General features: G+C 66.4%; 107 protein-coding genes, 1 tRNA gene, 3 pseudogenes and 1 riboswitch (1 of these 112 only partly in view). Of the genes and pseudogenes, 46 read left to right on the forward strand and 65 right to left on the reverse strand.

The genetic code is table 11. The features are described from left to right. A protein-coding gene (locus tag ACTJKY_RS17340) for a carbohydrate porin (RefSeq protein ID WP_440847359.1) crosses the window boundary here: on the forward strand, nt 1-522 show its end. The gene continues 936 nt to the left of window position 1, outside the view; only the last 522 of its 1,458 coding nucleotides appear in the window; its start codon lies off the left edge, out of view; it ends in the stop codon at nt 520-522. Between the two features lie 49 nt (nt 523-571). Here the strand turns inward: ACTJKY_RS17340 and ACTJKY_RS17345 are convergent, their stop codons facing one another. Continuing rightward, nucleotides 572-1,057, reverse strand: a complete 486-nt coding sequence (locus tag ACTJKY_RS17345) for an SRPBCC domain-containing protein (RefSeq protein ID WP_440847360.1) — start codon at nt 1,055-1,057, stop codon at nt 572-574. Between the two features lie 34 nt (nt 1,058-1,091). Then, the gene (glpK, locus tag ACTJKY_RS17350) at nt 1,092-2,576 is read right to left on the reverse strand and encodes a glycerol kinase GlpK (RefSeq protein ID WP_440847361.1); all 1,485 of its coding nucleotides are present in this window, start codon (nt 2,574-2,576) and stop codon (nt 1,092-1,094) included. 113 nt (nt 2,577-2,689) lie between these two features. On the opposite strand from glpK, the gene ACTJKY_RS17355 reads away from it, so the two are divergent. The 7 genes from ACTJKY_RS17355 (at nt 2,690) to ACTJKY_RS17385 (ending at nt 15,091) form a co-directional block, all read left to right on the forward strand. Continuing rightward, nucleotides 2,690-4,216: a glycerol-3-phosphate dehydrogenase gene (locus ACTJKY_RS17355; protein ID WP_440847362.1), complete on the forward strand. Its 1,527-nt coding sequence runs from the start codon at nt 2,690-2,692 to the stop codon at nt 4,214-4,216. Next, nucleotides 4,216-4,998 (forward strand): DeoR/GlpR family DNA-binding transcription regulator, encoded by a 783-nt coding sequence (locus ACTJKY_RS17360; protein WP_440847364.1) that lies wholly within the window; start codon nt 4,216-4,218, stop codon nt 4,996-4,998. Before ACTJKY_RS17355 ends, ACTJKY_RS17360 begins: the two co-directional genes overlap by 1 nt. An 85-nt stretch (nt 4,999-5,083) precedes the next feature. Continuing rightward, on the forward strand, nt 5,084-6,340 hold the full coding sequence (locus ACTJKY_RS17365) for an MFS transporter (RefSeq protein ID WP_440847365.1): 1,257 nt from the start codon (nt 5,084-5,086) through the stop codon (nt 6,338-6,340). Beyond that, entirely contained in the window at nt 6,337-8,724 is a 2,388-nt protein-coding gene (locus tag ACTJKY_RS17370) for a glycoside hydrolase family 31 protein (protein ID WP_440847366.1), read from the forward strand. Before ACTJKY_RS17365 ends, ACTJKY_RS17370 begins: the two co-directional genes overlap by 4 nt. A 191-nt stretch (nt 8,725-8,915) precedes the next feature. Continuing rightward, nucleotides 8,916-11,162, forward strand: a complete 2,247-nt coding sequence (locus ACTJKY_RS17375; RefSeq protein ID WP_440847367.1) for a TonB-dependent receptor — start codon at nt 8,916-8,918, stop codon at nt 11,160-11,162. 262 nt (nt 11,163-11,424) lie between these two features. Next, nucleotides 11,425-13,719: a TonB-dependent receptor gene (locus ACTJKY_RS17380; protein WP_440847368.1), complete on the forward strand. Its 2,295-nt coding sequence runs from the start codon at nt 11,425-11,427 to the stop codon at nt 13,717-13,719. Nucleotides 13,720-13,777: 58 nt separating this feature from the next. After that, a complete protein-coding gene (locus tag ACTJKY_RS17385; protein ID WP_440847370.1) occupies nt 13,778-15,091 on the forward strand; it encodes an alpha/beta hydrolase family protein in 1,314 nt (437 codons plus the stop codon). A gap of 6 nt (nt 15,092-15,097) precedes the next feature. On the opposite strand, the gene ACTJKY_RS17390 is transcribed toward ACTJKY_RS17385, so the two are convergent. Both ACTJKY_RS17390 and ACTJKY_RS17395 read right to left on the reverse strand, forming a co-directional pair. After that, nucleotides 15,098-16,483 carry an L-serine ammonia-lyase gene (locus ACTJKY_RS17390; RefSeq protein ID WP_440847371.1) on the reverse strand — a complete coding sequence of 462 codons (1,386 nt, stop codon included), beginning with the start codon at nt 16,481-16,483 and terminating at the stop codon, nt 15,098-15,100. 102 nt (nt 16,484-16,585) lie between these two features. Next, nucleotides 16,586-16,675: riboswitch (glycine riboswitch) on the reverse strand. A gap of 28 nt (nt 16,676-16,703) precedes the next feature. Continuing rightward, nucleotides 16,704-17,381 (reverse strand): HAD hydrolase-like protein, encoded by a 678-nt coding sequence (locus ACTJKY_RS17395; RefSeq protein ID WP_440847372.1) that lies wholly within the window; start codon nt 17,379-17,381, stop codon nt 16,704-16,706. Between the two features lie 84 nt (nt 17,382-17,465). Here ACTJKY_RS17395 and glmU point away from each other — a divergent pair, with 84 nt between their 5' ends. Beyond that, nucleotides 17,466-18,818 carry a bifunctional UDP-N-acetylglucosamine diphosphorylase/glucosamine-1-phosphate N-acetyltransferase GlmU gene (glmU, locus tag ACTJKY_RS17400; RefSeq protein ID WP_440847373.1) on the forward strand — a complete coding sequence of 451 codons (1,353 nt, stop codon included), beginning with the start codon at nt 17,466-17,468 and terminating at the stop codon, nt 18,816-18,818. Then, entirely contained in the window at nt 18,815-19,126 is a 312-nt protein-coding gene (locus ACTJKY_RS17405; protein ID WP_440847374.1) for a hypothetical protein, read from the forward strand. Before glmU ends, ACTJKY_RS17405 begins: the two co-directional genes overlap by 4 nt. Nucleotides 19,127-19,142: 16 nt before the next feature. On the opposite strand, the gene ACTJKY_RS17410 is transcribed toward ACTJKY_RS17405, so the two are convergent. After that, nucleotides 19,143-19,874, reverse strand: a complete 732-nt coding sequence (locus ACTJKY_RS17410; protein ID WP_440847375.1) for a hypothetical protein — start codon at nt 19,872-19,874, stop codon at nt 19,143-19,145. 180 nt (nt 19,875-20,054) lie between these two features. Here ACTJKY_RS17410 and glmS point away from each other — a divergent pair, with 180 nt between their 5' ends. From glmS to ACTJKY_RS17430, 4 genes are all read left to right on the forward strand, one after another. Beyond that, nucleotides 20,055-21,878 (forward strand): glutamine--fructose-6-phosphate transaminase (isomerizing), encoded by a 1,824-nt coding sequence (gene glmS, locus ACTJKY_RS17415; protein ID WP_440847376.1) that lies wholly within the window; start codon nt 20,055-20,057, stop codon nt 21,876-21,878. 96 nt (nt 21,879-21,974) lie between these two features. Then, nucleotides 21,975-23,357, forward strand: a complete 1,383-nt coding sequence (locus tag ACTJKY_RS17420; RefSeq protein ID WP_440847377.1) for a PLP-dependent aminotransferase family protein — start codon at nt 21,975-21,977, stop codon at nt 23,355-23,357. A 145-nt stretch (nt 23,358-23,502) separates the two neighbouring features. Then, nucleotides 23,503-24,279 (forward strand): DUF2334 domain-containing protein, encoded by a 777-nt coding sequence (locus ACTJKY_RS17425; RefSeq protein WP_440847378.1) that lies wholly within the window; start codon nt 23,503-23,505, stop codon nt 24,277-24,279. Continuing rightward, nucleotides 24,279-25,448, forward strand: a complete 1,170-nt coding sequence (locus ACTJKY_RS17430; RefSeq protein ID WP_440847379.1) for a glycosyltransferase — start codon at nt 24,279-24,281, stop codon at nt 25,446-25,448. The genes ACTJKY_RS17425 and ACTJKY_RS17430 overlap by 1 nt, the downstream gene beginning before the upstream one ends. Nucleotides 25,449-25,483: 35 nt before the next feature. On the opposite strand, the gene ACTJKY_RS17435 is transcribed toward ACTJKY_RS17430, so the two are convergent. Both ACTJKY_RS17435 and ACTJKY_RS17440 read right to left on the reverse strand, forming a co-directional pair. Then, nucleotides 25,484-25,753: a hypothetical protein gene (locus ACTJKY_RS17435; RefSeq protein ID WP_440847380.1), complete on the reverse strand. Its 270-nt coding sequence runs from the start codon at nt 25,751-25,753 to the stop codon at nt 25,484-25,486. 291 nt (nt 25,754-26,044) lie between these two features. Beyond that, entirely contained in the window at nt 26,045-27,286 is a 1,242-nt protein-coding gene (locus ACTJKY_RS17440) for a histidine-type phosphatase (RefSeq protein ID WP_440847381.1), read from the reverse strand. Nucleotides 27,287-27,494: 208 nt separating this feature from the next. Here ACTJKY_RS17440 and ACTJKY_RS17445 point away from each other — a divergent pair, with 208 nt between their 5' ends. Beyond that, nucleotides 27,495-30,128, forward strand: coding sequence for a TonB-dependent receptor (locus ACTJKY_RS17445; RefSeq protein ID WP_440847382.1), 2,634 nt, complete (start codon nt 27,495-27,497; stop codon nt 30,126-30,128). After that, a complete protein-coding gene (locus tag ACTJKY_RS17450; protein WP_440847383.1) occupies nt 30,125-30,289 on the forward strand; it encodes a hypothetical protein in 165 nt (54 codons plus the stop codon). Before ACTJKY_RS17445 ends, ACTJKY_RS17450 begins: the two co-directional genes overlap by 4 nt. 284 nt (nt 30,290-30,573) lie before the next feature. On the opposite strand, the gene ACTJKY_RS17455 is transcribed toward ACTJKY_RS17450, so the two are convergent. From ACTJKY_RS17455 to ACTJKY_RS17470, 4 genes are all read right to left on the reverse strand, one after another. After that, nucleotides 30,574-31,317 (reverse strand): 3'(2'),5'-bisphosphate nucleotidase CysQ, encoded by a 744-nt coding sequence (locus ACTJKY_RS17455; RefSeq protein WP_440847384.1) that lies wholly within the window; start codon nt 31,315-31,317, stop codon nt 30,574-30,576. Beyond that, nucleotides 31,299-33,212 carry a sulfate adenylyltransferase subunit CysN gene (cysN, locus tag ACTJKY_RS17460; protein ID WP_440847385.1) on the reverse strand — a complete coding sequence of 638 codons (1,914 nt, stop codon included), beginning with the start codon at nt 33,210-33,212 and terminating at the stop codon, nt 31,299-31,301. Before cysN ends, ACTJKY_RS17455 begins: the two co-directional genes overlap by 19 nt. Further along, on the reverse strand, nt 33,212-34,132 hold the full coding sequence (gene cysD / locus ACTJKY_RS17465) for a sulfate adenylyltransferase subunit CysD (RefSeq protein WP_440847386.1): 921 nt from the start codon (nt 34,130-34,132) through the stop codon (nt 33,212-33,214). The genes cysN and cysD overlap by 1 nt, the downstream gene beginning before the upstream one ends. A gap of 119 nt (nt 34,133-34,251) precedes the next feature. Next, nucleotides 34,252-35,568, reverse strand: coding sequence for a UDP-glucose dehydrogenase family protein (locus ACTJKY_RS17470; RefSeq protein WP_440847387.1), 1,317 nt, complete (start codon nt 35,566-35,568; stop codon nt 34,252-34,254). Nucleotides 35,569-36,151: 583 nt separating this feature from the next. Between ACTJKY_RS17470 and ACTJKY_RS17475 the strand changes: the two genes are divergently transcribed. The 3 genes from ACTJKY_RS17475 to ACTJKY_RS17485 all read left to right on the forward strand — a co-directional run bounded on the left by ACTJKY_RS17475 (nt 36,152) and on the right by ACTJKY_RS17485 (nt 40,311). Then, the gene (locus tag ACTJKY_RS17475; RefSeq protein ID WP_440847388.1) at nt 36,152-37,399 is read left to right on the forward strand and encodes a putative bifunctional diguanylate cyclase/phosphodiesterase; all 1,248 of its coding nucleotides are present in this window, start codon (nt 36,152-36,154) and stop codon (nt 37,397-37,399) included. Continuing rightward, nucleotides 37,384-39,855: an ATP-binding response regulator gene (locus tag ACTJKY_RS17480; RefSeq protein ID WP_440847389.1), complete on the forward strand. Its 2,472-nt coding sequence runs from the start codon at nt 37,384-37,386 to the stop codon at nt 39,853-39,855. Before ACTJKY_RS17475 ends, ACTJKY_RS17480 begins: the two co-directional genes overlap by 16 nt. A 69-nt stretch (nt 39,856-39,924) precedes the next feature. Further along, nucleotides 39,925-40,311 (forward strand): response regulator, encoded by a 387-nt coding sequence (locus tag ACTJKY_RS17485; RefSeq protein WP_440847390.1) that lies wholly within the window; start codon nt 39,925-39,927, stop codon nt 40,309-40,311. 3 nt (nt 40,312-40,314) lie between these two features. Here the strand turns inward: ACTJKY_RS17485 and ACTJKY_RS17490 are convergent, their stop codons facing one another. The 3 genes from ACTJKY_RS17490 to ACTJKY_RS17500 all read right to left on the reverse strand — a co-directional run bounded on the left by ACTJKY_RS17490 (nt 40,315) and on the right by ACTJKY_RS17500 (nt 43,808). After that, nucleotides 40,315-41,601, reverse strand: a complete 1,287-nt coding sequence (locus tag ACTJKY_RS17490) for an MFS transporter (RefSeq protein ID WP_440847391.1) — start codon at nt 41,599-41,601, stop codon at nt 40,315-40,317. Nucleotides 41,602-41,793: 192 nt separating this feature from the next. Continuing rightward, a complete protein-coding gene (locus tag ACTJKY_RS17495; RefSeq protein ID WP_440847392.1) occupies nt 41,794-43,074 on the reverse strand; it encodes an ATP-binding protein in 1,281 nt (426 codons plus the stop codon). Continuing rightward, nucleotides 43,071-43,808 carry a response regulator gene (locus tag ACTJKY_RS17500; protein ID WP_440847393.1) on the reverse strand — a complete coding sequence of 246 codons (738 nt, stop codon included), beginning with the start codon at nt 43,806-43,808 and terminating at the stop codon, nt 43,071-43,073. The genes ACTJKY_RS17495 and ACTJKY_RS17500 overlap by 4 nt, the downstream gene beginning before the upstream one ends. 222 nt (nt 43,809-44,030) lie before the next feature. Between ACTJKY_RS17500 and rpsU the strand changes: the two genes are divergently transcribed. Beyond that, complete coding sequence (gene rpsU / locus ACTJKY_RS17505) at nt 44,031-44,237, forward strand: 30S ribosomal protein S21 (RefSeq protein ID WP_019368605.1); 207 nt, start codon at nt 44,031-44,033, stop codon at nt 44,235-44,237. 87 nt (nt 44,238-44,324) lie between these two features. Continuing rightward, the gene (locus ACTJKY_RS17510; RefSeq protein ID WP_440847394.1) at nt 44,325-44,912 is read left to right on the forward strand and encodes an FKBP-type peptidyl-prolyl cis-trans isomerase; all 588 of its coding nucleotides are present in this window, start codon (nt 44,325-44,327) and stop codon (nt 44,910-44,912) included. 66 nt (nt 44,913-44,978) lie between these two features. On the opposite strand, the gene ACTJKY_RS17515 is transcribed toward ACTJKY_RS17510, so the two are convergent. From ACTJKY_RS17515 to wecB, 3 genes are all read right to left on the reverse strand, one after another. Beyond that, a complete protein-coding gene (locus ACTJKY_RS17515; RefSeq protein WP_440847395.1) occupies nt 44,979-45,737 on the reverse strand; it encodes a metallophosphoesterase family protein in 759 nt (252 codons plus the stop codon). Continuing rightward, nucleotides 45,734-47,032, reverse strand: a complete 1,299-nt coding sequence (gene wecC / locus ACTJKY_RS17520) for a UDP-N-acetyl-D-mannosamine dehydrogenase (RefSeq protein ID WP_440847396.1) — start codon at nt 47,030-47,032, stop codon at nt 45,734-45,736. Before wecC ends, ACTJKY_RS17515 begins: the two co-directional genes overlap by 4 nt. 67 nt (nt 47,033-47,099) lie before the next feature. Continuing rightward, nucleotides 47,100-48,239: a non-hydrolyzing UDP-N-acetylglucosamine 2-epimerase gene (wecB, locus tag ACTJKY_RS17525; protein WP_440847397.1), complete on the reverse strand. Its 1,140-nt coding sequence runs from the start codon at nt 48,237-48,239 to the stop codon at nt 47,100-47,102. Between the two features lie 113 nt (nt 48,240-48,352). On the opposite strand from wecB, the gene galU reads away from it, so the two are divergent. Next, nucleotides 48,353-49,222 carry a UTP--glucose-1-phosphate uridylyltransferase GalU gene (gene galU / locus ACTJKY_RS17530; protein WP_440847398.1) on the forward strand — a complete coding sequence of 290 codons (870 nt, stop codon included), beginning with the start codon at nt 48,353-48,355 and terminating at the stop codon, nt 49,220-49,222. Between the two features lie 38 nt (nt 49,223-49,260). Here the strand turns inward: galU and ACTJKY_RS17535 are convergent, their stop codons facing one another. Genes ACTJKY_RS17535 through ACTJKY_RS17580 form a run of 10 tightly spaced genes read right to left on the reverse strand, consistent with a single transcriptional unit; the run spans nt 49,261 to nt 58,705 of the window. Beyond that, nucleotides 49,261-50,607 (reverse strand): nucleotide sugar dehydrogenase, encoded by a 1,347-nt coding sequence (locus ACTJKY_RS17535; protein WP_440847399.1) that lies wholly within the window; start codon nt 50,605-50,607, stop codon nt 49,261-49,263. Between the two features lie 46 nt (nt 50,608-50,653). Then, nucleotides 50,654-51,673 carry an NAD-dependent epimerase/dehydratase family protein gene (locus tag ACTJKY_RS17540; RefSeq protein ID WP_440847400.1) on the reverse strand — a complete coding sequence of 340 codons (1,020 nt, stop codon included), beginning with the start codon at nt 51,671-51,673 and terminating at the stop codon, nt 50,654-50,656. Between the two features lie 48 nt (nt 51,674-51,721). After that, on the reverse strand, nt 51,722-52,486 hold the full coding sequence (locus ACTJKY_RS17545; RefSeq protein ID WP_440847401.1) for a HesA/MoeB/ThiF family protein: 765 nt from the start codon (nt 52,484-52,486) through the stop codon (nt 51,722-51,724). Then, complete coding sequence (locus tag ACTJKY_RS17550; protein WP_440847402.1) at nt 52,483-52,860, reverse strand: hypothetical protein; 378 nt, start codon at nt 52,858-52,860, stop codon at nt 52,483-52,485. Before ACTJKY_RS17550 ends, ACTJKY_RS17545 begins: the two co-directional genes overlap by 4 nt. Beyond that, nucleotides 52,857-53,303, reverse strand: a complete 447-nt coding sequence (dut, locus tag ACTJKY_RS17555) for a dUTP diphosphatase (RefSeq protein WP_440847403.1) — start codon at nt 53,301-53,303, stop codon at nt 52,857-52,859. The genes ACTJKY_RS17550 and dut overlap by 4 nt, the downstream gene beginning before the upstream one ends. Nucleotides 53,304-53,305: 2 nt before the next feature. After that, a complete protein-coding gene (locus ACTJKY_RS17560; protein ID WP_440847404.1) occupies nt 53,306-54,127 on the reverse strand; it encodes an alpha/beta hydrolase family protein in 822 nt (273 codons plus the stop codon). Continuing rightward, complete coding sequence (coaBC, locus tag ACTJKY_RS17565) at nt 54,117-55,289, reverse strand: bifunctional phosphopantothenoylcysteine decarboxylase/phosphopantothenate--cysteine ligase CoaBC (RefSeq protein ID WP_440847405.1); 1,173 nt, start codon at nt 55,287-55,289, stop codon at nt 54,117-54,119. Before coaBC ends, ACTJKY_RS17560 begins: the two co-directional genes overlap by 11 nt. Next, nucleotides 55,286-56,404: a hypothetical protein gene (locus ACTJKY_RS17570; RefSeq protein WP_440847406.1), complete on the reverse strand. Its 1,119-nt coding sequence runs from the start codon at nt 56,402-56,404 to the stop codon at nt 55,286-55,288. The genes coaBC and ACTJKY_RS17570 overlap by 4 nt, the downstream gene beginning before the upstream one ends. After that, the gene (gene ubiB / locus ACTJKY_RS17575; protein WP_440847407.1) at nt 56,401-57,933 is read right to left on the reverse strand and encodes a 2-polyprenylphenol 6-hydroxylase; all 1,533 of its coding nucleotides are present in this window, start codon (nt 57,931-57,933) and stop codon (nt 56,401-56,403) included. Before ubiB ends, ACTJKY_RS17570 begins: the two co-directional genes overlap by 4 nt. Nucleotides 57,934-57,973: 40 nt before the next feature. Then, entirely contained in the window at nt 57,974-58,705 is a 732-nt protein-coding gene (locus tag ACTJKY_RS17580) for a class I SAM-dependent methyltransferase (RefSeq protein WP_440847408.1), read from the reverse strand. 89 nt (nt 58,706-58,794) lie between these two features. On the opposite strand from ACTJKY_RS17580, the gene mutM reads away from it, so the two are divergent. The 6 genes from mutM (at nt 58,795) to ACTJKY_RS17610 (ending at nt 63,324) form a co-directional block, all read left to right on the forward strand. Continuing rightward, nucleotides 58,795-59,604 (forward strand): bifunctional DNA-formamidopyrimidine glycosylase/DNA-(apurinic or apyrimidinic site) lyase, encoded by an 810-nt coding sequence (gene mutM, locus ACTJKY_RS17585; RefSeq protein ID WP_440847409.1) that lies wholly within the window; start codon nt 58,795-58,797, stop codon nt 59,602-59,604. A 97-nt stretch (nt 59,605-59,701) separates the two neighbouring features. Then, entirely contained in the window at nt 59,702-59,965 is a 264-nt protein-coding gene (gene rpsT, locus ACTJKY_RS17590; RefSeq protein ID WP_010545371.1) for a 30S ribosomal protein S20, read from the forward strand. A gap of 433 nt (nt 59,966-60,398) precedes the next feature. Further along, entirely contained in the window at nt 60,399-61,778 is a 1,380-nt protein-coding gene (gene dnaA, locus ACTJKY_RS17595) for a chromosomal replication initiator protein DnaA (protein ID WP_440847410.1), read from the forward strand. Then, nucleotides 61,775-62,263, forward strand: coding sequence for an N-acetyltransferase family protein (locus ACTJKY_RS17600; protein WP_440847411.1), 489 nt, complete (start codon nt 61,775-61,777; stop codon nt 62,261-62,263). The genes dnaA and ACTJKY_RS17600 overlap by 4 nt, the downstream gene beginning before the upstream one ends. A 106-nt stretch (nt 62,264-62,369) precedes the next feature. Beyond that, a complete protein-coding gene (locus ACTJKY_RS17605) occupies nt 62,370-62,762 on the forward strand; it encodes a hypothetical protein (RefSeq protein WP_440847412.1) in 393 nt (130 codons plus the stop codon). A gap of 70 nt (nt 62,763-62,832) precedes the next feature. Further along, the gene (locus tag ACTJKY_RS17610) at nt 62,833-63,324 is read left to right on the forward strand and encodes a nucleoside deaminase (RefSeq protein WP_440847413.1); all 492 of its coding nucleotides are present in this window, start codon (nt 62,833-62,835) and stop codon (nt 63,322-63,324) included. Here ACTJKY_RS17610 and ACTJKY_RS17615 read toward each other — a convergent pair. The 9 genes from ACTJKY_RS17615 to flgC form a co-directional block, all read right to left on the reverse strand. Further along, nucleotides 63,321-63,638: a DUF3325 family protein gene (locus tag ACTJKY_RS17615; RefSeq protein ID WP_440847414.1), complete on the reverse strand. Its 318-nt coding sequence runs from the start codon at nt 63,636-63,638 to the stop codon at nt 63,321-63,323. The two genes, ACTJKY_RS17610 and ACTJKY_RS17615, sit on opposite strands and share 4 nt — an antisense overlap. Further along, nucleotides 63,635-65,125, reverse strand: coding sequence for a PepSY-associated TM helix domain-containing protein (locus ACTJKY_RS17620; protein ID WP_440847415.1), 1,491 nt, complete (start codon nt 65,123-65,125; stop codon nt 63,635-63,637). The genes ACTJKY_RS17615 and ACTJKY_RS17620 overlap by 4 nt, the downstream gene beginning before the upstream one ends. Then, nucleotides 65,122-65,421 (reverse strand): ketohydroxyglutarate aldolase, encoded by a 300-nt coding sequence (locus tag ACTJKY_RS17625; protein WP_093293594.1) that lies wholly within the window; start codon nt 65,419-65,421, stop codon nt 65,122-65,124. The genes ACTJKY_RS17620 and ACTJKY_RS17625 overlap by 4 nt, the downstream gene beginning before the upstream one ends. Nucleotides 65,422-65,429: 8 nt before the next feature. After that, nucleotides 65,430-67,520 carry a TonB-dependent siderophore receptor gene (locus tag ACTJKY_RS17630; RefSeq protein ID WP_440847416.1) on the reverse strand — a complete coding sequence of 697 codons (2,091 nt, stop codon included), beginning with the start codon at nt 67,518-67,520 and terminating at the stop codon, nt 65,430-65,432. Between the two features lie 101 nt (nt 67,521-67,621). Continuing rightward, nucleotides 67,622-68,695: a flagellar biosynthesis protein FlhB gene (gene flhB, locus ACTJKY_RS17635; protein ID WP_440847417.1), complete on the reverse strand. Its 1,074-nt coding sequence runs from the start codon at nt 68,693-68,695 to the stop codon at nt 67,622-67,624. Next, nucleotides 68,695-69,453, reverse strand: a complete 759-nt coding sequence (gene fliR / locus ACTJKY_RS17640; RefSeq protein ID WP_440847418.1) for a flagellar biosynthetic protein FliR — start codon at nt 69,451-69,453, stop codon at nt 68,695-68,697. The genes flhB and fliR overlap by 1 nt, the downstream gene beginning before the upstream one ends. Then, nucleotides 69,450-69,713: a flagellar biosynthetic protein FliQ gene (locus ACTJKY_RS17645; RefSeq protein ID WP_066722503.1), complete on the reverse strand. Its 264-nt coding sequence runs from the start codon at nt 69,711-69,713 to the stop codon at nt 69,450-69,452. The genes fliR and ACTJKY_RS17645 overlap by 4 nt, the downstream gene beginning before the upstream one ends. Before the next feature lie 17 nt (nt 69,714-69,730). Beyond that, nucleotides 69,731-70,054 (reverse strand): flagellar hook-basal body complex protein FliE, encoded by a 324-nt coding sequence (locus tag ACTJKY_RS17650; RefSeq protein ID WP_440847419.1) that lies wholly within the window; start codon nt 70,052-70,054, stop codon nt 69,731-69,733. A gap of 12 nt (nt 70,055-70,066) precedes the next feature. Then, nucleotides 70,067-70,474 carry a flagellar basal body rod protein FlgC gene (gene flgC / locus ACTJKY_RS17655; protein WP_440847420.1) on the reverse strand — a complete coding sequence of 136 codons (408 nt, stop codon included), beginning with the start codon at nt 70,472-70,474 and terminating at the stop codon, nt 70,067-70,069. Between the two features lie 117 nt (nt 70,475-70,591). Between flgC and ACTJKY_RS17660 the strand changes: the two genes are divergently transcribed. Genes ACTJKY_RS17660 through fliP form a run of 3 tightly spaced genes read left to right on the forward strand, consistent with a single transcriptional unit; the run spans nt 70,592 to nt 72,259 of the window. Beyond that, entirely contained in the window at nt 70,592-70,828 is a 237-nt protein-coding gene (locus ACTJKY_RS17660) for a FliM/FliN family flagellar motor switch protein (RefSeq protein WP_440847421.1), read from the forward strand. After that, nucleotides 70,828-71,511, forward strand: a complete 684-nt coding sequence (locus tag ACTJKY_RS17665) for a hypothetical protein (protein WP_440847422.1) — start codon at nt 70,828-70,830, stop codon at nt 71,509-71,511. The genes ACTJKY_RS17660 and ACTJKY_RS17665 overlap by 1 nt, the downstream gene beginning before the upstream one ends. After that, entirely contained in the window at nt 71,504-72,259 is a 756-nt protein-coding gene (gene fliP, locus ACTJKY_RS17670) for a flagellar type III secretion system pore protein FliP (protein WP_440847423.1), read from the forward strand. Before ACTJKY_RS17665 ends, fliP begins: the two co-directional genes overlap by 8 nt. Before the next feature lie 54 nt (nt 72,260-72,313). On the opposite strand, the gene trpS is transcribed toward fliP, so the two are convergent. The 3 genes from trpS to secB form a co-directional block, all read right to left on the reverse strand. Further along, a complete protein-coding gene (trpS, locus tag ACTJKY_RS17675; RefSeq protein ID WP_440847424.1) occupies nt 72,314-73,303 on the reverse strand; it encodes a tryptophan--tRNA ligase in 990 nt (329 codons plus the stop codon). A 104-nt stretch (nt 73,304-73,407) separates the two neighbouring features. Beyond that, nucleotides 73,408-74,976, reverse strand: coding sequence for a murein biosynthesis integral membrane protein MurJ (murJ, locus tag ACTJKY_RS17680; RefSeq protein ID WP_440847425.1), 1,569 nt, complete (start codon nt 74,974-74,976; stop codon nt 73,408-73,410). A 79-nt stretch (nt 74,977-75,055) separates the two neighbouring features. Then, nucleotides 75,056-75,559 (reverse strand): protein-export chaperone SecB, encoded by a 504-nt coding sequence (secB, locus tag ACTJKY_RS17685; protein ID WP_125977246.1) that lies wholly within the window; start codon nt 75,557-75,559, stop codon nt 75,056-75,058. A gap of 161 nt (nt 75,560-75,720) precedes the next feature. Between secB and ACTJKY_RS17690 the strand changes: the two genes are divergently transcribed. The 4 genes from ACTJKY_RS17690 (at nt 75,721) to ACTJKY_RS17705 (ending at nt 80,106) form a co-directional block, all read left to right on the forward strand. Then, nucleotides 75,721-76,365, forward strand: a complete 645-nt coding sequence (locus tag ACTJKY_RS17690; RefSeq protein ID WP_440847426.1) for a Tim44/TimA family putative adaptor protein — start codon at nt 75,721-75,723, stop codon at nt 76,363-76,365. A gap of 8 nt (nt 76,366-76,373) precedes the next feature. Continuing rightward, nucleotides 76,374-77,741 carry a murein transglycosylase A gene (gene mltA / locus ACTJKY_RS17695; RefSeq protein ID WP_440847427.1) on the forward strand — a complete coding sequence of 456 codons (1,368 nt, stop codon included), beginning with the start codon at nt 76,374-76,376 and terminating at the stop codon, nt 77,739-77,741. After that, nucleotides 77,738-78,343, forward strand: a complete 606-nt coding sequence (locus tag ACTJKY_RS17700) for a Smr/MutS family protein (protein WP_440847428.1) — start codon at nt 77,738-77,740, stop codon at nt 78,341-78,343. Before mltA ends, ACTJKY_RS17700 begins: the two co-directional genes overlap by 4 nt. A gap of 92 nt (nt 78,344-78,435) precedes the next feature. After that, the gene (locus ACTJKY_RS17705; protein ID WP_440847429.1) at nt 78,436-80,106 is read left to right on the forward strand and encodes a putative bifunctional diguanylate cyclase/phosphodiesterase; all 1,671 of its coding nucleotides are present in this window, start codon (nt 78,436-78,438) and stop codon (nt 80,104-80,106) included. Nucleotides 80,107-80,109: 3 nt separating this feature from the next. On the opposite strand, the gene dapE is transcribed toward ACTJKY_RS17705, so the two are convergent. After that, the gene (gene dapE, locus ACTJKY_RS17710) at nt 80,110-81,252 is read right to left on the reverse strand and encodes a succinyl-diaminopimelate desuccinylase (RefSeq protein WP_440847430.1); all 1,143 of its coding nucleotides are present in this window, start codon (nt 81,250-81,252) and stop codon (nt 80,110-80,112) included. On the opposite strand from dapE, the gene ACTJKY_RS17715 reads away from it, so the two are divergent. Beyond that, a complete protein-coding gene (locus ACTJKY_RS17715; RefSeq protein WP_440847431.1) occupies nt 81,252-81,713 on the forward strand; it encodes a cupin domain-containing protein in 462 nt (153 codons plus the stop codon). The genes dapE and ACTJKY_RS17715 overlap by 1 nt on opposite strands. Before the next feature lie 126 nt (nt 81,714-81,839). Here ACTJKY_RS17715 and ACTJKY_RS17720 read toward each other — a convergent pair whose 3' ends face one another. Continuing rightward, nucleotides 81,840-82,502: a glutathione S-transferase family protein gene (locus tag ACTJKY_RS17720; protein ID WP_440847432.1), complete on the reverse strand. Its 663-nt coding sequence runs from the start codon at nt 82,500-82,502 to the stop codon at nt 81,840-81,842. A gap of 123 nt (nt 82,503-82,625) precedes the next feature. On the opposite strand from ACTJKY_RS17720, the gene ACTJKY_RS17725 reads away from it, so the two are divergent. Then, nucleotides 82,626-84,578, forward strand: a complete 1,953-nt coding sequence (locus tag ACTJKY_RS17725) for an alpha/beta hydrolase family protein (RefSeq protein WP_440847433.1) — start codon at nt 82,626-82,628, stop codon at nt 84,576-84,578. Here ACTJKY_RS17725 and ACTJKY_RS17730 read toward each other — a convergent pair. The 7 genes from ACTJKY_RS17730 to ACTJKY_RS17760 all read right to left on the reverse strand — a co-directional run bounded on the left by ACTJKY_RS17730 (nt 84,575) and on the right by ACTJKY_RS17760 (nt 88,643). Continuing rightward, complete coding sequence (locus ACTJKY_RS17730; protein WP_440847434.1) at nt 84,575-84,901, reverse strand: gamma-glutamylcyclotransferase family protein; 327 nt, start codon at nt 84,899-84,901, stop codon at nt 84,575-84,577. The two genes, ACTJKY_RS17725 and ACTJKY_RS17730, sit on opposite strands and share 4 nt — an antisense overlap. An 8-nt stretch (nt 84,902-84,909) precedes the next feature. After that, nucleotides 84,910-85,545 (reverse strand): ribosome biogenesis GTP-binding protein YihA/YsxC, encoded by a 636-nt coding sequence (gene yihA, locus ACTJKY_RS17735; protein ID WP_126002300.1) that lies wholly within the window; start codon nt 85,543-85,545, stop codon nt 84,910-84,912. Nucleotides 85,546-85,735: 190 nt separating this feature from the next. Continuing rightward, on the reverse strand, nt 85,736-87,454 hold the full coding sequence (yidC, locus tag ACTJKY_RS17740; protein WP_440847435.1) for a membrane protein insertase YidC: 1,719 nt from the start codon (nt 87,452-87,454) through the stop codon (nt 85,736-85,738). A gap of 21 nt (nt 87,455-87,475) precedes the next feature. Continuing rightward, a complete protein-coding gene (yidD, locus tag ACTJKY_RS17745; RefSeq protein WP_010545929.1) occupies nt 87,476-87,688 on the reverse strand; it encodes a membrane protein insertion efficiency factor YidD in 213 nt (70 codons plus the stop codon). Next, entirely contained in the window at nt 87,685-88,044 is a 360-nt protein-coding gene (gene rnpA, locus ACTJKY_RS17750; RefSeq protein WP_313535302.1) for a ribonuclease P protein component, read from the reverse strand. The genes yidD and rnpA overlap by 4 nt, the downstream gene beginning before the upstream one ends. Nucleotides 88,045-88,058: 14 nt before the next feature. Continuing rightward, nucleotides 88,059-88,193: a 50S ribosomal protein L34 gene (rpmH, locus tag ACTJKY_RS17755; protein ID WP_010545931.1), complete on the reverse strand. Its 135-nt coding sequence runs from the start codon at nt 88,191-88,193 to the stop codon at nt 88,059-88,061. Nucleotides 88,194-88,460: 267 nt separating this feature from the next. Beyond that, nucleotides 88,461-88,643, reverse strand: coding sequence for a hypothetical protein (locus ACTJKY_RS17760; RefSeq protein ID WP_440847436.1), 183 nt, complete (start codon nt 88,641-88,643; stop codon nt 88,461-88,463). Nucleotides 88,644-89,014: 371 nt separating this feature from the next. On the opposite strand from ACTJKY_RS17760, the gene ACTJKY_RS17765 reads away from it, so the two are divergent. From ACTJKY_RS17765 to ACTJKY_RS17780, 4 genes are all read left to right on the forward strand, one after another. Then, nucleotides 89,015-90,523, forward strand: a complete 1,509-nt coding sequence (locus tag ACTJKY_RS17765) for a YifB family Mg chelatase-like AAA ATPase (protein WP_440847437.1) — start codon at nt 89,015-89,017, stop codon at nt 90,521-90,523. A gap of 7 nt (nt 90,524-90,530) precedes the next feature. Further along, nucleotides 90,531-91,118, forward strand: a complete 588-nt coding sequence (locus tag ACTJKY_RS17770; protein ID WP_440847438.1) for a hypothetical protein — start codon at nt 90,531-90,533, stop codon at nt 91,116-91,118. Nucleotides 91,119-91,221: 103 nt separating this feature from the next. Continuing rightward, nucleotides 91,222-92,061, forward strand: coding sequence for a formate/nitrite transporter family protein (locus tag ACTJKY_RS17775; protein WP_440847439.1), 840 nt, complete (start codon nt 91,222-91,224; stop codon nt 92,059-92,061). 50 nt (nt 92,062-92,111) lie between these two features. Further along, a tRNA-Leu gene (locus tag ACTJKY_RS17780) sits at nt 92,112-92,196 on the forward strand. Between the two features lie 409 nt (nt 92,197-92,605). Here the strand turns inward: ACTJKY_RS17780 and ACTJKY_RS17785 are convergent. The 3 genes and pseudogenes from ACTJKY_RS17785 to ACTJKY_RS17795 all read right to left on the reverse strand — a co-directional run bounded on the left by ACTJKY_RS17785 (nt 92,606) and on the right by ACTJKY_RS17795 (nt 93,796). After that, nucleotides 92,606-92,815 (reverse strand): hypothetical protein, encoded by a 210-nt coding sequence (locus tag ACTJKY_RS17785; RefSeq protein ID WP_440847471.1) that lies wholly within the window; start codon nt 92,813-92,815, stop codon nt 92,606-92,608. Beyond that, a pseudogene (locus tag ACTJKY_RS17790) lies at nt 92,798-93,101 on the reverse strand (transposase); the annotation flags it as partial. The gene ACTJKY_RS17785 and the pseudogene ACTJKY_RS17790, both read right to left, overlap by 18 nt. Before the next feature lie 275 nt (nt 93,102-93,376). Further along, nucleotides 93,377-93,796, reverse strand: coding sequence for a DUF3597 domain-containing protein (locus ACTJKY_RS17795; protein ID WP_440847440.1), 420 nt, complete (start codon nt 93,794-93,796; stop codon nt 93,377-93,379). A gap of 131 nt (nt 93,797-93,927) precedes the next feature. On the opposite strand from ACTJKY_RS17795, the gene ACTJKY_RS17800 reads away from it, so the two are divergent. Continuing rightward, nucleotides 93,928-94,515 (forward strand): DUF4142 domain-containing protein, encoded by a 588-nt coding sequence (locus ACTJKY_RS17800; RefSeq protein WP_440847441.1) that lies wholly within the window; start codon nt 93,928-93,930, stop codon nt 94,513-94,515. A gap of 58 nt (nt 94,516-94,573) precedes the next feature. Here ACTJKY_RS17800 and ACTJKY_RS17805 read toward each other — a convergent pair. From ACTJKY_RS17805 to ACTJKY_RS17865, 13 genes and pseudogenes are all read right to left on the reverse strand, one after another. Beyond that, nucleotides 94,574-94,693: pseudogene (locus tag ACTJKY_RS17805) on the reverse strand (IS3 family transposase); the annotation flags it as partial. A gap of 26 nt (nt 94,694-94,719) precedes the next feature. Next, a pseudogene (locus ACTJKY_RS17810) lies at nt 94,720-94,885 on the reverse strand (transposase); the annotation flags it as partial. A 41-nt stretch (nt 94,886-94,926) separates the two neighbouring features. After that, complete coding sequence (locus tag ACTJKY_RS17815) at nt 94,927-95,490, reverse strand: NAD(P)H-dependent oxidoreductase (RefSeq protein WP_440847442.1); 564 nt, start codon at nt 95,488-95,490, stop codon at nt 94,927-94,929. A 77-nt stretch (nt 95,491-95,567) separates the two neighbouring features. Further along, nucleotides 95,568-97,379: a glycoside hydrolase family 15 protein gene (locus tag ACTJKY_RS17820; RefSeq protein ID WP_440847443.1), complete on the reverse strand. Its 1,812-nt coding sequence runs from the start codon at nt 97,377-97,379 to the stop codon at nt 95,568-95,570. Then, a complete protein-coding gene (locus ACTJKY_RS17825) occupies nt 97,372-98,181 on the reverse strand; it encodes a glucose 1-dehydrogenase (protein ID WP_440847444.1) in 810 nt (269 codons plus the stop codon). Before ACTJKY_RS17825 ends, ACTJKY_RS17820 begins: the two co-directional genes overlap by 8 nt. A 52-nt stretch (nt 98,182-98,233) precedes the next feature. After that, nucleotides 98,234-99,103 (reverse strand): SDR family oxidoreductase, encoded by an 870-nt coding sequence (locus ACTJKY_RS17830; RefSeq protein ID WP_440847445.1) that lies wholly within the window; start codon nt 99,101-99,103, stop codon nt 98,234-98,236. Nucleotides 99,104-99,116: 13 nt separating this feature from the next. Beyond that, nucleotides 99,117-99,599 (reverse strand): MarR family winged helix-turn-helix transcriptional regulator, encoded by a 483-nt coding sequence (locus ACTJKY_RS17835; RefSeq protein ID WP_440847446.1) that lies wholly within the window; start codon nt 99,597-99,599, stop codon nt 99,117-99,119. A 352-nt stretch (nt 99,600-99,951) separates the two neighbouring features. Continuing rightward, nucleotides 99,952-102,267 carry a putative bifunctional diguanylate cyclase/phosphodiesterase gene (locus ACTJKY_RS17840; RefSeq protein ID WP_440847447.1) on the reverse strand — a complete coding sequence of 772 codons (2,316 nt, stop codon included), beginning with the start codon at nt 102,265-102,267 and terminating at the stop codon, nt 99,952-99,954. A gap of 51 nt (nt 102,268-102,318) precedes the next feature. Continuing rightward, the gene (locus tag ACTJKY_RS17845) at nt 102,319-102,591 is read right to left on the reverse strand and encodes a hypothetical protein (RefSeq protein ID WP_440847448.1); all 273 of its coding nucleotides are present in this window, start codon (nt 102,589-102,591) and stop codon (nt 102,319-102,321) included. Between the two features lie 556 nt (nt 102,592-103,147). Continuing rightward, a complete protein-coding gene (locus ACTJKY_RS17850) occupies nt 103,148-104,143 on the reverse strand; it encodes a sigma-70 family RNA polymerase sigma factor (protein WP_440847449.1) in 996 nt (331 codons plus the stop codon). 860 nt (nt 104,144-105,003) lie between these two features. After that, a complete protein-coding gene (locus tag ACTJKY_RS17855) occupies nt 105,004-105,255 on the reverse strand; it encodes a hypothetical protein (RefSeq protein ID WP_440847450.1) in 252 nt (83 codons plus the stop codon). A 455-nt stretch (nt 105,256-105,710) separates the two neighbouring features. Next, entirely contained in the window at nt 105,711-105,998 is a 288-nt protein-coding gene (locus ACTJKY_RS17860) for a hypothetical protein (RefSeq protein ID WP_440847451.1), read from the reverse strand. After that, complete coding sequence (locus ACTJKY_RS17865; RefSeq protein WP_440847452.1) at nt 105,995-106,183, reverse strand: hypothetical protein; 189 nt, start codon at nt 106,181-106,183, stop codon at nt 105,995-105,997. Before ACTJKY_RS17865 ends, ACTJKY_RS17860 begins: the two co-directional genes overlap by 4 nt. A gap of 323 nt (nt 106,184-106,506) precedes the next feature. Here ACTJKY_RS17865 and ACTJKY_RS17870 point away from each other — a divergent pair, with 323 nt between their 5' ends. The 4 genes from ACTJKY_RS17870 (at nt 106,507) to ACTJKY_RS17885 (ending at nt 110,585) form a co-directional block, all read left to right on the forward strand. Continuing rightward, nucleotides 106,507-107,490 (forward strand): sensor domain-containing diguanylate cyclase, encoded by a 984-nt coding sequence (locus ACTJKY_RS17870; protein WP_440847453.1) that lies wholly within the window; start codon nt 106,507-106,509, stop codon nt 107,488-107,490. Between the two features lie 247 nt (nt 107,491-107,737). Then, the gene (locus tag ACTJKY_RS17875; protein ID WP_440847454.1) at nt 107,738-109,684 is read left to right on the forward strand and encodes a beta strand repeat-containing protein; all 1,947 of its coding nucleotides are present in this window, start codon (nt 107,738-107,740) and stop codon (nt 109,682-109,684) included. Then, nucleotides 109,681-110,181 (forward strand): TadE/TadG family type IV pilus assembly protein, encoded by a 501-nt coding sequence (locus ACTJKY_RS17880; protein WP_440847455.1) that lies wholly within the window; start codon nt 109,681-109,683, stop codon nt 110,179-110,181. Before ACTJKY_RS17875 ends, ACTJKY_RS17880 begins: the two co-directional genes overlap by 4 nt. Further along, nucleotides 110,178-110,585, forward strand: coding sequence for a TadE/TadG family type IV pilus assembly protein (locus tag ACTJKY_RS17885; RefSeq protein ID WP_440847456.1), 408 nt, complete (start codon nt 110,178-110,180; stop codon nt 110,583-110,585). Before ACTJKY_RS17880 ends, ACTJKY_RS17885 begins: the two co-directional genes overlap by 4 nt. Nucleotides 110,586-110,622: 37 nt before the next feature. Here the strand turns inward: ACTJKY_RS17885 and ACTJKY_RS17890 are convergent, their stop codons facing one another. Further along, nucleotides 110,623-111,747 (reverse strand): collagen-binding domain-containing protein, encoded by a 1,125-nt coding sequence (locus ACTJKY_RS17890; protein ID WP_440847457.1) that lies wholly within the window; start codon nt 111,745-111,747, stop codon nt 110,623-110,625. Nucleotides 111,748-111,771: the final 24 nt, after the last annotated feature.

Consider the following 111,771-nt stretch of genomic DNA (forward strand, 5'->3'; position numbering starts at 1 on the left):
AAGCTGGGCGGCTGGATCTCGACCGCCGATGGCGACGATCTGGTGCTCGACATCAACCGCCAGCCGCGCGCGGTGACGGGGCTGGCGCCGCTCCAGCATTCGAGCCGCTACGGCGGGTTCGCCAGCGTCCAGCAGCAGCTGACCGGCACCTCGAAGGATGGGCGCTCGCTGACCGGCTTCAGCATGTTCGCCAACGTCACCTTCGCCGATCGCGCAACCTCGCTGACCGACAACCAAGTCTCGCTGGGCCTGTTCTACAAGGGCCTCGCGCCGAGGCTGCCGGGCGACGTGATCGGCCTGGCGGTCGCGCGGACCAATGTGAACGGGCGGATCGACACGGCGGATCGCCTAGCGGGCAAGCCGGCGCGCGATGCCGAATATGCGGCGGAGCTCTATTACAGCGTCTCGCCGACCGAATGGCTGGTGGTTCAGCCCAATGTGCAGTGGATCCACCAGCCCGGCGGGGTGAAGAACGCCAAGGATGTCGGCGTGCTCGGGCTGAAGTTCGCGGTGACGTTGTAAGCGTGCTCCTTAGCCCCTCCCCTTCAGGGGGGGGCTTAGAAGAAGCGTGTCACTCCGCCAGCACGGCCGCCAACTGGTCGAACTGCTCGGCGATCCCACCTTCCATGTCCTCGAAGGCTGCGTCGAGCGCCTCCTTCGATCCGTGGCGGTCATGATAGGTGACCAGCGTCTTGCCGTCGGCTTCCTCGAAGGTGACCGTGGTCAGCGCGCCGTCGTCGCTTTCCTCGTTGGTCCAGACGATCTTCTCGTTCGGCACCACTTCGACATAGCGGCCGAAAAAGGCGTGCACCGGCCCCTCGTCCTCGCCGAATTCGAGCCGGTAGCTGCCGCCGGTGCGCACCTCCATCTCGCAGTGCCGTAGGCGGATGGGGGCTGAGGCGGGCACCCACCAGCGGCGAAACAGCTCGGCGTCGCTCCAAGCCTGGAAGACCAGCCGGGCCGGCGCGTCGAAGGTCCGCCGGACCACCATGTCCACGTCCGAGGTGCGTTCGACCTTGGTCCGCGACGTCGCGTCATCCTGCATGCTCAGGCCCATCCGACTGCTCCTTGCGTTTGAGTTCCTCTACGATTCACCCCAGTGTCCGCCGCAGGGCATCATGCCAGCCCGCTAGCAGCGTGGTGCGGTGCCCGGCTTCCATCGCCGGCTCGAAACACGCCTGGCGCGACCAGATCGCCGACAGCTCGTCCAGCCCCGACCATAGCCCCACCGCCAGCCCGGCATGGATGGCGGCGCCGCGCGCGGTGGTCTCCAGATCGTCGGGCCGCTCGACCGCCACATCGAGGATGTCCGCGAGGAAGCGGCACAGCCAGTCGTTCGCCGCCATGCCGCCGTCGACGCGCAGCATCGCCGGTCGCACGCCGCCATCCTGCACCATCGCCGCGACCAGATCGTAGGTCTGGTAGGCCACTGCCTCGAGCGCGGCGCGGGCGAGGTGCGCCTGGGTGGCGCTGAGGGTCAGCCCGAAAATCGCGCCGCGCGCCTCGGGATCCCAATGCGGCGCGCCGAGGCCGACGAACGCCGGGACCATGTAGACGCCGTGGTTGTCCGATACGCGCGTCGCCATGTCGTTGGTCTGGCCAGCGTGGGTGATCACCCCGATGCCGTCGCGCAGCCATTTGATCGCGGCACCGGCGACGAAGATCGAGCCTTCCAGCGCATAGGAGGTCCGCCCGTTGATGCGGTAGGCGGGGGTGGTGAGCATCCGGTGCTCGGAGGCGACCGCCTTGTCGCCGGTGTTGAGCAGCAGGAAGCAGCCGGTGCCATAGGTCGACTTGGCGGTGCCCGGCGCGAAGCAGCATTGGCCGAACAGCGCCGCCTGCTGGTCGCCCGCCATGCCCGCGATCGGGATCGGCAGACCGAACCATTCGGGATCGGTGTGTCCATAGACATGGGCGTTGTCGTGCACCGCCGGCAGCAGCGCCATGGGAATGCCGAACAGCCGGCACAGCTCGGCATCCCACTCGCCGCTGTGGATGTTGAACAGCGAAGTGCGCGACGCATTGGTGGCGTCGGTCGCGTGCACGGCGCCCTTGGTAAGCCGCCAGAGCAGGAAACTGTCGATCGTGCCGAAAGCGAGTTCGCCGCGCTCGGCGCGCGCCCGCGCGCCCGGCACATGGTCGAGGATCCAGCCGAGCTTGGTCGCCGAGAAATAGGGGTCGACCAGCAGCCCGGTGCGCGCCCGCACCTCGGCCTCGACACCCTCGACCTTGAGCTCGGCGCAGCGATCGGCGGTGCGCCGGTCCTGCCAGACGATCGCGCGGTGGATCGGCGCGCCGGTGGCGCGGTCCCAGACCAGCGTCGTCTCGCGCTGGTTGGTGATGCCGATCGCCGCGATGCTCGCCACGCCGACGCCGCTCTTGAGCAGCGCCTCGCGCGCGGTCGTCAGCGCATCGCGCCAGATCGTCTCGGGATCATGCTCGACCCAGCCCTGGTCGGGATAGTGCTGCTCGAACTCGGTCTGCGCAGTGGCGACGCGGCGGCCGGCCGAATCGAAGATCACGCTACGCGTCGAGGTCGTGCCCTGATCGATCGCGAGAATGTGATTCCGGTCCACCAAAGCCCCTCCCATGTTCGTTCGGACGCTCGTAGATTTTCGTTCGCGCGTCAACGCTTTCGTTTGTGTTCGCTTGCTGCTATAAACGAAAATTAGCGAACATGAGGCGAAAGATGACGGCCGCACAACCCGACGCGCATTTCGATCTGCTGGTGGTGGGTGGCGGCATCAACGGTGCCGGCATCGCGCGCGACGCGGCGGGGCGGGGCCTGTCGGTGCTGCTGGTCGAGAAGGAAGACCTGGCCAGCCACACCTCTTCGGCCTCGACCAAGCTGATCCATGGCGGGCTGCGCTATTTAGAATATGGCGAGTTCCGGCTGGTGCGCGAGGCGCTGATCGAGCGCGAGCGGCTGTGGGGCATGGCGCCGCACATCATCTGGCCGCTGCGCTTCGTGCTGCCCCAGACCCAGTCGCCGCGCCCTGCCTGGATGGTGCGGCTGGGGCTGTTCCTCTACGACCATCTCGGCGGGCGGAAGAAGCTGCCGGGCACCGACACGATCGACCTTGCGCGCACGCCGTTCGGTCGCGGGCTCAAGACCGCCAAGGGCAAGGCCTTCGTCTATTCGGACTGCTGGGTGGAAGACAGCCGGCTGGTGGTGCTCAACGCGGTGGACGCGGCCGAGAAGGGCGCGGACATCCGCACCCGCACCGCGCTGGTCGGCGCGCGTCGCGACGGGCGCGAATGGATCGCGACCATCGCCGACGAGACCGGCGAACGCACGGTGCGCGCCAAGGCGCTGGTCAATGCGGCGGGGCCCTGGGTGGCGGACGTGCTGGGCCGCGTGCCCGACGTGGTCGCCGATCGCGGGCTGCGGCTGGTCAAGGGCAGCCATCTCGTCGTGCCCAGGCTCTATCCGGGCGACCATGCCTTCATGCTGCAGAACCCGGATCGTCGGATCGTCTTCACCGTCCCCTATGAGGGCAAGTACACGCTGATCGGCACCACCGACCAGGTGTGGGAAGGCGCGCCCGGCAAGGCGCAGATCAGCGCCGAGGAAACCCGCTACCTGCTCGACACCGCCGCGTGCTATTTCGACGATCCCCCGTCGGAAAAGGACGTGGTGTGGAGCTATGCCGGCATCCGTCCGCTCTATGACGACAAGGCGGGCAGCGCCTCGGCGGTGACGCGCGACTATGTGCTCGATCTCGACGGCGACGACGATCGCGCGCCGATGCTGAGCATCTTCGGCGGCAAGATCACCACCTATCGCAAGCTCGCCGAGCACGCGATGGCCGAGCTGGCGCGCTTCTTTCCGCACGCGCCGGGGGCCTGGACCGCAGGTGCGGTGCTGCCCGGCGGCGACCTGCCCGAGGGGGACTTCGATCGCTTCGTGGCCAATCTCCAGCATGCGCGGCCCGGCATGCCCGCGGAGCTGCTGCGGCGACTGGCGCGCGCCTATGGCACGCGGGTGGAGGCGCTGCTCGGCAATGCGATGACGCCGTTCGATCTGGGCGCGGATCTCGGCGGCGGGCTGACGCTGCGCGAGGTCGACTATCTGCGCGCCAACGAATGGGCCATTACCGCCGAGGACATCCTGTATCGCCGCAGCAAGCTGGGGCTGCACGTACCGGAGGGAACGGCGGAGCGGCTCGCGGCCTATCTCGCGGGCGAGCCCCGGCGGATGGCGCGGTCGGCCTGATGGCCGAGGATCTGCCCGATCTGGTCGCTGGGCGCCATGCGCGGATCCTCGAACTCGCCCGCCGCACCGGCAGCGTGAGCGTCGAGGCGCTGGCGACGGCGCTGGAAGTGACGCCGCAGACGATCCGGCGCGATCTGAACCAGCTTGCCAAGCAGGCGATGCTCTCACGCGTCCATGGCGGCGCGGTGGTGACCTCGGGGGTCGACAATCTCGATCGCGAGGCCCGCCGCCAGGTCGCGGCCGATGCCAAGGCGGCGATCGGCATCGCGGCGGCGGCGCTGGTGCCGGACGGTGCCAGCCTGTTCATCAATATCGGCACCACCACCGAGGCGATCGCCCGCGCCCTCGTCCAGCACCGCCATCTGCTGGTGGTGACCAACAATCTCAACGTCGCCGACATCCTCGGCGGCGTGCCGACGATCGAAGTGGTGGTAGCAGGCGGCCGGGTGCGTGCCAGCGACCGCGCGGTGGTGGGCGCGCTGGCGATGGATTTCCTGCGCGGCTTCAAGCTCGATTACGCGCTGATCGGCGCCTCGGCGATCGACGGGGAAGGCACGCTGCTCGACTTCGACATGGACGAGGTGCGCGTGTCGCAGACGATCATCGAACAGGCGCGCACCGTGATCCTCGCGACCGACCAGACCAAGTTCGGCCGCCCCGCGCCGGTGCGGATCGCCGAGATCGACGTCGTTGATCATTTGGTCACCGATCGCCTCCTACACCCCGGTATCGCCGCCGCCTGCGCGACCGGCCAAGTAAAGATTACGCAAACCGACGCTTGATTGGTCAGGCCAATCCGTGCAGGATTGGGCGGGGTCGAAGAAAAGAATGGCCGGGGAGCCGTTCAGAGAGGGCAGTGAAAGGTTTATGCGGCGTATTGCCCATCTTCGCTGGTGGATCGTCGGGCTGATCTGTGCTGGCACCATTGCCAATTATCTTGCGCGTAACTCACTGGGCGTGCTCGCACCCGAGCTGAAGACCGTGCTGCACATGACAACGCAGCAATACAGCTATGTCGTCGGCGGCTTCCAGCTCGCCTATACGGTGATGCAGCCGATCGCGGGGATGATCGTCGATCGCATCGGGCTGCGCGCCGGCTTCGCGCTGTTCGGCGCGGCGTGGTCGGTCGCCAACATGCTCCACGCGCTGGCGGCGGGGTGGCTGGGGCTGGTGTTCTTCCGCGGCCTGCTCGGCATGTTCGAAGCCGCCGCTATCCCTTCGGGCATCAAGGCGATCGCCGAATGGTTTCCGGCGCGCGAGCGTTCGGTGGCAGTCGGCTGGTTCAATGCCGGCACCTCGCTCGGCGCGTTGCTGGCGCCGCCGGTGGTGGCGATCGTGATGATCTACACCGACTGGCGGATGGCCTTCGTGGTCACCGGCGCGGTTGGGCTGCTGTGGTCGCTCGCCTGGTGGGTGTTCTACCGCAGCCCCGGCAATCATCCCAAGATTACCGACAAGGAGCGCACGCTGATCGCCGAGGGGCGGCCCAAGCCGCTTGCCCGGCGTGCTTCGGCGCGCGAGATCCTGGGCACCGCGCGCTTCTGGATCATCGCCGTGCCGCGCTTCCTGGCCGAGCCGGCCTGGCAGACCTTCAGCTTCTGGATCCCGCTCTACCTCGCCACCGAGCGCGGCATGGACCTCAAGCAGATCGCGCTGTTCGCCTGGCTGCCTTTCCTCGCCGCCGATCTGGGCGGGGTGCTGGGCGGCTATCTCTCGCCCTTCCTGGTGGCGCGCTTCCGCCTGCCGCTGATCGCCTCGCGCGTCGTCGGCGTCGCACTGGCGGCGGTGCTGATGATCGCGCCGGGGTGCATCGGCTTGGTGTCGAGCCCCTATTCGGCGATCGCGCTGTTCTGCATCGGCGGCTTTGCCCACCAGATGATCTCGGTGCTGATCAACACGCTTTCGGCCGACGTGTTCACGCCCGAGGAAGTCGGCGCCGCCAACGGCTTTATCGGCCAGGCCGGCTGGGTCGGCGGGCTGCTCTTCTCGCTGCTGATCGGGCAGCTGGCCGATACCGTCGGCTATGCGCCGCTATTCGGCATGCTTTCCGTCTTCGACATTATCGGCGCCGTCGTGCTGATCGCCGGCCTGCGCCATCTTCGCCTTCCGGAGCCCGTGAAATGAGACGCGCCACGCTTTCCAATCCCCCGCGTTTTTCCCTCGCCGAGGAGGGGCAGGGGCGGATCACGCTGAAGTCCGATACCGGCGCGGTCGCGCATTTGTTCGTGCTCGAGCAGGACATGGTGCGGCTGCTGCTGCTGGCGACCGGTGCCGTCACCTGCCCGCCGAGCTGGGCGATCGCACCGGGGCAGGAGGACATTGCCGAGCCGGGTCGCGACCGGATGGACGTGACGGGCTTCACCTGCCCGGACTATCGCCTGTCGCACGATGCCGAGCAGCTGGTGCTGGAGACGGACCGCATCCGCCTCACCGCACGGCTGCACGGCCTCCACTGCCGCTGGGAGCAGCGCGACGGCGACGCCTGGGTGCCGATGGCCGAGGACCGCCCGACCCACGCCTATGATTTCGGCTGGTGGGACGGGAAGGCGCATCACTATGTCGCGCGCCGCCCGGGCGAGCGCTTCTACGGCCTGGGCGACCGCACCGGCGACGCCAATCGCGCCGGGCGCAGCTTCCGCCTGACCAATCTCGATCCGATGGGCTATGACGCGGAGACGAGCGATCCGCAGTACAAGTCCATTCCCTATGTGCTGGTCGCCGACGCGGAGGGCCGCTGCCACGGCGCCTTCTATGACACGGTGGCCGATGTCGCGTTCGATTTCGGGCGCGAGCTCGACAATTATCACGGCTTCTACCGGCACATGGTCGCCGACCACGGCGATGTCGACCTGTGGATGATCGCCGGCCCCGATCCCCTGGCAGTGACGCGGCGCTTCACCTGGCTGACCGGCCGCCCGGCGCTGATGCCGCGCTGGTCGCTCGGCTATTCGGGCTCGACCATGACCTATACCGACGCGCCGGACGCGGCGGCGCAGATGGGCGGGTTCCTGGAGAAGCTGGCCGAGCACGACATCGGCTGCACCTCGTTCCATTTGTCCTCGGGCTACACCTCGATCGGCGACAAGCGCTATGTGTTCCACTGGAACCGCGACAAGTTCCCCGATCCCAAGGCGTTCGTGTCGAGCTATGCCGAGGCCGGCGTCGAGCTGGTGCCGAACATCAAGCCGGCGCTGCTGCGCAGCCACCCGCGCTATGACGAGGTTGCGGCGGCGGGCTATTTCGTCGGTGATGCGGACGGCCAGCCGATCGAGGCGCAGTTCTGGGACGAAGTCGGCAGCTATATCGACTTCACCAATCCCGACGCCGCTGCCTGGTGGCGCGCGCAGGTGAAGGCCGCGCTGCTCGACAACGGCATCCGTTCGACCTGGAACGACAATAACGAATATGAGGTGTGGGACGCACGTGCGCGCTTCGCCGGATTCGGCACGTCGGTGCCCGCCGCCGCCATGCGGCCGGTGCAGCCGCTGCTGATGATGCGCGCCTCGCGCCGCGCGCAGGTCGAGGCGCGGCCGGACGAACTCCCCTATGTCGTCACGCGGGCCGGCATGGCCGGGTTGCAGCGCTACGCCCAGACCTGGACCGGCGACAACCGCACCGAGTGGAAAACGCTGCGCTACAATGCGCGGATGGCGATCGGGCTGGCGCTGTCGGGCGTATCCAACAGCGGCCACGACGTGGGTGGCTTTGCCGGGCCGGCGCCCGATGCCGAACTGCTGGTCCGCTGGGTGCAGGCGGGCGTGCTGATGCCGCGCTTTAGCATCCATAGCTGGAACGACGATCGCAGCGTCAACGAGCCCTGGATGTACCCGGAAGCGCTCCCGGCGGTCCAGGCGCTGATGCGGCTGCGCCAGCGCCTGGTGCCGTTCTTCTACGACCTGCTGCACCGCTATCACTCCGACTATATGCCAATGGTGCTGCCGACCTGGGCGGTGTTCCCCCAGGATCCACAATGCTGGGCCGAAAGCGACGAGCACCTGCTCGGCACCGATGTGCTGGCAGCGCCGGTGGTGGAGCAGGGGGCGACCGAGCGGCGGGTCTATCTGCCCAAGGGTGCCGACTGGACGCATGTGTGGACCGGCAAAACCTTCACCGGCGGTGCCTGGGTGACGGTCGCTGCGCCGCTGGACGGGCCGCCGCCGCTGTTCGCGCGCGCGGGCTCGGCGATGCTGGTCGACCTCGCGGACGGCGGCTGGCGCCCCGGTGCTGCGCGCCGCGGCCTGTGGCTGTTCCCGCCGCGCGAAGGCGGCTTTGCCTGCGGGCCGATCGAAGACGCCGGAAGCGATGGCGGCGAGGCGCTGCGCTGGCAGGTGCAGGGTGTGGCGGAGGCCGACCGTGTCCGGGTCCATGTGACCGTGAATGGTACGCAATTGGGCGCCACGGATATAACCTTGTTGTTGCCAAGTAACGACCACCGCCCGATCGTTGTCGAAGGTGGCAACGGTGTCAGTGTTGCAACGTCGCAACATATCGGGGGCTATGTGAAGTAAAAAACGATCGTGTACCGTGTTTCCCCGATATTTCTCACAGTGTCAGGGAACCTATTGTCCGAGTGTCTAAAAAGAAGTGCGGGTAGAAACCCTGCCGGACAAGGGGAGCATTAATGAAAGGTTACCAGATATCGGTCGCGCATGCCGCTATAGTTGCGGCTTGCATGGCGAGCAGCGCCCACGCTCAGACTATGACCGTCGACACATCCGCCGCGACGACGGTCGTCGCCGGTGCCGCCGCGGCCCAGTCGGCCGGCAAGATGGCGCAGGACGATGGCGAGATCATCGTTACGACCACCGCGCAGAAGCGCTTCGAAAACATCCAGAACGTGCCGCTCGCGGTGCAGGTGGTGACGCCCGCACAGCTCGAAGCCCAGGGCGTTCGCAACTTCCAGGATCTCGGCAAGGTCGCGCCCTCGCTGACCATCCGTCCGGCCGAGCATCCGGTCAATTCGAACGTATCGCTGCGGGGCGTCGGCACCTTTGCTTTTGGCATCGGTGTCGAGTCGTCGGTGGCGGTGACGGTTGACGGCGTGCCGCTCGCCTTTCAGGCTCGTGCCTTTACCGATCTCCCCGATGTCGCGCAGATCGAAGTGCTGCGCGGTCCGCAGAGCACGCTGTACGGCAAGGCCGCCTCGGCCGGTCTGATCAAGATCATGACGACGCAGCCGACCAACGATTTTCACGTCAAGGCGAACCTGCTCGCCACCGATGACAGCGAATATGGTGGCAGCTTCAGCGTAACTGGCCCGATCAACGACAAGCTGGGCTATGTCTTCTCCGCCAGCTATTCCAACTGGGATGGCAACGTTAAGAACCTGTTCAACGGCAAGCAGGTGAATGGACGCGAAACCCTCAACAGCCGCGGCAAGCTGCGCTGGAGGGCAACGCCGGACGTCACCTTCACGCTTTCGGGCAACTATCTGAACGGTAACACGACGGTCGGTCGTCCGTTCATTCGCCTGGACCCCAACGGCTATCTGCGTGCCCAGCCCGGTCTGAAGCCGGCGGTGGTGCTGCCCGGCGTGCAGGTGGGGCCGTCCAACCAGACCGTCAGCAACAACTACGACTCGCGGACGAAATATTGGGGCTGGGGCACGATGCTCCGCACCGACGTCAACATCGGCAAGATGAATATCCTCGGGCTCACGTCGTACGACCGTTTCCGCCTCGACGACTATCTCGATCATGACGACACGTCTGCGCCCGGCCTTTTTGGTACGAACACGCAGATCGGCGCGTTCAAGTCGCGACTGTTCACGCAGGAAATCCGACTGCTGTCGCCGGGCACCGATGCGTTCCGATACGCGCTCGGTATCTACTACGCGAACACCGCCTTCAAGCGGCCGTTCCTGCGCGGTCCGGCATTCTCTCCGGCAGACTGGTACGCGACCTCGGGATCGCGCCAGATTGCGGCCTTCGGTCAGATCGACTGGGAGTTCGTGAAGAATCTCACCGCGACGGTCGGCGGTCGTGCGCAAAATGAGCGCGTCCAATATACCTTCACCGATAATCGCGCGAAGGGAAGCTGGAACGGCCACGCCAGCGACAACGCGACCACCTATCGTTTGGGTCTGCAATATCAGGCGACCCGGGACATCATGGTGTTCGGCAGCTATGCGACCGGCTACAAGGGCCAGACCTACGATCTGACCACCGGCTTCAACCAGCTCCGTGCTAATGCCGGCCCGATCAAGCCGGAGACGTCGAAGGACAAGGAGTTCGGTATCCGCACCCAGTTCTTCGATCGCCACATGACCTTCAACGTCACCTATTTCGATACCAACTATAAGAATCTGCAGGCACAGACGCTGGAGCCGCTGCCGGACGGTACAGCGAACTTCCGCCTCACCAATGTCGGCGGCCTCAACACCAAGGGCCTGGAGTTCGAAAGTGCGGTACGTGTGACGCGTGATCTGACGATCAGCGGCGCGGCGACATACCTTGATGCCACTTATACGTCTTTCCCGGCGGCACCGTGCTATCCGCGTCAGACGCTTGCAGCGGGCTGCATCCCGAAGGGCACCACCGGCTATCAGGTGTTGACTGGCACGCGCGCCGTGCAGTCTCCCGAGTGGAAGACCTCGGCCAGCATCGAGTACGCACCAGCGGTTACCGAGAAGCTCAACGGCGTTCTGCAGGCCAGCTGGCAATATCAGGGTAGCGTCTATTTCGCGGCGCGCGACCCGGAGCAGTTCCAGCCCGCCTACAGCATCTTCAACCTGAGTGCAGGCATCCGAGACCACAAGCGGGCGTGGGAGGCCGCGCTGTTCGTCAACAACCTGTTCGACAAGCAGTATTATGGTTCCGTGGTGAACTCTGCCGGCAACTTCAACATCGCGCCCGTCGCGGGAAGCGCATTTGTGCTCGCGACGCAGGCGGTGCTGCCGCGCGACTTCCGTCGCTACGCCGGCATCCGTTTCGGTCTGAATTACTGATCATACTTTTCGCCAAGAGCTAATCGAGGGCGGAAGCGCTGCTTCCGCCCTTTTTTTATGATCAAATGCAATCGTTTTCTCTATTGTGGCTTTGAGGCAACACAGGTTTTCGTTGTTGGCAAACGTCCCGGATAATTCCCGACCAAATTTGGGAATTCTCCCGCTGGTCCTACAATTCTCAGGACGGGGCGACCGGTGGCCAGAGAGTATACCGGCGTGGGGAGAGGAGGGATGAGGTTCACCTTCCAAAGGGGCATGATTAATGAGGGGTTACCAGTTTCCGCTGTGTACGTTTGCGCTCGCCGCATCGTTCATCGGCAGCGCCGCGCACGCGAACGTGGCGGAAGAGCATCGCGACCCGGCGGCCGCGCCGGCCCAGGCCGCGGCGCCGTCCAAGGATGACGGCGAGATTATCGTCACGACCACCGCGCAGAAGCGCTTCGAGAACATCCAGAACGTGCCGCTGGCGGTGCAGGTGGTCACGCCCGCCCAGCTCGAGGCGCAGGGCGTTCGCCACTTCCAGGATCTCGGCAAGGTCGCGCCGTCGCTGGTGATCCGCACGGCCGAGAACCCGGTCAATTCCAACGTGTCGCTGCGCGGCGTCGGCACCTATGCCTTCGGCATCGGCGTCGAATCCTCGGTTGCGGTGACGGTCGACGGCGTGCCGCTCGCTTTCCAGGCGCGTGCCTTCACCGATCTGCCGGACGTGGCGATGATCGAAGTGCTGCGCGGGCCGCAGAGCACGCTGTACGGCAAGGCCGCCTCGGCCGGCCTGATCAAGATCATGACCACCCAGCCGACCAGCGACTTCCACGTCAAGGCCAATGCGACGGTCACCGACGATAACGAATATGGCGGCAATTTCAGCGTCACCGGCCCGATCAGCGAGACGCTCGGCTATGTCTTCTCGGCCAGCTATTCGAACTGGGCCGGCAACGTCCGCAACGTGGTGGACGGCAAGGACGTCAACGGCCGCGAGACGCTCAGCACCCGTGGCAAGCTGAAGTGGAAGGCGAGCCCGGACGTCGTCTTCACGGCCTCGGCCAACTACCTCAATGGCAACACCACCGTCGGCCGTCCGTTCATCCGCATGGCGGATGGCGCGCTGCTGCGCGGCCAGCCCGGCCTCACGGCGGACGTCGTGCTGCCGGGCATCACGATCGATCCGCTGAACCAGAAGGTCGCCAACAACGATCGCGCCGGCACGAAATATTGGGGCTGGGGCACCATGCTGCGCACCGACGTCAATGTCGGCAAGATGCAGGTGCTGGGCCTGACCTCCTACGACAAGTTCCGTATGGACGACTATATCGACCATGACGACACTGCCGCGCCCGGGCCCTTTGGCCGCAACATCCAGGTCGGCGCGTTCAAGTCGCGGCTGTTCACGCAGGAAATCCGCCTGCTGTCGCCGGGCACCGACGCGTTCCGCTACGCACTGGGCCTCTACTACGCCAATACCGGCTTCCAGCGTCCGTTCATGCGCGGTCCGCTGTTCGCGCAGCAGAACTGGTATGCCACCTCGGGTTCGCGCCAGGTCGCCGCGTTCGGCCAGATCGACTGGGAATTCGTGAAGAACCTCACCGCCACCGTCGGCGGCCGCGCGCAGAACGAGCGGGTGAAGTACACCTTCCGCGACAACAATGCGAAGGGCAGTTGGGCAGGCCATGCCAGCGACAACGCCACCACCTATCGCCTGGGCCTGCAGTACCAGGCGACCCGCGACGTGATGCTCTTCGGCAGCTACGCCACCGGCTACAAGGGCCAGACCTACGATCTGACCAGCAACTTCAACCAGGCGCGCGCCGATGCCGGCCCGATCCGGCCGGAGACGTCGAAGGACAAGGAATTCGGTGTCCGCACGCAGTTCTTCGGGCGTCGGATGACCTTCAACGTCACCTATTTCGACACCAACTACAAGGACCTGCAGGCGCAGTCGATTGAGACGGTCAACGGCTCCAGCAACTATCGCCTGACCAATGTGGGCGGGATGAACACCAAGGGCCTGGAGTTCGAGAGCGCCGCGCGCGTCACCCATGACCTGACGATCAGCGGTGCGGCGACCTATCTCGACGCCACCTACACCTCGTTCCCGGCCGCGCAATGCTATCCGCTGCAGACGCAGGCGCAGGGCTGTAATCCGGGCAAGCCGGCGTTCCAGAACCTCACCGGCACCCGCGCGATCCAGGCGCCGGAGTGGAAGAGCAACGCCAGCATCGAATATGCGCCTGCGCTGACCGAGAAGCTGACCGGCGTGTTCCAGGGCAGCTGGCAGTACCAGTCGAGCGTCTACTATGTGGCGCACGATCCGGAGACCTTCCAGCCGGCCTTCAGCATCTTCAATGTCAGCGTCGGTGTGCGGGATCACAAGCGCCGCTGGGAAGCGACGCTGTTCGTCAACAACCTGTTCGACAAGCAGTATTTCCAGTCGCTGGTGAATACCTCGTCGAACTTCATGAGCGCCGGGGCGAATTCGTCGAACGTCATCGCCACCCAGGCGCTGCTGGCGCGTGATTTCCGCCGCTATGCGGGTATCCGCTTCGGCCTGAATTACTGATACATCCCGATGCAGGGGCGGATGCACGACGTTCGTCCCGACATCGGGAGGGTTTTGAATGACCGGAAGAAACCGGATCGCGGCCGCCATCTGTGCAGCCGCGATCTTTTCGTTTGGAGAAGGGCGCGCGCAGCAGGCGCCGGCAAGCCCCAGTGTCGATGCGCCGGAACTGGCATCGCTGGGCAGCTATGGCATCGGCGTTGCCGATCTGGACTTTCTCGACAAGGGCCGCGCCGATCCGCTCCAGGGCGCGGACAAGCCGGCGATCGTCGACCGGCACATTCCCATCAAGCTCTGGTATCCGGCCGCGGCGAAGGGCGCGGGCACTCGCTATCGTACCGCGCTGCCGGGCGAGAAGGGCAGCGACGTGCCCTTCGAGGTGCCGGGGCTCGCCACCCTTGGCGCGGCGGCGGCCAAGGGGCGCTTCCCGCTGGTGATCCTGGCGCATGGCTATAGCAACACCCCCGAGGTGCTGTCCTGGCTCGGCGAGAATCTGGCGAGCAAGGGCTATGTCGTGGTCGCGCCGGCCTTTCGCGATCCGTCGATCACCATCCGCACGCCGGCCGCGCGCGCGGGACCGCTGACCAGCCGCCCGCTCGACATCGCCTTCGTCGCCGCCGAGGCGCAGCGTCGGGCGAAGGCCGGGCAGGGCCTATTCGCCGCTGCGGACGCCGCGCGCACCGCGCTGATCGGCTATTCGATGGGCGGATACGGCGTGCTCACCGCGGCCGGGGCTCCGCTCGATCCGGCGGTGGCGGGCGCGACGCGCGGTGCCCTTGCGCCCTATGTGGCGGGGGCGGAGAAAGCGGACAGCCTCAAGGTCGCCGATCTCAAGGCGGTGGTAGCGATTTCGCCTGCCAGCAACCTCTACGGCACGCCGCTCTGGGCCGCGCCCGGTGTCGCGGCGATCCGCGCGCCGACGCTATTCGTCGTCGGCAGCCAGGACCATGTCGTCGGCTATGATCCCGGCGTGCGCACGCTCTTCGAGCAGGAGGTGCGCGCGCCGCGCTATCTGCTCACCTTCCGCGAGGCGGCGCACAGCATCGCGCTGATCGGCGCCCCGCCCGCGATGCGCGATAGCTTCTGGGACCTCGACTGGTTCGAGGATGCGGTGTGGCGCAAGGACCGGCTGATGGCGGTGCAGGCACATTTCATCACCGCGTTCCTCGACCAGTACGTGAAGGGTGAAGAAGCCAAGGCCGCCTATATCGACGGCCTCGTGCCCAACTCGAACGACGGGAAATGGCCGGGCGCCCCCGGCGGCCGCTATGCCGGGTTCAGCCCCGGTGCGCCGGCCTCGACGATCTGGAAGGGCTTTCAGCCCAGCCGCATCTCGGGGATGAACTTCGAGTTCAAGCCCGCCCAGCCTTGAGCCGGGTCAGCACTCGACGACGTTGACCGCCAGGCCGCCGAGGCTCGTCTCCTTGTACTTGGAGCGCATGTCGAGGCCGGTCTGGCGCATCGTCTCGATCACCGCGTCGAGCGACACCTTGTGCGTGCCGTCGCCGTGGAGCGCCAGCATCGCCGCGTTGATCGCCTTCACCGCGCCCATCGTGTTGCGCTCGATGCAGGGGATCTGCACCAGCCCGCCGATCGGATCGCAGGTGAGGCCGAGATTATGCTCCATGCCGATCTCGGCGGCATTCTCGATCTGCGCGTTGCTCCCGCCCAGCGCCGCGGCGAGGCCCGCCGCCGCCATCGAGCAGGCGACGCCCACTTCGCCCTGGCAGCCCATCTCGGCCGCCGAGATCGAGGCCTGGCGCTTGTAGAGGATGCCGATCGCGGCGGCGGTGAGCAGCAGGCGGCGGGCGCCGTCCTTCGTCGCATTGCCGACAAAGCATTCGTAATAGCGCAGCACCGCCGGGATCACGCCCGCCGCGCCATTGGTCGGCGCGGTGACGACGCGGCCGCCGGCGGCATTCTCCTCGTTCACCGCCAGCGCCCAGAGGCTCACCCATTCGAGCACCGAGGCGGGCTCGACGCGAGGGCCGCGGGCCATCAGCTTCTGGTGCAGCTTGCGCGCGCGGCGGGGGACTTCCAGCCCGCCGGGCAGGATGCCGTCCTGCGCCATGCCGCGATCCATGCAGGCGTTCATCGCATCGTGGATGCCGTCGACAAAGGCGAGCGTCTCGGCATCGCCCCGCCAACCGCGCTCGTTGGCGAGCATCAGCCCGGCGACATCGAGCCCGAGTTCGTCGCAGCGCTCCAGCATCTCGCGCGCGCTGGCGAAGGGATGGTTGGTGCCGGCGGAGAGGCCTGCCGCGGCTTCCTCGCCCTCGCGCCGGATCGCGCCGCCGCCGACCGAATAATAGGTCCGCTCCAGCACCGCGCCGTCGACCAGCGTGGCGCGCAGCTTCATGCCGTTGGGATGGCCGGGGAGGAACTGGCGCTTGCGGAACTTGAGGTCGGCCTCGGGATCGAAGGCCACCGAAGCCGTGCCGTTCAGCAGGATGCGGCGCTCGGCGGCGATCTGCGCCAGCATCGGCTCCACCGCATCGGGATCGACTCCGTCGGGCCGCTCGCCGGCCAGCCCCAGCACCACCGCGCGATCGGTGGCATGGCCCTTGCCGGTCAGCGCGAGCGAGCCGAACAGCTCGCAGCACAGCTTGGTGACCGCGCGCCCGTCCGCCACCACCCAGGCGGCGAAATCGCGCGCGGCGCGCATCGGCCCCACGGTATGCGAGCTCGACGGCCCGATGCCGATGGTGAACACGTCGGTGATGCTGATCGGCCCTGCATTCGGCCCGACGCCTTTGGTCGCCACGGAACCCGTCTCCTGAAACACTCGGTTGCGGGCCCCTTCTGTCCGTTTGCCTGAGATCGCTATCCCGTCGGCGGGCGCGCGCGGCGCCACTCTCCAGAATGTGGTGGCCGGAAGGTCCTTTTGCCTGAGAGTTTCCGGGGCGGTTGCTCCTTCGGCGATCCGGTTTCCCGGATTCTCTCCCTTTCCGACAGCTTGTGTTTCGCCGTGGGGCCTCGCGCTGTCAAACGCTGATTGGGCGGAGCGCCTGCAGCGCGGGGAGGATTTCGGCATAGGAATCGATCACCGCCTCGGCGCCGAGCGTGGTCACCGGCACCTGCGAGAAGCCGAAGCTGCAGGCGATCACGGGCACGCCCGCCGCTTGTGCTGCCTGCACGTCATAGATGGAATCGCCGACGAACGCCGCCGGTCCGCCGGAGCGCCGAACCATCTCCAGGATCGGCGCGGGCGAGGGCTTGGCGGTGCCGGGGCCGAGCGTGTCGCCGCCGATCACGGTCGCGAAGCGCGGGCGCAGGCCGGTCGCCTCCAGCAGCGGCAGAGTCAGCGCCTCGAGCTTGTTGGTCACCACCGCCAGTGTGATGCCCTGCGCCGCCAGCGCATCGAGCGCGTCGAACACGCCCGGATAGGGGCGGCTATGCTCGGCATTGTGCACGGCATAGGTATCGACGAATCGGGGATAGAGCCGCGCGACCACCGCCGCATCGCCGCCGCCGGTCGCCGCGACGGCCTGCTCCAGCAGCTTGTGCACGCCGCGTCCGACCATCGAGAGGATTCGATCCAGCGGCAGCACCGGCCGGCCGTCGTCCGCCAGCACGCGGTTGAGTGTCGCGGCAAGGTCGCCGCTGGTATCGAGCAGCGTACCGTCGAGATCGAAGCCGATGGTCTGGAAGGGCAGGGGCATGGCGGCCGCATGACAGCATCGTGCTGGAAAAGCCATGTCCACCGTGGCAGGGGTGGCACCCCATTTTGACCGGAGACTGGCCACGTGACTGCACCCATCGCCGCGATCATCCTCGCCGCCGGCAAGGGCACGCGGATGAAATCCGACACGCACAAGGTGCTCCACCCGATCGCCGGGCGGCCGATGCTGCTCCACCTGATCGACAGCGTGAAGGCGCTGGGCGCCGCGCGCGAGGTGGTGGTGGTCGGCGCCGGGCGCGAGCAGGTCGAGGCCGCGGTCACGCCGCTGGGCGCCGAGACCGCGCACCAGGCCGAGCAGCTCGGCACCGGCCATGCCGTGCTCCAGGCGAAGGGCGCATTGGCGGGGTTCGAAGGCGACGTGCTGATCCTCTATGGCGACGTGCCCTTGGTCACCACCGCGACGATGCGGCGCATGGTCGAGCGGCTGCATGGAGACGACGCGCCCGCCGTGGTGGTGCTCGGCTTCCGCCCGGCCGATCCGGGCGCCTATGGCCGGTTGATCGTCGAGGGCGGGGATCGCCTGTCGAAGATCGTCGAGTACAAGGATGCGAGCGCGGAGGAGCGCGCCGTCACCCTGTGCAATTCGGGGCTGATGGCGGTGCGCGGCGCCGATCTGTTCGCGCTGCTCGATCGGCTGACCAACGAGAATGCGGCGGGCGAATATTACCTGACCGACATCGTCGAGCTGGCGAACGGCGACGGCCGGGTCGCCGCGGTGATCGAGACCGGCGCGACCGAAGTCGCCGGCGTCAACAGCCGCGGCGAGCTGGCAGCGCTGGAGGCCGAGTGGCAGCAGGCCCGCCGCGCCCGCGCGATGGTTGAAGGCGCGACGCTGATCGCCCCCGAGACGGTGTGGTTCGCCCACGACACCCAGATCGGCCGCGACGTGACGATCGAGCCGAACGTGGTGTTTGGCCCCGGCGTCACCGTGGCGGACGGCGTGGTGCTCCGCGCGTTCAGCCATATCGAGGGCGCGACCATCGCCAGCGGCGCGACCGTCGGCCCCTATGCCCGGTTGCGGCCCGGCGCGGTGCTGGAGGCGGATAGCCATGTCGGCAATTTCGTCGAGCTGAAGAACGCGGTGCTCGGCAAGGGCGCCAAGGCCAACCACCTCACCTATCTGGGCGATGCGAGCATCGGCGCAGGCGCGAATATCGGCGCTGGCACGATCACCTGCAATTACAACGGCTATCTCAAGCAGAAGACGGTGATCGGCGCGGGCGCGTTCATCGGATCGAACAGCGCGCTGGTGGCGCCGGTGGCGATCGGCGACGGCGCGATCATCGGCGCCGGATCGGTCATCACGCGCGACGTCGAAGCCGACGCGCTGGCCGTTACCCGGCCGGAAACATTGACGAAGCAGGGCTGGGCCACGACCTTCCGTGCGATAATGAAGGCACGAAAGGCCGCCAAATGACCGACCGCTATACCGACAAGCCGTTCCTCAAGCTGCTCGACGCCTATGTGCTCGACGCGATCGGCCATCTCGACGAGAAGAGCGATGCCCAGCTGACTGCCGCCGAACCCGCGCTGCGCGAAGCGTTCGGCGGGGACGGCGACTGGCGCGGCATTGTGGTGCAGCGGATGCAGTTCCCGGAAGGGATCGCCGGCGCGATCCGCGAAGTTTGGGAAAAGGGCGCCGTCCGTTTCCGCGAAGAGCAGGGGCATGAGCCCGACCCGTCCGAATTCACTCGGATCTTCAACGACACCAACTTCCCGCACTGACGCGTTGCGCCCGCCCCTAGTTGGAGGGGGCGGGCCGCAGCTGCGCGGAATCGATGTGCCAGCGCAGCTGCGAGGCCGACGCGCCGTCCACGCCATTGACCCGCCGCACGACATAGCTGCCGGTGAAGCGCTGCGCGGTGCCGTCGTCGAGCGTCGCTTCCACGGTTACGGGCACGGTCTGATAGACCGATCCTGCCGCGCCCTCGCTGGGCTGCAGCGCGCCGATCGTCACCTTGGTCGCGCGGGTGTGGGCGAAGCCCTTCTCGAACGCCGCGAAGGTCTGGCCCGGCCGCCCGTCGTCGCCCCATTGCGTCCAGGCGGTGCCATAGTCGCGCGCGTCGATGGCGGCGTAGTAGCGGCGCACGACGTCGGCGGCGGCCTGGCTGCTCCTGGGATCCACGGTGCAGCCCTGTACGGGCTGCCCGTCGCCATCGAGCAGCGCGCAGCTGCGGGCGATCTCGTCCTCGATCATCGCGCAGCTATTGGCGGCATTGCAGGGCGGATGCGTCGCCGGGGATACCTTGATGCAGAGGTTCACCCGCTGCGCCGCCGCTGCCTTGCCGATCTCGGCGTCGCAGCTGCGGGGCGTCAACGCGGTCTCCGTCGCCGTTGCCGAAGGGCTGGGGACGGGCGCGGCCTGCGTCGCGCTCGCGTTCGCCTGCGGCGTTGATCCGCTGTTCTGCGATGGCGCTTCGGCGCGCTCGGCGCCGCCACAGCCCGCGAGCGGCAACAGGAGAACCAACAGCATGAGGTTGCGACGAACCATAGGGGCGACCTTTTCTTGCGATCGGCGAACCGATGATTTTGGACCATGCTTAACGTCGTACGATGCCGTCCAGTAGCAGACCGTGTTCAGCTTGCCGAAACAATGCCCCGTCTAGGCGCGGCCGCCCACCCGCGCTAGGGCTGGGGCAGGAGGACGGATGCCATGTGCGGAATCGTTGGAATCGTGGGCAAGGAAGACGTCGCAGAGCGTCTGTTCGAGGGCCTCAAGCGGCTGGAATATCGGGGCTATGATTCGGCCGGCATCGCGACCGACGTCGACGGCAAGATCGAGCGCCGCCGCGCCTCGGGCAAGCTGGTCAATCTCGGCAAGGAACTCGCCGCCAACCCGCTGCCCGGCACCACCGGCATCGCGCATACCCGCTGGGCGACCCATGGCGGCCCGACCACCAACAACGCGCACCCGCACGCCACCGGCGAAGTGGCGCTCGTCCACAACGGCATCATCGAGAATTTCAAGGCGCTGCGCGAGGAACTGACCGCCCGCGGCCGCACCTTCACCAGCGAGACCGACACCGAAGTCGTCGCGCATCTGGTCAGCGAGAAGGTCGAGGCCGGCATGGCCCCGGCCGATGCGGTGCGCGAGGTGCTGCCGCGCCTCCACGGCGCCTTCGCGCTCGCCATCCTGTTCCGCCAGCATCCGGACCTGCTGATCGGCGCCCGGCTCGGCTCGCCGCTGGTCGTCGGCTATGGCGAGGGCGAGACCTATCTCGGTTCGGACGCGCTGGCGCTGGCGCCGCTCACCCAGCGCATCGCCTATCTCGAAGAGGGCGACTGGGTCGTCATCACCAAGGACGGCGCCGAGATCTTCGACCGCGACAACAACCCCGTCGAGCGGCCGATCACCATCTCGGGCGTTACCGGCGAGCTGATCTCCAAGGGCAACCATCGGCACTATATGCTGAAGGAGATCTACGAGCAGCCGATCGTCGTGGCGCAGACGCTGCGCTCCTACCTTCAGCGCATGGAGGAGAAGATCACGCTGCCGATTCCGGAGTTCGATCTCTCGGCGATCAAGCGCGTGACGATCGTCGCCTGCGGCACCAGCTATTATGCCGGGATGGTGGCGAAATACTGGTTCGAGCAGTTCGCCCGCGTGCCGGTGGACATCGATGTCGCCTCCGAATTCCGCTACCGCGCGCCGGTGATGGAAGAGGGCGGGCTGATGATCGTGATCAGCCAGTCGGGCGAGACGGCGGACACGCTCGCCGCGCTCCGCCACGCCCGCAGCGAGGGGCAGAAGATCGCCGCGGTGGTCAACGTGCCGACCAGCTCGATGGCGCGCGAGGCGGACCTGCTGCTGCCGACCCATGCCGGGCCGGAGATCGGCGTCGCCTCGACCAAGGCGTTCACCTGCCAGCTGGCGGTGCTCGCCGCGCTGGCGGCCAACCTTGCCCGTGCCAAGGGCAAGCTCGACGAGGCCGAGGAACGCCGCATCGTTCGCCATCTGGCGGAGGCGCCGGCCTCGCTCAACGCGGCGCTTGCCTATGACGAATCGATCCAGGCGATGGTGGGCGTGATCGCGGCGGCGCGCGACGTGCTGTATCTCGGCCGCGGCACCGATTATCCGCTGGCGCTGGAAGGCGCGCTGAAGCTGAAGGAAATCAGCTATATCCACGCCGAAGGCTATGCCGCCGGCGAGATGAAGCATGGGCCGATCGCGCTGATCGACGATGCCGTGCCGGTGATCGTGATCGCGCCCTCGGGCCCGCTGTTCGAAAAGACCGTCAGCAACATGCAGGAAGTGCAGGCGCGCGGCGGCAAGGTGGTGCTGATCTCGGATTATGACGGCATCCAGGCGGCAGGTGATGGCTGCATCGCCACCATCACCATGCCGAAGGTCCACCCGCTGATCGCGCCGCTCGTCTATGCGGTGCCGGTGCAGCTGCTCGCCTATCACGTCGCCGTGGCCAAGGGCACCGACGTGGACCAGCCGCGCAACCTCGCCAAGTCGGTCACCGTCGAGTGATGCGCTGGCGTGGCCGGGGTTCGCTCCGGCCACGCCGCCACGTGGCCCCTCGCGCAAGGTCTGTAATTTTGCATCGGATCGGCTAGGCCCTGCACCATGCAAGGCTGGAAACCCGACATTGCCGGAACGCTGGGTCCGAAATATCTGGCCATTGCCGAGGCGATCGCGCGCGATATCGAGGGTGGTGCCCTCCGCCCGGGCGACCGGCTGCCGCCGCAGCGGATGCTGGCCGAACTGCTGGGCGTGGACCTCACCACTATCACCCGCGCCTATGGCGAGGCGCAGCGGCTGGGGCTGATCGAAGGCGATGGCCGGCGCGGCAGCTTCGTGCGCAACCAGGCTGCGCAGCCCCCCGGCATCGCCTATGCCGAGCCCGCCGATGCCGGCATGAACGCCCCGCCCGAAGCCGGCGACCGGCAGCTGGAAAAGGCGTTTGCTGCCTCGGCGGCCAGTCTGCTCGGCAGGGCGGATGGTCCGGCGCCTTTCCACTATCAGCCGCGCGGCGGCATGGGGCTGGCGCGCACGGCCGGTGCGGCGCTGCTGCAGGAGCGCGGCATTCCCGCCCAGGAAGACAGCGTGCTGATCAGCGCCGGCGGGCAGCATGCGCTGCACGCGGTGACTAGCACCGAACTGCGCCCGGGCGACGTGCTGGCGGTCGCCGCGTTCGTCTATCCCGGGCTGCTCGCCGTCGCCCGGCGCTACGGTCTGAAGCTGCGCGTGGTCGCGAGCGACGGCGAGGGCATGCTGCCCGAGGCGCTGGCCCAGGCCTGTGCGGAAGGCGCGGCGGCGGCGTATGTGGTGCCCACCAACGACAACCCGACCACCGCGACGTTGGGCGTCGCCCGGCGCGCGGCGCTGGCTGCGGTGGTCCGCAGCCATGGCATCAAGCTGATCGAGGACGACGCCTATGGGCTGCTCCCCGAACGGCCGCTGCCGCCGCTCGCCGCGCTGGTGCCGGAGCGGTGCTGGCACATCGCCAGCGTCTCCAAGATCCTGTCGCCGGGCCTCCGCGTCGCCTGGATCGCCGCGCCGGACATCGCGGCGGCATGGCGGCTGGCGGCCGATCTGCACGAAACCGCGGTGATGGCACCGCCGCTCAATGTCGCTGTCGTTGCGGACTGGCTCCACGGCGGCAGCTTCGACACGCTGCGCGCAGCGGTGCGGGAGGAGGCGCGGGCGCGACAGGCGATCGCTCGCGCGGTGCTGCGCCCCGGCAGCTTTCACGCGCAGGACGAAGGCTATCATCTGTGGATGCCGCTGCCGGCGGGCGCGAACCCGGCGGAGATCGTCAGCGCGCTCCGGCCCCAAGGACTGGCGGTGGTGGCGGGCGACGCCTTTGCCGTCGCGCCGAGCGCGGCGCCGCCCGCGCTCAGAATTTCGATCGGCGGATCAATGCCGCGCGATCGGCTGGAGCGAGCGCTGCGGCTGCTCGATGCCCTCACCACGCCCGGCGCGACCCGCAAGATCGCGCTCGTCTAGGCGGTTCGGCCGACCCGGCGGGGCGCGATAGAGGGCAGGGTTTGATGCTTTGACACAGCTGGGTTACAAAAAGTCGGAATTCAGCCTGCTTGCCGCCCAGTTCCGGCGGTCTATATCGCTCGCACCTGCAGCAAAGAACGATAGAATGACCGCAACCACCCGCCCCCAGGGGCCCAAAGGCCCAAGCCTGCTCGCATCGATCCACGATGTCGGGCCCCGTTCCGAGGGCGCGGTAGACCAGCTTTCGGAGTTGTTCCTGCGGCATATCGGTGCGCCCCGCTATGCGATGCTGGTGGTGCCGGACCATTGGGGCTCGGCCCCGCTGGTCGCCGGCAGCCCCTTCGCCACCCGGCTGCGCGCCTGGGCCGATTCGGGCATCGAGATGTTCCTGCACGGCTGGTTCCACAAGGATGTGGCCGAGCACGCCTCGGCCGGCGCGCGCTTCAAGGCCAAGCACATGACGGCGGGCGAGGGCGAGTTTCTCGGCCTCGATTATGCCACCGCCCGCGACCGGATGGCGCGCGGCCGCGCGCTGGTGGAAGACATTATCGGCCGCCCGGTCACCGGCTTCATCGCGCCGGCTTGGCTCTATGGCGATGGCGCCCGCGAGGCGCTGCGCGACCTGGACTTCGCGCTGGCCGAGGATCATTTCCGCGTCTGGGCACCGCAGCAGCAGGATCGCGTGCTGGCCAAGGGGCCGGTGATCACCTGGGCCAGCCGCAGCAAGAGCCGGATCGCATCCTCGCTGGCAGTGGCGGCGCTGGCCCGCACGCTGATGCCGCGCCGCCCGGCGATGCGGCTGGGCGTGCATCCGGGGGATGTCACCGTACCCGCGCTGCTGACGAGCATCGACAAGACGCTGGGTGCGCTCACCAAGGGCGGCCGCTTCGGCCAATATCGCGAACTGCTGGAGACGCATTGATGCGCATCCTCGACGTCTGCGCCTTCTACAGCCCCTATGGCGGCGGCGTGAAAACCTATGTCCGTCGCAAGATGGAGCTGGGCGCCAAGCTGGGCCACGAGATCATCATCCTCGCCCCCGGCGAACGCGAGGAGATCCTGGAGGAGCGCGACGGCGCGATCCTGGCGACGATCCCGGCGCCCTTGCTGCCGCTCGACCGCCGCTACCGCTATTTCGACGACGAGCCCGCGCTGCACGCCGCGCTGGACCGGTGGCGGCCCGATTTCGTCGAAGCCTCGTCGCCGTGGCGCAGCGCCTCGATGGTCGCGCGCTGGCAGGGTTCGGCGGCGCGCGCGCTGGTGATGCACGCCGATCCGCTGGCGGCCTATGCCTATCGCTGGTTCGGCACGATCGCCAACCGCGAGACGATCGACAAGGGCTTTTCCTCCTTCTGGCAGCATCTCCGCCGGCTCGACGAGGGCTTCGACCAGGTGGTGACGGCGGGGCACGACCTTGCCCGCCGGCTGACCGAAGGCGGTCTCACCAAGGTGGTGACCATCCCGATGGGGGTCGAACCCGGCTATTTCAGTCCCGGCCTGCGCGATGAATCGCTCCGGGCCGAGTTGCTCGCCAGCTGCGGGCTCGCGCCCGAGGCGACGCTGCTGATCGGCGTCGGCCGGCTGGCGGCGGAGAAGCGCTGGCCGATGGTGATCGAGGCGGCCGAGGCGGCGGCGGGGCGGCACCCCATGGGGCTGATCCTGATCGGCACCGGCACCGCGCGCTCCAAGGTGATCACCGCGATCGGACGCAACCCGCACGCCCAGCTGTTCGAGCCGACCAGCAACCGCCAGCAGCTTGCCCGCGTGCTGGCGAGCTCGGACGCGCTGGTCCATGGCTGCGAGGCGGAGACCTTCTGCATGGTCGCCGCCGAGGCGCGCGCGAGCGGCCTGCCGCTGATCGTGCCGAACGAAGGCGGCGCTGCCGATCAGTTCGTCGAAGGGCAGGGGATGCTGTACCAGGCGGCCGATCCGGTAAGCCTGCGCGACGCGCTGACGCACTTCGTCGAGACCACCCCGATGTTCCACCGCATGCGCGCCATCGCCGACGCGCCCGGCACCCGGACGATGGACCAGCATTTCGAGGAACTGTTCGCCAGCTACCAGGCGATGGCATACTCGCGGGCGGCGTGAGGCGCGGCATTCGCAAGGTGGCAATCCCGCGCTGATCAGGGGCGGTTGTCGGTCCAGCACGGCTTCAAGAGCGAAAGGGTCCCGCTGACCCATTGTGAAAGGGGCGTTCCCCTGTTGCTGCTCAGCTCCATCGGCGTGCCGAATTCAGCGCCATATCGGCCGTAGAAGCGGATCGTGTAGCCTTCGCCGTCCATGACCAGGGATTCGGGATCTCCGGGCCTGACGACCGACGGCATCGGAAGTGCGTCCCAACGCGCGACCGCCTCGCGCACGCCGGCGCAGGTACGGCTGGTCGCCCACGTCACGCGCGGAGCGTCTTCGAGGCGGCGGGACGTTCGCCGTAGAATGACGTCTCCGGCAGCTGCTCCCGCTCCGCCTCGTAGAAACTCGACGGTTTCCGACGTGTGGGCAAGCGACGCAGAGATCGAAAGGCTGGCCCAAACATCGTGTGGCAGGTGCTGGCCGGCAGCCGCTTGCAGCAGGAGTGCAACTATCATCTACGCCTCCGGTCCTCGACCAATATCTTGAGAGTAGCGGCCGATCGTAGTCGCTACTCTCAAGATATTGATATCATGCCTTGATGGCGAGACGCTACGCTAGTCGCGGGCAGGCTCCGTCGCCGCCTCCAGCCGCTTCAGGAACTGCGGCAACGGGCAGCGATGCTCGGCGCCCTCGTCGCAGCCTGCGAGCCGCAGCGGGGTCCAGACCGTGCGATCGCGCGCGGCGCGCATGTCGGTGGCGCTCTGAGTGCGGTACCAGAGGCGCACGGCCTGCCCGCCGTTGGGCGCGCGCACCAGCGCGATGGCGATACCGCCGCCCGGCGCGGGGTCGTTGGTCGCGAAGCCCGGCGCCTTGACCGGCACCCCCAGCACCGCCGCCAGCGCCGCGACATTGGTGTCGTGGCCGACCAGCACGTCCAGCTTGGGTGCCGTGGTCGCGGTCAGGTCCTGGGTGATGCGGTCTACCGTCGGCGCCATCTGGAAGGCGGCCATGTAAGGCGGGCGGCTGAACACGTCGAACAGCGCGCCGTGGACCGCCCCCAGCGCCTCCAGCCGCGCCGGGGTCGCGCGGCCCCAGCCGACCTGCGCCGGCGGAAGGCCTTCGAGATATTGGAGCATCAGCACCTGCGCGGTGCCCGACGCGGCGCGGATCGGGCCCTTGAGGTCGATGCCGTGGCCGTCCTCGCTGGGGCGAACCGATGAAGGCTCCGCCGGGCTGCAGGGTGCTGCGGGGCAGGCGAGTACCTGCTCCAGCAGCTTTAGCCCGGCGGCGTGGCGCCGGGTCAGCGCCTCGGCACCGCCGGTATAGCGGTCGATCGACTCCACCGCGCGGCTCGCGTCGAACGCAGCCGGATGGGCGCCCAGCGGCTCGAAGATCGGATCGTTGGTGCCTTCGGGCTTGTGGCCGACCGTGATCCGGCAGCCGGGCGCAAAGCCCGCCGCATAGGCCTCGCCGCTGGCGATCGTGCGCGACGCGCTGTTGGTCCATAGCCGCACCACCGCCGGATCGGGGCAGCCGTTCGCGGCGACCAGCCCGGCGGCGGCGAACCAGCGTCGATCCGCCTTGGCGAGCGCGCGGAGCGCCGCGGCGCCGTGCGGCGTCACCTGCTCGGCCGGCGCGTCCCAGCGCGGCCAGGGCTGGCCGGTGCGCGTGGCGGGCGGCACTTCGCCGTCCAGCGGCGCGCGCACGCCGTGGCGCATCAGCAGCACCAGCCGCTCGATCCGCGGAGACGCAGGGGATGCGGCATGTGCCGCGACGGGCGTGAGCAGAAGCGCCGCGAGGGCGCCAACGGGGGCGAGGAAAGGCGGGGTCATCGCCGCAGTGTAGGCGCGCTGCATGAAGCCTGTGTGACGAAAAAAGAATACCAATCTAACAATTGGTATTACTTCAACAGTTTCCGCCGCTTGGCGTGCGTTGCAGCAAATTTGTCACGCCGAAGTGTCGGATTTGAAACAGAGCATACGCTGAATTGCAGCCGCCTTCGGCTAGCGGCCGCGTCGACCAGCAGGAACAGGCTGGCACCAATATCCAGCGAAGGAAATACCAATGGGACACTGGAACAAGCGCACCGCGCTGCTTCTGGGCGGGGGCATGGTCGCACTCATCGCACAGAATCAGGCATGGGCCGCCACGCCGCGCGAGAACACGGTCGCGGCCTCCGCGTCGGACACCCCTGCCTTGGACAACACGGACGATCAGACGCGCGACGGCGACACGATCGTGGTCACCGGCCAGCGCGCCGCGATCAAGTCCGTGCAGCAGGAGCAGGTGAAGAACGCCTCGCTCGTCACCATCGTCTCGGGCGAGGAACTGCGCGCGCAGCCGCAGCAGAACCTGGCGGACCTGCTCACCCGCCTGCCGGGCGTCAGCTCTTCGGTCGACCAGTCGCGCAACGCCGCCTCGACCGGCGAGGCGCAGTATCTCTCGATCCGCGGGCTCGACACCGCATACAACGCCTATGAGCTGGACGGCGTGCGGCTGGCGCAGACCGATGCGCGCACCCGCGCCATCTCGATGAACCTGCTGTCGCCCTTCGCGCTTTCCGAAGTCCGCGTCGACAAGGCGCCGACCGCGGCGCAGGACGGCGACGCCATCGCCGGCGTGATCGACCTGCGCACCGCCTCGCCCTTCGATTTCGGCGCGCACCATTTCCAGATCCGCGCGCAGGGCCAGATCGCCGGCCGCGCCGCCACCCGCGACCAGGATCCCTGGGGCGGCACGATCGCGCTCGAAACCGCGCAGCAGTTTGGCAATTTCGGGATCTATGCCTCGGGCTATTACGGCAAGAAGAACGTCTTCAGCGAGTCGGTGGCGATCCACAAGGACTATGTGAAGCAGAACGGCAACCTGCCGGGCGCGCTGCGCGACAACCTTGCCAACGCAGTGCCGGTCGGCGTCGAATGGAACATCTTCCAGAACCAGATCGAGCGCTTCGGCGGCACGGTGAACCTGGAATGGCGGGGCGACAGCACCGACCTGTACGCGCGCACCACGTACGGCGAATATCGCCTGAAGGACTGGATGGACCAGACCGCGGCGCGCAGCGTGGGCCTCACCGCCGGCCAGACCAACCCGAACGCCGGGAATCCGCTCGGTTCCAACTATGACAGCGCCGGCTATCTGGCGATGTACGGCCTAGGCGGCACCAACTATTTCCGCACCGAGCACAGCAATCAGCGGCTGTTCTCCACCAAGCTGGGCGGCGAGAGCCGGCTGGGCGACCTGACGCTCGACTATTACGGCGCCTATTCGCGCGGCGCGACCAGCTATCCGCTGCGCATCCAGGCGAAGTGGGGCAGCCCGACCTATATCGGGCCGAACGCCACCGGCCCGGCCTCCTACAAGCTGATCACCAGCCTGGCCGATCGCACCGATCCGCAGGTGCTGCTGAGCGACGGCGCGCGCAACACAATCACCAATCTTGACAATTTCACCCAGTCCTACACCACGGCGCAGTTCGAGGATTCGTGGGAATCGAAGCTCGAGGGCCGGCTGGACGGCACCTGGAAGTTCGGCGATCGCGGGCTCTCCTCGATCCAGGCGGGGGGCAAGTACGAAGCCTCGAAGCGCTATTCGAACAGCCTGGGCGATGACGGCGCGCTGGAATATGACTTCACCGCCAATGATCCCAACACCACCACGCTGACCTCCGTTCCGGGCAAGCGGCTGAACGGCTTCATGAACGGCGTGCAGGTGCCGTTCTATATCCCCGATCACGCCTGGATCGAGGCGCAGAACGCCAAGCTGTCGCTCGCAAAGCTGCCCGGAATCGATCCGGTCAAGCTGGAAGAGAACCGGCTCGACGGCAAGGAGCACCGTGCCAGCGGCTATGTGCTCGCCAACTTCGCGTTCGGCGGCCTGACGATCACCCCGGGCCTGCGCTACGAGCATAACTGGTTTCAGGGCCGCTACTGGCAGGACAACGGCACGACGGCGGGCTTCACCACCAGCGCCCGCAGGTATGACGAGTGGCTGCCGAGCCTGGTCGCTTCCTACCGCCCGGGCGAGAACACCGTGTACCGCTTCTCGGTGCGCAAGAGCTATTCGCGCCCGGCGTTCGATCTGCTGCTCGGGCCGACCAGCGTGACACGCGACGACAGCGGCAAGATCACCTCGATCTTCGTGCCCAACCCCAATCTCGACGCGGTGGAGGCATGGAATGTCGACACCTCGATCGAGCACAAGGGGGCGGGCACCGACCTGTTCTCGGCGGCGCTCTACTATAAGCGCCTGAACCATGTGATGTTCTCGACCGGCTCGACCAATGCGACCGGCGACCTCAATGTGTGGAATGCGCCCAACAGCCAGCTCTCACCCGACGGCGTGGAGATCGACACACTCGATACCAGCGCCAAGGGCAGCGTCTACGGCGTGGAGCTGTTCGCGCGCTACAGCCTGAAGGGGCTGCCGACGGTGCTGGACGGGCTTGGCTTCCAGGCCAATGTCACCCTCCAGCGGGCGGATGCGACGGTGTATGTCTCGAACGGCTATCGCCGCGAGCGGATGCCGGAGGCGCCGCAGGTGATGTTCAACACCGAATTGTTCTGGGTGCATGGCGGCTTCAACGCCGCGCTGAACTACGCCTATACCGGCAACAAGCTGTACGATCTGCGCTCGTCGCAGCCGGACACCTATGTCCAGCCGGTCTCCACGATGAACGCGATCCTCAGCTACGCGTGAACCGGCACCTCACCGCCGGCGTGTCGGTGCAGAATCTGCTGAATTCGCACAGCTACTGGGCGACGGCGGGGGTCGGCAAGGCGCTGCTCTCGGTGGATCGCAAGGGCGGCTATGTCGAGGTGGGCCGCACCTATATGCTCAACCTGTCCTACGCGTTCTGAACAAAAAGGCCGGTCCGCCAAGGGAGGGAAGCGGACCGGCCTGTCATGCGCAAGCAGTACTCTCGTACACGGAAAACAAGTCGGCGCCCCGCAGGGGGATCGGTTGTGGTGCGCCGACTTGTTCCAAATGGCTGGGCCCTGCGTCAGTTCAGGGCTGGCCGATACGCGTTACTGGCGAAGGGAACGGGGGGAAGCGCTTCCGTTCGCGTGCCCTCTAGATAGCCGCACCCGCCGATCCCGGCCATTCGGGGGGAGTCCGATCCGGGTTTTTCCGTAACGCTTTCTCAACGAACCAATCGATTGCAGTCGGCCACCGCCGCCAGCACGGGTGCTGCCCATTCGCGGCGGCAGATCAGCAGGTCGGGCACGCTGGTGCTCGCCTGGTTGTAGACGATCGGCGATCCGTCGATGCGCGAGGCATGCAGCCCCGCCGCCAGCGCGACCGCCACCGGCGCGCAATTGTCCCACTGATGCTGGCCGCCCGAATGGAGGTAGATCTCCGCTTCGCCGCGCACCACCGCCATTGCCTTGGCGCCTGCCGAGCCCATGCCGACATGTACCGCCCCGATCGAACTGCCGACCTCGGCGCAGAGCTGGCTGGCGCGGGTGCGGCTGACCAGCATGCGGGGTGGCTGCTGCGCGGGGGCGAGGGTGGGCGGCGTGTCGCTGGCGAGCGTCACCCCGAGCCGGGGCAGGGCGACCGCGCCCACCGCCGGCGCGCCATCGATGGCGAGCGCGACATGCACCGCCCAGTCCTCGCGCCGCTCGGCGAATTCGCGGGTGCCGTCGAGCGGGTCGATAATCCACACCCGGCTGCGGCCGAGGCGAACGGGATCGTCGGCCGATTCCTCGGAGAGGATCGCATCGTCAGGCCGCGCCGCGCGCAGCCGATCGAGGATCAGCGCATTCGCCTCGGCGTCGCCGCGTGCGCCGCCGGCGCATTCGCCCTGGATGCGGAGCAGCAGCGCGCCGGCTTCCTCGGCAATGGCATGGGCGAGTTGGGCGTCGTTCACAGCATCGGGCTCCATACGCCCATGATCGCCTCGACGATCAGTTCGGCCGCTTCCTCGGGGCTCGTGCGGGTGGTGTCGATGCGGATCTCGGGCGCGCTCGGCGGCTCATAGGGGCTGGAGATGCCGGTGAAATTGGCGATCTCGCCAGCCCGCGCCTTCTTGTAGAGGCCCTTCACGTCGCGGCGCTCGGCCTCTTCGATCGGCGTGTCGACGAAGATCTCGAAGAACTCGCCGGCGGGCAGCAACGCGCGCACCATCGCCCGCTCCGCACGGAACGGCGAGATGAAGGCGGTGAGCACGATCAGGCCGGCATCGGTCATAAGCTTGGCAACCTCGCCGATCCGGCGGATATTTTCCACCCGGTCCTGATCGCTGAAGCCGAGATCGCGGTTGAGCCCGTGGCGGATATTGTCGCCGTCGAGCAGGAAGCTGTGCTTGCCCAGCGCGTGCAGCTTCTTCTCGACCAGATTGGCGATGGTCGACTTGCCCGAGCCGGACAGGCCGGTGAACCACAGCAGACGCGGCTGCTGGCCCTTTTGCTGGGCATGCGCCTCCCGCGTGATCTCCACCGCCTGCCAATGGACATTCTGTGCCCGGCGCAGCGCGAAATCGAGCATGCCGGCGCCGACCGTGGCGTTGGTCAGCTTGTCGATCAGGATGAAGCCGCCGAGATCGTGGCTCTCGGCATAGGGCTCGAACACGATCGCGCGATCGGTGACGACTTCCGCGACGCCGATGTCGTTGAGCGCCAGCGTCTTGGCGGGCGCGCGCGCCATGGTGTTGACGTCGATCGCATATTCGGGCGCGCGGATCACTGCGCTGACCGTCTGGGTGCCGAGCTTGAGCCAATAGGCGCGGCCGGGCAGCAGTTCGGCCGGGTCCATCCAGACGAGGGTCGCCTTGAACTGGTCGGCGGCCTGGGGCGGCGCGTCGGCGGTGGCGATCACGTCGCCGCGCGAGCAATCGACTTCGTCGGCAAGGGTGAGCGTTACCGATTCCCCCGCGACGGCGATGTCCCTGTCGCCGCCCATTGCGACGATGCGGGCCACGGTGCTGGTACGGCCGGAGGGCAGGATGCGCACCGGATCGCCCGGCCGGATCGTGCCGCTGGCGATCATCCCGGCAAAGCCGCGGAAATCCAGGTTCGGACGGTTGACCCATTGCACCGGCATGCGGAACGGCTTGATGCGATCGATGTCGGCGTCGACTTCGACGCTTTCGAGATGGTCGAGCAGTACCGGGCCGGTGAACCAGGGCATCGCCTCGCTGCGCGTGGTGACATTGTCGCCCTGGAAGCCCGAGATCGGAATCGGCGTGAAGTCCTGGATGCCGATCGACTGGGCGAACTCAGCATAGGCATCGACGATGCGCTCGAACACGGCCTGGTCATAGTCGACCAGGTCCATCTTGTTCACCGCCACCACCAGGTGCCGGATGCCGAGCAGATGGGCGAGGAAGCTGTGGCGCTTGGTCTGGGTCAGCACGCCCTTGCGTGCATCGATCAGGATCACCGCAAGGTCGGCGGTCGAGGCGCCTGTGACCATGTTGCGGGTGTACTGCTCGTGCCCGGGGGTATCGGCGACGATGAACTTGCGCTTCTCGGTCGCGAAGAAGCGATAGGCGACGTCGATGGTGATGCCCTGCTCGCGCTCGGCAGCGAGACCGTCGACCAGCAGCGCGAAGTCGATCGCCTGGCCCTGGGTGCCGACGCGCTTGGAGTCATTCTCCAGCGCGGACAACTGGTCTTCGAAGATCTGCTTCGAATCGTAGAGCAGGCGCCCGATCAGCGTCGACTTGCCGTCGTCGACCGAGCCGCAGGTGAGGAAGCGCAGCAGCGACTTGGTCTGGTGCAGTTCGAGATATGCGGAGATGTCGGAGGCGATCAGCGCGTCGGGGCGATAGGCGGTCATCAGAAATACCCCTCCTGCTTCTTCTTCTCCATGCTGGCGGCCTGGTCGTGGTCGATCGCGCGGCCTTGGCGCTCGCTGGTGGTGGTGAGAAGCATTTCCTGGATCACGCTTTCCAGCGTGTCTGCCGTGCTCTCCACTGCGCCGGTCAGCGGATAGCAGCCGAGCGTGCGGAAACGGATCGAGCGTTCGACCGGCACTTCGCCGGAGTGCAGACGGAAGCGCTCGTCATCGACCATCAGCAGCATGCCGTCGCGTTCCACCGTCGGGCGGGGCGCGGCGAAATAGAGCGGCACAATCTCGATGCCCTCGGCGAGGATGTACTGCCAGATGTCGAGCTCGGTCCAGTTGGACAGCGGGAAGACGCGGATGCTCTCACCCTTGGCCTTGCGTGCATTGTAGAGCCGCCACAGCTCGGGGCGCTGGTTCTTGGGGTCCCAGCGGTGGCTGGCAGTGCGGAAGCTGAAGATGCGCTCCTTGGCGCGGCTCTTCTCCTCGTCGCGCCGCGCGCCGCCGAACGCCGCGTCGAAGCCATATTTGTCGAGCGCTTGCTTCAGGCCTTCGGTCTTCCACAAATCGGTGTGTAGGCCGCCATGGTCGAACGGATTGATCCCGCGGGCGATTGCCTCGGGGTTCTGGTGGACGAGCAGCTCCATGCCCGCTGCGGCCGCCGATCGCTCGCGCAGTTCGTACATCGCCTTGAACTTCCAGGTGGTGTCGACATGGAGCAGCGGGAAGGGCGGGGGCGCCGGGTAGAAGGCCTTGCGCGCGAGGTGGAGCATCACCGCGCTGTCCTTGCCGATCGAATAGAGCATCACCGGGCGTTCGGCCTCGGCGACGACTTCGCGCAGGATGTGGATGCTCTCGGCCTCGAGCCGCTGAAGATGGGTCAGCGGGGCGGGCGATGCGGTGGCGGAATCCATGGCGCTCGTTTGCAGCATGGAAGGGCATGTAAAAAGCCCCGGGTGCATGCGCGATCTAGTAAATGTTTAGCGCGGCATACCCGCCCCCGGCCGATCCTGCGGCGGGGGCGGGCAGCGGGTCAGTCGTGGCTCGGCTTGCCGACGCCGGTATATTGCAGGCCAGCGCGCTCGAGCTCGGCCGGCGGATAGATGTTGCGCAGGTCGACCAGCACGGGGCTGTTCAGGCTGTTCTTGATGCGGGTGAGGTCGAGTGCGCGGAATGCATCCCACTCGGTCACGATCACCAGCGCGTCGGAGCCTTCGGCAGCGGCATAGGGGTTTGCGACGAATTCGACGTCGGTCAGCATCTTGGCAGCCTGCTCGACGCCTTCCGGGTCATAGGCCTTCACCGTCGCGCCAGCATCCTGCAGCGCTGCGATGATCGAGAGGCTCGGCGCGTCGCGCATGTCGTCGGTGTTCGGCTTGAAGGTGAGGCCGAGGATGCCGACGGTCTTGCCGCGCACGTCGCCGCCCATCGCCTTGATGACCTTGCGGCCCATCGCGCGCTTGCGGGCATCGTTCACCTGCACTGTCGCCTCGACGATGCGCAGCGGCGTCTCGTTGTCGGCCGCGGTCTTCATCAGCGCCAGCGTATCCTTGGGGAAGCACGAGCCGCCATAGCCAGGACCTGCGTGGAGGAACTTGCCGCCGATACGGTTGTCCATGCCGATGCCGCGCGACACTTCCTGCACGTCCGCGCCCACCTGCTCGCACAGGTCGGCGATCTCGTTGATGAAGGTGATCTTCACCGCGAGGAAGGCGTTCGCCGCGTACTTGATCAGCTCGGAGGTGCGACGGCCGGTGAACAGCACCGGGGCCGACTGGTTGAGCGACAGCGGACGATAGATCTCGCGCATCACTTGGCGGGCGAACTCATCATCGGTGCCGACAACGACGCGGTCGGGGCGCTTGAAGTCCTCGATCGCCGCGCCTTCGCGCAGGAATTCGGGGTTCGAGACGACCTTGGCGCCACTGTTGGGTGCGACCTCGGCGATGATCCGCTCGACTTCGTCGCCGGTGCCGACGGGTACGGTCGACTTGGTGACGATCACGCTCGGCTTGGTCAGATTCTCGGCAATCTCCCGCGCTGCAGCGAAGACATAGGACAGATCGGCATGGCCGTCGCCGCGGCGGCTGGGCGTGCCGACGGCGATGAACACCGCATCGGCATCCTTAACGCCTTCGGCGAGGTCGGTCGTGAACGAGAGGCGGCCCGCCTTCACGTTGCTGGCGACCAGGGCGTCGAGGCCCGGTTCATAGATGGGCATCACATTCTGGTGGAGCAGTTCGATCTTCCGCGCGTCCTTGTCCACGCAGACGACTTCGTGGCCGAAGTCAGAGAAGCAGGCTCCAGATACCAGGCCCACATAGCCCGTGCCGATCATCGCAATGCGCACGATTTTCCCCTGTGCCGAAAGTGCTGTTTCCAGCGGTCCGACAAAGCTCTTAACCGAACCTGCCGCTACCGCAACCCACCGCAGTGCAGCAATTGCGTCAGGCCGTTGGCCGCAAAAGAAAAAGGCCTGCGGGGGCAGGCCTTTTTCCTGGTTAATGTCAGCCGGCTACCTGACGGTGCCGGCTTCCATTGGGTTTAATTCAGAGCGGGCGGATCTCGGTGCCGCCGACGCCATCACGGAAGAAGAGGGTGAAGAAGGTCATTTTTTTTGGCTCCCATTTCTGCGCTGTTCCGCGCAAGTCGTTTCGTTAATGAAAAATTTACTTTCTCGCAATCGGGGATTCTGCGGAGGGCGAAACGTGCGCAATTGTGAAGGTTACCGTTTACCTTTCCTTCAGCCCCCTTCCGTATTGCTCGCGGTTCGAGGGTAGGGGACGCATTCGCGGGGTCGCATCCGTGCCGGCAACCGGCATGAAAACCGGCGAAAGTGCCGGTTTTTGGCTGGTTTCCATATCAGGCAGTGGTTTTTCGTGAAGCGGTCCCTTATTCGATGTTCGGCCGAGCGGTCGGCGGGAGGGCATTCGGTGAGCCAGGGCTTGAACGTTTCGGCATTGTGCCGCGTGACCAATTTCGAGACAGCCCGTCGCATTCTGGGCAAAACTGGCGTGCATTTCGCTGCCGAGGCACTGGCAACGCGAATCGCTGCGGACGCTGCAGGCGTCCAACTGGTCGGCGTCGGCCGTGACCTGATCGAATTCGAGATCGCATCTGCGGATCGCGAAGAGGCTGCGTCTCGCGTTCAGGCACTGCGCCATGCCGTGGATGCGGAGCAGCGGGAGGTGCTGCCCGAGGTGCGGCTGGAATTCGCCATCGGTGCTGCCTGCGCCCCGGTGGAGGAGCGCGACATGCTTCGGCTGCTCGAGGTTGCCGAAATCGCGCTGGAGCGCGCGGGCAATGCCGGCGGCTTCGAACTGATCGATCTGTCGCTCGCCAATCAGGCGGTCGACCGCCTGACGCTCATCGCCGACCTGCCGCGCGCGATCGCGGCGGGGGAACTGTTCCTCAACTACCAACCCAAGATCAACGTTCGTAAGCAGCAGGTGGCGAGCGCCGAGGCGCTGATCCGCTGGCAGCATCCCGAGCGCGGGCTGATCATGCCCGGAGACTTTATCGCCGCGGCCGAAGAGTCCGGCCTGATCGGCCCGCTCACGCTGTGGACGCTGCGCCAGGTGATCGCGGACCAGCGCCGGCTTGCGGCGCTCGGGCATGACATTCCGTTGTTCCTCAACATCTCGGGCATGCTGCTCGCCAACGGCGGCTTCATCGACGAAGTGTGCGGGATCATCACTACCAATTCGGCCGCAAAGCTCGGCTTCGAAATCACCGAGACGGCAGTGATCCGCGATCCTGAAAGCGCGATCCGCCACCTGCAGCGCTTTGCGGACCTTGGCGTAGTGCTGGCGATCGACGATTACGGCGCTGGTCTTTCCTCGCTTGCCTATCTCAAGCAGCTCCCCGCCAAGGAGCTGAAGATCGACAAGATGTTCATCACCCAGCTCACCTCGAGCCATCGCGACCCGCTGATCGTGCGGTCGACGATCGACCTTGCGCACGCGTTGGAGATGGAAGTCACCGCCGAAGGCGTGGAGACGCCAGCGGCGCTTGCTCTTCTGAGCGTGATGGGCTGCGATCTGGTGCAGGGCTATCTGATCTCGCGCCCCGTGCCGTTCCCGGCGCTCTGCTCCTATCTCGGCGAGCAGGACCAACTGGCCGAGACCATGGCCAACCGTCCTGTGTTTCTTCGGTCCGGAAGTTCGTGGACCCGCGCGTGAACCGTGCCGGGCACCTGCTCGCTCGCGCTGTTCCGCTACTCCTGATCTTCGCCTTGCCCGCGCCGCTGTGCGCGCAGCAGTTGCCGTCCGACGTTGCAACGCTGGTGGCGCAGGCGCGCGACCGCATCGTGGATCAATCGGCGGATCCGAAGCCGCTGATCGACCAAATCAACAATGCCGCCGATCGCAGCGCGGATCCTGGCCAGCGCGCGCTCATCCGTGGGACATCGCTTTGGCTGCGTGCGGAAATGCAGCTGCGCGGGGACGACGTGAACGCGGCGCGGGCGTCGCTCGAGGCGGCGCAAAGAGCAGTTGCGCCGATCGCTGCGCCGGTGCGGGTGAAAGGGGATTTGCTGCTCTCGCTGGGCAACCTGTACATGATGCGCGATCAGGCTGCGGAGGCGCTGTCGGCATTTCAGCGCGCCTATCGTATCTTCGAAAAATTGCACGAAGTGCGCAGTCAGGCGCTGGCGCTTCAGTCGATCGGCTCCCTCTATGTTGTCGCTCACGATGACCACCGGGCCGAACGCTATTTCCGGCAGGCGTCGTTGCTTTACGGGGGGGACGACATCCTCTCGCTCAGCCTGCACAACAGCCGCGGCAACGTGCTGCTTGTTCTTGAGCGCTACCGCGAGGCCGATGCCGAATACACTGAAGCCGTGCGCTTGGCTCGGAAGCTCGGCAAACCGGTGCTTGAGGCGCGGATCCTCGACAATTTGGCGCGAAGTCAGATCGAAGCGCGCGATCTGCGTAGTGCGCACGCGACGTTGGATCGCGCTTTTGCCCTCGCTCAGGATGGCGATGCGAGCGGCCTCAAGCGCCTGCTGAAGTCAACTGCCGCCAAGTTGGCAAAGGACGAGGGGAACCTGCAGCGTGCTGCCGTCCTGATTGGGGAGACGTTCGAGGGTATCGACCTGAAGACGACCACCCAGGATTTTCGAACGCCCCATCTGTTCGCGTACCTCATTTACCGCAAGCTCGGCGACGATCGGCTGGCACTGCGGCATCTGGAGGCGCTGAAGCGGCTGAGCGACGAGGCGGCGAAGGTGGCAACCACCAACAGCGCCGCGCTGATGGCCGCCCGGTTCGATTATGCGAACCAGGAACTCACCATCCAGCGGCTCAAGACCGAGCAACTGCAGAAGGCCGCGCATTTCCAGCGCGTGCTGTTCCTCTCGCTCGGCTTTGCCACGCTCGTCGTGATCCTGCTCCTCAGCCTCGGCCTGTTCACCATCCGGCGCAGCCGCAACCAGGTGCGGGCGGCGAACCGTGTGCTCGCCGCAACCAATGCCGCGCTCGAAAAAGCGCTGCGCGCCAAGACCGAGTTCCTGGCCACCACCAGCCACGAGATCCGCACGCCGCTGAACGGCATTCTCGGCATGACCCAGGTGATGCTTGCGGACGACGCCATTGGCGGCGACGTGCGCGAGCGGCTGGAAGTGGTGCAGGGCGCCGGGCTGACGATGCGCGCATTGGTCGACGACATCCTCGATGTCGCCAAGATCGAGAACGGCAACCTCAGCGTCGATCCGGTGCCGATGGATTTCCGCGCGCTCGCCGAGGAGGTCGCCCGGCTGTGGACCGATCCCGCCCGGGCGAAGGGACTGGCGTTCGACGTTCAGCTGGCCGGCGCGCCCGACTGGATCGTCAGCGATCCCGGCCGGCTGCGGCAGTTGCTGTTCAACCTGCTGTCGAACGCGCTCAAATTCACGGCGGCGGGCTCCATCGGCTTGCGGGTGGAGACGGTGCAGGGACCAGCGGATCAGGGCGAGCGCCTGCGGATCGCCGTGTCGGATACCGGCATCGGCATCGCCGCCGACAAGCTCGACGAGATCTTCGAGAGTTTTCGACAGGCCGATTCCAGCACAACGCGGCAGTTCGGCGGTACTGGATTGGGTCTAACCATTTGCCGGAACCTGGCGGAAGCGCTGGGCGGGCAGATCCTGGTGACCAGCACGCCGGGCGTGGGCTCCACCTTCACGATCGACCTGCCGCTGACCCGTGCCGAAGCCCCCGCGGCGCCGCTGGCCTCCGCCGATGCCGGCACCGGCGTGCTGATCCTCGAGCGCAACCCGATCACCCGCGCGATGCTGCGCACCTTGTTTGAGGCCGAAGTTGATCGTGTGCGATTCGCCAAGGACGGCGATGAGGCGCTGCAGTTACTCGAATTGGAGCAGTTCGACGCGCTGGTGATTGACGAAGCGGCACTCGCCACCCCAACGCAGGATCTGGTGGATGCGATCGCTACCCTATGCCGGGCACAGCCCAATCTGTGCACGACCTTGCTGGCGAGCGGCAAGAACGCCGAACAACGTTCGCAATTTCTGGACGCCGGCCTAACACAGGTGATAGAAAAGCCAGTCGCTGGATCGGAATTGGTAGCGGCGGCAGTACCAGCATCCGCGCGCAAAAAGAATATTCTGGGGAACGACCCGCTTGTTTCTCAAGCGGCTTAGGGCGATAATACACCTAGACATGCACAACATGGCCAGAACGCCGGTTTCTGCCCTGAAGGGCCAGCGTCGATGAACATCCTGTTCATCGAGGACGATCCCATGAATCGACGCGTCGTGAAGGATATGCTCGACGTGGCGGGCGCGACGATGGCCGAAGCCGCCTGGGCCGAGGAAGGCCTCGCCCGAATCGACGACGAGACCTTCGACATCATCCTGGTGGATCTGCGCATGCCCGGCACCGACGGGTTCGAGACGATTCGCCAGATTCGCGCGCGTGCCGACGCCAAGGCCGAATTGCCGATCATCGTCGTCACCGCCGACACCGCGCTCGATCTGCGCGAGCGCTGCCTAGCGACCGGCGCCGACGACGTGTTGTTCAAGCCGGTGGCGATGGACGCACTGTTTGATGCGATCGGCCGGGTGCTCGCCAAGCGCGGCGGCGCGATCCTCGCCTGAGCGTCAGTCTTCGGCGATGCGGCTGGTGCGGGCGGTATCGCGCATCGTTACGTAGGTGATCAGCGAGATGCCGATCATCGCCGTGACGTACCAGTAGAAGCCACGCTCCCAGCCTTCCTGCTTGAACCACAGGGCCACTGTAGGCGCGGTGCCCCCGAAGATCGCGTTGGCCAGCGCATAGGGCAGTGCGACGCCCAGCGTGCGGATATGCGCCGGGAACAGCTCCGCCTTCACCACCGCGTTGATCGCGGTGTAGCCGGTGACGATCAGCAGCGCCGCGGTCATCAGCCAGAAGGCCGAGAGGCCGTCGCGCACCCCCTCCATCGCGACGAAGATCGGGTAGGTGCAGCACACGCCCAGCACGCCGAAGCCGATCATCAGCGGCTTGCGGCCGATCCGATCGGACAGCGCGCCCGCCAGCGGCTGGACCAGCATGAACACGAACAGTGCCGCCGCATTCACCTGAGTGGCCGCTGCGTCGGAGAAGCCGGCGGTCTTCTTGAGGAAGGTGATCGGGTAGATCGTATAGGCATAGAAGGCGAGGGTGCCGCCGGCGGTGAGCAGCAGCACCAGCATCGCCTCGCGCGGATGCTGGCGGAACAACGCGAACGCGCCCGAGGCGGCCGTGCGGTCGCGCTTGGCGAAGCTCTCGGTTTCGGCAAGGCGGCGGCGTAGCCAGTAGACCAGCAGCGCGAGTGCGCCGCCGAGGGCGAAGGGCAGGCGCCAACCCCATGCGCGCAGGTTCTCCTCGGGCAGGATCGCCTGCAGCGCGAGCAGCGCCACCAGCGCGGTGAGCTGGCCGGAGATCAGCGTGACATACTGGAAGCTGGAGAAGAAGCCGCGGTGCTTTCGCCCTGCCATTTCGGAGAGATAGGTCGCGCTCGCACCATATTCGCCGCCGAGGGACAGGCCCTGCAGCAGCCGTGCGAGCACCAGCGCGGCGGTTGCCGGCCAGCCGATCGCGCTGTAGCTGGGCGTCGCCGCGATCAGCAGCGAGCCCGCGCACATCAGCGTCACCGACAGGCTCAGCCCCGCCTTGCGGCCGTGGCGATCGCCATAGACACCCATCAGCCAGCCGCCGATCGGACGCATGAAGAAGCCGATCGCGAAAACGATCCAGGCGTTCAGATCCTGCGCGGTGCCGGGGGCGAAGAAATGGGGCGCGAGATAGCTGGCCAGCGCCGCATAGGCATACCAGTCATACCATTCGACGAGGTTGCCGGCCGATCCGCCGAGGATCGAGCGAAGGCGGGTGCCGCGATCAAGCGGAGCATCGGAAAGATCGGCCATCGCTTGCCTGTATAGCAAAGCTCCGCCCGCCGGAAAGGCGCGCACAGGGGGCGGCACGCCGCTCGGCAGGCGGAGTTGCAGTCGCGCGGAAAGCCGTACGCGCGATGCGGAGCCGCCGTTGGGGCTGCGGCTTAGCAGCAAGATGGCGCGGAAAGGTCGCCGGGCGATGTCGCGGCGTGACGCGGTGTTGCGTCAGGTTGCGAGCGGCAGGCGCACCCGGACGCGGCCGCCGGCCCCGCTGGGTCGGTTGACGAGCATCACCTCGCCGCCGTGCAGCTCGACGATCGACCGGACGATGGCGAGGCCCAGGCCGGTGCCGCCCGTCGCGCGATTGCGCGAGCTTTCGCCGCGCACGAAAGGCGCGAACAGATTCTCGGCGCGCGCCAGATCGAAGCCTGGCCCTTCGTCGTCGACATGGATCTCACCGTGTCCGTCGCGGATGCTCCAGCTGATTCGGGCGGAATGGCCGTAGCGAATCGCATTCTCGATCAGGTTGCCGAACAGCCGGCGCAACGCCTGCGTATCGCCGATCAGCACCATGCGCGGCCCGGCCTCCGCTATCACCGGCGTGCCCGCCGCCGACAGATCGTCGGCGAGGCTGTCGATCAGCGTGCCCAGGTCGAGCCGCACCATTTCGCCATGCGTGCGGTCGTCGCGGGTGAAGCGCAGGGTTGCGGCGAGCATCGCGCGCATCTCGCCGATGTCCGCTACCGCGCGTTCGCGAGCGGTCTCGGGCAGCTGCTCGACCCAGAAGGCGAGGCGGGAAAGCGGGGTGCCCAGGTCGTGCGCCATTGCCGCCAGCATCACCGTGCGGTTCTCGGCCTGCTGGAGGATTCGCGTCTGCATCGCTCCCATCGCGCGGCCGAGCTCGCGAATCTCGCGCGGGCCGTCGAGCGGAATCGCTTCGGGTGCGCCCAGCCGGGCGCGCTTCGCTGCCTCCGCCAGCCGCCGGATCGGCCGCGAGATTCGCCGCGCCGCTGCCCAGGCGAGCAGCGACAGGATCACCAGCGTTAGCAGCATCCATTGCAGGATCGCGACTCGCCAGCGGCCGAGCGTCGGCGCGCGGCTGACCGAGGCGACCAGCCAGCCCCTGTCGGTGCGGCGCCCGATCGTGAAGCTGCCATGGATGTCCTGGTCCGGATCGCTGGTCGGCCATTCATAATAGCCTCGCACGTTACCCGCTGGCGCGGGGATCAGCGCCGCGATAGCCTGGTCCCGCTCGGGAAAGGCGCGCTCGTCACCGCGGCCGAACCGATCGCTGTCGGAAAAATAGAGATGGATGGCCTCGCCATGGATGCGCGCCGGCGCTCGGCCGGTGCGCAGGGCATCGGCGACGCGGGCGATCGGCACTGGTCCGTAGCCGGGGGGCGGGCCGTGGAACACCACCGCGAACTGTACCAGCATCACCACCGCAGCCGAGGTGATGGCGAACAGCATCATCGGCACCACGATCGATGCCGGGCGTCCGATCACTTGGTAGCGACCTCCGCGATGAACATATAGCCTTCGTTGCGGATGGTGCGGATCAGCTCGTCCGCGTCCGACCGGGCGAGCTTCTTGCGCAGCCGGCTCATCTGCACGTCGATCGCGCGATCGAAATGTTCGGCATGGGCGCCGCGCGAGTAATCGAGCAGCGCATCGCGGGTCAGCACCCGGCGCGGCCGCTCGACCAGTGCGAGCAGCAGTCGGAACTCGCCGTCCGACAGATTGATCAGCACGTTTTCCGGATCATAGAGCTGGCGCCCCACGGGATCGAGCCGCCACCCGGCGAAGCGCAGATAGCTCCGCTCCAGCGTGCCGGTCGCCGTCGGCACGGCGACCGCGCGGCGCAGGACCGAGCGGACGCGCGCCAGCAGTTCGCGGGGGTTGGCGGGTTTCGCGATATAATCGTCGGCGCCCATTTCTAGCCCGACGATGCGATCGATGTCCTCGCTCAGCACCGAATGGAGAATCACCGCGGGGCCGGCCTGGCGATCCATCGTGCGCAGGATGGAAAGCCCGTCCTCGCCGGGCATCATCAGATCGAGCACCACCAGCGCATAGCTGTTGGCGGCGATGGCTTCGCGCATGCTGGTCGCGTCTTCGGCGGTGTCGACGACATAGCCGTGCTGCACCAGGAAGGCGGCGGTGAGCTCGCGGATGCCGGGGTCGTCATCGACGATGAGGAGGCGCGTTTCGATGTCCAATGCTGGGGCTGACTGCATCATGAAGTGGGTATTGCGACCCGATTCTATCGACCGGGTTGCAGCACTGCAATCTGCTGTAATCCGTGTTTGGCCGCAGCGCGCTATCTATTCTGCGGAAGCGGGCGCGCCACGCACGCTTTTGCTTGAAGAATCGAATGGGCGCTGGTAGGAGGCCCGTTCGACGCCGCACCTATGGTTTCGGCGGCCCCTTGCTATTGAGTTTGATCGGAGCTGTACGACTTTATGCAAATCATCGTTCGCGACAACAACGTCGACCAGGCGCTGCGGGCGCTCAAGAAGAAGCTGCAGCGTGAAGGCGTCTATCGCGAGATGAAGCTGCGCCGTCACTATGAGAAGCCGAGCGAGAAGCGCGCTCGCGAGCGTGCCGCCGCCGTGCGTCGCGCCCGCAAGCTGGAGCGCAAGCGCGTGGAGCGCGACAGCGCCCGTTGAGGCCTGCCCGGCGCGCGTTGAATCAGCGCGCGCCGTCGTTTCTGTTTCCTACATAAACGGGGATGCCTTCCCCGCCGGAGTCCGATCATGTCGGTGACCGCCGTTCCGCTCCAGCCCGTCAAGGGCAGCTACAAGCTATGGATCTGGTTGGGGGTGCTGGCAGCGGTTGCCATCGCCTTCGCGCTGGCCTGGACCGGCACGCGCACGCCGGCCGCGTCACATCTCGATGCCGACGGCTTCATGGCGTGGCACAAGAACCAGCCGGGTATTCAGACCACCCCGTCGGGTCTCCAGTATCAGGTGATAGAGGCCGGTAGCGGCCCCAACCCTGCCGAGCAGGACGGTGTTGTCACCGAAATCCGCGGCGTGCTGCGCAGCGGCAAGGAATTCCAGCCGAAGACGCCGATGCGCTTCCAGATCGGCCAGCCGATGATTCCGGGCTTCACCGAGGGCGTGAAGCTGATGAAGAAGGGCGCCCGCTATCGCTTCTGGCTCCCGCCGAAGCTGGGCTACGGTGCCGAGGGTGGCCAGCAGAACGAGCTGTCCGACCAGGTGCTGATCTTCGACGTCAACATGCAGGAACTGGTGCCTGCCGCGGTCATCCGCCAGATGATGCAGCAACAGCAACAGCAGGGTGGCATGCCGCAGGGCGCAGGCGAAGCGCCCGCGCAGTAAGCAGCTTCCGATTGCAGCGTTTCGAAAAGCCCGCGAGCGACCCTCGCGGGCTTTTTCGTGTGTGCGTTACGCGCCGGTGGCGAGGAAGTGGCGTTCGGTGCCGTCGAGGCAGAGCGCCGTGAGGCGGCCGGTAGCGCTGGCCCCGGTGTCGATCGCGATTCGATTCGGGTGAATCTCGGGTTCGCCGACCACCGTATGGCCGTGGACGACCAGCACCCCGTGGTCCGCGGCACTGCGCAGGAAGGGCGTGCGGATCCAGCGCAGGTCCTGCGGGTCCTGCGCCTCCAGCGCCACCCCGGGGCGGATGCCAGCATGGACGAACAGAACGTCGCCAATCCGCACCGAATCGGGAAGCGCGCGCAGCAGCGTGGCGTGCGCCTCGGGAATCGCTGTCCGGAGCAGTGCCGGTGCCGCCGCCGGCTCGACCAGCAGCGCAATCGGGTCGAGCCCGTAGCTGGTGGCGCATTCCTCGCCGCCGAAATGCAGCCAGCTTTCGAGATCGCGCAGATTGCCGTCGAGCATCGCAACGAGCATCGCTTCGTGATTGCCGCCGAGGATCGTCAGGCTGGGGTCGGTCGCCTGCCGTTCGAGCAGCAGGTCGACCACGCCGCGCGACTCCGGGCCGCGATCGATCAGGTCGCCGAGAAGGATCAGGTGCTCGCGCGGGCGGGGATCGGCCGACCGCTCGGCATCGATCAGTGCCAGCAATTCTTCCAGCAGGTCGCGGCGGCCATGGACGTCGCCGATCGCATAGGCGCGGGTGCCCGCCGGCAGCGCATAGGTCGGCGGATCGGCACTGCGGAACAGCGCGGTGAATCTGTTCACCCGGCGAGACGCAATCCGGCGGCGATGCTCTCGGGCGCGGGCTGGTCCGGCCAGATGCCGCGTGTGTCATAGGCCAGCTTGCCCGCGCGCTCGTCGAGCGGGACCGACTTGAAGAGGTCGTGATCCACCAGCACGATGAAGATCGGGCAGCTTTCGATCGCGCTGTCGATATCGGTCAGCGTCGCGCCCGTGGCGGCGAGGGCAGGGGGCAGCGCCTGGGCATAGGGCTCGACGATGCGGACGCGCGCGCCGTGCCGCTCGGCGAGCGCCTGCGCGACCTTGAGCGCGGGGCTCTCGCGGAAATCGTCGATATTCGCCTTGAAGGCGAGGCCGAGGCACGCGATCGGCGCGCCCGGCAGCCGGGAAATCAGCGCCTCGGCACGGGCGATGGTGTGCGCGACCTTGCCGTCGTTCACTTCGCGCGCGGTGCGGATCAGCGGGCTCTGCTCGGGGTTGGAATGCACCAGGAACCAGGGATCCACCGCGATGCAATGCCCGCCCACGCCGGGGCCGGGCGAGAGGATGTTGACGCGCGGGTGGCGGTTGGCGAGGCGGATGACCTCCCACACATCGACGCCCATGCCCTCGGCCAGGATCGAAAGTTCGTTGGCGAAGGCGATGTTGACGTCGCGGAACGCATTCTCGGTCAGCTTGGTCATCTCGGCCGCCCGCGCGGTGGTGGTGACGCAGGCGCCGCGAACGAAGCGACGGTAGAAGTGCAGCGCCTTGCGCGCGCAGCGCGGGGTGATGCCGCCGATCACCCGGTCGTTCTCGATCAGCTCGACCAGGATGCGGCCGGGCAGCACGCGCTCCGGGCAATAGGCGATAGCGATGTCGGCGCTGCCGCTGCTGTGGCCCGGCACCTTCAGATCGGGACGCAACTGCGAGAGCAGTTCGGCGACCTTCTCGGTGGTGCCGACGGGGGAGGTGGATTCGAGGATCACCACGTCGCCCGCCTTGAGCACCGTCGCGATGCTCGTCGCCGCCTGCAGGACATAGCCGATGTCCGGCGCATGGTTGGCACCGAACGGAGTCGGCACGGCGATGACGAAGATGTCCGCGGGCTCGATCGCCAGTGCTGCGCGCAGATTGCCGCGCGCGACCACGCCGGAGACGAGGCCGTCGAGGTCGATCTCCTCGATATGGACCCGACCGGAGTTCACCGTCTCGACCACATGCGCGTCGACATCGATGCCGAGCACCCGGGCGCCAGTCCGCGCGATCACCGCCGCGGTGGGGAGCCCGATATAGCCGAGGCCGAGCACAGCGACCTTCGGCTCATTGGTGACAAGCATCGCAAACTCCGCGCGAAATCAGGAGCCGCGACCATGGCAGAGAGGCGTTAAAATATCGGAAGGCGGGTCAGGGGAGGTCGAACCCGGCACGGATGATCGCGGCGATCCGCGCGGCGGCATGGCCGTCGCCGAACGGATTGTGCGCGCGCGCCATCGCGGCATGCGCCTGGCGGTCGTCGAGCAGGTGGCAGACCTCCTCCACGATGCGATCGGCATCGGTGCCGACCAGCCGCGCGGTGCCGGCGGTGACGCCTTCCGGCCGCTCGGTGGTCTCGCGCATCACCAGCACCGGCTTGCCCAGCGCGGGCGCTTCTTCCTGCACCCCGCCCGAATCGGTGAGCACCAGATCGGCCATGCCCAGTGCGCGGATGAAGTGCGGATAGTCGAGCGGGTCGATGCGGGCGATGTTGGGCTGGTCGCCCAGCGCCGTGTCCATCACCGCCACCACATTGGGGTTAGGGTGGACCGGGAACAGGATGGCAATGTCCGGCCGCGCCGCGAGCCGGCGCAGCGCATCGGCAATCGCGGCCATGCCGTCGCCGAAATTCTCCCGCCGATGGGTGGTGACCAGCACGATCCGCTTGCCCGCGAAGCGCGCCGCGATCGGGTCCAGCCCGGCGGCGAGCGCAGGCTCTGCTGCGATCCGTTCTTGCGTGGCGAGCAACGCGTCGATCACGGTGTTGCCGGTGACGTGGATGCTCGCCGGGGGCACGTTCTCGTCGCGAAGCGCGTTGGCGGCAGTTTCGGTGGGAGCGAAATGCTGATCCGCGATCGGCGCCACGATTCGTCGGTTCACCTCTTCGGGCCAGGGCTGGTAGATGTCGCCGGAGCGCAAGCCGGCCTCGACATGGCTCACCGGGATCTTGCGATAATAGGCCGCCAGCGCGCCGACCATCGCCGTGGCCGTGTCTCCCTGCACGATCACCCGATCGGGTCGCATCGCGTCCAGCGCGCCGCCGATGCCGGTCAGCAGCCGGACGGTCAGCATATCCAGCGATTGGCCGGGAGTCATCAGATCGAGGTCGATGCCCGGGGTGATGCCGGCAATCGCAAGCACCTGATCGAGCAATCCGCGGTGTTGCGCGGTTACGCAGGTAACGACGTCGAGATCGGGTTCTGCCTGTAGCGCCCGAATCACCGGGAACAGCTTGATGGCTTCGGGACGTGTGCCGAAGACGACGAACAGCTTCTTGTGGGCCTGTGCCATTTTCTCGGTTTAGCCTAGTTGCGTCACCGAACCATTACGGAACCCGTGCGTTTGCCAGCCGCGCGGTGTACCGTTATGCCGCACTGCACCCAAAATTTACCATGAGGGGGGTTATGACGATCAAGCCGCTGCGTAAGGCCGTGTTCCCGATTGCGGGACTCGGTACCCGGTTCCTGCCCGCCACCAAGGCGATGCCCAAGGAGATGCTGCCGGTCGTCGACCGCCCGCTGATCCAGTACGCCGTCGACGAGGCGGTGGAAGCCGGCATCGAACAGATGATCTTCGTCACCGGTCGCGGCAAGTCCGCGCTCGAGGACCATTTCGACATTGCCTATGAGCTGGAAGCGACGATGGCCGCGCGCGGCAAGTCGCTCGAAGTGCTGGACGGCACTCGCCTCAAGCCGGGCAACATCGCCTATGTCCGCCAGCAGGAGCCGATGGGCCTCGGCCATGCCGTGTGGTGCGCCCGCGACATCGTCGGCGACGAGCCCTTCGCGGTGCTGCTCCCCGACGACTTCATGTTCGGCAAGCCCGGCTGCCTCAAGCAGATGGTCGATGCCTATAACAAGGTCGGCGGCAACCTGATCTGCGCCGAGGAAGTGCCCGACGACCAGACCCACCGCTACGGCATCATCACCCCGGGCAGCCAGGACTGCACGCTGACCGAAGTGAAGGGCCTGGTCGAGAAGCCGGCGCCGGGCACCGCGCCGTCGAACCTGTCGGTGATCGGCCGCTACATTCTCCAGCCGGAAGTGATGCGCATCCTGGAGAACCAGGGCAAGGGCGCCGGCGGCGAGATCCAGCTGACCGACGCGATGCAGCGCATGATCGGCGACCAGCCCTTCCACGGCGTGACCTTCCAAGGCACGCGCTACGACTGCGGCGACAAGGCCGGTTTCATCCAGGCGAACCTGGCGGTCGCGCTTTCGCGTCCGGACCTCGAGCCTGCAATCCGCGCCTTTGCCCAGAAGGCGCTGGGCTAAGCTTTTGGGCGGCGCGTCGGACCACCCGGCGCGCCGCCTCAGGCGCGGGCGATGTTCTCGCCTGTCACGCCGGCCTTGCCACAGGCATTGCGGGTATCGATCACGAGCTTCGCGGAGTCCACGAGGCCGGCATAGTCGACCGCATCATGGTCGGTCGCGATCAGCACCGCATCGTAGCCGGCGATCGCGGCTTCGTCCCATGCCACCCCGTGCCGATAGTTGAGCGTCGGGTGCTCGCGCGTGCCGTTGATCTGGGCGACGTGCGGGTCGTGGAAGTCTGCCGTCGCGCCGCGTGCCTCGATCAGCTCCATCAGGCGGAGCGACGGGCTTTCGCGGATGTCGTCGACATTCTTCTTGTAGGCGACCCCCAGCACCAGGATGCGCGCGCCACGCAGGCCGCGGCCGAAGCGGGCGTCGAGCGTGTCGGCTAGCACGCGGATCACATGCTGCGGCATGTCCGCATTGATCTGGCCGGCGAGCTCGATGAAGCGGGTGTGCTGGTTGTACTCGCGCGCCTTCCAGGTGAGGTAGAAGGGGTCGATCGGGATACAGTGTCCCCCCAGGCCCGGCCCGGGATAGAAGGGCATGAAGCCGAACGGCTTGGATTTGGCCGCCTCGATCACTTCCCACACATCGATGTCCATCGCGGTGAAGATCAGCTTGAGCTCGTTGACTAGCGCAATGTTGACCGCGCGGAACACGTTCTCGGTGATCTTCACCGCCTCGGCAGTCGCCGCCGAGGAGACCTGGATCGCCTGGGGCACGATGTGGCGGTAGAGCGCCATCGCTAGCCCGGCCGAGACGGGATCGTCGGCGCCGACGACCTTGGGGATCTTGGTGGTCGAAAAGGTGGGGTTGCCGGGGTCCTCGCGCTCGGGCGAATAGGCGAGGAAGAAGTCCTTGCCGGCGATCAGCCCGTTCTCTTCCAAGATCGGCTGCATCACCTCGCGGGTGGTGCCCGGATAGGTGGTCGATTCGAGGATCACCAGCTGGCCCTTGCGCAGCGTGTGCGCGATCGCACGCGTGGTGTGCTCGACATATTTCAGGTCGGGTTCGAGATGGCGGGTAAGCGGGGTCGGCACGCAGATCAGCAGCACGTCGACTTCGCCCAGCCGATCGAGATCGGCGGTGGCGGCAATGCGTTTCTCGGCGACCAGCGGGGCGATGCGATCGCCCGGGATGTGCTTGATGTAGCTCTCGCCCCGGTTGAGCGCGACGACCTTCTCGGGATCGAGATCGAAGCCGAGGACGGAGCAGCCCGCCTCGCCGAACGCCACCGCTAGCGGCAGGCCGACATAGCCCATGCCGATCACGCCGATCGTCGCCACGCGCGTCTCGATCCGGGTCTGCAGCTTCAGTCCGTGCGCCGGCCACTCGAAGGTCATCTTGTCCGCTCCAATCGGGAGCGGTTCTCATGCACCAGCGCCGGTTTCAGCTTCGATAATGCTCCAGATACCAGCGCACAAAGGCGGCGACGCCGTCTTCCGGGGTGGTGGAGGGCGCATAGCCGGTGAGGCGGCGGAGCAGATCGGACGAGGCTTCGGTCGCCGGCACGTCGCCGGCCTGCATCGGCAGGAAGTTCTTGATCGCGGTGCGGCCCAGCGCCTTCTCCGCCGCGCCGATATAGTCCATCAGCGGGGTCGGACGCCCGGCGCCGATGTTGACGATGCGGAAGGGCGCGGCGGGGGACAGGCTGTCGCCTTCCACCGGCACGGTGCCCGGCACGGCATCGATAAGTCGCACGATCGATTCGGCGAGATCGTCGATGAAGGTGAAGTCCCGCACCATCTCGCCATTATTGTACACGTCGATCGGCTCGCCGGCGAGGACCGCCCGGGTGAACTTGAACAGCGCCATGTCCGGGCGTCCCCAGGGGCCATAGACCGTGAAGAAGCGGAAGAAGGTCATCGGCGTGCGGAACAAATGCGCGTAGCTGTGCCCCATCAGCTCGGTCGCGCCCTTGGTGGCGGCATAGAGGCTCATCGGGGTGGCGGTGCGCTGGGTTTCGCCGAAGGGCATGTCGGTATTGGCGCCATAGACCGAGCTGGTCGAGGCGGCGAGGAAGTGGCGGACCGGATGGTGGCGCGCGAGTTCGAGCAGGTTGAACGTGCCGACGATGTTCGCGCCGATATAGCTGGCCGGCTGCTCGATGCTGAAGCGCACCCCGGCCTGCGCGGCGAGGTGTATCACCACGTCGGGTTGGAACTCCGCCCAGGTGGCGGCGAGGGCTGGCTGGTCCTCGATCGAGAGGCGCGCCACCCGGAAAGTCGGGTGGTTGGACAGCATATCGTTGCGCGCTTCCTTGAGCGCGACGTCATAGTAATCCGAGAAATTGTCGATCCCAAGCACCGTCGCCCCCGCCTGGAGCAGCCGGCTGGCGGTGTGGAAGCCGATGAACCCGGCCGATCCGGTGACGAGCACGCGCGGGGGCTTGGCGTTCGGGTCGGTCATCATGGCTCCTGTGTTGCGGTGTCGGTGCCGCTCCTAGGCCGCTTCTCCTTACCGGAGCGTTCCCGTGCCGCAAGCCGGGCAGCCCGGATCCTTGGGCAGCTGGAGCGTGCGGAAGCGAAGGGCCAGCGCGTCGACCAGCAGCAGCTTGCCGGCGGTATCGTCGCCGAACGGCGTGATCGCGCGGATCACCTCCAGCGCGGCGAGGCTGCCGAGAATGCCGGTGAGCGCCCCCAGCACGCCCTGTTCGGAGCAGCTGACGCCCTCGCGCTCGGGATCCTGGCCGACGAAGCAGCGGTAACACGGCTTGTCCGCCTCCCAGCCGCGGAAGGTGCCGAGCTGGCCCTCGAACTCGGCGACGGCGGAGGAGACGAGCGGCACGCGAGCGGCAAGCGCGGCGTCCGCGACGGCGAGGCGCGTGGCGAAATTGTCGGTGCCGTCGAGGACGACCTCGTGCCCGGCGATCAGCGCAGGTGCGTCCTCGGCGGACAGGCGGCGCGCCTCGACGCGCAGGAACACGTTGGGATTGATCGCGGCGACGCGGGCGGCGGCGGCGTCTGCCTTGCCGGTGCCAATATCGTCGGTGCCGAACAGCACCTGGCGCTGGAGGTTGGAGCGGTCGACCACGTCATCGTCGACGATGGTCAGCCCCCCCACGCCGGCGGCGGCCAGATACTGGATAGCTGGCGCGCCGATGCCGCCGGCGCCGATCACCAGCACCCGCGCGGCCTTGAGCTTCGCCTGACCCGCGCCGCCCACCTCGCGCAGGATGATATGGCGGGCGTAGCGTTCCAGCTCCTCGTCGGAGAGCATCATTTCGGCCAGGTGAAGGTGACGGTCGCGCGGTACCATTGATCGGCGCTGGCCATGCGGGGCAGCAGGTTGCCCCGCGCGGCGCCGGCCACCATTGCGGCGGCATATTGCTCTACCGTCGGGCACTGGATCGCGCGCGGCACGGTCGTGCGGATATTGTCCTGCGCGTCGACCAGCACGGCGACGTCGACGCTCAGCGTCAGCCCCGGCCCGATCGCGACCGGGCATTTGCGCGTGGTCACTTCGTTCGCGACGAAGGCGAGCATGTCAGGCGAAATCTGCGGCTCGGCGCGATAGGGCAGCGGCGCGAGCGACGGCCAGTCGATACGTAGCGGCGTCGACTGCAGCGCGAGGGCGAGGGCTAAGGTGGCGATCATCTCCCAGTCGAGCCGAACCCACCGGCCCCCCGTGCGGTTTCGTCGAGGCTGGTCACTTCGTCCAGATCGGCGCGTTGGACGGGGGCGGGGACCAGCTGGGCGATGCGGTCGCCGCGCGCGATCGGGAAGTCATCGGTGCCAAGATTGGCGAGGATCACCTTGATTTCGCCGCGATAATCGCTGTCGATCGTGCCCGGCGTGTTGAGGCAGGTGATGCCGTGCTTGAGCGCCAGACCCGAGCGCGGGCGGACCTGCACCTCGTAGCCGGCGGGGATTGCCATGGCGAAGCCGGTGGCGACGGCATGGCGCGCTCCGGGGGCGAGCGTCAGGTCCTCGGCAGCGACCACGTCCATGCCCGCAGCACCGTCGGTAGCGTAGCGGGGAAAGGGGAGATTCTCGCCATGGGGCAGGCGCTGGATCGCGATGCGGATCGGCGGCAGCAAGGTCAGCCTTTCGTGGGAAGCGCGGTCGCCAGCCGGGTGGTTGCCGCCAGCACTTCGGGATCGTTGAGCAGATCATGTCCCCGTCCGGGGACGATCCGGAGATCGGTAGCGATGCCGCGAAGTGCAAGGGCCTCGGCATAGGCGCGCGACAGCGCAGGCGGCGTGATCTTGTCGTCGAGGCCGACCAGTACTGCGGCGCGGATGCCCGGCATCACCCCGCCCGCGGTCTTGAGCGGATCGAGGCTGGCAACCGGGGTTGCCCAGGCGGCACCATGGCGCTGCTTCTGCATGCCCTTGCGCCATTCGGGCAGCGCGCAGGGGCAGCCGACCAACACCATCGCGTCGACCAGATCGGGGCGAATGCCGGCAATGTCGGCGGCGATCGCTGCACCGCCCGAATCGCCGACCAGGATCAACCGGGCAGACGCAAAACGGTGGCGCAGGATGCCGAGCGACTCCGCGATCGCATCGATCCGCTCCTGGGTATAGTCGTCGCCGAAACCAAGCCCGGCCTGGCCCGGCGAACGGTTGCCCGCGGCGTCGCCATAGCCCGGCCGCAGCAGCGCGACGGCGGCGCTGTTGGGGATGCTCTGGGTGGCGGCTTCGGCGAAGCGATAGTGGTCGCTGCGCGATTCCGGCCCCCCATCGCCGTGGAGGACGACGATCAGCGTGTGCACGGCGTCGGGCGTCGTGACGCCGAAGTTGCGCGCGTGGAGGTTGAGCGCGGGCTCCAACTTGGCGGCGGTGTGTGTCGTCGCGACGGGCGTGGCGCAGCCGGCGAGCAGTGCAACACCGGCAAAGGCGGGCAGCAGCTTAAAGCGCATCGGCGATCCGTTCGGCGAGGCGGCGGGCGACGTCGGCCTTGGACGCGCGCTCCCAGCTTTCGACGCCGGCGGCGGTGACGAGATGGACGGCATTGGCTTCACCCCCCATCACATCGCCCGAAACGTCGTTGGCGACAATCCAGTCCGCGTTCTTGCGCGTGCGTTTCGCGACGGCATGTTCGATTACTCGTTCGGTTTCCGCCGCGAAGCCCACCACGAGCCGCGGCCGGCGCGCGCTCTGCGCCAGTTCGGCGAGAATATCAGGATTTTGTGTCAGATGCAGGAGGGGCTCTGCATCGCCCTTCTTCAGTTTTTGGGACGCCGCCTCGACATGCCAGTCGGCCACTGCCGCAACCATCACCGCGGCGTCGGCGGGCAGGGCGGTATCCACCGCGGCCGCCATCTCGCGTGCCGTCTCCACGTCGACCCGAATGACGCCCGCCGGCGTGGGCAGCGTCACCGGCCCTGCGACTAGCGTGACCCGCGCACCGAGTGTCGCCAGTGCCCCGGCAATGGCGAAGCCCTGCTTCCCCGAAGAGCGATTGGCGATGTAGCGCACCGGATCGATCGGCTCGTGCGTCGGGCCGGCAGTGACGAGGATATGCTTGCCGGCCAGTCGCTGCTCGACGGGCGAGAGCGCCTGCTGGATCGCGGCGAGGATCGCCTCGGGCTCGGGCAGGCGGCCGGGACCGTACTCCCCACAGGCCATGGGCCCCTCATCGGGCTCCAGCACGGTTACGCCGTCGGCGCGGAGCTGGGCGACGTTGCGGCGGGTCGCGGCGTGGCTCCACATTCGTACGTTCATGGCGGGTGCCGCGAGCACCGGCTTGTCGGTGGCGAGCAGCAGCGTGGTCGCAAGGTCGCTGGCGATGCCACCGGCCATGCGCGCCAGCAGATCGGCGGTAGCAGGCGCGACGACGACGAGATCGGCCTGGCGGCTGAGCTGGATATGGCCCATCTCCGCCTCGTCCTTCAGGTCCCACAGTGTCGTATAGACCTGGTTCTCGGACAATACCGCGAGCGTCATCGGCGTGACGAAATGCTGGCCGCCTTCGGTGAGCACGCAGGTGACCCCGATCCCCGCCTTGCGGCACATGCGGACGAGTTCGCACGCCTTGTAGGCGGCGATGCCCCCGCCGACGATGAGCAGGATGCGCTTCATGGGTTGACCGTTGTAACCGTGATCCGCCGCCTGTCGAGCGCACGGTGCCACAGGTCTGCCAGCGCGTCGGGAACGAACACCAGCCCGACCAGCGCGGCAGGCGCAATCATCAGCGCCCAGTAGAAATTGTCGAGCCGCGCGAAGATGGCGATCACCACGCCGTACGCGACCAGCAGCGCGAACATCCGCAAGCTCAGTGGCTCGTCCCAGCTCGCCCAGCCGAGCAGCGCCAGCACGATCAGCACCGCACCGACCATCACCGGCAGCGCCTGGAGCGCGGTGGAATTGACCAGTGCGCGGAGGAAGAAGCCGGGGCCGTTGAACGCGGACCAGCCCGGCGATGCGGCATCCAGCGGCCCGGTCACGCCGGCCACGGCATGCGCGTGCAGTGCCAGCACGGCGGCGAGGAGCAGCAGCGCCACGCCCCAGCCCAGCGCCTCGCGCCGGCGGCCCTCACCCCAGGCGAAGACCAGCATGACGATCGCGTACAGGGCCGCCGTCTCGCGGATCAGCATGGCGGCAAGGCCGAGCGCGATCGCCTCCAGCGCGCGGCCGGGGCGACGGAGCGCCAGCGAGAGCGCGACGAGCAGCCCGGCCCAAACCTCGTGGAACAGCACCAGCCCCGGCTGGAAAAAGGCCAGCATCGAGACTGCGAGCAGCATCATCATCACCGCGCGCGGGAACAGCCCGTTCAGCGCGACACCGACGCGCGACGCCCAGGCGAAGGCGGTCAGCGCGGCGAGGGCGAGCAGCAGGGCGACGCTCGCCCATCCGGGGATCAGCGCTTCCAGTGCGGCCAGCGCGGGCAGCCGCATGGTGAAGAACGGGCGTAGCGGATAGCCGCCGGCGCGCATCGCGTCGCTCGCCGCAACATAATAGGTGTCGCCGCCCTTCATCGCCGCAACGACACGCTCGTACAGCCCGATATCGGTCATCCGATCGGCCGTGGCGGCAGCGGTATCGCCGTCGCCGGTGAGCGACGGCACCGCCAGCACCGTGAGCGAGGCGAGCAACAGCAGCAGCACCGCCAGCCAGGCAAGCCGCGCGCGACCCCGCGACAGGGCGGCAAAGCGGCTCGGCTGGAGGGTCCAGAGGCGGCGCGTGCGCCCGGTCATTTCAGCAGCAGCGTTCCGGCCACGCCGGCCAACGCGGCGACGATGCTGACCAGCGCATAGCGCCAGCCGCCACCGACGCGCACGACCTGGATCTCGCGCAAGGGCGGCTCGGGCGGCGCGCCGCCCGGGGCCGGGAAGCGGCGTTCGATGTTGCGGACCAGCTCGGGCAGGCGGGCGAGGGTGCGCAGGTCCTCGATCAGCCGATCGGCGACCTTGGCTTCGGGCCCCAGCTCGGTGCGGATCCATTCGCGGACGAACGGTGCCGAGACTTCCCAAAGGTTGATGTCCGGATCGAGCCCGCGCGCGACGCCTTCCACCATCACCATCGTCTTCTGGAGCAGCAGCAGATGCGGCTGCGTCATCATGTCGAAGTCACGGGTGATCGAGAACAGGCCGTCGAGCATGCCGCCGATCGACATTTCCTTCACCGGCAGCCCACGCATCGGCTCACCCACGGCACGGAGCGCCGTGGCGAACTCGGCGACATTATGGTGGGCGGGGACATAGCCCGCTTCGAAATGGATCTCGGCGACGCGCTTATAGTCGCCGGTGATCAGGCCGTAGAGGATCTCTGCGAGCCACACCCGCGCACGGCGGTCGATCCGGCCCATGATGCCGAAATCGATGGCGGCGATGCGGCCGTCGGGCAGGGCGAACAGATTGCCCTGATGCATGTCTGCATGGAAAAAGCCCTCGGCGATCGCCTGGCGCAGGAACGCCTTGATCAGCTTGCCCGCGAGGCCCGGCATATCGTGCCCGGCGCGGACCAGCGCGTCGCGGTCGCTCAGCTTGATGCCGTCGATCCACTCCAGCGTCAGCACCTTGCCGGTGGTGCGCTGCCAGTCGATCTGGGGCACCATGAAATCCGGCTCGGCGATCATCGCCTCGGCGAGTTCGGAGGCAGAGGCGGCCTCGCGGCGAAAGTCGAGTTCGCGCACCGTCCAGCGCTTGAAGCTTTCGATCACCAGCCGCGGGCGCAGGCGGCGCGCTTCGCCGCCATAGGCCTCGAGCTGGGCGGCGGCCCATTCATAGGTGTCGATCGCGCGAGCAAAGTCGGTTTCGATGCCCGGGCGCAGCACCTTCACCGCCACGCGGCGGCCGTCGGTGGTCACCGCGCGGTGGACCTGGGCGATCGAGGCGGCGCCGATCGGCTTTTCCTCCACTTCCGCGAACATCGCGGAGAGCGGGCGGCCATAGCTGGTTTCGATCCGCTCGCGGATGATGTCGAAGGGGACGGGCGGCAGCGCGTCCTGCAGGCGCAGCAGGTCGTGCGCGGCTTCCTCGCCGACCAAGTCAGGGCGGGTGGCGAGCGTCTGGCCGAGCTTGATCGCGGCGGGGCCGATCGCCTGGAAGGCATCGGCATAGGCGGGGACGGCCGGCACCCGGGCGCCCAGCCGGGCGATGCGCGCGAGGCGGCGGACCGGACGCGGGGTGTTGGGGTCGCGTTCGATGCCGCGCAGTGCGCCGTGGCGGGCGAGGATGCGGCCCCACTTGAGCAGACGCCAGAGATGAACGGCGGGCGCGGTCATGCCCAGATCCTCCCCGGGGAGGATCGAACGGGGGCTTGCATCAAATCTTCCAGCCGCTGTGGATCGCGACGAGCCCGCCGAGCAGCGGCTCCACCTTGGTCTGCCGGAAGCCGGCCTCGGCGATCATCCGCTCGAAGCTGGGCATGTCGGGGAAGCGGCGGATCGATTCGATCAGGTAGCGATAGCTGTCCTCGTCCTGCGCGAGCAGCTTGCCCAGCTTCGGCACCAGCTTGTGCGAATAGGCGTCGTACAGTTCGGCGAAGCCCGGCCACTGGGTGGTCGAGAATTCCAGCACGAAGAAGCGGCCGCCGCGCTTCAGCACGCGGTGCGCCTCGCGGAGCGCCTTGGGAATGTCGGTCACGTTCCGGATGCCGAACGCGATCGTATAGGCATCGAAGAAGCGATCGGGGAATTGTAGTGTCTCGGCATTGGCCTCGGTCCACACCAGCCCATCGATGCCGCGCTGGGCGGCGCGCTCGACGCCGACGCTCAGCATTTCCGGATTGATGTCGGCAACCGTGATCGCAGCGCCCGTCTCGGCCATGCGGAAGGCGATGTCGCCGGTGCCGCCGGCCATGTCGAGGATGTGCTCGCCCGCGCGCGGCTTCACCCGGCGGACGAAGCGGTCCTTCCACAGCCGGTGCATGCCGCCCGACATAGCGTCGTTCATCAGGTCGTATTTGCTGGCGACATTCGAGAACACCTCGCCGACGCGGCGGGTCTTGTCCTCAGGGGCGATGTCTTCGTAACCGAAGGAGACGGTATCGGGCATGGGGGTGCCTTAGCCGCAGGTGACGGCCAAACCAAGAGGGCTGAGGGGCAGGTGACATTCCGCTCCGCACTTCCTAGCTGTAGGGCCAGATGCCTGAGCTTCCCGAAGTAGAAACCACCGTTCGCGGCCTGGCCCCCGTGCTGGAGGGGCAGCGTGTCGAGCGCGTGCTGCTGAATCGCGCGGACCTGCGCCGCCCGTTCCCGGTCGATCTGGGCCAGCGGTTGACCGGGGCGACCGTCACCGGCCTGTCCCGCCGCGCGAAATATGGCCTTATATATACGGACCGCGAGGACACCTTGGTCTTCCACCTCGGCATGTCCGGCCGCTGGCGGATCGATCCGGCGGAGCTGGGCAAGCACGACCATGTCGTGATCGAGACGGCGCGGCACCGGCTGGCGCTCAACGATCCCCGGCGATTCGGCTCCATGGATCTGGTGCCCACGCCCGAACTGGCGGAATGGCCGGCCTTCAAGGCTCTCGGGCCGGAGCCCTTGGGGCCGGACTTCACCGCGGCGCATCTGGTGGCGGCTTTCGCGGACCGAATCGCGCCGGTGAAGGCGCTGCTGCTCGACCAGCGAATCGTCGCGGGGCTCGGCAATATCTATGTGTGCGAGGCGCTGTTCCTCGCCGGCATCGCGCCGACCAAGCCGGCGGGGTCGATCGGCAGGGCCAAGCTCGAGAAACTGGTCGAGGCTGTGCGCGAGGTGCTGGCGGCGGCGATTCGCGCCGGCGGCTCCACCTTGCGCGATTATGCACGGCCCGACGGCGAGCTCGGCTATTTCGCCAAGGAGTGGCGGGTCTATGGACGGGAAGGCGAGCCGTGCAGCTGCGGCCGCCTCGTGCAGCGCCGCGTGGATTCCGGGCGTTCCACCTTCTATTGTGGAAAATGCCAGCGCTGAAATGGTTGACCCGAATCGCTGTAGACGATAAAGGGCCCGTCTTTCCGGCGTGGGCTCGCTTCCGCGCCTCACCCATTTCGAGCAGGAACAAGACCGAATGGCGAATACGCCGCAAGCGAAGAAGCGCATCCGTCGCAACGACCGCCGCGCCGAGATCAACGGTGCACGCGTCGGCCGCATCCGTACCTTCGTCAAGAAGGTCGAAGCTGCGCTGACCGCCGGCGACAAGGCCGCTGCCACCGAAGCGCTCGCCGCTGCGCAGCCGGAAATCGCACGGGGCGTCGCCAAGGGCGTGCTCCACAAGAACACGGCAGCGCGGAAGTTCTCGCGCCTCAACAAGCGTCTTCAAGCGCTCGCTTAACCGTAACCATTCGGTAACGAAAAGCCCTGCCGGACCCTGTCCGGCGGGGTTTTTCGCGTTTGCGCTGCCAAGAATTGGTTAATTTTTGGGCAAGGCGAGTGAATCGCGCAAATGCGCGAGTCGACCCGATTCGGGCTGCAATGACTCCGGCTTTGTCTTAGTAACTATCGGGAATAGTTGAGTAATTTCGATACCCTCACGGTTTTCCTAGGGTTCGGGCTGTCAACAAAACTATTTCAGAAAGTTTACATGGGAAGCCCTTGCTCGACTCAGTTCGAGCTTCCTACAACAAGTCTCCCGGCCACGTTGCTGGCTGGGGACAACGAGCTCATCGCGCGTCTCCGGGGGCATGACCGGCTGCGATGGGCCTCATGATCGACAATGGTTTTTGAACGCGGGAATCGTGATTCCCGCGAAGGAAGGGTGCGTCAGAGTGACTCAGGTTCAACCGCTGGAACGTGAGGAAGGCCGCGACGTCGCCAAGGCATGGGCGCATGTGCGCACCAACCTGCGCCGCTCGGCCGGCCAGCGGCTGTTCGACCAGTGGCTGAAGCCGGTGGTCCTGATCGAGGGTAGCGATTCGCTCGCCGTGCGTCTGGGCCTGCCGTCGCCGTTCCTCACCCAGTGGGTGAAGAATCACTATGGCGAGCGGCTGCTGCTCGAATTCCGCGCGGTGCTGCCGAACGTGCGCAGCGTCACGCTGGAGACGTTGCAGGACGCCGATCAGCGCGTGCTCAGCGCCGCGCCGGCGCCCGCGCCGCGAAAGGAAACGCTGGTCGAGCCGGCCGAGCGCCCGTCGTTCGATCCGCGCTTCACCTTCGATCGATTCGTGGTGAGCACGACCAACCGCGTCGCCTTCAACGCCGCGCGCACCGTTGCGCAGCCGGGCGTGCCGATGTTCAGCCCGCTCTACCTCCACGCCGGCACCGGCCAGGGCAAGACGCACCTGATGCACGCCATCGGCCACGCCTTCCTCGAGGCGAATCCGGGCGCGACGGCGATCTATTCGACCGGCGAACGCTTTATGTTCGAATTCGTGCAGGCGCTGCGCAACAAGGACACGCTGGCGTTCAAGACCCGGCTGCGCTCAGTCGACCTGCTGATGATCGACGATCTGCAGTTCATCGGCGGCAAGGACGCGACCCAGGAAGAATTCTTCCACACGGTCAACGAGTTCATGGGCGCCGGCAAGCGCCTGGTGATCGCCGCCGACCGCGCGCCCCAGGCGCTGGAAGGCTTCGAACCGCGCCTCGTCGGCCGTCTCGGCGCCGGGCTGGTGGCGGACATCAAGCCCGCCGAGCTGGACCTTCGCCGCGCGATCGTCGAGCGCAAGCTGAAGGATATGCCGGCGGTGGACATGCCGGTAGAGGTCGCCGACCTGCTGGCTGCGCGAATCACCACCAATGTCCGCGAGCTCGAAGGCGCGCTGAACCGCCTGGTCGCCTATGCCAGCCTGTCGAACGAATCGATCACCATCGATTTCGCGACCAGCGTGCTCGGCGAAGTGCTGCGCACCAGCCAGCGTCGCATCACGATCGACGAGATCCAGCGTGCGGTTTCGACCCATTTCGAGGTCAAGCAGCTCGACCTGATCTCGGCACGCCGCGCGGTGGCGATCGCCCGCCCGCGCCAGATCGCAATGTATCTTGCCAAGCGGCTGACGACCCGTTCGCTGCCCGAGATCGGCCGCAAGTTCGGCAACCGCGACCACTCGACGGTGATCCATGCGGTCAAGCGGATCGAGGATCTGCGCAGCAAGGACGTCGAGATCGACGGCGCCGTCCGCGCGCTGATGCGCACCCTGGAGGGGTGAGCCCGGTGATTCGCCCCGCCGTCGGCGAAGACGGCGCGGCGATCTGGGCGATCCTGGAGCCGGTGATTCGCGCCGGCGAAACCTATGCGCTGGACCGCGACATGCCGCGCGAGACGGCCCTGGCCTATTGGCTGGGGTCTGATCGCGCGAGCTTCGTGGCGGAATGCGAAGGGCGGGTGCTCGGCACCTATTATCTGCGCGCCAATCAGGCGGGCGGCGGCGCGCATGTTGCGAATTGCGGCTATGCGACGCACTCCGATGCCCGCGGCCGGGGAATCGCCCGCGCCATGGCCGAGCACAGCTTCGCCGAAGCGCGGGCGCGGGGTTTTCGCGCGATGCAGTTCAATTTCGTGGTCTCCAGCAACGCGCCCGCGGTGCGGCTCTGGCACAAACTCGGCTTCGAGACGGTCGGGCGGGTGCCCGAAGGGTTCGACCATCCGGAATGCGGACTCGTCGATGCGCTCGTGCTGTATCGGCGGCTTTGACGGCAGGAAAAACCGCGGACCGTTCAATAGTCGCGACAATTCGCGGCAGGCGCAGGTGCTCAGGTCAAAGTCGTCGCCTAGCATGGGGCGTACGAAGGAGATCCCGATGCTGCTGTCTCTATTGACGGTTGCGAGCCTATCCACTGCCGCTGCGTTACCGCCAGGCGCGCCGCAAGCGGGGCAGTGCTGGTTCGATGCGATGTCCGAAGCGCAGAAGCGCGACCTCGTCTATGGCTACATACAGGTCAAGAAGACGCGCGGGGATGTGGCTGCGAGCGCGTGGGCGAAGCAGCAGCGTGCGGCCTATATGGCGGCGGCCGAGAAGGCGGGGACTTGCCGCACGGCTGACAAAGCCCCGGCGCCCGAGCAGGAAGCCCGCGCGGCATCCGCGACCAAGAAAGGCGATGAGTCCTGCAAGCGCCTCGAGCTAGAAAATGTGAATGTGCCCAATCCCGGCGGCTCGATGGGCTATGCGCTGATCTACGTCTGCAAGGACTGAGCACTTCCCTTTGAGGCTGGCGGCGAACGCCGCCCTTGCGCGTTGCGCTCTCGATAGGGAGCCCAATGCTATGACACAAAACGACGAACAGTGGATGCGGATGGCGATCGAGGTTGCGCGGTCGAAGGGATCGGATCCTTCCACCTCGCCGCTCGGCTGCGTGATCGTACTCGACGGCAAGGTGCTCGCGGCCGAGCGCAACCAGACACACGAGCTGCCCGATGCCACCGCCCATGCCGAGATGATGGCGATTCGCCGCGCCTGCGAGAGCACGGGTGAACTGGAGCTGCGCGGGGCGACGCTCTACTCGACGCTGCAGCCCTGCGGAATGTGCACCATGGCGTCGATCTGGTCGAAGGTCGGGCGGGTGGTCTACGGCGCCGGGCGCGACGACGTGCATGCGATGTATTTCGAGGCGCGGCACGTCGATACGTTGAGCTTCATCGGCGACGCCTATCGCGACGACATCGTGATCGAGGGCGGCTGCCTCGCCGCCGAATGCGCGACGCTTTATTATCCCCCCGATGCCGAACTGCCGGTGGAGGAACAGGCCAACCTCTAGCGAAGCAGCCCTGCGAGGATGGCGAGCGCGCCCAGTGCCGCGGCGCCGCGGGCGAGGCGGACATCATAGGTCAGCCCGAGCAGGACGAGTACGGCACTGAACGGCAGCACGCCGCACCAGGTCACCAGCGCGGTCGGCCAATCGGACGCGGCGAGCGTGGCGGCGAGGGCTGCCAGCAGCAGCGCCGCGCCGCCGATCCGCAACCGCGCCGGCGGCACGTGGCGTTCCCATGCGCCCAGCAAGGCGGGCGCATGGCGGGGCATGGCCGCGGCGAGCGCGAACATGCCGAGCAGGGTCAGTCCGGCGGCGATCATGCGAGCTGCTCGCGGGTACGACGGCGCGTCGGCTTGGGCCGGGGGCGCCACTGGCGCATGCCGATCCAGCCGAAGCCCGCAGCGGCGGCGAGCAGGGTGAGGCTCACGCTCGCCTGCACGCTGTCCGCAAAGGCACCGCCGGGAAGTGCGGCGGCTGCGCAGCCCAGCGCGAGCAGTGTCATGAGCAGCGGCCAGCTCCGCTTCGGTGCGAGCACGGCGCCGAGCACCAGGGATGCGGCGGCGCTCCACAGCGCCACCGACACTTCGGCACCGGCGCGATCGGCCATGCCCAGCGGCAGCAGCCGGTTGGCCAGCAGGAAGGCGACGCAGCCGATCGGCACGCCCGCCAGCACGCCGGCATTGAGCCGCTCGACGATGCGGTTGCCGAGGGACAGGGGCGCGCGTTCGCGGCGCTTGACCACCCACAGCACCATGCCGCTCGCCACCGCCAGCGTCAGCATCGCGCCGCAGAGGAAGTAGAGCCAGCGCGTCGCCAAGGGCGCGAAGCGGGCGAGGTGGAGGCCATAGGCCACGCCATAGGTCTGGAGGGCCGGGCGATTCTCGGTGAAGTCGGCGAGGACGCGCCCGTTGGTGCCGTCGAAGCTTACCGCGCCGGCGGCATAGGCGATCTGGCGGGCATCGTCGCGGAACATGGTGACCACCGCGGCGGCATCGCCCGGATGCGCGATCGTCACCCGGCCCACCGGCTTGCCGAGGCGCCGCTCGGCCTCCGCAAGCATCGGTGCAAGCGGGGCGAGCGGCGCGGGTTTGCTCGCGGCCGGGCGGTCGATCTGGCCTGGCTGGAAAGCCTGGAACATCGCCGCCATGTCCTTCCCGTAATTGGCGCTGATCGCCCAGGGCATGTTGAGCGTCGCCAGCGTCAGCAGGCCGGTGAAGCTGATCATGATGTGGAAGGGCAGGGCAAGCACGCCCACCGCATTGTGCCCGTCGAGCCAGGAACGCTGGCCCTTGGCCGGGCGGAAGGTGAAGAAGTCCTTGAAGATTCGGCGGTGCGCGACGATCCCGGTGATCAGCCCGAGCAGCAGCACCAGCGCCGCCAGCGAGGCGAGCAGCCGGCCCCAGGGGAAGGGCAGCTGCAGCTCGAAATGGAGCCGGTAGAAGAACTCACCGCCCAGCGTCTCGCGCGGGGCGGGCGCGCCGGAGACGGGATCGAGCGCGCGATAGACGAAGCCGGTGCCGGGATCATAGGTCGCCTCGACCGTGTTCATCCGATCGTTGGGCAAGGTGAGATACCAGCCAAACGAGTTGGGCGCGTTCTTTGAGAGCCAGCGGGTCGCGGCGGTCAGCGCTGTGGCGCGGTCGGCCGTCGCGATGGTTTCGGGGCGCATCCAGCGGCCGATCTCTGGCTTGAACACGCTGAGCGTGCCGCCCAGGCACATCACGAACAGCACCCAGCCGAGCAGCAGCCCGGTCCAGCCATGCAGCCACGCCATCGCCTGGCGGGCGCCGTCGCGCACCGCGCTCATGCCGCGGGCATCCCGGCCGCCCAGGCGATGCCCGCCAGCAGCGCGGCGGCGGCGAGGATGCCGCCCAGCGCGCGCAAGGGTCCGGGCGCGAGAAAGGCCCAGATCGTCGCCACGGGCGCGACGAGGAAGGCGAGCATCGTCGCCGGCACGATCGCGTCAAGCCGGGGCAGGGGCAGGGTGCGCGCCGCCGCCGCGGCGAAGCACGCCGCGACCAGATAGGCGCCCAGGCTACCGGCCACCGCGCGCGTCGCGATGTTCGCTCGATAGCCCCAGCCTCTGCGGAGATGCGCCCCCATGGCCAGTCTCAGTAGCTGAAGCTGATGCTGCCGAGCACGCTGCGCGGCGGTGCGTAGAAGGCCTGGCCCCACATCACGCTGCCCAGATAGCTGCTGTCGGTCACGTTGCGGACGTTGATCGCGGCGCGGACGTGATCGACCAGGCGGATGCTCGCCATCAGGTCAAGCACGGCATAGTCCTTCTGCGTTACGGTGAAGTCCGGGCTGCGGACCGTGTTCTGCCAGCGCAGCTGGGCACCCATCTTCAGGTCGTGCAGCTCGGGCACGGTGTAGGTGGTGGCGAGCTTGAGGCTCTTGGTGGGGATGAAGACGCGGGCGGGATTGCCCGCATTGTCCTCGATCTCGAGACCGGTATAGCCGCCGCTGATCGTCCAGTTGTCGGTCACCTTGCCGGCCAGCTCGATCTCGAAGCCGCGCGAGGTGGTGTCGAGGCCGGTGTAGAAATAGGTGCCGTTCTGGCCCGGGTCCCCGGGGGCGAACACGCCAGCATAGGTGGCGAGGTTCTTCTGCTTGGCGCGGAACAGCGAGGCGGTGGCGTAGAGCCGGCCGCCGAACCATTCGGTCTTGAGCCCGCCCTCGATGCTGGTGCCGGTCACCGGATCGAGGCGGCGCCCCGTCCGGTCCACCTCGATCTGCGGATTGAAGATGTCGGTATAGCTTGCGTAGAACGAGACGTTCTTGGTCAGGTCGTAGGTCAGGCCGGCATAGGGGCTGACGCGGCTGTTCTTGCGATACTGGTCGGCGCCGTAGGAGATGCCGCTCGACTTGAGCCAGGTCGCGCTGCCGCCGACCACCGCCTTCAGCCGATCGGTGACGTTGAGGTGCGCGGCACCATAGGCGCGGGTTACTTCGGTGCGGCTGTCGGCCTGGAGCGTGATCGGGCCGGTGCCGGGATCGGTGATCACCGCGCTCGAAAGGTTGGGCACCGCGGGATAGGCGACATAGCTCTTGCCTTCGCCCTCCCACTGGCGGTTGTCGAGCCGGCCGGTCGAGACGCCGAACGCCAGCTGGTGCTCGCGCCCGAACAGGTGGAGCGGGCCCGAGGCGGTGAAGTCGCCGAGATACTGGTCGGTCTCCGACGGATAGGCGCCGACCTGGCCCGAGATGCCGAGGCCGGTCGTCTTGTCGGGCAGGTTGAAGGCATAGAGCAGCCGCGCCTGCTGCTTGTTGTTGCTGTAGGTGAACACGCCCTTGGCCTGCCAGCCCTTGCCCAGATCATAAGCGAGCTCGCCGAAGGCGCGCTGATCGGTGGTGTCCCAATAGGTCCAGGGCGCAGAGGTGGTCGCCGAGCGCGCATAGGGGATGCGGCTGCCATCGGTATAGGTGAGCGGCAGCGCGCCCCACAGCACGCCGTCGGCATCATTGTCCTGCCGGGTGTAGCCGACCGTGGCGGTGAGCTGCGGGGTGATCTTCCAGTCGGCGATCAGGCCGTACACGTTGCGGTTGACGTGGTTGTAGTCGAGATAGCTGTCGCGCTGCTCGTGCGCATAGATCGCGCGGACGCCCACCGTGTCGGTTACCGGCACCGAGATGTCCGCATCGCCGCGCCAGCGGTTCCACGAGCCGACCTGCGCCGTCGCGGTCGCCTGCAGCGTGTCGGTGGGGCGCTTGCGGACATAGTTGATCGTGGCGGACGGGTTGCCCACGCCGGTCATCAGCGCATTGGCGCCGCGGATCGCCTCCACCCGCTCGAACAGCGCGGTATCGATATCGCCATATTGGATGCCATTGGGCAGCGGCAGGCCGATGCCGTCGACCTGGAAGCTGTTAATGTCGAAGCCGCGCGAGTTGTAATAGGTCCGGTCGCTCTCGACGCGCTCGACATTGATGCCGACGGTCTGGTCGAGCAGGTCGTTGATATTGGTGAGCTGGAAATCCCGGATCCGCGCCTGATCGATGATCGTGATCGACTGCGGCGTCTCCCGCGGGGTGAGGGTCAGGCCGGTGGCGCTCTGCGAGGGCTGCGCCGCCACGCCGGTCACCACGATCTGGTTCTGCTGGTCGTCACCGTCCGCGGGACCGTCCGTTCCCGCGATGGCAATGCCGGGCAGGGCGAACAGCGCGGTGGTGAGCAAGACGGTGCGAAGCGACAGGTGCATGATCCGGCAAATCCCTTTGGGTCTCGTTATCTGGCCGAGCCTTTAGGGATGCTGTGTATTGCGAGTCAATCGCATTATCAAATTTGGTGTCGGAATCGCTCTCAGCGCAGGCCGCGGGCGATCCGCAGCACGTAGCTGATCACCTCGGCCACCGCGGCGTAATGCTCCACCGGGATCGGCTGGTCGAGTTCCGCGCTGGCGTAGAGCGCGCGGGCGAGGGGGCGGTTCTCGACTAGCGGAATGTTGTGCTCCGTCGCGATCTCGCGGATCTTGAGCGCGATCGTGTCGACGCCCTTGGCTACCACCACCGGCGCGCCCATGCTGCCATGGTCGTACTGGAGCGCGATGGCATAGTGGGTCGGGTTGGTGATGACGACGCTGGCCTTGGGGACGTTGGACATCATGCGGCTGCGCGAGCGCTGCATCTGCATGCTGCGAATCTTGGCCTTGATCTTCGGGTCGCCCTCGCTCTGCTTGTACTCGTCCTTCACTTCCTGAAGGCTCATCCGCATGCGCTTCATGAACGAACGGCGCTGCCAGACGAAGTCGAACAGCGCGAGCGCGCCGACCAGCGTCGCGATCGGGCGGAGCATGGCATGGACGATGTCGCTCGCCGCGCTGCCGGTGTCGACCAGATCAGCGCCGACCAGCCGGTCGATCGTCGCGGCGTGCGGCCAGGCGATCACGGCGGCGATGCCGCCGACCAGGCAGAGCTTGGCGAAGGTCTTGAAGAACTCGACCAGCGCCTGCTTGCCGAACATGCGCTTGGCGCCGTTGAAGGGATTGAGCTTGTTCCACTTGGGCTTGATCCGCGACCAGCTGATCATCGGCCGCCCCTGCAGCACGCCGCCCAGGATCGCGAAGCCGAACAGCGCCGCCAGGATCGGCGCGAGCGCCGTGCCGATCGCACCGAACAGCCCGGTGGCGAAATTTTGCGCGCCGTCGGGCTCCATCCGGAAATCGTCGGCGCCGCCCCAAAGGCGGACGAACAGCGTGCCGAACTGCTGGATCGTGTAGGTGCCCAGGCCCCCCATCACCACCAGCGCCGCGACGAACATCGCGGCATGGCGCATTTCGGGCGCCATCGGCACGTCGCCGCGTTTTCGCGCGTCTTCGAGCTTCTTGTCGGTAGGTTCCTGGGTCTTGTCGTCCGAATCGTCGCCGCCGCCCGCCATCACCAGCCCTTTTGCAGCACGTCACCCATGGTCTGGGTGAAGAAGGTGAGCATGGTGCCGATGGTGGTGATCACCAGCGCGAGACCGAGCAGCAGGTTGAGCGGCTGGGCGATGAAGAAGACCTGGATTGCCGGCGCGACGCGTGCGGCGAGGCCGAGCGCCACGTTGAAGACGATGCCGTAGACGAGGAAGGGCGCCGCAAGGCTGATGCCCAGCGTCATCGAGCGACCGATTGCCTCGACCGCCAGCTCGGCGAAATCGTGCATCGGCGGCATGCCGCCGATCGGGAAGGTCTGGTAGCTGTGGACGATCGCGCCGAGCCACAGGTGATGGACCTGCATGCTCATGCACATCAGCGCGGCAACGATTCCGACCAGCTTCGACAGGATCGGCGCCTGGCCGGACTGCGAGGGATCGAACATCACCGCCGAGGAAAGGCCGATCTGGAGGCTCATCAGCGAGCCGGCCATCGAGATCGAGAAGAACAGGATCTTGACGATCATCCCCATGGCGAGGCCGGTCATCAGCTCCGTCACCAGGATCGCCGGAAGCACGGCGCCGGCATTCACCGCGGCGCGCGCCGGCTCGCCGATCAGGCCGTAGAGCGCGAACGACATGGCGAAGGCGATGAACAGGCGGATGCGGCCGGGGATCGCATCTTCGCCGAACACGGGGAGCAGCATCAGCACCGCCCCGACCCGCGCGAAGACGATGAAGAAGGCCGAAACCTGCAGCGCGAGATCGGGGGGGACGATCATCCGTGGATGATCATGTCGCTGATCTTGGCCATGAACTGGCCAAGCGCCTGCCCGATGGTGGGCAGCATAAGCAGGAACACCAGCCCCATCGCGACGAGCTTGGGCACGAAGGTGAGGGTGGTTTCCTGAATCTGGGTAAGTGCCTGGAGCAGGCCGACGAACACGCCGACGATCAGCGACGTCAGCAGCAGCGGCCCGACAACGGTGAGAATCAGCATCAGCGCGGATTCGGTGAGGCTGATCAGCTGCGCGGGCGTCATGTCGCGGCGTGCCTTCGTCAGATCTGCATGCGCATGATGTCGGTGTACGCACCGACGACGCGGTCGCGCACGGCGACCATGGTGTCGAGCGCGGTCTCGGCCGCGCCGATCGCGGTGACGACGTCGATCAGATCGCCCTTGCCGGCAACCTGCTTGGCCGAGGCGGTCTCGGCCGAGCGCAGCTTGTCTGCGGTGCCGCCGACCAGATTCTCGACCATCGCGCCGAAGCCCGATTGTTCGCCGTCACCGATTTCGCCGCCGCCGGCGGCCTTGCTGAGCGTGTTGCCGATCGACGCTGCCCGGCCATAGGCCTTGCTGGCGTCCAATGCTCCGATGGACATGATCCGGATTCCTTACTTGAGCAGATCGATGGTGCGCATCGTCAGGCTCTTGGCCGCTTCGATGGCGTTGAGATTGGCTTCGTAGCTGCGCTGCGCTGCCTTCATGTCGGCGTTCTCGATCAGGCCGTTGACGTTGGGACGCAGCACATAGCCCTGCGCGTCCGCCGCCGGGTGACCCGGCTGATAGACCTTCACGAAATCCGACTGATCGTTCTGGATCGACTTCACCTTCACGCCGGTGCCGCCGGTAGCGCGATCCATCGCCGCCTCGAAGCTCACGACCTTGCGGCGATAGGGATTGCCACCCGGGGTATCGGCGACCGAATCCTGGTTCGCGAGATTTTCCGCGATCGTGCGCATCCGCAGCGACTGCGCGCGCAGACCCGAGGCGGAAACGCCCAGCGAAGCATCCAAATCCATTGTTGATCCTCCACGAGGCCTGAAAGCGGCCCACGCCATCATTGTAGGCAAATTTTGCCGGGCTGGGCGCCGGGGGCGGAAAAAAGGTTCCTATAAGTCAGGTGGAAAGGGAGACGCATGTCCGTACTCGATGGAATCATGATCGAAATGTCGGTGGTGCTCGGTTCTACCGAAGTACCGATCCGGCAGATCCTGCAGATGAGCCGCGGGGCCATGATCCCGCTGGACTGCGGGCAGGACGATCCCAGCATGGTCTATGTCAATGGCGAGCTGGTCGCAGTCGGGCGCATCCTCGTGGACGGCGAGGTCATGTCGCTCGAAATTTCCGAACTCGTGAAGAAGTCGCGTAACTGATGGATCTCTTGTCGATGCTGCGTACGCTGGGCGCTCTGGGCCTGGTGCTGGGGATGCTGGCAACGGCATTGTGGGTCGTTCGCCGCTATGATCTGAAATTGCCGGGCCGAGTGACCGGCGGGGGACGCAAGCGGGTGGAACTGGTCGAGCGGCTGGCGGTCGACGCCAAGCGCTCGGTCGCACTGATCCGCCGTGACGGTTGCGAGCACCTGATCTTCATCGGCCCCGAGGGCCATGCCACGATCGAGACGGGCATCGTCGCGCCGGTGCAGCCGGTGGCCGAGCCGAGCGCGACTGGCGAGGGCACGGCCAAGATCGAGGACGATCTGGCGGTGCTCAAGGCCGGCATGGCCAAGCTGGCCGGCAAGCTCGACTTCAAGGCGATGGTCGACCGCGTGCGCCCCGATGCCGCCCCGGTGGCCGAGATTGCCCCCGAAGCACCGGTGGAAGCCCCCGTCGTCGCCGCTGCCGAGCCGGTGCCGAGCCTGCCGCTCGCCGCCAACGATGCGGAGCCGCAGGCCGCGGTGGAAGCTGAAGCCGAAGCCGACATCGAAACCGAGGCTGCGCCCGCGACTGCGGAACGCGCTGCCCGCCCGCGCGCCCGTGCGCAGACCCGCACCCGTATCCCGCGCGACACCACGCGCTGGAACAAGCGCGCCGTGCGCGAGGCACTGAATGCGTAAACTACTCGCCGCGGCCGCACTGCTGATCGTGCTGCCGGTCGCGGCGCACGCGCAAGCTGTTGCGCCCGCCGCCCAGGCGGCGGCGCAGGGCGCGACCATCAGTATCGGCGGCGAGGGGCCGCTTTCGGCCAAGGCCATCCAGCTGGTGCTGATGCTTACCGTGCTCAGCCTGGCCCCGGGCCTGCTGATGACGGTGACCAGCTTCACTCGCATGGTGGTGGCGCTGTCGCTGCTGCGCACCGGCATCGGTACGCCGGGCGTGCCGCCGAACCCTGTAATTATCAGCCTCGCGCTGTTCCTCAGCTTCTTCGTGATGGCGCCGACCTTCGAGAAGGCGTGGAACGAAGGCGTCGAGCCTTATACCAAGGGCAAGCTGACCGAGGTCGCGGCGTTCGAGAAGACCACCGAGCCGTTCCGCCAGTTCATGCTGGGCCAGGTGCGCGACAGCGATCTCAAGCTGTTCGCCGATCTTGCCAACAAGAAGATCGCGTCGCGCGCCGATGCGCCGCTGACGACGCTCTGCCCCGCGTTCATGATCTCCGAACTGCGTCGCGCGTTCGAGATCGGCTTCCTGCTGCTGCTGCCGTTCCTGGTGATCGACCTGGCAGTATCCGCGGTGCTGATGGCGATGGGCATGATGATGCTGCCCCCACCGACGATCGCGCTGCCGATGAAGATCATCTTCTTCGTGCTGGTCGATGGCTGGGCGCTGGTCGCCGGCTCGCTGGTGAAGAGTTTCACGCACTGAGCCTATTCACCCCTCCCGCAGGCGGGAGGGGGATTTTAGAAGGAGGGAAGGGGCTTACACCTGCAGCCCGACCGCCTGCTGCGCCGCCTTCAGCGTCGGCGCCGCCAGCGCACTCGCCCGCGCCGCGCCCTTGGCGAGCTTGGCGCCCACCTCGGCACGATCGTCCAGCAACGCGGTCAGCCGCTCGCGGATGGGCCCGAGCACCGAAATGGTCAGGTCCGCCAGCGCCGGCTTAAACGCGCCGAAGCCCTGCCCGGCATATTCCTCCACTACCGATTGCGGGTCGCGGTCCGCCAGAGCGGCGAAGATCGTCACCAGGTTGCGCGCCTCCGGCCGCTCGGCGAGCGCATCGAACGAGTCCGGCAGCGGCTCGGGATCGGTCTTGGCCTTGCGGCACTTGGCGGCAATCGTGTCGTTGTCGTCGATCAGGTTGATCCGGCTCAGGTCCGACGGATCGGACTTGGACATCTTCGCATTGCCGTCGCGCAAGCTCATGATCCGCGGCGCGGCCTTGCTGATCAGCGGTTCGGGCAGCGGAAACAGCTCGACCCCGAAGTCCTGGTTGAACTTGGTGGCAATGTCGCGGGTGAGCTCGAGATGCTGCTTCTGGTCCTCGCCGACGGGGACGTGGGTCGCCTGGTAGACCAGGATGTCGGCGGCCTGGAGCACCGGATAGGTGAACAGCCCGACGCTGGCGCCGTCGCGGTTCTTGCCGGCCTTGTCCTTCCACTGGGTCATGCGGTTCAGCCAGCCCATCCGGGCGGTGCCCTGGAGGATCCAGCACAATTCGGCATGGGCGGGGACGCGCGCCTGGTTGAACAGGATCGAGCGATCGTCGATCCCGGCGGCGAACAGCGTGGCGGCCATCTCGATCGTCGAGTTGGCTAGCTCCTGCGGGGTCACCGTGCCGGTGAGGGCGTGGAGATCGGCGAGGAAGAACAGGCATTCTCCCTGATCCTGCATCGCGACCCATTGCTTGATGGCGCCCAGATAATTGCCGAGGTGAAGGTTGCCGGTGGTCTGGATGCCCGAGACGACGCGCATGGAAGTGTCACTCCGCACCCGGTTGACCGTTCGGCCGTTGGACCGGCCGCGGGTCCATGGCGGCGGGGGTGCACGGCCGCGCGATCTGCCAGGACGCGGGCGCTCTACCGCGCGGCGCGGCGGCGGACCAGCGCCTTGATGTCCGAAAGCAGGAAGGCGCGGGTGGCGAAGCAGGCAGCGACATAGATTGCGCAACCGGCGCCGACCAGGATCACCAGGCCTGCGTACCGCTCCCACAGCCGCCCGTTGAGCCAGGGGTCGAGCAGCCCGGCACCCGCCCAGAGCGCGACGCCCATCAGGATCGCGGCGAGCGCGAGCCGCGGCACGCGGCGGGCAAGCTGCGCGTCCACGGTGAAATGCCCGCGCTTGCGCAGCGTGAGGTAGAGCATCGTCACGTTGACGGTGGAGGACAGCGCGGTGGCGAGCGGCGGGCCTAGATGCGCGATCAGCGGGATCAGCGCGAGATTGGCGGCGATGTTCACGGCGACCGAGATCATCGCCAGCCGCACCGGCGTCCTTGTGTCCTGCCGAGCATAGAAGCCGGGGGTCAGGACCTTGACGAGGATGTAGGAGGGCAGGCCGATCGAGAAGCCGGCCAGCGCCCAGGCGCACTTCACCGTATCCTCCGGCGTGAAGTGGCCGTACTGGAACAGCCCGCGCACGATCGGCTCGGCTGAGACGATCAGCGCGACCATCGCCGGCAGGGTAAGGAACAGCGCCAGCTCCATGCCGCGATTCTGTGTCTCCATCGCTTCGGCCTCCTTGCCCGCGCCGAGCAGCCGCGAGATGGTGGGGAGCAGGATGGTGCCGAGGCCGATGCCGATCATCCCCAGCGGCAGCTGGTTCAGCCGATCGGCATAATAGATGTACGAAATCGAGCCTTCGCCGAGCAGCTTGCCCGACAGCGCGGTGGAGATGACGAGGTTCAGCTGCACCGCGCCGGCGCCCACCGCCGCGGGCAGGATCAGCTTCATCAGCCGCCGCACATCGTCGTCGATCCGGGGCAGGCGGGGGCGCAGCGACACGCCCGAGGCGCGGCAGGCGAGCGCCAGCCAGCCGAGCTGGAGCAGGCCGCCCATCGGCACTGCGATCGCCTGCACCCGTGCGGTTTCCTCCGGCGTACCGTGGAAGAAGAACAGCCCGGTCACCATCGCGATGTTGAGCAGGATGGGTGCTGCGGCATTGACCCAGAATTTGTCGAGCGAATTGAGGATGCCGCCCAGCAGCGAGGCGAGGCAGATCAGCATCAGATAGGGAATGGTGATCCGCGACAGCTGCACCGCGAAGGCGAACTGGTCCGCGGTCGGGTGCTGCTTCTCGAAGCCGCCGGAAAGGATGGCGGTGAGCGGCCAGGCGGCGCCGAGCGCTACCAGCGTCAGCGCGAGCAGGACCACGAAGAGGACGGAAAGCGTGCGCTCGGCGAAATCATAGGCCGCGCCGCGCTCGCCGTTCACGCCCAGCTTCTGGTTGAACATCGGGATGAACGCCGATGCGAAGGCGCCCTCGGCGAAGAAGGCGCGGAACATGTTGGGCAGGCGGAAGGCGACGAGGAAGGCGTCCGACGCGAAGTTCGCGCCGACATAGCGCGCCTGGAGCGAATCGCGGACCAGCGCGAGGACGCGACTGGCGAGCGTGAGACCGCCCACCGAACCCAGGCTGCGCACAAGCTTCATCGAGATTTCGCCGTCCTATCAAAGAAAAGGGGGCGCCACCGACGTGCGGCGCGCCCCCGAATTCAAACTACAGCCCGGTTTAGGCGTGGCCGGCTTCTTCGAAGCCGATCGCGCCTTCCTGCTGGGCACGCTGCTGCATGTAGATGCCGGCAAAGTCGATCGGCTCCAGCATCAGCGGCGGGAAGCCGCCGTCGCGGACCTGGTCGGCCAGCACACGGCGCGCGAAGGGGAACAGGATGCGCGGCGCTTCGCCGAGCAGGAACGGATCGAGCGCTTCCTGCGGGATGTTACGGAGCGCGAACAGGCCCGCATAGGTGAGGTCGACGATGAACGCGACCTGCTCGCCGGCTTGGGCGCGGACTTCGATCTTCAGCGCGACTTCGTACACGTCGTCACCGACCTTGTTCGAGCCGATGTTGAACTGCACGTCGATCGCCGGAGCGGTCTGCTGCTGGTAGATCGCCGGTGCGTTCGGATTCTCGAAGGAGAGGTCCTTCACATATTGCGACAGCACGCCCGCCTGGGGCGCATCGTCGGCGCCGCCTTCAGCGCCGATTCCGGCGTAAATGTCGTTCTCGGCCATCCAACTTTCCTCTTTATGCAGGAGAATTTCGCGCCCTCGGCGCGTTACGGGGCATGCGACTAGCAGGCGTGTGCCGGTGGTGCAATCGCACGGCCCATCGTACGGTTTGAATCCGGCGGCACGAAGCCCTATGTACTAGAGACGGAGGCTTTGGAGGGCCAGTGTTCTACGTCATTCTGTTCGCGATGGTAGCCGGCTTCTTAGCGCTTCGGCTGTATGCGGTACTCGGCAAGCGTACCGGGCATGAGCAGCCGCTGCCCAAGCCGGCGGAGGAGCGCGTCGCCGCGCCACCCGTAACGCGGACGATCGAGGCGCTGCCCGAGGTCCGCGACTCGGCGAATCGCACGATCGACTCGGGCGCTGAAACCGGCCTGCGCGCTGTCGTTTCGGCAGATGCGAGCTTCGACGTCGCCAAGTTCCTGGAAGGCGCCAAGTCGGCCTATCGCATGGTGCTCGAAGCCTTTTGGAAGGGCGACGAGGAAACGCTGCGCTTCCTGGTAGACGACGAGGTGCGCGCCGCATTCGAGCAGGCGATCGCCGAGCGGAAGGCGACGGGCCAAGTGCTCGACAACCGCTTGGTGTCGATCGAGCGCGCGACCATTTCCGAGGCCGGTGTCGAGAACAAGGTGGCCCGCGTCACCGTGCGTTTCGATGCCGACATCGTTGCGCTGACCCGCGATGCCGAGGGCAATGTGATCGCCGGTTCGCTGAGCGACGCGGTGATGACGCACGACGTCTGGACTTTCGCCCGCAAGCTGCGCAGCGACGATCCGAACTGGAAGCTGGTCGAAACCGACGAAGCCTGAGGGGCAGTATGCGTATAATCGGGGGATTGGCGCTCGCGGGGCTGCTCGGCGCATGTTCGAGCGGCATCGTACCCCCGGAAGCGGGCACGCGGCCTGCACCGAGCCGGCCCGCGCCGGCCCGCCCGGCACCTGCGCCAGAGCGCCCCGCGCCCGTCGGCGCGCTGCCCGAGACGCCCGCCAATCTTCCCGCGCGCCAACCCACTGCCGCAACCCCGCTGCCCGCGATGCCGGCAGCACCCGTCGCGATGGGTGCGACCACGGCTGCGATGGCCGGGCTGGTCGCCGGCCCCGCGATCGAAACCCTGCCGGTCACGTCCGACAATGCCCGGCGCGCCCTCGCGGCGTTCAAGCTGAGCTGCCCCGGGCTGCTGCGGCGCACCGACGCCTCTGGCCTCACCACCGGGACCGATTGGGCCAATGCCTGTGCGGCCGCGGCGAGCTGGTCGGGTGACGCGGCGCCCTTTTTCGCCCAGTGGTTCGAGACGGTGCAGGTCGGCAACGGCGCGGCCTTCGCCACCGGCTATTACGAGCCCGAGATCGCGGGGTCACGCGAGCGGCGCTCGGGCTATGACGTGCCGGTGTACGGCGTGCCGGACAATCTGATCGAGGTCGATCTCGGGCTGTTCTCCGATGCGCTGAAGGGCAAGAAGATCCGCGGCCGCGTCGATGGCCGCCAGTTCGTCCCCTATTACGACCGCACCCAGATCGAGCAGGGCGCGCTGGAGGGCCATGCCCCCGTGGTCGCCTGGGCGGCCGATCCGATCGAGATGTTCTTCCTGCAGGTACAGGGCTCGGGCCGCCTGAAGGGCCCGAACGGGCAGGTGCTGCGGATCGGCTATGCCGGGCAGAATGGCCGCGACTATACCGGCATCGGCAAGCTGATGAAGGATCGCGGGCTGCTCGGGCCGGGCCAGACCTCGATGCAGGGCATCGTCGCCTGGCTGCGGGCGAACCCGGAGCAGGGCCGCGCGATCATGCGCGAGAACAAGAGCTTCGTCTTCTTCAAGGAACTGGACGGCGCGGGTCCGCTGGGCGCGATGGGCTATCCCGTCGCCGGCTGGACCAGCGTGGCGGCGGACCCGAAGTTCATTCCGCTGGGCGCGCCGCTGTTCCTGTCGGCGGATCGTACCGACGCGACCGGCCTGTGGGTGGCGCAGGATACCGGCGGCGCGATCAAGGGCGCGAATCGGATCGATACTTTCTGGGGCGCCGGGGACGACGCGCGGGCGATTGCCGGCGGCATGGCCGCGCGCGGCACTGCCTGGCTGCTGCTCCCCAAGGGCACGCTGGCCCGACTCGCGGCGACGCAGCCGCCGCTGCCGCAGCCGACGATCCCGCAGCCGACGATACCCCAGCCCACGACTCCCCAACCATGAGCGGACGCGGGCGCCGCGATCTGGCGCCCGAGGAAGCGGCGCTGTGGCAGAAGGTGATCGCAAGCGTCACCCCGCTCCATGTCCGCGCCACGCCCCGGAAGCTGCCGCCCGAGCCCGTGGCGACCCCGGCACCGAAGCCGATTCCCCGGCCGAGCCGTGCGCCGATCGACGTGCCCATCGGCAAGCTGGTGCCGACTCGGCCAGCCCGGCCTGCGATCACGCTCTCCAGCCCCATGCCCGATACCCATGAGCGACGGACGCTGGACGCGAGCTGGGATCGTCGTCTGTCGCGGGGGCTGGTCGCGCCGGAAAGTTCGATCGACCTGCACGGGCACAATCTCCACGCGGCCTATGACCGGCTGGATGCAGGCCTCGCCCAGGCGATCGCGCACGGGGACCGGGTGTTGCTGCTGGTTACCGGCAAGCCGCCACGGCCCGAATCGGAGCGGCCGCATGCCCGTGGCGCCATTCGCGCGGCGGTGGGGGACTGGCTGGCCGCCTCGCGCCATTCGGATCGAATCGCTGCGGTACGACAGGCGCACCCGCGGCACGGTGGCGCCGGTGCGTTGTACATCGTCTTGCGGCGCCCACGATCCGCGTAGAATACCGGAATTTCTTAACTAATGCGTGCGAAGTCTACAGCGGCGCCATCTACTGTCGGCGCCGATGGGGATAGTTGGAGCGTCGATCGGAAATGCGCTGGGGGGAGCGAGGCATCGGGAGGGGCGTGGCGGTTGCCGCTGCACTTGCAGCCTGTCTGCTCGTCGGTGCTGCGCTGGGCGTCGGCGTGGATCTGCACGTATTGGGCGTGGCGCTTGCGCTGACCTTGCCCTTGGCGCTGCTCATCGTCCTGGTTGTCCTGAGCCTGCTGCAGCCGCGCCGCAACGCCGTGCTGAGCGCGGCTGTCGATCGGCTGCATGCCGCTGCGCTTGGCGACCTCGAAAGTTCGCTGCCCACCACCCTGGTCGAGGGCGCGCCGCGCCTTGCCCAGTCGATGGATGAGCTGTTCCTGAAGCTGCGCGGCAATCTGGAGAGCGTGCACCGGCTCGCCATGTTCGACACGGTGACCGGCCTCGCCAACCGCCCGCATTTCCGCCGCAGCGCCGAGCGGATGCTCGAAGACGCGCACGAGGAAGCGCGCGCCGCGCTGTTCTTCATCGATCTCGACCGGTTCAAGGCTGTCAACGACACGCTGGGCCATGCGGTGGGCGACGTGCTGCTCGGCATGGTCGCGAACCGGCTGCGCGCGGTGGGCGACCAGTGCGCCGCGTTCAACCATGGCGAGACGCCGCTGATCGGCCGCCTCGCCGGCGACGAGTTCACGCTGTTCTTTGCCGATCTGCCCGATCCGCAAGCCCGTGCGCGGGTAGGCGAGAAGGTGCTGGAGGCGCTGTGTGCGCCGTTCGATCTTGCCGGCCAGCAGGTCAGCATCGGTGCGTCGGTGGGGCTGGCGCTCTATCCTGACCACGGCGTGACGCTGCACGAGCTGATGGGGGCGGCCGACGCCGCGATGTATCAGGCCAAGACCCAGGGGCGCGGCCGGGTGGAGACGTTCAGCGACGGCCTCGCCGCGCAGATGATCGCGCGCGCCCGGCTGGAGACCGAGCTCCGCGCCGCCATCGAACATGACGAATTCGCGCTGGTCTTCCAGCCGCAGGTTTCGGCGAGCACCGGTTCGATCGTCGGCGCCGAGGCACTGCTGCGCTGGCAGCATCCGGACGGCACCAAACTGCCGGGCTCGTTCCTGCAGCGCGCCGAGGAAACCGGGCTGATCGTCGAGATCGGCGACTGGGTGGTGGCGACGGTGGCGAACACCATCGCGCGCTGGGGGCGGTTGGGCGTCGAGCAGCGGCTGGCGGTCAACGTCAGCCAGCGCCAGATCGATCATGCGAGCTTCTTCCGTCACCTGCGTGCGGCGATGCTCGCGGCACAGGCACCGGCGCGGCTGCTCGAGCTGGAGATCAGCGAGACGCTGGCGATGCATTGTTCCGAGGACGTGCTGCGCGCGATCGCGACGCTGCGGTCAGCCGGTGCCACCATCGCGGTCGACGATTTCGGCACCGGCTATTCAAACCTCGCCCGGCTGCGGCGGCTGCCGATCGATCGGGTGAAGCTCGACCGCAGCCTGATCGAGCATGTCGCGACCAATCCCGAGGCGCGCGCCGTCGCGCAGGCGGTGATCGGCCTGATCCACGGCATCGGCTGCGAAGCCGTGGCCGAGGGCATCGAGAGCGAGGCCCAGGCCACGGTGCTGCGCGTGATCGGCTGCGACGTGCTGCAGGGCTATGCGATCGGCGCGCCGATGGGCGAGGCGGACTTCCTCGCCTGGGTGCAGGACATGGCGCCGCGCCGCGCGACGGCTTGAGGCTCACACCCGCCGCAGGATCTCCATATAGACGTCCGTCAGCGCGCGCAGATCGGCGAGCGCGACCGCTTCGTCGAGCTTGTGCATCGTCGCGTTGACCAGGCCGAATTCCACCACCGGGCAGACACGCGAGAGGAAGCGCGCGTCGGAGGTGCCGCCGGTGGTCGACAGTTCGGCGTCCACCCCCAGCACGTCGCGGATCGCGCCGCTGACCAGCTCCGACAGCGGGCCGGGCTCGGTAAGGAACGCCTCGCCATAGACGCGACCGTTCACCTTGGCATGGGGGGCGTGGCGCGCGACCACCTCGCGGATGCGGTCGATTAGGTCGGGACCGCGCTGCTGGTCGTTGAAGCGGATGCTGATGCGGGCGGCGGCGCGGCCGGGGATGACGTTGGTCGCCTTGTTGCCCACTGCGAGGTCGATCACCTCGATGTTGGAGGGCTGGAACCAGGCATTGCCTTCGTCCAGCACGATCGCGTCGATCTCGGCCAGCGCGCGGACGAGGCGGGGGACCGGATTGTCGGCGAGGTGGGGGTAGGCGACATGGCCCTGGCGGCCGATCACCGCGATGTCGATCACCGTCGAGCCGCGCCGGCCGATCTTGATCGTGTCGCCCAGCCGGTGTGCGGAGGTAGGTTCGCCGACGACGCAGCAATCGGGGACGAGGCCGCGTTCGGCCATCCGCTCGATCAGCCTGGGTGTGCCGAAGGTGGCGGGGCCTTCCTCGTCGCCGGTGATGATCAGGCTGGTGGTGCCGCGCTCGGGCACCCGGGCTGCCGCCGCGACGAAGGCGGCGATCGCGCCCTTCATGTCGACCGCGCCGCGGCCATAGAGCAGGTCGCCGCGGATCTCGGGGGCGAAGGCGCCACTGGTCCAGCCCTCGCCAGGCGGCACGACGTCGAGATGGCCGGCAAAGGCGAAGTGCGGGCCGCCGCTGCCCCGGACCGCGAGCAGGTTTTCGACCGGCCCATCGGGCGCCTCGCCCTCGACGAACCGCTCGACCCGGAAGCCGAGGGGGAGGAGCGCCTGCTCGAGCACGTCGAACACGCTGCCGCGCGCAGGGGTGACGCTTTCGGCGCCGATCAGGGCCTTGGTGAGTTCGACGACGTCCGGCACACTACCTCCCAAACATAAGGGAGGCGACATTGCCCAAGCTGGACCTGGATACAATCCCGCAGACCAACGCCACCGGTTATCCGGCCCCGTTCGACGCACCCGTGGCGGGGCGCTGGTATCGCAGGCTGGCGCCGCCGAGCGGGCTGACGGCGATGGGGGTGAGCCATGTCGTGCTCAAGCCCGGCGCCTGGTCGTCGCAGCGCCACTGGCACGATCAGGAGGACGAGTTCGTCGTGATGCTGGCCGGCGAGGCGGTGCTGGTGGAGGAGGGCGGCGAGACGCTGCTGCGCGCGGGCGATTGCGCGGCGTTTCCGGCCGGGGTGGCGGATGGGCATCATCTGCAGAACCGCTCCGCGGCGGACGCCGTGTTCCTCGCGATCGGCGCGGGGCCGCGCGGGAGCGGGGAATATCCCGACATCGACATGGTGTTCACGCCGGAGGGGTATTTCCGCAAGGACGGGTCGCGCTACGAGACCGAGCGGTTGCGGTGAAGACTTCTAGCCCCTCCCCTTCAGGGGAGGGGTTGGGGTGGGGCAGTGTCTCGCGGAGACCAAGCGGCGTTCTGGAATCCCTCCACCCCCAACCCCTCCTCCAAGGAGGAGGGGCTTAAGCGGGTTTCACGCCACCGGCAGTTCGTACTTCTCGATCACCCATTCCTCTTCCTGCGCTCCAGCGATCCAGTCCTGCATAAAGGGATGCTGGAGCACGGCGAGCATGTAGCTCTGGGCGAAGCGGGGGACGGGCAGCGAATAGGTGACGATGCGCGTCACCACCGGCGCGAACATGATGTCGGCAGCGCCGAACGCGCCGAACAGGAAGGGCTCCTCGCTGCCATAGCGGGCGCGCGCCTGAGCCCACAGCTCCATGATCCGCTCGAGATCGGCTGCCACGTCCGCATCGACCGGCACGGCCGGATAGACCTGGCGCACGTTCATGCTGTGCTTGCTGCGCAGCGCGGTAAAGCTGGAATGCATCTCCGCCGCCATTGACCGGGCCATCGCGCGCGCGGTGGGATCTTCCGGCCAGAACAGCGTGTTGCCCGTCTTGTCGTCGAGATATTCGACGATCGCCAGGCTGTCCCACACCACCGCGTCATCGTCCCACAGGATCGGCACCTTGCCCGAAGACGGCGCGAATTCCGCGCCCTGGCGGCGCTTGTCCCAATCCTGGTCGTACATCGGCACGACCGTCTCGTCGAAGGGGAGCCCGGAGAGCTTGCACGCGAGCCAGCCGCGGAGCGACCAGGACGAATAGGCCTTGTTGCCGATGATGAGCTTCATGGGCATCGGGGATAGCCGGGGGCCGGAGGGACGGCAATGGTCGCCATTGCGTGCGCCCAAAATCGGTCGCACCTTGCCGCTCCCGCGGCGGGGGCCGCGAGTCGAATCTAATTGGGGGCAAGAATGCAGAAGAAGGTGCGGCTGCTGGCGGCAGCGGCAATGCTGTGCGGGCTGGCGATTCCGGCCGGAGCGCAGCAACAGGCGACGGCCGAGCCGGGCAAGGCCGCAGCGCCGGCGCGCCTCGACGTCGCGGTATTCGCCGAGCTGCCCCCGGTGCAGCGCCCGGAATTGTCGCCCGACGGCAAGCACGTCGCGGCCAAGCTGGCGATCAACGGCGCGCAGTATTTTGCCGTCATGGATCTCGACGGCGGCAACCGCCACGTCATTGGTGCCGGTGACATCGACATCAACTGGTGGCGCTGGGTGAACGATTCCTGGCTCGTGATCGGGATCCGGCGCGAGGTGGACGTAGAGGGCGACAAATGGCCGATCACGCGTGCGGTCAGCGTCGAGGCGGCGACCGGCAAGCTGGTGCCGCTCAACACGCGCGACACCGCCCAGAATGGCGACGACGTACTGTGGATGCCGCATGACGGCTCCACCCGCGTGCTGCTTTCCGCCCAGACCTCGATCTACTCGAACGAGCCCGGTTTCTGGCCGAAGGTGGACGAGGTGGACGTCACCAACGGCCGCCACCGCCCGGTCATGGAAGGCCGCGAAGGCGTGATGGACTGGTATGCCGATGGCAGCGGCACGGTGCGCATGGGCGTGGGCACGTCGATGGACGGGCGCCAGCGCCGGCTGCTCTATCGCCCCGGCCCGCGTGAAAGTTTCCGGGTGATCGATCGCGCCAAGGGCATCAATGACGGTCTACTGATGCCCAAGCTGTTCCTGTCCGATCCCGGCAAGGCGCTGGTGGTGCAGGACGACGACGAGGGTTTCTCGGCGCTGTGGGAATATGACCTGATCACCATGCAGCGCGGCAAGAAGGTGTTCGGCGTTGCCGGCTACGACATCGACGGCCCGGTGATCGACAAGGGCGCAGCCACGCTGTTGGGCGTGAATGTGACCGAGAAGGCGGCGCGGACGGAATGGTTCGATCCGGGCATGGCGGCGCTGCAGCGCAAGCTGAGCGAACGGGTGAAGGGCGCGCGGGTGCAGATCACCAGCTACAGCGCCGATCGATCCGTGGTGATCGCCCATGTCGGCGATGCGAACGCGCCGGGCGCCTATTTCATCTATACCGCCGCCGACGACATGATGGCGGCGCTGTCGATGAACAACAAGACGCTGGGTCTCCGCCGTCTCCACCCGGTGACGACGATCCAGTACAAGGCGCGCGACGGCCTGGAGATTCCTGCGATTCTCACCCTGCCGCGCGGCAGCACGGGCAAGAACCTGCCGCTGATCCTGATGCCGCACGGCGGCCCCGAGGCGCGGGACGAGGAGGGCTGGGACTTCATCGCCCAGTTCCTCGCCGATCGTGGCTATGCGGTGATCCAGCCCAATTATCGCGGATCCTCCGGCCTCGGCACCAAGTTCCTCCGAAAGGGCGACGGCCAATGGGGGCTGGGGATGCAGGACGACCTCAACGATGCGGTGAAGGCATTGGCGGATCGCGGCATCGCGGATCCGAAGCGGGTGTGCGTGGTGGGCGCCTCCTATGGCGGCTATGCGGCGCTGCGGGCGGCGCAGCGCGACGGCGGGCTGTTCCGCTGCGCCGTCTCCTATGCCGGCGTGTCCGATCTCCAGCGGATGGTCACCTATGACTCGCAGTTTCTCGGTGGGGGCGCGGTGAAGGACTATATCAAGTCCAAGGCGCAGGATTTCCGGGTGGTCTCGCCGCTCTTCCACGCGCAGGATTTCTCGATCCCGGTGCTGCTGGTCCACGGCAAGAAGGATCGGCGCGTGCCGTTCAACCAGAGCAAGGTAATGGTCGACGCGCTGAAATCGGCGGGCAAGCCCTACGAGTTCCTGGAGCAGCGCGATGCCGACCATTTCTTCAGCCGCGCCGAGGATCGGCTGACCTTCCTGACGGCGATGGAAGCCTTCCTCGCCAGGTACAACCCGTCCTAGGCTTTCACATACACCCAGGCGCGGGTGCCCGACGCGAGGGGCACCCGCACCCGGACATAATTCTCGCTTTCGTAGACGTCGGCGGCTTCCAGCTCCTTTTGGGTGAACTGGAAGACCTTGCCCGGGATCGGCGGCCCGTCGCCGGGGATCAGCGCGAGGTGCGTCTCGATGCCGCTGGCGTCGAGTACGGCCGGATCGTGGATCTGGATCTCGGTGATCACATAACCGTGGAGTACGTCGTCGGTGCCGTCGAGCAGCCGGCCGAATTGGCGGCGCTGTACCTGGTCGAGCTGGAGCGTGCCGTAGGAGAAGAGCGGCTCCATCCCCGCGCTCAGCCGATCGCTTCGAGCACCGCGGCGCGGAGCTCGGGCAGGCCCATGCCCTTGTCGCTGGACGTCGCCAGAATCTCGGGGTGCGCTGCGGCGCGCTTGCGGGCCTCGTCCACCGTACGGGCGGTGACCTCGGCCAGCTCGCTCGCCTTGATCTTGTCGGTCTTGGTAAGGACGATGCGGTAGCTGACGGCGGCGTCGTCGAGCATCTCGAGGATCTCGCGGTCGACATCCTTGATGCCGTGGCGCGAATCGATCAGCACTAGCGCGCGCTTCAGCTCCTGCCGGCCGCGCAGATAGTCGTTCACCAGGTAGCGCCACTTGCGGACCATGTCCTTGGGCGCCTTGGCAAAGCCGTAGCCGGGCATGTCCACCAGGCGGAAGCGCAGCGGCTCGCCCACGTCGAAGAAGTTGAGCTCCTGTGTGCGTCCTGGGGTGACAGAGGTGCGGGCGAGGCTGTTGCGGTTGGTCAGCGCGTTGATCAGCGACGACTTGCCGACGTTCGAGCGGCCCGCGAACGCCACCTCCGGCACCGTCGGCGCGGGCAGATGCTCGAGCGCCGGGGCGGACTTGAGGAAGGCGATGGGGCCGGCGAACAGCTTGCGCGCGGCTTCGATCTGGTCGGGGTCGAAGGACATCAGGTACTCAGCTGCCTCAGATACTGAGGCCCTTTCAAATCCTCCCCTGGAAGGGGAGGTGTCGCGAAGCGACGGAGGGGTGTCGACGGTGCAAGGGCGCTCCTCCGACGCGAACGGGGACACCCCTCCGTCAGGCCTGCGGCCTGCCACCTCCCCTTGCAGGGGAGGATCGTGGAGGGGTGTGCCGCCATCACTTCGCCTTGGACGCGCCGGGCTTGGCCACGGCGACCTTCATCTCCGGATGCCGCGCATACAGCCACTGCTGCTGGAGCACGGTCAGGATGTTCGAGGTGATCCAGTAGATCTGCAGGCCGACGGCGAAGGGCGCCATCAGGAACATCAGCATCCACGGCATGATCGCGAACATCTGCTTCTGCATCTCGTCCATCGGCGCCGGGTTCATCCGCATCTGGAAGAACATCGACACGCCGAGCAGCACCGGCACCACGCCGATGGCGAGGAAGCTGGGCAGCGTGAAGTGCAGATAGCCGAACAGGTTGAGAATCGTTGCCGGATCCGGAGCCGAAAGGTCCTTGATCCACAGCACGAACGGCTGGTGGCGCATTTCGATGGTGAGCAGCAGCACCTTGTACAGTGCGAACATGATCGGAACCTGCAGGAGCATCGGTGCGCACCCGTTGAGCGGGTTCACCTTCTCGTCCTTGTACAGCTTCATGATCTCCTGCTGCTGGCGCGCCTTGTCGTCCTTGTAGCGCTCCTGGATCGCCTTCATCTTCGGCTGCACCTGGCGCATCTTCGCCATCGAGGCGAACTGCTTCTGGGCGATCGGGAAGAGCAGGCCGCGGATGGTGATCGTCAGCAGGATGATCGCCACGCCGAAATTGCCGACCAGCTTGAACAGCCAGCTGAGGTACGTGAAGATCGGGCGCTCGATGATCTCGAACCAGCCCCAGTCGATCGCGCGCTCGAACTTCGCGATGTCATACTGCTTCTGGTAGGCGTCGAGCAGCTTCACTTCCTTGGCACCGGCGAAGAAGTGGCTGGTATAGGTCGCTTCCTTGCCCGGGCGGATCGCGATCGGCTGCGAGAGCGCCACGTCTGCCTGATACTGCTGCGCCGCGGTGCCGCGCTGCTGGATGTTCACCCCGCCGCGCTGGTCCGGGATCGCCGCGGTCAGCCAGTAGTGATCGCTGAAGCCGACCCAGCCGCCGGTGGTGGTGAACTGCTGGGGCGTGCTCTCCACGTCCTTCCAGTTGATATAATGCGCCGCATCGTTGGTCGCGGCGACCGGGCCGACATGGGCGGCCCACTGGCTGGTATCGGTCGAGCGCTGGCCGCGCGAGATCAGCGTATAAGGCGTGACGGCCACCGGCGCCCCGCCGCGATTGGCGACGGTCTGGCGGACGGTGAACATATAGTTCGAATCGACGCCGAGCTCGACCGTGTAGGTCTGGCCGGCGCTGTTGGTGGTGGTGAGCTTGACCGGCGAGGCAGGCGTCAGCGTGTCGCCATCGGCCTTCCACACGGTGTTGCCGTCGGGCGCGCCCGCGCCCTGCCAGCCGAACTGCGCGAAATAGCTGCCCTCGGCACCGCTCGGCGAGAGCAGGCGGATCGGCGGCGAGTTCTTCGCGACGGTCTGGTCGTACTGGCGCAGGACGAGATCGTCGATGCGCAGGCCCTTGAGGTTGATCGAGCCCTTCAGTGCGGGCGTATCGATCTGCACACGGGGGCTATCGGCCAGCACCGCGTCGCGGCTGCGAATCGTCTTCGGCGCGTTCATCGCCGGATCGACGCCCGAATTGGGCACCGGCTGCAGCTTGCCATCGACCATCTTCGCGGGGGCGGCCGGCTGCTGCGGGAAAAACCAGTGGCTGATCATCGGCCAGCCGAGCAGCACGAGCGCCGCGAACGCCGCGAAGAGGATGAAGTTCTTCTGTTCTTCTTTCACCGATAATCCCCGGAAGGAAACTCAAGGAACGGGATCTGGGCCGTGCCCGCCCCATGGATGGCAGCGCGCAATGCGCCGTAGCGCAAGCCAGCCGCCTTTCACCGCCCCATAGCGGCGAAGCGCCTCGATTGCATAGGCCGAACAGGAAGGCTGGTAGCGGCAGGTGGGCGGCAGGATTAGCGACGGCCCCAACTGCCAGGCGCGCGCGAGCAGCATCAGCAAGCGCGCGATCATGATTCGACCTTGGGGTCGCCCTTGGGGCGCACGCGCCGAAGCGCCTTGGCGAGTTCCGCCTTCAGATCGGCATAGGGGCGTTCGATTCCGCCCATCCGGCCGATCAGCACATGATCCGCGCCGGCGATCCCCGCCTCTGGCAGGATTTCGCGCGCGAGCATGCGAAAGCGCCGCTTCATCCGATTCCGGATAACGGCGTTGCCAACTTTCTTGGATACGGTAATGCCGATCCGCATGGACGGATCGGCATCGTTCCGTTCGCGCACCAGCAGGACGAAACCGGGCATCGGTGCCCGCTTTCCCCCGTTGGCGGCGAGATAGTCCTTGCGCTGCGTGAGCCGGTCGAGGCTCAGCAAGGGCGTGTCGGTGCTTACGCCGACAGCTTCTTGCGGCCGCGGGCGCGGCGGGCGCGGATCACATTGCGACCGCCCGGGGTCGCCATCCGTGCACGGAAGCCGTGCCGGCGCGCACGCACCAGGTTGCTCGGCTGAAAGGTCCGCTTCATCGCTCATCCTCGAGTATCTAGAACGTAAAAGGGCCGCCACAGGGGCGGCCGCGTGTCGAGCGCCATTACGGGCAAGTGGCGCAGGAGTCAACGCGGGATGCGGAGATTGGGACAGTACCTGGCACATGGCCGAGGAGATGGGCGGGGTGTGTTGGTTGCGCAAGACGCGAAGGCGGCTGGCAGCTGCGGTGGCGAAGTTAAGGAAGTTTGAGACCCACGCTCAAAACGCTTATGTCTGATAACGGGTGCGGACGGCGTGGATGGTGGTCAGTTTCCTTCACTCCGGACTAGCGAGCGCTGGCGCCACTGCTTATCGAGCACAAAAAGGATAGCGATGAACGGCGCCAAGCCCACGAAGGATGCCAAGTCGAACCCAATCCGAGTTCCCAGGTATTCCACGGCAGAGTACTGAAAAAATTTTCCAAGTGCGACGCCGGCAATCACCAGCATGGCGGTATAAATAAGACGCCATAGATATAAGGCGACTGTGTAGAGGCGTTGGCGCACAAATCCCCTTTCGGCAGACGCCAATATCCTACACTTGGCGACCTGCTCGACTCAAGGTCCGTTCGCGAGTGAAGCGCTACGTTGTCGCGCGAGTCCATCGCTTGAATGGCGTAGATGCGCGTTGATTTTCTGGGAAAAACTTTAGTCAGGCCATTCAAAGGCCGATTGGCTGTTAAGGAAAAGATGGGGAGCGCACTGGCGGCTGCAAGATGTGGTCGAACTGGGCGTCGTGCCGCCTCTTATGAGACCCGAAATCATATCCCTTCCGTACCATGCAAAAGCCGCTATGCTCCCAAATCGGGGAGGGGGCTCTCTTGGTCGCCAGCGTCTCGACGGTTGCCTATCTGGGGTTGGAAGCGCGCGCGGTGGAGGTGCAATGCAACCTCGTCGCCGGGCTGCCCAAATTCGTCGTCGTCGGCCTGCCCGACAAGGCGGTGGCGGAAAGCCGCGAGCGGGTGCGCGCTGCGATGGCGGCGATCGGGCTGGCGCTGCCGCCCAAGCATATCGTGCTCAACCTCTCGCCCGCCGATCTGCCCAAGGAAGGATCGCATTTCGATCTGCCGATCGCGCTGGCGCTGCTGGCGGCGATGGGCGTGGTCGATGCCGAGACGATCGCCGGCTATGTCGTGGTCGGCGAACTGGCGCTCGACGGGCGGATCGCGCCGTCGCCGGGCGTGCTGCTCGCGGCCATGCACGCGGCGGAGGCGGGCAAGGGGCTGGTCTGCCCCGCCGTGCAGGGCCCCGAGGCAAGCTGGGCAGGGCAGGTGGAGGTGCTCGCCGCGCCCGACCTGATCAGCCTGCTCAACCACTTCAAGGGCAACCAACTGCTCCCCGGCCCAGTGCCGGGCGAAGTCGACCCGCCGGGAGCGGGGCCGGATCTCGCCCAGGTAAAGGGGCAGGAGACCGCCAAGCGGGCGCTGGAGATCGCCGCGGCGGGCGGGCATAATCTACTTTTCGTAGGTCCCCCGGGCGCGGGCAAGTCGCTGATGGCGGCGTGTCTGCCCGGCATCCTGCCGCCGCTCGAGGCTGCCGAGGCGCTGGAGGTGTCCATGGTCGCCTCGGTCGCAGGCACGCTGCAGGGCGGGCGGCTGACCCGCACCCGGCCGTTCCGTGCGCCGCATCACAGCGCCTCGATGGCGGCGCTGACCGGCGGCGGGCTCAAGGTGAAGCCGGGCGAGGTGAGCCTCGCGCATTTGGGCGTGCTGTTCCTCGACGAGTTGCCCGAGTTCCAGCGCGCAGTCCTCGATTCGCTCCGCCAGCCCTTGGAAGCAGGCGTGGTGAGCGTCGCGCGGGCCAATGCCCATGTGACCTTCCCGGCGCGCGTCCAGCTCATCGCGGCGATGAACCCGTGCCGCTGCGGGCATCTGGGCGACCCCGCGCTCGCCTGCGCCCGCGCGCCGCGCTGCGCGGCGGACTATCAGGCCAAGGTTTCCGGGCCGCTGCTCGATCGCATCGACCTGCATGTCGAGGTCCAGCCGGTCACCGCCGCCGACCTCGTCCTGCCGCCGCCCGCCGAAGGATCGGCGGAGGTAGCGGGGCGGGTGGCGGCGGCGCGGGCGCTCCAGACGGCCCGCTATGCGGGCACGGCCACGCGGACCAACGCCGAAGCCGACGGCGAGCCGCTGATGGCCGTCGCGACGCCCGATGACGCCGGGCGCAAGCTGCTGGCCCAGGCGGCCGAGGCGATGCGGCTCTCGGCGCGGGGCTATACCCGGGTGCTACGGGTGGCGCGGACGATCGCCGATCTAGCCGGCGCCGAGGGGGTAGGGCGCATCCATGTGGCGGAGGCGCTCAGCTACCGCCGCCAGACACCGCGGAGTTGAGCGGGCCATGCTGATCGAGGCGATCCTGGAATATCTCGGCGCTATTGGCGTTCCATTGTGCAGCCCGTTCAGGAGGTTGGACATAGCTGTGAATAGTCCCCGGTTCCGGAACGTCGTATGGGTGCCCGTCGTGTCAGCGATCATCGCCGCATGTTCGAGTGCCGGCGGCCCCCTCGACGAGCACGGTTCCAAGGAATTGCCGACGCTCGAGCGCCGACTGGCGAAGATCGAAGGAAGGTCCGGGTCTATCGAAGGGGTGTATTCCATCTTTAATTTCGAGAGTGACTCCTTTCAGTTCTGTTCAAGCGCGGAGTGCCCCGACATTGCGATTCCGGCTTGTCTCCCGCAATTTACCGAGGAAGCCCGCCGCAAAATGGGCGCGCTGAGTGCGACGGAGGATGGGCTGTCGATTCACCTACAGGTTATAGGCAGCGTGCGCACAGCGTTGCGCCCGGGGCTAGAACGCGGGTTCGGGCCAGACGAAGAAATGTGCGAGATTTCCATAACTGACGTGCAATCCGGCCAGACGATGGATGCACGAATGGTCCGTTCAAAGGCGTTTCCCCAGCTTTTGAAGCCATACGGCCACCGTTGACGGTCTGCCGTTCCCTGCCTTTACAACCCACATCGCCTACAGCGCTCCGGCGTCCGCTTAGGAGGCAATAGCAACCTCCCGCCGCGCGCCGCGTTCACCCCCGGTGGAACAGCCCCGAAACGAAGCGCCCGACGGCGAACAGCCCGATCTCCCTCCCGACGAGGAGGAGGAAGTCCAGGAACGCGAGGCTGCGTCCTCGCGTGTCATCCATGAAGTCATCCGTCGCCAGGGCGACGAAGAGCTCGACCGTCCGGCGAGTTCGCTGTTCTTCTCCGGCGTGGTCGCGGGCGTGGCGATGGCGGCATCGGTGCTCGGGCGCGGGCTGATCGAAAGCCATCTGCCCGATACCGAATGGCGGCTGCCGGTGGCGAGCATCGGCTATTGCCTGGGCTTCGTGATCGTCGTGCTCGGGCGGCTGCAGTTGTTTACCGAAAGCACGCTCTCTGCCGTGATCCCCGTCGCGGCGAACCCCACCTTCCGCAACTTCACGCGGCTTGGCCGGCTCTGGGGGCTGGTGCTGGCGGCCAATCTCGTCGGCACGCTGCTGATCGCCTGGCTCGCGACCGAGGGCTGGGTGGGCACGCAAGCGAGCACCAAGGCGATGCTCGATACCTCGCGCAGCCTGCTTGAACTGACTGGATGGGACACGGTACGCGCGGCGGTGCCGGCCGGCTTCCTGATGGCCGGCATTGCCTGGTCGCTGCCCGGCGCGCGGCGGCAGGAGTTCTTCGTGCTGGTGTTCTGCACCTATTTCATCTCGCTCGGCGAGTTCGCCCATGTGGTGGCGGGCGCGGTGGAGGCGTGGATGCTGTGGCTGGCGGGCGAGGCGAGCCTCGGCTGGGTGCTCGGCGGCTTCCTCGCGCCGGCACTGCTCGGCAACATCCTCGGCGGATCGGTGCTGTTCGCGCTGCTCGCGCATGCCCAGGTGCGCGAAGAGACGTGAAGCGGGTTGCAGCGCGGGCGCGCTTCGTCTAGCCGTGCGCATCCTTCGCTGCCCCTGTGGCGAAATTGGTAGACGCATTCGACTCAAAATCGAACGCCGAAAGGCATGCTGGTTCGAGTCCGGCCAGGGGCACCAGTACATAGTGAGAGCATTGTAGAAGTCGGCTGGAACGATCCGGCGATGCTCTCGAACATCGCCGGCGTCGAGATCCCGCCGATCCGCCAGACGCCGTGCGCGTGGCTCGCCCGTCAGCCGCGTGCTACGCTCCTACGCCTGGGCGTAGATCCCGATGCGATCGATCCGCAGACCTTCTGCCGTAGCGCTACGCTATCCTACGGATGCACGAGGTGCTGGTGCTGATCGCCCCGCATCTCGACGAGGCGGCGCTGGAGCGCTTCAACAGCGTGCTGAAGCCGGTCTTTGTCGGCGCCTACGCCACCATGCCGCATCTTTCGATCGAACGCATGCTGGCGCTGCACCGAGCCGGACGCCTCGAGGTAGTCGCCCGCGGTCAGGGGGGGGCAACATCGATACACGGTCGGAGTCAGGGGCGGTCGTCACCATCCATGGCCGTCGGCGGCGCTTTCCGGCCTTTATCGATGCGACGGGCCAGCATCCTCTGCGCGCCGAGGCGTTCCCGTTCCCGACGCTGCTCGCGCAGGGGGCGGTCGAAGATGCCGCGCTGGCGGACGGCACCGGGATCAAGGGCATCGTGGTGGACGCGCAGTTCCACCCGGTGAGCGCCCTCGGTCATCGACCGCCTCCGTGACACACTCATCGACGGGAGGCCCTCGCCAAAAAATCACGCTCTACCGGCAACTGCGCGATCTTCGCGTACAGCTTGTCCACCTCCGCGTCGCTCGCCGCCCGCGCTGCATCGCCCGCACCGGAGAACGGCGCCGACATTCCTTCGATCGCCTGACGCTTCCACGCCGCGATCATCGTGTGACGAATGCCATGCTTCGCTGCCAACTCCGCCAGCGTCAAATCGCCACCTTCGCCTTGAAATGCGCGCCGTAGCGCTTCCTTGTCGTCTTCATTCTCGTCCGTTCCTCACGTCGGGATTAGCTTGGCAACCTGTTCAGAAAACCGGCACGACCTCACAGTGCGCATTTCTCCCAAACGACGGGCCGTCGGCAGCTGGGCGTGCAATTTTAGAAATTCAGTGCCGATCGCCGCTCCTGGAAGCGGACAATCCTCCGAACCTGCTTGTCGGTTTAGCGGACAACTCTGCCACAGGATGCTGGTCTCAAGGGCTTGGCTTCGGCCTTCGGCTACGGAAAGCACGGAGGCAAATTCGCCTCCGCGTCCAAAATCAGCCGTGTCGGAGACTGTCAGGCACGACACCGCCATTGTCGGCTAGCTTGGCCATGACTGCTCTGTGCAGTGCAATGTTCTGTTCCGCGCTGCCGTCCGCTCCCGCGTGTACATTCAGCTCCTCAGCAAGCTCTTTGCGTGCCGCCAAGCTTGAATCCAGATCTAAGAGCTTGAGCAGATCCACGATCGATTGTTGGTAGTTGCCGCCCCCGCCTTTCATTGAGGCCATCTCGGAGAGGACGGCCCCAACGTCAACGCTGGGGCTAGCCTCAGGCGCCAATGGGGCGGCCGCCTGGGCCGTTGCGGGGGTGGGGGCTTGCGCGGCAGAGGGGCTCGGAGCTGCCTCGCTGGACGGTTGTTGGGATCCAGTAGGTTTGTGGCCGAAGATCCGGTCCCGGATGCTGCTGAAAATGCTCATGCTTTCTCCTCGCGGCGCTCATGCGCCCAAGCGCATAACGCTCTGGTCAACCGAGGGTTCGGCGGAACGGCGTGTTGTTGCCGGCGTTCCCCCATCGCCTGCTCAGGTCAGGCCGGAGATGGGAGAGAAAAATGCACGCTGTTCGCTGGACAATGCTGGGCATGGCAGCAGTCGCACTTGCCGGCTGCGGGTCGAAGACGGAAACCCATACGTCCGATACGGTGATCACCACCGGCAATGCGGATGCGGGTACCGGAGCCGCCGCCAATAGCGGCCTTTCGGCACCAGTGTCGGCCGGAAAATCGTTCGCTGACGCGGCGGCGGCCAGCGACGCCTTCGAGATTGCGAGCTCGCGTCTCGCGCAGCAACAGGCGAGCAGCGCCGCCGTTAAGAAGTTTGCTGATGGCATGATCAAGGCTCACACAGAGTCCACGGCGAAGCTCAAGTCGGCGGCCGCTGCCGCCAGCCCGGCGATCACGCCGGATCCCGCATTAACGGCGGCGCAGCAACAGAAGCTGGATGGACTTAAATCGGCGAACGGTGCGGTGTTTGACAAAGCGTACGCTGCAGCTCAGGTCGAGGTGCATCAGCAAACGCTCGACGCCCTAAAGGCAAATGCTTCTAACCAAGAGGTGCCCCAACCGCTGCGGAACTTCGCGATGCAGCTGATCCCAACAGTCACTGCGCACCTCAATATGGCTAAGTCGCTTTCGAAATGACGTTTATAGGGCGGCACTCGATGTCGCCCAAATACCCTCCCGCTGGTCTCGGTACGCACCTGTTACCTCGGATAACGGCTGCCAGGCTCATCTTGCGCATCAGCCGGGCAAGGGTGCATCGGGCGACGTCAAACCCCTCGCGGCGCAGCTGCCGCCAGATCTTGCGGACGCCATAAACGCCCCGCACGCGCCCCGCTCGCTGCCGCTTCCAGGCATAGAGCGAATGTTGGCTGACGCCGAGCCGCTGCGAAACCTCCGCTACCGGATATCCGCGATCCGTGATCTGGGCCACCGCGTCATGATTGAACGCATCACTGAAATTGGGCTCCCCATCGTCGCCTCCTGTCCTAAAAATTAGGATCGAAGGCATCCAGAAATCCAGGGACTGCTCACCCTGAATGCCCACAGCATCTACGCCAAATTCTTGAGCAGAGATTCCGACGCATGCCGCGGAAGGGCAGCCGGATCGGCAGCATCGGTCGATAACAGCTGGGACGTTACGACCTGCGCGCCGCAGAAGTCGAAGATGCCCTTGTCGACTTGGGTCTGCATCGCCTGCCGATATCCTCGCTTTTCGTACGTACTGCTGGCAGCGCCCGCGATTGCGAAGAGATGCACCTGAAGCCGCCCGAGCTTCTTGATGATTCCCCCGCCCTCCTCTTCTTCGAAAGCCCATCCCGAAATGAAGACGCGATCGATCCACCCCTTCAGAAGCGCGGGCATCGACCACCAGTAGACTGGATACACAAGGATCAGATGGTCAGCTCGATCGAGCCTTTGCTGCTCTTTCAGCACGTCCGCCGGCCTGGGCCCGCCCGCGGAGAAGGCCGCATGATCCGCCGAGCCAAACACCGGATCGAACCCCTCCGCGGCGAGATCCGCGATTTCCACGGTGTGCCCGCTCGCCTCGAGCGCTTCGGCAAGCGCCGTCGCCACGGATCGCGTCAAAGAAGCGGAAGCGGCGGGGTGGGCCATCACAGTCAAAGCATGCACGCAAGCATTCTCCCGATAGCGTCGCGCGATTCGGCGACGACCTATCTATGTAACCGTTGTCAGGGCTGCCACGTCGGCCGGTAGGACGGGTCGAGCTGTCGATCGATAAAATAGGCGGCGCTGACGAAGGCGAGGTGGGTCAGCGCCTGGGGGAAGTTGCCGAGGGGCAGGGCGCGCGCGTCGGTCTCTTCGGCGAAGAGACCGAGATGATTGCCGTAGGCGATCCCCTTTGTCAGGACCAGTTGCGCATCCTCCAGGCGTCCCGCGCGAGCCAGGCATTCCGCATACCAGAAGGTGCAGGTGGTGAACGCGCCCTCATCACCCTTGATGCCGTCGTCGCCGCGGTAGCGATAGACCAGCCCATCGTCGCAGAGCTCGGCACCGATTGCGTCGAGCGTCTTGAGCCAGACCGGATCGGTCGACGACACGAAGCGTACCAGCGGCAGCATCAGCAGCGCCGCGTCTAGCGCGGTACCGCCGCGTTCCTGGACGAAATAGCCATGCTCCGGATGGCGGAAGTTGTTCCAGACGTCATCGACGATCGCATCGCGCGCTTCGGACCAGGCGACGAGCGGGGCTGGCAGCGACCGCTTCTTGGCCAGCCGGATGGCACGATCGAGGGCGACCCAGCACATCACGCGGGAATGGAGGAAGTGCCGCGGCGCGGAACGCATTTCCCAGATGCCTGCGTCCGGCTCCTGCCAATGGTTGATCACATGTTCGACAAGCCCGCAGACATGCTGCCAGCCTTCGTGGGGAATGGCCGGCCCGTATTTGTTGGCGAGATAGGCGCTGTCGAGGAGCTCGCCGAAGATATCGAGCTGGATCTGGTCGCTCGCGGCATTCCCGATCCGCACAGGACGGCTGTCCGCATAGCCGGCGAGATGCTCTAGTTCCCGTTCCTCGCCCGGTTTGCTTCCGTCCAGCGCGTACAGTATTTGCAGTGGGCTCTCGCGGCCAGCCGCCATGATGCGTGCGCCAACCCATCGATAGAAGTGCTCGGCCTCTTCGGTGAACCCAAGCCGCAGAAAGGCGTAAACGGTGAAGGACGCGTCGCGGATCCAGGTCGCACGATAGTCCCAGTTGCGCTCGCCGCCCTCCGCTTCGGGCAGCGAAAAGGTCGCGGCGGCGGCGATCGAGCCATGGCGGGCGGAGGTCAGCAGCTTCAGGGCCAGGGCCGAGCGGAGCACTTGTTCGCGCCACCGGCCCTTGTAGGTCGATTTGCCCAGCCAAGCCCGCCATGCCTGGGTGCTCGCCTCGATCTGTGCGCAGATTGCGTCGTCGTCGGGGCGCGGCATCCCGTCGTCGCCTAGGACGAACCAGGCACTCTCACCCTTGGACAAGGTGAAATGCGCGCTTGCCTCGCCATGCTGCCGGTCGAGCGGCACGGAAGCGAAGAGGCAGAGCGAGAGATCTCGCCCGGTAAAGCGGGCGCCGCCGTCCATCTCGGCGACGTTCGGTACCTCGCGAGCGTAATCGAAGCGCGGCGCGCAGCGCATGGCGAAGGTCACGGTGCCGCTGGTCACCGTCACTCGACGGATCAGCGAGCGCGTGTCCCGCCCGGCGCGGCGGCGCGCCTCGGGCTGGGGCATCAGGTCGACGATCTCGGCGCTGCCCTGCTCCGCCATCCAGCGCGTCAGCAGCACATTGGTGTCGGGCAGGTAGAGCTGGAGGTTGCGCGGCTGATCCAGCTTGGGTGCAATCTGAAACGCGCCGCCGCGTTCGCCGTCCAGCAGGTCCGCGAAGATCGTCGGGCTGTCGAGCGACGGCCAGCATAGATAGTCGATCGTGCCGTCGCGCGCGACCAGCGCCGCCGTCTCCAGGTCGCCGATGATGCCATGCTCGCCGATCGTCCGGCGAGGCTTAGCCATTGTCGCGGAATTCCGGGTAGAGCGACATGCCGCCATCGACGAACAGGGTGGTGCCGGTCACATAGTCGGCTTCGTCCGAGGCGAGCCAGACGACTGCGCGGGCGACGTCCTCGGGCTCGCCGATACGACCATAGGGGATCAGCCGGAGGAGCTTCTCCAGCGCCTCCTCGCTGTCCCAGGCTTCCTTGTTGATCGGCGTGCGGATGGCGCCCGGCGCGACGGCATTCACCCGGATCCCGTCGGCGGCGACCTCCTGCGCGAGCGAGCGGGTGAGCATCCGCACGCCGCCCTTGGCCGAGGCATAGTTGATATGCCCTGCCCAAGGGATGATCTCGTGTACGGAGCTCATCGCTACGATAACGCCGGCGCTGCGGGCAGGGCGCCCCTGCTCGGGCTGCGCGCGGAAGCGTCTCACTGCCTCGCGTGCGCAGAGGAACTGCCCCGTCAGGTTGATGCCGATGACGGTGTTCCAGTCCTCCAGCGTCATTTCGGCGACCGCCGCGTCCTTCTGCACGCCGGAGTTGGAAACCAGCAGGTCGATGCGGCCGAAGGCCGCAGCGGCCTCCTCGAATAGGCGGAGCACCTCCGCCTCCTCCGACACATCGGCCTGCACCGCGATCGCGCGCCCGCCCTGGGCGGTGATCCGCTGGGCGAGCGCCTCCGCAGGCTCCGCCTGGGCATGATAGTTCACTACCACCGCGGCACCGGCGGCCGCTACGGCCTCGGCAACCGCGAGGCCGATGCCCGAACTCGCACCGGTAACGATCGCAACATGTCTGGCGAGAGAAGCGTTGATCGGCATGGGAATGTCTCCAAAGATACGCAGAGGGGCAGGACGTCGCGACAACGCACGATCAGGCAGGGCGGCTATCGGAAAATTGCGCCCGGTGGTGGAGAAGGAAGTCGGTGAAGTCGTGCGGCGGCTTCCCCGTTAGGCGCTCGATCTCGAACGTGGGATCGATGTCGTGGTGCCCTGCGACGACGTCGGCGAACTGCACGACCAACCCCTTGGCCATCCAGCGCGAGTTGCCGGTCAGGCGCAGCAGGCCCCGAAAGAGCGGGGAGGGCAGATCGAGATAGCGCACCTTGTGCCCCAGCACCTTGGACAGGCGGGCGGCCGCTTCCTTCATGTCCAGTGTCTCCGGCCCGGTGAGGAAATAGGTCGCACCTTCATGGCGGTCCTGGGTCAGAACCGCGGCCGCCACACGCGCGATGTCGCGCGTATCGACCCACGAGACCGATCCCTTTCCGGCGACCTGCGGCAGGAACCCCCTGGCGATCGGATCCTTGAACCACAGGAAGTTCTGCATGAACGCGGTGGGCTTGAGGATCGTCCAGCCGATCCCCGAAGCGCGGAGGTGATGGTCGATCAGCGCATGCGCTCTCGCCCAGGGCACCGGCGATCGCACATTGCCGTCGGAGGCGGAGATCTTGACGATCCGCCCGACACCCGCTGCCTTGGCGGCATCGATGGCGGCGGTCTCTTGCGCCACTTGCTGCTGGGTGGGAGGCGTGATCAGGAACATCGTGTCGATGCCCTGCATCGCCGCCGCGAGCGTTTCCGGCCGATCGAAATCGCCGCGCACGGCGTCGATACTCTTCGTTGCGAGGCTCTCGACCTGCTCCTGCTTGCGGCACAACGCGCGGAACGGCGTTCCGGCTTCCTTGAGCAGGCGGCACACATCACCACCGATGCCACCGGTGGCACCTGATACCAAGATCATGACGGGTTTCCTTCTACGCGTTGGAGTCTGGAAGATGGGCCGGGGCGGCGCGGTCGAGCCATTCCGAGAGGATGGCGTTCATCGCATCGAGTGTCTGGATCGCGTCGCGGATCCTAGCGCGACCGACGCGGTCGGCGATTTCCGTGTCGAGCGGCGCAACCGCCTGCTCGGCCCCGGTTACCGCCGCCAACCCGGTTTCGGTGAGGACGACGAGCTTGGCGCGGCGGTGCTGCGGATTATCCTGGAACGTGACCATGCCGCGCTCGGCCAGCAGATCGACGACACGCTGCACCGCCTGGCGCGTAAGCCCCATGTTGCGGGCAATCGACACGGTGGGAAGCGGGACCGGCGAGTATCGGAGCGCACCGAGCACCTGCCACCACGCACTGGTGAGACCAAGATGCGCTACCAGCTCGTTGCCCGTGCCGATCAGCCTTCCACTGGTCGCGAAAACGGTGAGCGCAAGCTCCCGAACATCCGTGTTCTCGCTCGACATTCGACTAGCACCACTAATTGACAGCATATTGTCAAACTAGACGGGGACGGGTTGGTTCCGCTCGGCAGTGGACCAAAGGGCGCACGGGGCCCCTTGAAGCGACCTCAACCTCCTATCAATCTGTCGCGCCGGGCAGGCGTAGCGAGGGTTCTTCTGCTCTGCTTCGCAAGAAGGGTTTTGCACTGGGGCAGCGGAGCGCCCAAAGCCGACATTCAAGAAGCCAATCGGCCTTTCTGAAAGCGGATGCCAACGACAGCATCCGGTCGAAACGCCCAGCAACAACAGCTCGTAGGTTCCTTGCAGGCCCGTTGTCTGCCGGCTGAGAGCAAACGCTAAGCTCCAATCTTGAAACTCAGCTCGCCCATCGACCAGTTATTGGTAGGTTCGGGATGCCGTTGATTCCGACGGACAGCTCCTCCTCTCGGAGAGCTTTTGAGAAGAGATAACCCTGTAGCTCGTTGCAGCCGGCCGTTCGGAGCAACGAACCTTGCTCGCTGGTTTCGACGCCTTCGGCGGTGACCGACAGGTTCATCGCGTGACCAAGCGCGATGACCGCCTGCACGATCGCGATCGCCTCCTGGTCGCGGCCGACGCGCTTGATGAAGCTCTTGTCGATCTTGATCCGGTCTACCTTGAACTGCTTGAGATAGCTCAGGCTGGAATAGCCGGTGCCGAAATCGTCCAGAGCGATTCGGAAGCCCGCGTCGCGCAGGTCATGCAAGGCGGCGCGCACCTCCTCGCCGTCATCGAGGAGGATACCCTCCGTCACCTCCAGCTCGATCTGTCGCGGATGCACGCCGCAGCGCTGGACGAGGGATCGAACGGCCGCTGCAAAGTCTCCCGCCTTGAATTGAACGGGAGACACGTTCACGGCCATCGTGAGTTCGGGCCATTTCTTCGAGACGCGGCACGCTTCCGCGAGCACCCAGCTTCCCAGCGCGTGAATCAGGCCCGCTTCCTCGGCGATCGGAATGAAGAGATCGGGCGTCAACAGACCCTTTGCCGGGTGATCCCAACGGACGAGTGCCTCCAGCCCTACCACCGTCGTGCCGGTCGCATCCATTTTCGGCTGATAGGCAACGAACAGCTGCTTCCGGGCGCTAAGCGCCTTCCGCAGGTCGTCCTCCAGCTCGCGCCGATTGGCGAGGCTCTCGTCCATCTCCGCGGTGAAGAAGCGATAGCCGTCTCGACCGCTGGCCTTGACGCTGTACATTGCAATATCGGCCTTGCGCAGGAGCTCGGTGCGATCGGCACTGCGCGGGGTGCCCACCGCGATGCCGATGCTGCCGCCGATCTGCACTTCCGATCCGAGGATCGGGAAGGGATTGCGCAGTTCGGAGAGGCAGGCCTCCGCAAGCGCGCGGAGCGCTTCCGGCCCGAGCCCCTCGGTCAGGCAGATGGCGAACTCATCGCCGCCCAGCCGCGCCAGCAGCCCGCCTTTGGGCAGTTGGGCCGAGAGGCGGCCGGCAACGCTCTGGATCAGCTGGTCTCCGGCAAGATGGCCGAGCGTGTCGTTGACGTGCTTGAACTTGTCTAGATCGATTAGCAGTACGCCGAGCGCATGCTGGGCCATGTTGCCGGCAGCCCCATCGACGAAGCGATTGAACGCAGCCCGGTTCGGCAGCGAAGTGAGCACGTCGTGATTGGCGAGATACTGGGCGCGCGCCTCCTTCGCTTGAAGCTCGACGCGTGCAGCCTCAAGCGCGCCGATCGAGCGCGCATCCCTGAACATCAATCGCCCGACGACGAAGACGAGCGCCGCCAGCAAGACAATCAGTGCAGCCGCCGCCGCGCCGCCGCGCTTGGCTATCGACCGGAGAATGTCGCGACCGGGCATATCCGGCCGCCAGCCAAGATGACCGAGCAGCACGCCTTGCGACGAGCGCAGGGGCACGCTGAACATCCCGGCTTTCATCACGGCCGGGGTCGACAATATTCGCGCATCGCGGATGCCGCGGATGCGGCCCAGGTCCCCCATCAGCTTGCCGTCTAGAAAGCGGATGCTGACCAGCATGGGCTGACGCCCGGGAGCGCCGACCACGAGTTTGGAATCGGGAATCATCCGCATCACGCTGGCAGCGGCCGCGCGCCCGGAAACCTCCACGAGATCGGTCGCGTGGAAAGCGGCCGGCGAGGTACGCACCGTTGTGTTCGGCGCCAGCTTTTGGCCAGGCAGGCGCTCATGGGTGTTGGCCGGCCGGTGGAGTGAGCCTCTTGCCGCTTGGATCAGGGGCAGCAACGTGGGCTGGACGCGCGCAAAAATCGCAGGTGAAACGCGCTCGCCGTTCCGCATGGCGTAGACAGGCCGATCCTGACCGTCGATAATAATGTCGAGCTCGTGATTGAACACGTAGTTCAACCAGACACCCACGTTCTTGTCGAGCCATTCGGCATCGGGCCTTGCCTTCTGCACCTCCGCATAGGCAGGATCCCAGATCGCGACGCCCGCCTGGCTCTGCGCGAGATCGTCGAGCACCGCGCCCAAAGCCAGATGAACATCGTCCGCCTGCCGTGCGCGGATCGATTCGTCGACCTGATTGGCCGTTGCCCACAGGCTCCACGTTCCGAACAGCACCAGCGCCACCGCGAGGCAGAGCGCGGGTGCCGCCACGAAGGCGGTGAATCGCAGAACGGGGCTGAGACGGGGAAGGCCAGAACGGTAGAACATGCAACTGCGCAACCAAGAAGGACTTGAGGCAAGTTCTTCAGGCTGTTCGGTTCAGGACCGTTGCAGCCTTCTTTGCTTGCTCCTCAGATTAGAAACAAAACCTTGTTTTTCAGTGAACTGCTTTGAAGCAGGATGGGCGGAGCAATGCATCTTCCGCCGATGCCGATCAACGTTCTCGAACGCGATCTCGCCCTTCTCCAGCAACGAAATGAAGAAGGGACGAGAGACGTTCAGGATGTCCGCCGCGTGTTGGATGGTCAGCATCTGGCTGACCTGCACCAGCGTCACCGCATCGCCCCGCCCGACGTGCCGCAGCAACTCCATCAGCAGCCGAGACAGGCCAGGGGGCAGCGTAATCTCGGCCGACGTCTCGTTATCGTCCAGGACCTTGAGGGTGGCGTCGCCGGTAGCTTGCGACGCCAGAATCTCACGAGTTGATTGGCCGCCGCCTTCTAGCTCGCGGAAGGCAGGCGGCCGCCTCGTCTCTACCGTGTTTGAGATTGCCGCGCTGCCGAGGGAAACGCTCCTTGAATGCGCAAAATCGAGCGCAAGAAAGGGTTACGGCCGACGCTAGCGTGGTACGCTCAGAATGTCGCCACTTCCGGTCAACATGGCCAAGACAACAAGACCCGGCTACCCAACATGGGGCCACCGGATCTTGAAGGCGCCGCATGGCGACGCAACAGATTCTTGTAGATTGCTGGTGAGACCGTACTGCTCGCCGATCAAGCGTCCCACCTGAAATGCGCTTGCTCGGCGCAGTCTCACGGACTCCGTGAACCGAGTTTTTCGGCCGCTTGTGATGTGAACCTTGCCCGCCTTGTCCTTTACGAGACCGTACGCAGCACGAATGTCTATTCAGGTGTCAACGCCCTTGAGGTCACCGCATCAGTGCAATGGAAGCGTCGACAACCGGCTGGTGGGCGCGTTCGAGCTGATCCGCCGCCGCGACGTATGACAGGCGGTTGTGGGGGAGTGTGGCATCAGGGAGGATAGATGCCTTGCCCGCACGAGCCTGCGGTCGCTTCGACTCGGGTCGACCGGCCGCTGCCATAACGGCAAACCGGGGATCGGCGGTAGCGATGCCGGCGATAGCCTTGGCAGCGCGCTTCGTGATCTGCCGCACCCGTTCCGCCGTAACGCCAGTCTCAGCCGCCAGATGTTCAAGGCTCGCTCCCTTGAAGATGCGGCCTTCGACGATCTCGCGTTCCCGCGCGATCGTAGCTTCCAGCTTCTCTACTTCTTCCGCGGCAACGCCGTTCACGCGGAGGCGCGGCAGTGCCTTAAGAGGGGCTGTACTTTCACGTTTGGGCGCGGGACGGCGAGCAAGTACCTGCATCCCAACCGTGCGCAAGTGATCAACATAGGCGTCGATCAGAGAAGATGTCGCTCCATCTGCAAGGTAGTCCGAAGCTGCGGACTCCGTTGCCTCAAGGGCAGACTCGTCCTCGAACGCGTCGAGAAACGAGCCCGCCTCTCCATCAGCGTCCATCATCGCGTTGAACGACACCGTTGTGGCAGCAACCCTCTTCGCCGAGGGGCGCTGGTCGGTCATCACGCGGAACCGCAAGCTCTGGAGCTCGCCGCGGATCTGCCAATTCACGAAGGTTGTGAATTGTGCCTTTTCCGGGTCATATGCTTCGACCGCGCGATGTACCGCGATAGCGCAGCACTGCTCGGCATCGTCAGCATAATGGGTGAGGCCGTACTGACGCACGAAATGGCGAACCCGCGAGGCGATGAGCTTCATGATCTGTGCGTGCGCCCGGTCGACATTTACACGCTGCCGATTGGTCGACGTAACACCATCCCTGGGACGGTTTTCGAGGATGATTGCTACTGCAGCTTCAAGCGCGAGCGTGGTCTTCGACGTCATGATCTTCCCCTGGTTCGCGGCCGGACGTCGTGACGTTCGGACACCAGGAGAAAATGGCCTTAACCAGTTAACGAAGCGGTAAACGCCAAGTTAGGGGGAACTGCGTACCCACCAACGAAGCGCAGGCAGCGTCGCTCCTCGCCATCCTGGAGCGCTCGAGCCCGCCAGCCCGCCTTCTCAGTGGCGGGGCAGCGGCTTATGACCTACTGGCAAATGGTGCATAACAGCGAGGTCATCGCGGCGGTCAACGGCTTGTTGGCACATCGGGCAGACCTCGAAATGCCGCAATTCGTCTACAGCACGTTTCTTGGCGGCCACTCGCGAAGGCCGCACGTCCTGTATAGCTACGGCTGCAAAATTCATCATCGACATGCCCAGTGTTAGCGTTTCCTTTACCTTATAGAGGCTAACGTAGGTAATTGGTGAATTGCGCGAAATTTGTTGTCGCGCTTACCAGCGCACGGCCAACGCGATGAGCATGTCGGATCCCCGCAGCTGGGAAGAATCACTTCTTTCGCAGAACGAAGGTCCGTGACCTTACTCCAGCGAGCAGTTTGGCTGCGTTTCACCCGATTTTCGCTCATTTGCCGCAACAGCGCGGAGAAGCGAGATCGCGGAGGCGGCGAACCACCTCCTCTCGGCCGCCGCCCTCTGCAATGATGCTCGGGCTGAAATCGGTTTGGCGCGACAAGCTTGGCAACGACCCGGCGCTTTCTTTGTTGAACCGCCGAGATTGGGCGATCCTTGCTTGTTCGGGCCTTCACATGCGCCGCGCAGTAGCGGGCTTTTCCGGGGGACGACGCTGTGTCTAAGTGGCAGTGATGGCGAAAGCGAAGCGTGGGGTTCGGGTGCTTGGCGGCTCAAGCGATTCCGTCGACGACCCCTGTGCCGCGTGGAGCGTATTTCGCGCCGGCGATAGCGCTATAGGCCACATCGTGAACCGCATTTCCCATGCCCTCCAAGCGGACCGTGGCAACGTTGCGGTGTACGCGCACTACGGAGACGGGTTCATTGCGCCCCCTCAGATATACCGATACGGTAGATCCATCGCCGAGCGCCAGTTCGACGTTCCTGATGATCTCGTGGCCAGCCGCCCCGTCTTCCTCATTCATTGTGAAGTCTCCTCGGGTCCACAATGGACATGGTGCCGCGAACGCACGTTGATGCGGTATGATGCGACGCAGCAACTTCTTTAGCGGCGACATGATGGTTAAACGCGTTGAAGCAGTAATACTTTCTGGATCTCGGCGAGGTGGTACGACGTGAGGGGCGCTGGTCATGGACGTGCGCCCGCCAAGGTGAGTCAGTTCAACAGCGCTAACGCAAAGGCGTTGCGCCGATTCTTGAACTCCAAGCATGTTTGCTAGACAGGGCTCGCCAGATACGTCCGGCGGCATCATCTACGCGGCGAGCGAAACGAGCGGTGGAAACCCATTCCGTTGCAACCTCGCGAACAGTTTACCTTTGGTGCATTAGCGATTTTTAACGTCACACCGCGGGACGTGACAGTTTCGAGCGTCGAAGCCACCGATACTGAACATACGCGCCGCACGCCGATATGAAAGCGTTAGACGTCCTTGGCGGTCACCTGGATCGGCTCGGCGAAATTCGGACCTTCGCGATCGATGATGCGTCGGGCCACCTGCTCGACAACGTGCCTGTTGCCGACAAGGGTGGGCTTCGTCGCGTACTTGGCAGATCCGGCGTAGCTCAGGTGCAACAGCGCGCGAACCTCCACCTCCACATCCACGAGGCGACCGGACGCCTCGTCGGCATAGGACCAGACCGGAAGCCCGAGGGGCATCTGAAAGGTGAGCGTGCCGGCGCGCAGCCGGACGACATCGGGCCCGTTCACCTCTGTTGCAGATCCCAACGCGCAGCGACTTCGTCGATGGTTCGGAACGCCAGATCCTCGAGCCCGTCGGGCACGGCAACAGCCACGTCCCAGTTATGCGGGAACGGCCAGTCCGGCGCGGCGGGCCGCGGGAGATGGAAACCCAACTCCAGATCCTCGTCCCTTGCGCTGAGGCTGGCGGCCACCCGCTCCAACTCGTCCCGAATATCCTCTGCACTGTGCTGTGATCTGCTCAAAGCCCCAAGCCCGGCTAACGCTGATCGAGCCTCCATCGAACAACGCATGATATTGATCGATATCGCATTTCTACTAGTCCGCCTCGGCTCGTCGCAAACCTTCTCGTCACCGCTGCACGCGCCGACGATGGGGACAGGCGCTTCTGGCGCGCGGGAGAGCCCTGAGGTCGCCCCTCCCCAAACCCTTGTTGCCTGGTTTCGCGCATTCCATCATGGGGACCGCAGCGCGGCGGCGATTGCTGCTGCCCATGCATTTGATGGATAAGGGTTGTATGCCGCAGAAGCATCCTCGTCGCGTAGAGGACGAGATGGCGCCCCCGACAGCGCGGGTGCGGTTGAATCCGGGCAGTGAGGATGCTGTGTATCGAACGCTCCTCGAATCCACGCGCGCCATTCCCTGGAAGATCGACTGGAGCACGATGCGCTTCGCCTATATCGGGCCGCAGATCGAGAGCCTCCTGGGCTGGCCGCAAGACAGCTGGATCTCGGTCGAGGACTGGTCTTCGCGCATCCATCCGGAAGATCGCGACCATGTGGTCAACTATTGTGTCGCCCAGTCGATCGCCGGTATCGATCACGAAGCGGATTATCGCGCACTCACGCCCGATCGCGGCTTTGTGTGGATCCGCGACGTCGTGCACGTCGTCCGCAATGACGTGGGCGAGGTGGAGAGCCTGATCGGCTTCATGTTCGACATCAGCGAACGGAAGCGGATCGAGCACGAGTTGCTGAAGATGCAGCAGAAGCTGGAAGCGCTGTCCTTCGAAGATGGCTTGACCCGCATCGCCAACCGACGCCGGTTTGACGAGCGGCTCGAGGCTTGCTGGGACGAGGCACGCCGTAGCGGTCGTCCTCTGTCGATGATCCTCCTCGATATCGATCACTTCAAGGGTTTCAACGATCGCTATGGTCATCTGTATGGCGATGAATGCCTCGTTGCCGTCGCCGAAGCGCTGCAAAAGGTGGGGCGGGAGAAGGACGTGGTTGCCCGCTACGGAGGAGAGGAGTTCGTCCTCCTCCTGCCGGACACGGATGAAAGCGCCGCGATCGACGTCGCGCGACGCTGCCGCAGCGCCATCGAAGCGCTGGGGATAGCCAACGCATCTTCGGATTGCAGTCCGTTCGTTACCGCCAGCCTCGGGGTTGGGACCGCCCTGCCCGCAAAGGACCAGGATGCGCGGGGCTTCTGCGAGAGCGTCGATCGGCTGCTCTATGGCGCCAAGCAGAACGGGCGGAATCAGCTTCTCGCTGGCTGACAATGCTGTGGGGTGCTGCTGAAACCAGCCTGGCAGATGGACGAACTCTGGGTCGCACACGACCGAGACCGAGGACCGGACATCGGCGTAGTAGTCGGTTAACTGAAAATATATGTATTTCTGACACATAGCGGCGATGCATCGCCTTCGATCCCTGGCTCCTTGTATGTGGGCGACGGCACTTGGTGCAAACGTTCGCGGGACCGTGGCTGTCATCGGGGCGCTGTCCCTCCCCATACTTTGCGCCATGGGCGCCGTTTCGGTCGACTTGGCGCGCGGATACAGCCAGTTGATCAGCAATCAGCGGACGGCGGATGCGGCAGCGCTCAGCGCTGCCCTTGCCTACCAAGGCGCGAATTCCAACGCGGCCATCTTGTTGCCGACGGCGCAAGATCTCGCCGTTGCCAACGGCTTGTCCGGCGCGCGGGTGACGGCAGCGATCCTCAACGACACTCCCACCGTCGGCGCGAAATCGGTCAAGGTGACCATCACCACGTCCGTGCCGTTCGCGATGGCGAAGGCGCTCGGATATCGTGGGAGCTATGATGTCGGCGCAACGTCGGTTGCCTCGCTAAGCGCTACCAGCCCGATCGCGCCGCCCTGCATCATTGCCCTTGCGGCGTCGGGCGTGGGCATTGCGACTAGCGGCGGTGCCACGATCGACACGCCGGACTGTTCCGTCGTCGCCGTCGCCAATATCGAGAACCGCGGGACCCGGATTGCGGCGAAGAACATCGTCTCGGGCGCGGGCAGCATTCTCAACGACTGGGGTACGCTGACCACCTCCCTGCTGCGCTATGCAGGCAGTTTCACCAATCCTTCGTGGAACACGAACGTCCCGCCTGCGGACAAGCAGATGAATGCGACGACGACCATCACCGACCCGCTGGGCGATAACGCGGACCTCGCGGCAGCGCGTCAGATCATCGGGTCGAGCGTGCCTGCGCGTGCGATCGGCAACCCCACGACGCCGGCCGGAGCGGACTGGGTGTTCGGCTTCTCGCCTTCGCCCACCGTCGCAGGTTTCCAGCGGGGCAACTCCGGCAATTTCGTCGTTCCCGCCGGCAAGTACACGATCGGCAAACTGACGATCGACGGCGGCATCAAGGTTCAATTCGATAGCGGCTCGACGATCACCGTCGCCAACGGGCTGACGATCGGCGGCGGTTCCACCGTCGTCTTCGGCGATGTGAACCTGTCGGTGAATGGCGGCTTCAACAGCGGATCGAGCGGCGTCACGATGGGCAATGGCAGCCTGGCGATCGGCAGCGGCACGATCGGTTTTTACGGGCCGAACAGCTTCGGCAATGGCCCGGTGACGATGAACGGCACCTTGGCGATCGGGGGCGGAACCACGCTGGCTCTCGGCACCGGAAATCATGCGTTCGGCGCCATCAATGTCGGTGGCGGCAGCTGGCTGAAAATGGGGGCCGGAGACCTTGACGTGGTGTCCGGGGTGTTGGTGGATGGCGACTCCACGGTCGCCGCGGCGGCTGGCGATTATCGCATCGGCGCCGACGGTACCGGCAAGGCCATTACGTTGTCGGGCAGCGCTGTCTTCCTGATGGGAGACGGTGCGTTCAGCGCAGGGGGAGACATTTCGACGGCAGGCGGCAGCCGGATCGTGTTCGGCCGCACCGCGAACCATCTCATCAAAGGCAATCTGAACGTGGCCGGCTCGGCGCTCCTCGCTACGAGCCGCTACACCATCGCCGGCGATTTCACCAACGGGACCGGCGGCACGACCTGGCCCTATACGTCTAAAGTCACGGGGCAGACCTATGGAGCGACGCTGGAAGGGGTCGACGTCTCCGGCTATGATCTGGCGGGGATCAATGTCTCGTTCGTGCTTTCCGGCACGGTCAATCTCGCGGGCGGCGCGAAAACGAAATTCATCGCGAGCAGCACCAGCGTCACCGGCGGCGCGATCGCCGACCTGCTGATCGACAGCCTGACCGGCAGCACGACCAACTGGGCCGCGGGGGCGCAGAATGTCTTCGTGGGCGCCGTCCATCTTCCCAATTCGGACCTGACCATGTCGGGGGGCAGCACCACCTTGTCCAACGGCCAGTGCTTCATGCTGATCGCCCGCACCATTACTGCCAGCGGTGGCGCGGCGGCCGGGTCCGCATGCTTGAGCATCGTCGGCGGCAGCGGCAGTGGGGGAACGACCGCGATAGGGCTTGTCCAATGAGCGTGCGGAGAATCGCGTCGGACGAGCAGGGCGCAGCGACGATCGAATTTGCGCTGCTGACGCTGTTCTTCTTCCTGTGCTCGTTGGTGGCGCTCGATTTCGCCAGCTATTTCGTCCAGCGAAGCCAATTGGCGGCAGCCGTCTCCGCAGGATCGATCTCGGCATTCACGAACCGGGGCACGGTGCCGTTTGAGAGCCTTCCAGCCTATATCCAGAATGCCGCGCATCTTTCCAATCCGCCGCAGGTCAGCGTGAGCTGCAACGGCGCCGTGAACGGCTGCGTCAACACCGGGCGAAGCTGCGCGTGTCTGTCGAAAACGGGCAGCTTCGTGAGTGCGTCCTGCGGGAGCACCTGCCCGGCAGGCAACACGTCCGCATCAACTGCGGGCTATTACCTGCAAATCACGGCATCGTCCCAATACCGCGCCGTCGTGTTGCCGCGCGGCATGTTGAACGGGACGCCGATCGTGCAATCCGTTGCGGTACGGCTGCAATGAGCAAGCGGTTCGGCGACGACAGCCGCGGCGCGACTGCGATCGAGTTCGCATTGCTCGCCCCCATATTCCTGATAATGCTGTTCGGCATCATCGAAGTGGGGCGTCTGCTATGGGTAAAGCAGGCCTTGACGGAGACCGCCTACAGCGCGGCGCGCTGCGCAGCGCTCGCATCTTCCTGCAAGACGCAGGGTGACATCCAGAGCTTCGCTACCGCGCACGGACTGCGTCGGGGCCTGCGCCTAAATGCCGGTCTCGTAAGCTATATGTCCAGTACGACCTGTGACGGCAACGCAGGGGCGGTGCAGGTGACGATCGGCTACGCCTTCGCCTCGCCCCTATCGGGTTTCATCCCGGCCTTGCCGTCGAGCGTGCAGGCGCATGGCTGCTTTCCGAAGCTGTCTTGATACTCGGCAGGGCCGAAGAGTCTCCCGCCCTGCAACTTCATGCGGCAACAGGCGTCTCGCGACGGCGGCGAAGGAGGGCACCGAGCGTGCCAAAGCCGAACAGAAGCATCGCCCAGCTGGCCGGTTCCGGAACACCGGACGGCGGCGGCGAAAAGCTGCTGGTGCCGTTATAGGTCCCGAGGTGGATCTCGCCGTTCAGCGTGAAGTTGCGCGCCACAATCGATCCCTCCAGCGCGCTGCTGTTCGAGACATCCGCGTTGGGCGCCAGAATGCTGCCATGGAACCCCTTCAGGGAAAGGCTTTCGGCCTGGTTGAAATTCCAGAGCACGGACTGGTTGAGCAACTTGCTGTTGAGGTTGCCCTGCTCCACCAGGTTCGTCCCCAACACGTTGATGATCGTGGTCATGCCGCTGGGCATACCGTTGAACAGCAGGTCGAAATTGGCGTTCTGGTTCTCGAACGCGGCCTCCGTCATTGTGAACACGGCGTAGCCGTTCTGTGCGCCCGAATAGTCGAGCGCATTCGCGGTAGACGTGATCGCGCCAAGGGAAGGCAAGGTCGCCAGCTGGCTCGATAGCGCCATCAAGTTCGCCTGAAGCGTGTGCATCTGGTTCTGCAGGCCGGCGGCGATGTCGTTCGCGCCACCCGGGGAAAGGCTGGTATCCTTCACCGCGCCGTTCAGGCCGCTCGCGGCCGTTCCGCCATACCGAACGCTGTTGCTGTTGCTGTTGATGTTGAAGCTGCTGGTGAGGTTTCCGCCGGCGAGCAGCGTACCATGCACGCCACCCGTGGTGTTGAAGTCAACCGAGTGGACATTGCCGCCGACGCTTGCGGTCGTCCCGACGATGCCGCTGGCACCGTTTTGATAACCAGCCTTCAGGCGGAAGGCGCCGCTTGCGTTTCCGACGACGCTAAGCACGTCAAAGGACGAAGATGCCGCGCCCTGCGACGCGTTTCCAATCCCGAAGTTGGTGAAATTCGAAGCTGCGAGCTGGCCGACGAACGACCGTCCTTCCACTTCCTGCCCGTTGGTGGTGAGGGTGTCGAACACCACCAGGTTCAACTCGCGCATCGCCTGGAGGCCCGCGGCCGGATCCGGCATCGCCAGCGCTGGAGACGCAACGAGAACAGCCGCGATGGCGGCGACGGACAGTAGGCGCATTATACCCCCTCCTGGGAACAAAGC

The organism is Sphingomonas sp. 22176, assembly GCF_052045505.1.
Lineage (GTDB): Bacteria > Pseudomonadota > Alphaproteobacteria > Sphingomonadales > Sphingomonadaceae > Sphingomonas.

Bases quoted from the DNA above. Each gene is read 5' to 3' on its own strand.
- ACTJKY_RS17880 (WP_440847455.1), top strand. From the start codon at position 109,681: ATGAGCGTGCGGAGAATCGCGTCGGACGAGCAGGGCGCAGCGACGATC.
- mltA (WP_440847427.1), top strand. From the start codon at position 76,374: ATGCGTATAATCGGGGGATTGGCGCTCGCGGGGCTGCTCGGCGCATGT.
- ACTJKY_RS17630 (WP_440847416.1), bottom strand. From the start codon at position 67,520: ATGCACCTGTCGCTTCGCACCGTCTTGCTCACCACCGCGCTGTTCGCC.
- ACTJKY_RS17665 (WP_440847422.1), top strand. From the start codon at position 70,828: ATGGATCTCTTGTCGATGCTGCGTACGCTGGGCGCTCTGGGCCTGGTG.
- glmS (WP_440847376.1), top strand. From the start codon at position 20,055: ATGTGCGGAATCGTTGGAATCGTGGGCAAGGAAGACGTCGCAGAGCGT.
- cysD (WP_440847386.1), bottom strand. From the start codon at position 34,132: ATGGATTCCGCCACCGCATCGCCCGCCCCGCTGACCCATCTTCAGCGG.
- dapE (WP_440847430.1), bottom strand. From the start codon at position 81,252: ATGTCGCCTCCCTTATGTTTGGGAGGTAGTGTGCCGGACGTCGTCGAA.
- yidD (WP_010545929.1), bottom strand. From the start codon at position 87,688: ATGATCGCGCGCTTGCTGATGCTGCTCGCGCGCGCCTGGCAGTTGGGG.
- ACTJKY_RS17730 (WP_440847434.1), bottom strand. From the start codon at position 84,901: ATGGAGCCGCTCTTCTCCTACGGCACGCTCCAGCTCGACCAGGTACAG.
- ACTJKY_RS17425 (WP_440847378.1), top strand. From the start codon at position 23,503: ATGACCGCAACCACCCGCCCCCAGGGGCCCAAAGGCCCAAGCCTGCTC.
- ACTJKY_RS17760 (WP_440847436.1), bottom strand. From the start codon at position 88,643: ATGCTGGTGATTGCCGGCGTCGCACTTGGAAAATTTTTTCAGTACTCT.
- ACTJKY_RS17795 (WP_440847440.1), bottom strand. From the start codon at position 93,796: ATGAGCATTTTCAGCAGCATCCGGGACCGGATCTTCGGCCACAAACCT.
- flhB (WP_440847417.1), bottom strand. From the start codon at position 68,695: ATGGCGGGCGGCGGCGACGATTCGGACGACAAGACCCAGGAACCTACC.
- ACTJKY_RS17410 (WP_440847375.1), bottom strand. From the start codon at position 19,874: ATGCTGTTGGTTCTCCTGTTGCCGCTCGCGGGCTGTGGCGGCGCCGAG.
- secB (WP_125977246.1), bottom strand. From the start codon at position 75,559: ATGGCCGAGAACGACATTTACGCCGGAATCGGCGCTGAAGGCGGCGCC.
- ACTJKY_RS17645 (WP_066722503.1), bottom strand. From the start codon at position 69,713: ATGACGCCCGCGCAGCTGATCAGCCTCACCGAATCCGCGCTGATGCTG.
- yihA (WP_126002300.1), bottom strand. From the start codon at position 85,545: ATGTCCTTCGACCCCGACCAGATCGAAGCCGCGCGCAAGCTGTTCGCC.
- rpsU (WP_019368605.1), top strand. From the start codon at position 44,031: ATGCAAATCATCGTTCGCGACAACAACGTCGACCAGGCGCTGCGGGCG.
- ACTJKY_RS17570 (WP_440847406.1), bottom strand. From the start codon at position 56,404: ATGACCGGGCGCACGCGCCGCCTCTGGACCCTCCAGCCGAGCCGCTTT.
- murJ (WP_440847425.1), bottom strand. From the start codon at position 74,976: ATGAAGCTTGTGCGCAGCCTGGGTTCGGTGGGCGGTCTCACGCTCGCC.
- ACTJKY_RS17380 (WP_440847368.1), top strand. From the start codon at position 11,425: ATGAGGGGTTACCAGTTTCCGCTGTGTACGTTTGCGCTCGCCGCATCG.
- ACTJKY_RS17890 (WP_440847457.1), bottom strand. From the start codon at position 111,747: ATGCGCCTACTGTCCGTCGCCGCCATCGCGGCTGTTCTCGTTGCGTCT.
- galU (WP_440847398.1), top strand. From the start codon at position 48,353: ATGACGATCAAGCCGCTGCGTAAGGCCGTGTTCCCGATTGCGGGACTC.
- fliR (WP_440847418.1), bottom strand. From the start codon at position 69,453: ATGATCGTCCCCCCCGATCTCGCGCTGCAGGTTTCGGCCTTCTTCATC.
- ACTJKY_RS17430 (WP_440847379.1), top strand. From the start codon at position 24,279: ATGCGCATCCTCGACGTCTGCGCCTTCTACAGCCCCTATGGCGGCGGC.
- rpmH (WP_010545931.1), bottom strand. From the start codon at position 88,193: ATGAAGCGGACCTTTCAGCCGAGCAACCTGGTGCGTGCGCGCCGGCAC.
- ACTJKY_RS17580 (WP_440847408.1), bottom strand. From the start codon at position 58,705: ATGCCCGATACCGTCTCCTTCGGTTACGAAGACATCGCCCCTGAGGAC.
- ACTJKY_RS17725 (WP_440847433.1), top strand. From the start codon at position 82,626: ATGCAGAAGAAGGTGCGGCTGCTGGCGGCAGCGGCAATGCTGTGCGGG.
- ACTJKY_RS17720 (WP_440847432.1), bottom strand. From the start codon at position 82,502: ATGAAGCTCATCATCGGCAACAAGGCCTATTCGTCCTGGTCGCTCCGC.
- ACTJKY_RS17825 (WP_440847444.1), bottom strand. From the start codon at position 98,181: ATGCCGATCAACGCTTCTCTCGCCAGACATGTTGCGATCGTTACCGGT.
- fliP (WP_440847423.1), top strand. From the start codon at position 71,504: ATGCGTAAACTACTCGCCGCGGCCGCACTGCTGATCGTGCTGCCGGTC.
- ACTJKY_RS17815 (WP_440847442.1), bottom strand. From the start codon at position 95,490: ATGGCCCACCCCGCCGCTTCCGCTTCTTTGACGCGATCCGTGGCGACG.
- ACTJKY_RS17535 (WP_440847399.1), bottom strand. From the start codon at position 50,607: ATGACCTTCGAGTGGCCGGCGCACGGACTGAAGCTGCAGACCCGGATC.
- ACTJKY_RS17375 (WP_440847367.1), top strand. From the start codon at position 8,916: ATGACCGTCGACACATCCGCCGCGACGACGGTCGTCGCCGGTGCCGCC.
- ACTJKY_RS17620 (WP_440847415.1), bottom strand. From the start codon at position 65,125: ATGAGCGCGGTGCGCGACGGCGCCCGCCAGGCGATGGCGTGGCTGCAT.
- ACTJKY_RS17770 (WP_440847438.1), top strand. From the start codon at position 90,531: ATGCTGATCGAGGCGATCCTGGAATATCTCGGCGCTATTGGCGTTCCA.
- ACTJKY_RS17650 (WP_440847419.1), bottom strand. From the start codon at position 70,054: ATGTCCATCGGAGCATTGGACGCCAGCAAGGCCTATGGCCGGGCAGCG.
- ACTJKY_RS17345 (WP_440847360.1), bottom strand. From the start codon at position 1,057: ATGGGCCTGAGCATGCAGGATGACGCGACGTCGCGGACCAAGGTCGAA.
- ACTJKY_RS17605 (WP_440847412.1), top strand. From the start codon at position 62,370: ATGCTGCTGTCTCTATTGACGGTTGCGAGCCTATCCACTGCCGCTGCG.
- ACTJKY_RS17560 (WP_440847404.1), bottom strand. From the start codon at position 54,127: ATGCGCTTTAAGCTGCTGCCCGCCTTTGCCGGTGTTGCACTGCTCGCC.
- ACTJKY_RS17360 (WP_440847364.1), top strand. From the start codon at position 4,216: ATGGCCGAGGATCTGCCCGATCTGGTCGCTGGGCGCCATGCGCGGATC.
- ACTJKY_RS17385 (WP_440847370.1), top strand. From the start codon at position 13,778: ATGACCGGAAGAAACCGGATCGCGGCCGCCATCTGTGCAGCCGCGATC.
- flgC (WP_440847420.1), bottom strand. From the start codon at position 70,474: ATGGATTTGGATGCTTCGCTGGGCGTTTCCGCCTCGGGTCTGCGCGCG.
- ACTJKY_RS17500 (WP_440847393.1), bottom strand. From the start codon at position 43,808: ATGATGCAGTCAGCCCCAGCATTGGACATCGAAACGCGCCTCCTCATC.
- ACTJKY_RS17545 (WP_440847401.1), bottom strand. From the start codon at position 52,486: ATGATGCTCTCCGACGAGGAGCTGGAACGCTACGCCCGCCATATCATC.
- ACTJKY_RS17610 (WP_440847413.1), top strand. From the start codon at position 62,833: ATGACACAAAACGACGAACAGTGGATGCGGATGGCGATCGAGGTTGCG.
- ACTJKY_RS17840 (WP_440847447.1), bottom strand. From the start codon at position 102,267: ATGTTCTACCGTTCTGGCCTTCCCCGTCTCAGCCCCGTTCTGCGATTC.
- ACTJKY_RS17700 (WP_440847428.1), top strand. From the start codon at position 77,738: ATGAGCGGACGCGGGCGCCGCGATCTGGCGCCCGAGGAAGCGGCGCTG.
- ACTJKY_RS17455 (WP_440847384.1), bottom strand. From the start codon at position 31,317: ATGGAGCCCGATGCTGTGAACGACGCCCAACTCGCCCATGCCATTGCC.
- ACTJKY_RS17855 (WP_440847450.1), bottom strand. From the start codon at position 105,255: ATGAATGAGGAAGACGGGGCGGCTGGCCACGAGATCATCAGGAACGTC.
- ACTJKY_RS17850 (WP_440847449.1), bottom strand. From the start codon at position 104,143: ATGACGTCGAAGACCACGCTCGCGCTTGAAGCTGCAGTAGCAATCATC.
- ACTJKY_RS17835 (WP_440847446.1), bottom strand. From the start codon at position 99,599: ATGTCGAGCGAGAACACGGATGTTCGGGAGCTTGCGCTCACCGTTTTC.
- cysN (WP_440847385.1), bottom strand. From the start codon at position 33,212: ATGACCGCCTATCGCCCCGACGCGCTGATCGCCTCCGACATCTCCGCA.
- ACTJKY_RS17440 (WP_440847381.1), bottom strand. From the start codon at position 27,286: ATGCAGCGCGCCTACACTGCGGCGATGACCCCGCCTTTCCTCGCCCCC.
- ACTJKY_RS17405 (WP_440847374.1), top strand. From the start codon at position 18,815: ATGACCGACCGCTATACCGACAAGCCGTTCCTCAAGCTGCTCGACGCC.
- ACTJKY_RS17800 (WP_440847441.1), top strand. From the start codon at position 93,928: ATGCACGCTGTTCGCTGGACAATGCTGGGCATGGCAGCAGTCGCACTT.
- ACTJKY_RS17420 (WP_440847377.1), top strand. From the start codon at position 21,975: ATGCAAGGCTGGAAACCCGACATTGCCGGAACGCTGGGTCCGAAATAT.
- ACTJKY_RS17485 (WP_440847390.1), top strand. From the start codon at position 39,925: ATGAACATCCTGTTCATCGAGGACGATCCCATGAATCGACGCGTCGTG.
- ACTJKY_RS17875 (WP_440847454.1), top strand. From the start codon at position 107,738: ATGGGCGCCGTTTCGGTCGACTTGGCGCGCGGATACAGCCAGTTGATC.
- ubiB (WP_440847407.1), bottom strand. From the start codon at position 57,933: ATGACCGCGCCCGCCGTTCATCTCTGGCGTCTGCTCAAGTGGGGCCGC.
- ACTJKY_RS17705 (WP_440847429.1), top strand. From the start codon at position 78,436: ATGCGCTGGGGGGAGCGAGGCATCGGGAGGGGCGTGGCGGTTGCCGCT.
- ACTJKY_RS17355 (WP_440847362.1), top strand. From the start codon at position 2,690: ATGACGGCCGCACAACCCGACGCGCATTTCGATCTGCTGGTGGTGGGT.
- ACTJKY_RS17870 (WP_440847453.1), top strand. From the start codon at position 106,507: ATGCCGCAGAAGCATCCTCGTCGCGTAGAGGACGAGATGGCGCCCCCG.
- ACTJKY_RS17540 (WP_440847400.1), bottom strand. From the start codon at position 51,673: ATGACCGACCCGAACGCCAAGCCCCCGCGCGTGCTCGTCACCGGATCG.
- ACTJKY_RS17820 (WP_440847443.1), bottom strand. From the start codon at position 97,379: ATGGCTAAGCCTCGCCGGACGATCGGCGAGCATGGCATCATCGGCGAC.
- mutM (WP_440847409.1), top strand. From the start codon at position 58,795: ATGCCTGAGCTTCCCGAAGTAGAAACCACCGTTCGCGGCCTGGCCCCC.
- ACTJKY_RS17510 (WP_440847394.1), top strand. From the start codon at position 44,325: ATGTCGGTGACCGCCGTTCCGCTCCAGCCCGTCAAGGGCAGCTACAAG.
- ACTJKY_RS17445 (WP_440847382.1), top strand. From the start codon at position 27,495: ATGGGACACTGGAACAAGCGCACCGCGCTGCTTCTGGGCGGGGGCATG.
- coaBC (WP_440847405.1), bottom strand. From the start codon at position 55,289: ATGAAGCGCATCCTGCTCATCGTCGGCGGGGGCATCGCCGCCTACAAG.
- ACTJKY_RS17365 (WP_440847365.1), top strand. From the start codon at position 5,084: ATGCGGCGTATTGCCCATCTTCGCTGGTGGATCGTCGGGCTGATCTGT.
- ACTJKY_RS17845 (WP_440847448.1), bottom strand. From the start codon at position 102,591: ATGGAGTTGCTGCGGCACGTCGGGCGGGGCGATGCGGTGACGCTGGTG.
- ACTJKY_RS17830 (WP_440847445.1), bottom strand. From the start codon at position 99,103: ATGATCTTGGTATCAGGTGCCACCGGTGGCATCGGTGGTGATGTGTGC.
- ACTJKY_RS17370 (WP_440847366.1), top strand. From the start codon at position 6,337: ATGAGACGCGCCACGCTTTCCAATCCCCCGCGTTTTTCCCTCGCCGAG.
- ACTJKY_RS17785 (WP_440847471.1), bottom strand. From the start codon at position 92,815: ATGACCGAGGGCGCTCACCGGGTGGAACTGCGCGTCCACCACGATGCC.
- wecC (WP_440847396.1), bottom strand. From the start codon at position 47,032: ATGCTTGTCACCAATGAGCCGAAGGTCGCTGTGCTCGGCCTCGGCTAT.
- ACTJKY_RS17885 (WP_440847456.1), top strand. From the start codon at position 110,178: ATGAGCAAGCGGTTCGGCGACGACAGCCGCGGCGCGACTGCGATCGAG.
- ACTJKY_RS17660 (WP_440847421.1), top strand. From the start codon at position 70,592: ATGTCCGTACTCGATGGAATCATGATCGAAATGTCGGTGGTGCTCGGT.
- ACTJKY_RS17550 (WP_440847402.1), bottom strand. From the start codon at position 52,860: ATGATCGCCACCTTAGCCCTCGCCCTCGCGCTGCAGTCGACGCCGCTA.
- ACTJKY_RS17615 (WP_440847414.1), bottom strand. From the start codon at position 63,638: ATGATCGCCGCCGGACTGACCCTGCTCGGCATGTTCGCGCTCGCCGCG.
- trpS (WP_440847424.1), bottom strand. From the start codon at position 73,303: ATGCGCGTCGTCTCGGGCATCCAGACCACCGGCAACCTTCACCTCGGC.
- ACTJKY_RS17625 (WP_093293594.1), bottom strand. From the start codon at position 65,421: ATGGGGGCGCATCTCCGCAGAGGCTGGGGCTATCGAGCGAACATCGCG.
- ACTJKY_RS17490 (WP_440847391.1), bottom strand. From the start codon at position 41,601: ATGGCCGATCTTTCCGATGCTCCGCTTGATCGCGGCACCCGCCTTCGC.
- ACTJKY_RS17395 (WP_440847372.1), bottom strand. From the start codon at position 17,381: ATGCCCCTGCCCTTCCAGACCATCGGCTTCGATCTCGACGGTACGCTG.
- rpsT (WP_010545371.1), top strand. From the start codon at position 59,702: ATGGCGAATACGCCGCAAGCGAAGAAGCGCATCCGTCGCAACGACCGC.
- wecB (WP_440847397.1), bottom strand. From the start codon at position 48,239: ATGGCACAGGCCCACAAGAAGCTGTTCGTCGTCTTCGGCACACGTCCC.